The organism is Solitalea canadensis DSM 3403 (genome assembly GCF_000242635.2).
Classification (GTDB): Bacteria; Bacteroidota; Bacteroidia; order Sphingobacteriales; family Sphingobacteriaceae; genus Solitalea; species Solitalea canadensis.
Map to the genome: position 1 here is coordinate 807,402 of NC_017770.1, position 115,343 is coordinate 922,744.

Below are 115,343 nucleotides of genomic sequence, written 5' to 3' on the forward strand. Positions count from 1 at the left end.
ACTGTTTTTCATTCCATAGCACAAATAAACAGTAAATCCGATCATCATCCATACAATTAAACGGATCCAGGTATCTAATGGTAGAAATACCATCATGAATAAACAGGTTCCAACACCTAATAATGGAATTAAAGGCACTAAAGGAGTTTTGAATGAACGAGGTGCATCAGGCATTTTTTTACGCATTACTATAATACCAATACATACAAGAATAAATGCGAACAAAGTTCCGATACTGGTCATTTCTCCTACAACACGTGCAGGAACAAAAGCAGCGAACAAGCTAACGAATAACATGAATAACAAGTTACTCTTAGCAGGAGTACGGAACTTGCTGTTTACTTCCGAAAATACTTTTGGTAATAATCCGTCTTTACTCATGGAGAAGAATACGCGCGACTGGCCTAAAAGCATTACCAGAATAACTGATGCATAACCTGCAAGAATCGCAATGATAATCGCTTTATTTAGCCAAGGATAAGCAGGAGTGATAGTTCCATCTGCTCCAACCGGGCCCATGTGATCGATTGCCACTGCAACAGGTGCGATACCATCTTGTCCTTTAAATGCCGAGAAGTTAACAACTCCAGTCATTACGTGAGCAAAAAGTATATAAAGCAACGTACAGATGACCAGTGAAACTAAAATTCCAATAGGCATATCCCTTTTTGGATTCTTAGCTTCTTGTGCTGCAGTAGAAACAGCATCAAAACCGATATAGGCAAAGAATACAATAGCTGCTGCACGAACAATACCACTAAAACCAAAATGACCAAATGTTCCGGTGTTAGCTGGAACGTATGGCTGATAGTTTTCAGTTCTGATAAATGCCCATCCTAAAGCAATGAATACAAGTACAACAGCAACTTTTAAAGCTACAATAATACCATTTACCCATGCTGATTCTTTTGTTCCCTTAATTAATACCAAAGACATCAAAACGATGATGAATACTGCCGGTAAGTTGATCATACCTGAAACAACCGTTCCGTCAGCAAGTGTTGCCGTGTCAAAAGGAGACATGGTCATTGATGCCGGTAAATGAATATTGTAATAGTCCAAAAACTTGGTAAGGTATCGGCTCCAACTGATAGAAACAGTGGCAGCTCCAACCGCATATTCCAAAACTAAGTCCCATCCGATAACCCAGGCAACAAATTCGCCCATGGTAGCATACGAATAGGTGTAGGCGCTACCTGCAACAGGAATCATTGATGCAAACTCTGCATAACATAAACCTGCAAATGCACAACCTACAGCTGCAATAATAAATGAGATGGTGATAGCCGGACCTGCATTATTAGCTGCAGCACCTCCGGTAATTGAAAACAAACCAGCTCCGATAATGGCCCCGATTCCTAGCGCAACCAAATGGTAGCTGCTTAATGTTCGCTTTAATGAGCCTTCTCCAACTGATTCCGCCTCTTTTATAAGCGACTCTAATGGTTTTCTGAACTTCATAAAATTAATAATGTGCGTGTAATGTTTCCTTATATAACTATTGATAGGTTAATTCTTCAAACCTAATTAAATTTTAGTAAATAAAAAGTGGGGTATTGAAATAAGTATAAAAAATGTTTTGAGCCAATTTTTATTTGTTTTGGCGTTAAAAAGGCACTTTTAGGAGTAAAAAGGGGGGTAGCATTTTGTTTTATACTCTTCACCAAAGATCTGAAATCAAAAAAGAGCAGGTTAATCAACCTGCTCTTTCAATTTTGTATATTTTTTTAGCTTTATTTTTTGCTGCAACAAGCTTTCATTGCAACACTTCTTGTTGTGCCTTCTGATGAGTGACAAGTAGAACCTTGTGCCATTGTGCATTTATGTTTATTTGAATTCATCATGCTTACGTGGCTTTCTCCCTTGAATGCAATATGTGGAGCAATAACTAATGAAACGATCGACATTAATTTAATAAGGATGTTCATTGATGGTCCAGAAGTGTCTTTAAACGGATCTCCAACGGTATCACCTGTAACTGATGCTTTATGCGGATCAGAACCTTTATAATAGGTTTCACCATCAATAACAACTCCTTTTTCGAACGATTTTTTAGCATTATCCCATGCTCCACCGGCGTTTGACTGGAACATTCCCATCAATACTCCCGATACGGTAACACCAGCTAATGTACCTCCTAAAACTTCAGGACCGAATGCAAAGCCAATGATCAAAGGAACGATCAATGCAATTGCGCCAGGTAAGATCATTTCGCGAATGGATGCCTGGGTAGAAATAGCGACACATTTTTCGTATTCAGGTTTGGCTTTATACTCCATAATTCCAGGAATTTCACGGAATTGTCTGCGAACCTCTTGAACCATTGCCATGGCAGCACGGCCTACAGCAGAAATTGCTAATGAGGAGAAAATAAATGGAATCATTCCTCCCACAAATAATCCTGCTAAAACATCTGCTTTATAAATATCGATACTATCGATGCCGGCAACACCCACAAAAGCAGCAAATAATGCTAATGAAGTTAATGCTGCAGAAGCAATTGCAAATCCTTTACCAGTTGCAGCAGTTGTATTTCCAACCGCGTCCAAATTATCAGTACGTTCACGAACTTCTTTCGGTAAGCCGCTCATTTCGGCAATACCACCTGCATTGTCGGCAATTGGTCCGAAAGCATCAATGGCTAACTGCATAGCCGTAGTTGCCATCATACCAGCAGCGGCAATGGCAACACCATATAAACCGGCAAAATGATAAGAACCAAAGATTCCTGCAGCTAACACCAGGATTGGTAATACGGTAGACTCCATTCCCATTGCCAAACCACCAATTATGTTGGTTGCATGTCCTGTTGATGATTGTTGTACAATAGTATTAACAGGGCGTTTACCCATTGCGGTATAGTATTCAGTAATGATACTCATCAACGCACCTACAATTAATCCTACAATTATAGCCATGTAAACATTGGTAGCTGTAAATTCAACGCCACGCAACGACATGGTTTCAGGCATAAGAAATTTAACGGCAAAGAATGAAGCAATAGCTGTTAAAATAACTGACGACCAGTTTCCAAGGTTTAATGCAGCTTGAACACTAGCATGCTCATCTTTAATGCGTACGAAAACCATACTTACTATAGAAAAGATAAGTCCCAGGCCTGCAATAAGCATTGGAAGTAGGATAGGAGCTAAACCACCAAAATTATCTTTAGAATCAATTTCTTGTCCTAAAACCATTGTAGCTAAAATAGTTGCCACATAAGATCCAAATAAATCGGCACCCATACCGGCCACATCACCCACGTTATCACCTACGTTATCGGCAATGGTAGCAGGGTTACGAACATCGTCTTCCGGAATTCCTGCTTCAACCTTACCAACAAGATCGGCGCCCACATCAGCAGCTTTGGTGTAGATACCTCCACCAACACGCGCAAATAAAGCGATTGATTCAGCACCTAATGAAAACCCTGTTAAAACCTCAATGGTAGTTCGCATTTCCATGCCTGTAATGGATGCACCTGAGGGAACAAAGTACTTGTAAAACACAATAAATAAACCACCTAAACCTAATACTGCCAAACCTGAAACGCCTAAGCCCATTACGCTTCCTCCAGTGAAAGAAACTTTTAATGCTTGTGCTAAGCTGGTTCTTGCAGCTTGAGTGGTTCTTACATTGGCTTTTGTGGCAATGCGCATTCCAATATAACCGGCAGTAGCTGAAAATACTGCTCCTATTACAAATGCCACGGCTATAAGCCAGTGAGAATGAACATTAGGCAATGTTCCTGACCAACCTAAAAATAAGGCAGCTATAACTACATAATAGCTTAATACTTTCCACTCTGCCTTTAAAAAGGCCATTGCTCCTTGAGCCACATATCCTGCAAGCTCAATCATGTTTTTGTCGCCGGCATCTTGTTTAGACACCCATGATGCTTTAATTGCTGTAACCAATAAGGATACTACCCCAAACAGGGGAATAATGTAAATAAGGTTTTCTTGTAAAAAATGCATAAAAAACTTAGGTTAGATAATTTGGTTTGCCTAAAATACTTTCGACTGAGCGAATCATCAAATAATATTTTATGAAAAAGCTAAAATTTAGAATAAAAAATTATTTCTTAGCAAAAGCAAACGAAAGAACAAATTGAAATTTTGAAAAAATACTAATTGCTGCTTAATCGGCCTAATTTAACAGAAAAAAACTAACTTAATCAATAACCAAGAAAACTTTATGGAGCCAACCTTTACCCAATCAAATCTTCATGCTGTGAATACGGAGCAAACCGAAATGAAACGAGAACTCGGTCTGTTCGATTCTACAATGATCGTTGTCGGATCGATGATCGGATCTGGTATTTTTATTGTAACAAGTGATATTGCCCGATTACTAGGCTCTCCATTTTGGATACTATTTGTATGGTTATTAACAGGTGTTATTACCCTGATTGCGGCATTAAGTTATGGGGAACTGGCTGGAATGATGCCTAAGGCCGGAGGACAGTATGTTTACCTTCGTGAGGCTTATAATAAGCTGGTGGGATTTCTTTTCGGGTGGACTACCTTTATGGTTATTCAAACCGGCACAATTGCAGCGGTAGCCATTGCTTTTGCAAAGTATACGGGCGTTTTACTGCCCACTTTGATAAATGATAATCCATTGTTTATCATTGGAGCACTTGGTTTCTCCAGTCAGCAATTTTTGGGTGTTGCTTTAATTGTTGTACTAACCATTGTAAACCTCTACGGAGTTAAGAATGCTAAAATAATTCAAGGAATATTTACAGTAGCTAAAATCGTTTCCCTTTTAGGCCTAATAGTTTTAGGAATTGCATTCGGATTAAGTTCAGATGCTTTTCATACTAATTTTACTAATTTCTTCTCAGAGCCATTTAAAACAGTAGCCGATAATGGACGAACTTCTATTATTGATGTGATTAAACTTTCGGGTTGGTCGTTGATAGGAGCAATTGGTGGTGCATTGGTTGGGTCGTTATTCTCTTCAGATGCCTGGAATAACATTACTTATACGGCAGGTGAGGTAAAAGAGCCTAAACGCAATATTCCTTTAAGCTTATTTTTCGGTACACTAATCGTTACGGTATTATACATTCTTGCAAATGTGGCATACCTAACTTTATTGCCGGTTAAAGGCGACCCGTCAGGGGCTGACGTTTTGTCGCGTGGAATTATGTTTGCCACCAATGATCGCGTTGCCACTGCCGGTGCTGAAATAATTTTCGGAAGTGCAGCAGTCATTATCATGGCTGTTTTGATCATGGTTTCCACCTTTGGTTGCAATAACGGATTAATTATGGCCGGAGCTCGATTATACTATGCCATGGCGAAAGATGGATTGTTTATTTCAAGAGCGGAGAAGCTAAATGATAAAGGAGTTCCTGCTTTTGGATTAATTATTCAGTGTTTTTGGGCTTCTTTGTTGTGTTTTTCAGGAAAATACAATGAATTATTGGATTATGTGATTTTTGCTGTATTGATTTTTTATTCATTAACGATTGGGGGAATATTCATTTTGCGTAAAACCCAACCAGATGTTGAACGCCCATATAAAGCATTCGGTTATCCGTTTATTCCGGCATTATACATCGTTTTAGCTACTGCAATCTGTATTGACCTGTTAATTGTTAAATCGGGAACAAGTCTTATTGGTCTTGGCATTGTATTAGCTGGTATTCCGGTATATTTTTTAACAGCCAAAAACCGTAAAACGGTTTAATGGGTGACAAATCAGTGAAATTATACTGATTTTTAAAAATTAGATGAATTAAAAATTGTTTTGACTGATAAAAAAATAACCTTAACTTAGGTTGCTTTGAATGACTGACTGAAAAGAAATGACTGTTCCTGTTAATGCAAGTCTGACATTTAATTCTTTTATCGATCATTCAGTTAGTGTGCTTATTTTTTAATAATTATAATGAAAACAGGAAAAGTAAAATTCTTTAATGAATCAAAAGGGTTTGGATTTATTAAAGACGAAGCCGGAAATGAAATCTTTGTTCACGTTACCGGTTTAATCGACAAAATTCGTGAAAACGATAAAGTGAGCTTCGAAGTAGCTCAAGGTAAAAAAGGATTAAATGCAGTGAATGTAAAGATAGCTTAAGATATTTTAATACTTTTTGAGTAAGCGATTGGTATAATAGCCAATCGCTTTTTTATTGTGTTGTCTTTTTTCTTTCTATTTCTATTAAGGTTAGTCTTCTCCGAAGTTTTCTCCTTAACGATGAAATTATCTCCTTTTGCCCCCTCAAATTTCTCCCGTTGGTCTATAATCTAAATAATGGGAATGAGGTAGATTGATGAAACAAGTTAAATAACTTCTGCAACAACAAATGTGCTTCCGCCTACAAACACTAAATCATTTTTGGCGGCTTTCTGTTTCGCTGCGTTTAAAGCATCGATTACCGAACTGTACACATCCCCATTTAAGCCAAAGTTTAATGCTAGCTTTTGAAGTTCATTAGCATCCATGCCTCGTGGTATATCTGCTTTACAAAAATAATAGCTAGCTTCTTTTGGCATTAATGCTAACACATGGCTGATGTCTTTATCTTTTACCATGCCAAAAACGATATATAGTTGATCATGAGGTGTTTCATTGATTTGCTCCACTACTTGTGTAATTCCATCTACATTATGTCCGGTGTCACAGATGATTAATGGGTTTTCGCTTAGTGTATACCATCTTCCTAGCAAACCGGTAAGATGTTTTACCTGTGATAAGGCACAATAGATATGATTATCTGATATATTAAAACCGATAGCTCTTAACGACTCTACTGATTCCAGCACTGTTTTAATGTTTTTTAACTGATAATTACCCGTAAGATCAAGTGCAAGATTAGGGTAGGAGATACCCGAATTGTTTGATACATGGAGGATTAATTTATGCTGGTACTTGTCCGTATTGGTAATTTTCCAGTTTTCAGATGCAAAAGTAATAGGGGAGTTTGTTTGCAGCGCTTTTTCAATAAATATTTCTGAAGCCAGTTCTTGTTTCTGACCGATAACAACAGGTACATTATCCTTAATAATTCCGGCCTTTTCACCTGCAATTGCTTCAATCGTGTTGCCCAAAATGGAAGTGTGGTCAAAACTTATATTGGTTATTACAGAAAGTAATGGAGTAATAATATTAGTTGAGTCTAAACGGCCACCTAAACCAGTTTCAATAACGGCAATGTCCACTTTTTCTTGTTCAAAGTAATCAAAAGCCAATGCCACTCCCATCTCAAAAAAGGAAGGTTCAATTTTTTCGAAATCTACTTTATAATTCGCTACAAAATCAATCACATTTTGTTCAGGGATCATTTGTCCGTTTATACGTATCCTTTCGCGAAAATCGCGTAAGTGAGGGGAGGTATACAATCCGGTTTTATAACCAGCTTCCTGCAAAATAGCTGCAAGCATATGAGAGGTTGAACCTTTCCCATTGGTCCCTGCAATGTGTATCGATTTGAACTTTGTATGAGGATTGTCAAGAATTTCGCTTAACGCTTTAATATTATGAAGGTCAGCCTTAAACGCTTTTTCACCGATCCGGTGAAACATTGGCAAACGACTAAAAAGATAGTCTAACGTTTGTTGATAGGTAAGCATTATTGATTATTTATTGCAGATCACCTATAGGTGTTTTCTTCTAAATTAACACATATAGGTAAAATCGTAAACTTTAGATTATTTTTAAGAGAGCGTTTTTATAATTCTAAGTAATACGCGGAAACTATTCCAGTCGGAAGGTAATTACCACCATACCAACCTGTGTTTCTGGTCCCGAAGAGATCGCATTCAGTTTACATTGTAAAACTGCACGTTCACATTTTTTCCAAAGTGCTACGTTCGAAATAGTAGTACCCCTTGCACCAGCTTTAGCACTTGAAATATTACCATCACGGTCAACAACTATTTCAACGGCGATTTTACCATTTTGTTGACCATCATCGGTGATCTGCGGTCTTGATAAGAATTTTCGTCCGGAAAGATTTAAAGCAACACCGCCTCCTCCGCCACCGCCATTTCCGTCGTAATTAGTAGAATTCGGGTCGCCATTTATTTTACCTTGATTACCAGGTTCATTTCCTGTTCCATCTCCGCCTCCTGTACCGTTCTGAGTTTTTTTACCCTTGTACAAGGCATTTGCATTTACTTTGGGTGTTTGTTCTCTAGCTGTTTCCGTAGGACTTTTAGTGGTTGTAACCGGTTGTTTTGTTTCTGTTTTTACGACTTTATTTGGAGCTGTTTTTACTTCAGAAGCATCTTCATTGTCTTGTGTTACCAACGCATCTTCCTGTTGATTAGAAACAGTGGGTTTAGTAGGAGCAATGTCTTCTACTTTTTCTTCTTGTTGCTTATTAGTTGCGTTTGGTGAGATAGATGGCTCATCCATGCTAGTGTAATCAGTGCCCATACCAACATCAGAAGTTCCATAGTTCACCACTATTCCCCCTTCACCTTCTTCTTCTTGTGGGGTATACGGATTGGTTATTCTAACCCAAAAGCATATAGCCAGAAACACCATATAGATTCCTATGGTGATCAGAAATGCCTTTCCTGAATTTTTCTCTTCTATATGAGTTGATTTCACTATTATTTTTTATGATAGTAATTATTTTTTTTGTGCAGCCACTACCAGTTTTAGCTTATGTCTGCTTGCGATATCCATCACATTAACAAATGGTTGTACTTGTGCAGCAGAATCAGCATTGATGATTACAGTAACTTCTTCCGCTTTTCCTTCGTAGCTTTTTAGAATTTCTTCGAGTTGTGGCTCCGATACCGCTTGTTTATCCACAAAATACTGGCCATCTTTAGTTACAGAAACATTAACGTTCTTTTTAGGAACTGTTTGTCCCGTAGCTGCTTTAGGCAGCGTAACTTTAATTACATGTGGAGCTACCAGAGTTGAAGCCAGAAGAAAGAATAACAACAAGAAGAACATGATATCATTCAGTGATGAAGTGTTTACTTCGGCTCCAATCTTATGTCGTCTTCTTAAATTCATCTTGTTGGTTCCTCTAACAGATCTATAAAGTCAATTGCATCAGTTTCCATTTTCAGAATAACTCTGTCAACCATCATTGTTAGGATATGGTGGCCAATGTAAGCAAAGATACCAATGATCAAACCGGCAGCAGAGGTAATCATTTTTTCATATAAACCTCCCGATACTAAACCGATATTGATTTCACCTGCCAATGAAATATTATAGAAAATACGAATTACTCCTGAAATAGTTCCCACGAAACCAAGCATTGGAGCAATACCAGCAATAATTCCTAAAATGTTAATATTTTTTTCCAGTTTGGATACTTCCAGCTTACCTACGTTTTCAATTGAACCTTCAATCTCCTTAATGGGTTTGCCAATACGTACCAATCCTTTTTGCAACATGCGAGCGATAGGCGTATTGTTGTTTTTACAAACGCTGATAGCAGCATCAACATTTCCTGAAAGAATATATTGACGAATTTGAATCATTAGCGATGATTCGGTTTTGTTTGCTTTGCGTATAGTAAAATAACGTTCAAAAAAGATAAATAATGCAAGAAATAATAAGATTGCTAACGGAATCATTACCCAGCCTCCTTTAGCAACCAAATCCATTAAGCTTAAACTTTCCTGTTTAGGAAGTGTGTTAATTGGCATGTTTCTCATGCTATCAACTACGCGCTGTGCGGAATCCGTAATCTGTAATAAAAACATAGTCTATATTTAATGATGCGTTATCAACGCCATCTGCTTCTTTCTTATATTAATAATTATTGTACGTTTTGCAAATAATACTGAACTCCTAGTAACAATATAAGTGAGAGGATGATGATGATCCCAAGTGATATGAGTAACCATTTCCAAACATTCCTTTCTTGCTTTTCCACCGGAGCAGCAGAGCTAATTCTTCTTTCCGTTGCTAATGATCCTTTATGAGGGTCAACCGGACGAGAAGTTATTTCAGACAACCCATAATTATCTTTATTTAAAACAAAACCGTCGATAGTTTTAAAAGTAATATTAGCCATCTGGTCACTAACAAGCTTACCTATGCCTGGTAAATCAAATTCGTGATTCCTGCTTAATTCCTGTTTTACTTTGATAATAAATTTTTGTAACTCATACTCGGCCATATGGGTTGATAGATTCTCACCTAAAGCAATTTCATTACGCAATAATCCATCGTCCGATAATCGGTGAGGATTAAATGTTACTGAAACGTTTGAAGGATAAAATGTAGTATTATCGTAATGATATTTAGTTTCTGTTTTGCTTAAATAAAGGCCTCCAACACTCGGAATGGTTACTTCATTATTACGCTCCAGTAACGTGATAATATGTTTAGTTATTTCTGTCATTTACTTTTTAAAAGGTTACGCTGATACCTGCAATAAAGTTAAAACCATAAGACGGATAATTTAGAAACAGGTCGTAGTTTTTACCTAAAATATTGTTGGCATTAGCAAATACACCGAAGTTTTTATGGAACCCGTAATTAAAACCAAGGTTTAAGTCGGTATAACCGCTAAGCGTTCTATATGAGTTTATGGCCGGATCTACCAACGCATACTGTTCTCCTACGTTAAATAGATTGGCTGTAAATGAAAGTGTTTTTGTTGGCTGGAAAGTAGCCGACAGATCAACACGATATTTAGGAGTCAACCAAGGTTTTGCCATATTATCAAGGTCAAATGTATTATACAATGCTTCGAAACCTAAACGTAAACGGTCAGAGGCGGCATAATCCAGATTGGCTGTAATAGTTGTTTTCTTATTTTTCTCGCCTGCATAAATAACATGGTACTTGTTTCCATAAAATGGATTTTCTGTACTTGTTGCAGGTTGATTGTTGGTATAAAATGCTAAGCTATCGATACTGCTGTAAGCGAATTGAAACTTAAATCCTAAACCGGTAATAATTGTACCTTTCAAACCTCCATAAGCCTTCATACGTTCATTAGAGTTGGCAAGATTAATATTGGCTCCCAAAAATGGATTGCGAGATGAAAGATCGCGAAGTGAGTTTTTTTGCAGGTCACCGGTTAATCCTCCATATAAACTTAGGTATTTTTCAATAGCCTGTAACTCAGCATACAAATTAGGGTACACTTTAAAAGTACTATTGTCGCCAAAATTAGCAACCAGGTTTAAACCCAATTTAGTTTGTAAGCGTTCTTTGTTAAGTGTAATATAAGGATTTACCCGGAAGAAATGATTTTTGTATTGTCCGGCATCTTTATAATTATTCATATCCAGGTTTACAGCCACTGCTCCTCCAAACGTACCGAAATCATTGCCTAATAATCCGTTAAGGTAAAGGTTGTTTTCTTTTGCAGTATAGTTATCAGAGAAGGCATAACCACCTAATTTTACCGCGTAAGAAAGGGTTTTGTTCGGATCGATATTGCTTGCAAGTTCTACTTCAGCATTAAAGTTGTTAAACTTATGCAATACATCTTCTTTCTTGAATGATACCGTATCTGGATATCCGTAGAAATAATTATTATTCTGTCGGTAATTTATTGTTGCAGTTGTGGTAAATGAGTCATTGATAAATTTACCATACAATCCCACGTTGTTTTTCGAATAATTCTGGTTATGTAACTCACCTTTTGCAGAATACGCCTGATAATAAAAACCATATTGTTCGGTAGGAGATTGGGCGCTATTGAAATAAAACTCACCTAAAATACCAGACACGTTACCTGCGCCTAATTTTGCATAGAATAAAGGTAATATCGCATTGGCCTCCGACGGAATTGCCTGAGGGTTTACTTTGTTTACGTTTCCGTTTTGTGTAAACTGACGGTCGAATTGGGTATACTGAAGAACTGGTTTTGCCGTATTGTCGTCGTTGAAGTCGGGGTTGCGACGAATTTTAATCGCATCACCCAGTACTGGCTTATATGGACGAACAACATCAATTTCTTCTTCCAGCTTTTTCTGTGCAAAACCATTGGTTGCAGACAGTAAAAACGACCCGATAAGAACTATATATATATTAGAATTAAACTTCATTTTCGTTACTATTTACTTGAGCGATTAATTTTAGCCAATTTGTCTTTTGCCGTTGGGATGATATCATCATCGGTTTCATAATTATCGATGATACTTTGCAATGTACTTTTTGCCTGAAATGTATCTCCCTGTTTGTAATAGTTGTCGGCAAGTAAAAGGAAACTTTTGGCCACCCAATAGTCGTGATTAGAAAGATTGTCAATCACTTCAAAACAAGTTTTCTGCGATTGTTTATACTGACCTTTCGTGTATTGTAATAAAGCAGTTAAATATTTTGCTTCAGCTGCATTAACAGACTTAGTTGACGTTGATACATTAGCCAGCGATTTTGTAGCGGTTGCGGTATCTCCTTTAGCCAAATAAGCTTTTGCAGAGAATAGGTTCGCGGCATTAATCTCTTCCAAAGGCATTTTATCAAAATTGATGACTTTGTTAGCGTAGTACAGGGTTGAATCTGCATTTTCCTCTGCATTATTTACGCGCATTAGTCCAACAACTGCATAACCATAGTTTGCTCTGAAATCAGCACTTTCTAACCGTAGTAAGTATGGTTTAGCCGATTCGTAATCTTTCTTATCTAAATAGATTTTAGAAGCATTGTACAGTGATTTTTCAGTGAATTTGTTATTGCTCTTTGTAAGGATGTACTGATAATCCGGTAATGCTTCATCATTTCTTTTTTGCTTCATTAAGCATTCTGCACGATAGAAATGAGCTTCATTAATGAAATAACCATTTTCGAATTCGCCAATATAAGTTCCGAAAGCAGGAATACTTTCATCGCATTTACCTTTTAGGTAAAGGTTATTTGCAGCTTCAAAACTAATCGAATCTTGTGCACTTGCACTGATTGCAGCTCCCGGCGTGTTTTTAGCATAAGCTAAGAACTCAGCTGAGTTACCTTTATCAACATAAATGTTTTTAATTGCTAATACGGCTTCTTTAGCCTCAGCAGTATTAGGATACTTAGCTACAACCGCTTTATAAGCAGCTAATGCATTATTATCGTCATTGGTATTAAAATAAACCAAACCAATATTCAACATTGCTTTTGGTACGTAACTGCTGTTAGGGAAACGACGAATTAAATCGTTAAAGCCATTTTTTGCTTGTTCAAAATTATTGGCCACAAAATTGGCATAAGCCATTTCGTAAACGCCATCATCTAAATAGGATGAATTTGGATAGAGTTCTTGTAAAGATTTAAGCGAATAGATTTTTTCGTTCAACTTATTCTGAACACCTTGGATCATTGCTTTTTGGAAAATCGCATAATCGGCACCTGCAGCACCTGCAATAATTACCTTATTGTATTGAGCCAATGCTTTGTCATAGCTTTTTGAAACGAAATTACAATCACCAATACGTAAAATAGCGTCCATTGCCATTTTCTTATCGGCAGTGCTACTGTTTACATAACGTTCAAAATATTCAGCAGCCTTAGTGTAATTTTCCTTCTGAAAATAGGCATAACCTAAGTTATAGTAGCTGAATTTATAAATAGGTAAACCAGCAACACCAGGATAGCTTAAGAAATCTTCATAAGTATTAATCGCATCATCGTATTTCTGTAATTCAAATAATGATTCTGCCTTCCAGAATAACGATTGCATTTCAATTTTGCCATCAACAGGGTTGTTTAATGATTTTTCAAACAGCTCTGATGCATAGGCAAAATCGCGAGCGTTAAACACTTCCACACCTCTGTAGTAAGCTACTTTCTGGTATAACAAATCCGTATTTTCTTTACGTTTCTTTACGCTTTCTAATGTTTCCAGTGCTTCTTTATAGTTTTTAGAAGAAAGTAAAATTTCACCTAAAAGTGTTTTAGCCTCATCAATATTTTTTGAACGAGGGTATTTGCTTACAAACTCGCGTGTACCAGAAAGGCCCTGTTGAGCAAAGTTGGTTTCATAAGCAAGTTTTGCATAGTTTAACAAACAATCCTCGCGCACACCCTCATGATATGTTAATTTAGCACCTCTTTGGAATGCGGCACGAGCGTTCAGTTTATTTTGTTTAGCTAAGAAACTGTTACCCAAAGTAAGCATGCCATATTGCGCATAAACATCGTCAGTATCAATCAGGCGCTCCAATTGAGTAATTGCCTTATCATACTCTTTGTTTTGATAATACGTGTACCCGATTTGATAAGTATCTTGCGAAGTTTGATCAGCGATAGCAGATTTATCAGTTAAGTAAGTATCAAAATTGCGTTGGGCAATTGGGTAATTTTTCTTGTTGAAATAAGCAGAGCCAACAATTTTATGTAATTGTGATTTATATTTTGTTGTTCCTTTAGCTAAAATAGGCTCAGTGAAGCTAATTACATCATCATACTTTTCATTGATCAGGAATATCTGAGCAGTGTAATACTGGTATATTTCAGCATATTTTGCTGAATTCTTGATCTTGTTTAAATGATTTAACGCTGTTGTATAATCCTTGTTAATATAAGCGATATGAGCAAAGTAATACGTTGCATCTTCGCTGTATTTGTTATTCCCATCTTTTACTTTGGCAAAATTAGCACGGGCTTTATTGTAGTCTTTTTGAATAAAATAGCAGTAGGCCGTTTTAAAGTTATATTCAACTTGATCAGTGGTATTCAAATCAATTTCTTCAACTTCCGAAAACCATTTTAGTGCTTCACTGTAATTCTCGTTTTTAAAATACACCCTTCCGATCTGAAACTTGGCAGTTTTTGATTTTGGATGGGTAGGATAGGTCTTAATGAACGATAATAACTCGCTTTCTGCATTCTTATTGTTTAGTTCCAATGCACAAACAGCAGCATAATATTCTGCATTTACTTTTGTAGTACTGTTAGCACTAGGGTCGTAAATGTTATTATTGGTTGAAACAGGATCTGTATAAACCTGTCTGAAAAGTTCGTTTGCAGAAGCGAACTTCTGGCTGTCAAAAAGTTCCAATGCTTTTCGGTACGTATCATTGACCGTATACTCGGCTGTCGCCTGCGCATACGTTGAAGCAGTAAAAAAGAAGGATATGGATAGCGCAAATAGTACTGATTTTTTAATCATTTTGAATGAACTTTTTAATTAGAATGTTCAAAATCTAAAATTATTGTAATTGTGAACTTAAAAAGGCTTAGAGTTATTCACAGTTGTTGATATTTAACTACTTGTGTAAGCCGAAAGTTACATAGCAAATCGTTTACCTCTTGTTGAATCATCCTAAGTGCTTTACACTTAAAAAGATGATTTTTTGACACGTGGGAAATAAATACACATATCAGGGTGTAGGGGCAACAGCGGATGAAATTAAATGGCAGGTGATTATGCCAATGGATTTTGGCTGGCCAATAAGTACATGACGGCCATACGAACTGCAACACCATTCTCCACTTGTTCTAATATGATCGATTGTTTTGAATCGGCCACGTCTGAAGTGATTTCAACGCCTCGGTTAATCGGTCCCGGGTGCATAATCGTGATCTCTTTATCCAATGAATCTAATAGTTGTTTATTCAAACCATACATCATTGAATATTCGCGAATTGAAGGGAAATATTTGATATCAAAACGCTCTAATTGAATGCGTAGCATATTAGCCACATCGCACCAGTTTAAGGCTTTGACAAGGTTATGTTCAACTTTTACTCCCAGATCTTTAATGTATCTGGGCATTAAGGTAGTTGGACCGCAAACCATTACTTCCGCGCCTAATTTTTTCAAACAGAGAATATTTGAAAGTGCAACACGTGAGTGAAGTATGTCTCCAACAATTACAATTTTCTTACCTGCAACATCTCCATATTGCTGACGAATAGAAAAGGCATCTAAAAGAGCTTGTGTTGGATGTTCGTGGGCTCCATCTCCTGCATTTACAATTTGTGCATTGATATGTTTTGATAAGAATATTCCTGCTCCGGCATATGGATGACGCATTACAATCATATCCACTTTCATTGCCAGAATATTGTTTACAGTGTCAATTAATGTTTCTCCTTTGCTCACTGATGAAGACGAAGCTGCAAAATTGATAATATCTGCAGAAAGTCGTTTTTGTGCTAGTTCAAATGATAGCTTAGTGCGTGTTGAGTTCTCAAAGAAAATATTCGCAATAGTAATATCACGTAAAGAAGGTACTTTTTTAATAGGACGGTTAATAACTTCCTTAAAGTAATCTGCAGTCTCGAGGATTAATTGGATATCATTTTCGGTTAGGTCTTTAATTCCAAGTAAGTGTCGGGTGCTGAGGTGTTGCATTTCTTTAGTTTATTCTATTGGTGTTTTTATTCCGAAGCTGAGGCTACGGGTTCTATTCGTAAAAAATGGAGAAACTCCTTTCAGAGCGTATAATTATTCTTCAGTAATTAATTCAATTTTATCGTTATCGTCCGTCTCTTTCCATGAAACACGTACATTTTGTGATGCAATTGAATCTACCTGAATGCCGATATAATTCGGTTCGATAGGAATTTCGCGTGAAAAACGGCGATCTACCAAAACCAGCAATTCTACCTTTTGGGGGCGACCGTAAGCTAGCATGGCATCCATTCCCGCTCGAATTGTTCTTCCTGTATAAAGCACATCATCAACAAGGATCACTTTTTTGCCCTCAATGATGAAGTTAATATTGGTTGAATTAGGAACTAACGGAGATTCACGTCTGCGGAAATCATCTCTGAAAAAAGTAATATCCAGGTTGCCAAAATCAATATTGGCTTTTGGAAGTATTTTCTTTAGTTCTTCATGTATGCGATTTGCTAAAAAAACGCCTCTTGGCTGTAAGCCAATAATTGCAGTATTAGAAAAATTAGTGTGGTTTTCTATCAACTGGTAGCAAAGTCGCTTTATCGTAAGGTCAAATTTAGGACTGCTAAGCAACTGTTTATGTAGCATTGATTGAGTTTAAATTGGACAAAGATATAAAAAATTACGTGTTACGAATTATGAGTTTCGGGTTAATTTTAAATAAGAAGTTGAAAGTGATGTAATACAATTTGTTACTAATTTGAGGTTGTGTGTTTTTAGAAGTATAAAATAATTGATTCGTTAAGTTTTATTATGATAAACCTATTACACTCGAAGAGCAAATCCCACGAGAGAGGGTGGAAGGGGGCATTCATTTCGATACCTCTGGGGAATTTCAAAAAATAAAAGGCTGTCCTTTTTGGGACAGCCTTTCGTATGCTAAAAAGAATTCAGCCTAAGCTTATTTCTTTTTGTTATCGCTTTCCATTTGCTCTTTCAAAGCAGCAAGAACATCAAGATCACCTAAAGTAGTTTTCTCAACTGATTCTTTTACTTTTTTCACAGCTTTAGCTTGAGCTCCGGCTTCTTTTTTCTTAGTATCTCTTTCTGCAGCGCGTTCTTGAGCTTTTTCTTCTTCCCAAATGCGTGAGTGAGAAACAAGGATACGTTTAGAATCTTTGTTGAACTCGATTACTAAGAATTCAGCAGTGTCATCAATACCTAAAGATTTACCATCTTCTTTAACTAAATGTTTGGTAGGAGCGAAGCCTTCAACACCATAAGGTAATGCAACGATCGCGCCTTTATCAGCCATTTTGATGATGGTTCCTTGGTGAACTGAATCTAACGTGAAGATAGTTTCGAAAGTATCCCAAGGGTTCTCTTCTAATTGTTTATGACCTAAGCTTAATTTGCGGTTTTCAGCATCTACTTCTAAAACAACAACCTCTATAGTTTCACCAACTTTAGTGAATTCGTGAGGGTGGTTGATTTTTTTAGACCAAGAAAGGTCAGAGATGTGAACTAAACCATCGATACCGTCTTCTAACTCAACAAATACGCCGAAGTTAGTCATGTTTTTAACGGTAGCTTTATGTTTGCTGCCAACAGGGTATCTATCTGCAACACCTACCCAAGGATCTGGAGTAAGTTGTTTAACACCTAATGACATTTTACGCTCATCGCGGTCTAAGGTTAATACAACAGCTTCAACCTCATCACCCACTTTCATGAATTCTTGAGGGTTGCGTAAGTGTTGTGACCATGACATTTCTGAAACGTGGATCAAACCTTCAACACCAGGGATGATTTCTAAGAACGCTCCGTAGTCAGCTACAGTAACGATCTTACCTTTTACTTTAGAACCAACTTGTAATTCAGTATCTAAAGACTCCCAAGGGTGAGATTGTAATTGTTTCAAGCCTAATGCGATACGTTTTTTATCGTCATCAAAGTCAAGAACTACTACGTTGATTTTCTGATCTAATTTCAATACCTCTTCTGGGTGATCGATACGACCCCATGAAATATCAGTAATGTGTAATAAACCATCTACGCCACCAAGGTCGATGAACACACCAAATGCGGTGATGTTTTTAACAGTACCTTCAAGTACCTGACCTTTTTCAAGTTTAGAGATGATGTCGATTTTTTGATTTTCAAGGTCGTCCTCGATAAGTACTTTGTGAGATACAACAACGTTTTTGAATTCGTGGTTGATTTTAACAACTTTGAATTCCATTGTTTTACCAACGTACACATCGTAATCACGAATAGGCTTAATGTCAATCTGTGAACCAGGTAAGAACGCTTCTACACCTTGGATATCAACAATTAAGCCACCTTTAGTGCGGCTCTTAACAAAACCATTGATGATTTCGTCGTTTTCGAGCGCTTTATTGATAGTTTCCCAAGATTTTTGGGTTTTAGCGCGTTTGCGAGAAAGGATTAACTGTCCGTTTTTATCCTCTTGACTTTCAACGAAAACGTCAACGTCATCGCCTACTTTCAAGTCCGGAGTATCACGGAATTCTGATAGAGGAACTAAACCATCTGATTTAAAACCGATGTTTAATACCACATCTTTGTTGTTGATCAATACCACTTTACCGGTAACGATCTCACCTTTAGTTACTGAGCTTAAAGTACCTTCGTAAAGAGCCTCTAATTTCTCACGCTCAGCTTGTGAGTAGTTTCCAAAACCTTTTTTGTTTCCATCCCAGTCAAAATCACCTGTGTTTTGGGTCAGGCTTGATGATTTGATCTGTTCAATAGACAATGAATCTGCTTCAGATTCAATTTGTTCGCGGCGAGAAGATTTCTCTACGCCCTCAACATTAGCAGTCTTTAATTCAGCTGCCAGAACGTCTTGTTCTTTGTCTTTTTTAGCCATTTATTTTTTCATGTCTCCTTTTTCCGCCCTTTGGCGGACCGCAAAGATACACATATTCTCTAAAATAAATGAAAAATTATAGGATTGATTTGTAGGTGTTTACAGAAAACGAAAGGTGTTTAACCATTAAATAATGCAGATATTTCTATTAAATAGCTAATTGATCTATCATTTTAGTTATTATTTCTTTATAGGTGTCTGTAAACCTTTCATGATCATTCAATTTATCAACACCATCTATTGATTTTCTTAAAATGTTGGCAGCTTTCTCGGCATCCTGATGATCATAAAAAGTTTTAACCCATTCTTGCGACAACTGATAGTTTTCCGGAACACCTAACGCATGTTGATAAAAGTTGAATGGAGATTGAAGAATTTTAGTTTCAAAATACGATTGTTCCTTTGACTTTGTCAGATCGAAATAGTCAATATGATATTTTAACTGTGCGATTACGCGCTGTTTAATTTGTTCGTTGTTTTCTTTTTTAGAAGGCTTAAATCTCCATGAATTTTCCTTTACAGATAGTAAGTCTTTAGCACCTTCCTGGTAATGTGTGCTTTGAGTATATATAAGGAAATAATTTTCGGATGGTTTTATTTTATTAATTGATAATACTTTGAATTTAAAATTGCTGTTTTTTACAGAAACGAGTTTTAATACGGTTTTTTGAACTGTTGTATTAGCTGTTTCTGTTATTGTTAAGATAGAATCTTTATTAGCATAGCTCCATTTTCCTGTAGAATATTTTATGGTACTCAGCGATGATACTACTCCATCTTTATATAAGTGGATAAAGGATGATTCGGTAGGTAGCAATGTGTTGATTCCTAAATTAGCATAAATAGATTCGTTGGACGCTATTTCTTCATCAGGTTGCTCTACTCTAATAAGTTTTAATGAATACCTGGTTAACTCATTTTCTACCGAAAAGGGTGTACATGATGTTAAAAACAGGCCAATAATGAATAAATATACTGCTAACGAAAAACACTTTTTCATTTTTTAATAAACCTTTTTAAACTTATACGAATCAATAAGTAGGTAGGTTAGCAATTCTTTAAATATTGTTCAGAATTAGGAAATTTTATTCTTATAAAGATTCACCACAAACTCAAGCTGTTGCTCAGGGTTCATGTGCGAGTTATCTAAAATAACAGCGTCGTCTGCTTTTCTGAGGGGGCTTTCTTGTCGTGTTGTATCCAGCAAATCGCGTTCTTTAAGGTTATCAAGCACCTCACGAACGGTAACCTCATCGCCTTTTGCTTTTAGCTCTTTATAACGTCGTTCAGCTCTTATCAATGGTTCTGCAGTCATGAAAACTTTCAGCTGAGCATCAGGAAATACAGTTGTTCCAATATCCCTGCCGTCCATTACAATATTCTTTGTTTTGCCCATTTTCTGTTGAAGTTTCACCATAGCCTGACGTACCTCTTTGATAGCACTTACCTTGCTTACATTCTGTGAAACAGGCATAAGTCTGATCTCTTCAGAAACGTCCTCGTTGTTTAATAAAACCTGGGTGTAATCATCTTCTAAATGAAGTTCGACATGAATGTTTTCGAGAGCCTCAATAATAGCATCGCGGTTATTGCAATCAATATTATTCCGAAGGAAATATAGGGTTGCTGCCCGGTACATTGCACCTGAGTCAACATAAATAAAGTTTAAACGTTTGGCTAACGCTTTTGCGATAGTACTTTTTCCACACGAAGAATATCCGTCAATTGCAATAATAAAATTCTTGGGCATGCTGTTTTCTTAAGAAATCGCCCAAAGTTATAAAAATCAAATTAAGTATATAATGATAGAAAATTGCTTCTAAATAAAGAAAGCGGTCTTTTGGACCGCTTCTTCTTCTTAGATATTGGATTAGAGTGGATTGCTAAGTAATGAATTTTATTTCTTTAAAACAATAGTGCTGGCAATCATATCATGTAACGTTTGCTTTTTATCTGTAAATAAGGCAAGTAAATATCCGATGAAGAACGGAATCATGCCTGTTATAAGCGTAGAGAAATAGCGACCCGTTGCTCTGGAAAAAGAAATTTTGTTTCCTTGAAGGTCGGTTACTTTAATATTCATTGCTTGTTTGCCCAAGGTGCCTTGCTTTTCTGAAGAGTTTAAAATTGCGTTGTATAGCCATGTTCCAACTAAAGCTAAACTAATAAACGTAAACACAGCCCCAAGGATGGCAAATATTGCGACGGGATTATCTTCAAGATCATTTGAAAATAAAGAGGTTGTACTTACCGCTCCGACAAAAATTAATGCAATTAAAATAAAGCCGAAGATAAAGCTTATCAAAAGGCCATCAATTAAATAAGCAACAATGCGACTACCAAAATCGGCATATTCGTTTTGAGCTTTTACTTCATCAGCAAAAGAGGGATAGTTTACAGCAGGTGGGTTTTCCATAATATAGTTATTTTTGGTCATTAGTTTCAATGCTAAATTATTAATTAAAAAACTAAAACAAAATGAATATAGATAGGGCTGTATTAGCATCAGAGTTGATTTATCAGATGTCTAGAAGCAGCGGAAAAGGTGGTCAGAATGTTAATAAAGTGGCAACTAAAGTGGAAGTAGGTTTTTCTATTGAACAATCCCAATTGTTTTCTAATGAAGAGAAAGAGCGGTTGCTGCAAAAACTAAGTGGTCGAATTACGAAGGATGGGCTAATAAAGATTACTTCTGAAGAGGAACGTAGTCAATTAATGAACAAACATCGGGTAATTGAAAAGTTGGCTCATATTTTAGAAAATGCTTTGAAAATTGAAAAACCACGAAGAGCTACAAAGCCAAGCAAAGCATCAAAAGAAAAACGCTTAAAGAATAAGCAACTTACGTCTATTAAGAAAATTAACCGAACTATCAGAGGTTGGGAATAGTTTGTTCCAAAAAGACAAAAGATAACCTAAATTGGTTATCTTCTGAAATAATGCGAAAAGTATTTTAAGGATATTAGCTTACTAATTTATTAGATTGTTGAGCCGAAGGTCCTTGATAAACCGCATCACCAAATGCTAAAATTGGATAAAAAATAAAGCCTAAAAACAATAATCCGATTCCAAAGGCAGTTGATTTGCCAAAACTTTTTGCGAGATCAAGGCTCAGAATAACCAGAACAATAAAATTAACGAAAGGAATAATCAGTCCGACAATCCACCAAAGCGGCCTGCCAACAATTTCGAGTAAAACAATCAGATTGTAAATTGGAATAATTGCTGCCCAGCCGGGTTTTCCAGCCTTTACAAACACTTTCCACATACTTACAATTATTAACGCAATAAAAGCAATGTAGACAATTCCAAAAGCTCCCATTGCCATTCCTGAAGGTTGATTTTCCATAAACAAACAGATGTTAAGTTAGTAGTATTTGTTAGTTATCAATTTTAAAGATACTATAAAATTATAATTGTTAATTATTTAATATTCAGTTTTTTATAAAAAAAAATAAGGCGACAGATTCTGTCGCCTATGGTTCACATTTGATTAACTTCAGGGTTTATCTTTTTTGAAAGCTTTGTAAATCTGTAGTATTAGGGCCCTGATAAACTGCATCCCCGAATCCTAAGATCGGAAAGAAAACAAATCCAAGAAATGCTAAACCAACTCCAAAGCCGGTGCCTTTTCCAAAGCTTTTAGCTAAGTCGATCATAATAATTATTAGCGCTACGATATTTACCAGCGGAATAATCAATAAGACAATCCACCATAATGGACGGCCTGTTATTTCTAACAGTACGATAATGTTGTAAATAGGAATGATTGCAGCCCAACCTGGTTTACCAGCCTTGGTGAATACTTTCCACATACTTGTGATAACCAGAACCAGAATCGCTAAATATATTAAACTACCTATACCAGCTGCTGCACTTGAAGAATTTTCCATAAAATAAAATAACGTTTAAGAATTTAGTAGAATTATTCTAACAAATCAAAGTAAATATTAGTTAGCTATACTAATCGAAAAACACAAACAAGTAATCAATTTGTTTCAAATTACAATACTGCCAAAAACAAAAAAGGAGACTTTCTCAAGTCTCCTTTTTTTGATTTTTGGTTTTTATAATTATTGATTGCTGTTTGACAATCCTTGTAAATCAGTTGATTTAGGACCTTGATAAGTAGCATCTCCAAAACCCAAAATAGGGAAGAAAATAAAACCTAATAAAATTAAGCCAATGCCGAAACCTGTACCTTTTCCAAAGCTTTTTGCCAAGTCAATCATAACAATGATAGCTACGATGATGTTCACAAATGGGATAAGCATTAAAACGATCCACCATAATGGGCGACCAGTAATTTCCAATAATACAATAATGTTATAGATAGGAATGATTGAAGCCCATCCTGGTTTTCCTGCTTTTGAAAACACTTTCCACATACTTGCAATTACCAAAATAACAATTGCTAAATACACTAAGCTGAATAGACCTACTGCTGCACCTACTGCTGAATTTTCCATAAAAGTTAATTAACGTTAGTTTTTGTTAAAAATAGTTTGTTTAGAGAAACAAAAATAACACAATAGTTTAAAGTGCAAATATTTTGTGAAGAACTTTTGGATTTAAATTCCTTTAAGTTAAATGTTTAAACACGCAGTGTTATCTTTTATACCAAAAAAAGATAATTATACCAACTAACGCTGTAAGGCTTAGTAAGAAAGCAATTTTATAGATGTTTTCGGTTCTTTCATGATAGGCGATCTCACTATTAAGTGATTTTATTTTGTTTTCTTTTTGAGTAATCAGATTTTTCATCCGTTCTTGCTCACTATTAAATCGAAAGGTTTGACCTGATAATGAATCACGTTTCTGAACAATTGAACTACTTCTGGCCATATTTAACCGTTCAATTGCATCCATTACTTTGTTATCCATTTCAATAATCCTTTGCTGTGTTTCAATGATTTGACGCAGGTCGTTTTTAGATTGCCCTCCAAAAAAAGCATTTCGTTCATCCTTGTTTTTTTTCCACTCCTGAAATAATATACTACGTTGTTCAATTAAGGTGTTAAGGTTTTCTTGAGCTTGTTCAACGGTTTGACTAAAAACTGTAAATGTGGTAAGTAAAAGAAAAGCAAAAAGCGCAATAGATTTCATTTTATGGGTAATTTAACTTTTGTTTTTTGACGATCAATTCCAATGCTTCTCAATAAAAATTGAAAAGAACTTAAAAACGGAAAAATAGTTTAATTTTAACGCTTCAAAAAGCTGACCAAACCCTATAACGTTTTAAAATATAATACATGTATAGGGGATGTTTTATGATAAATCCAATCTAACTGAAGTACTTGATGAATAAAATACTTATTGCCAATCGTGGGGAGATTGCGTTGCGCATTATGCGTTCGGCGCGAGAAATGGGAATTAAGACCGTTGCTGTTTATTCCGATGCCGACAGAAATGCATTGCATGTTCAATATGCAGATGAATCGGTTCATGTAGGTCCGGCAGCTTCTAATCAATCATATTTAGTAATAGACAAAATTATTAATGCAGCACTGTCGACCAGGGCTGATGCAATTCATCCTGGTTATGGCTTTTTATCTGAAAATGCAGATTTTGCCCGTAGAGTAAAACAGGCCGGCATTACATTAATCGGTCCATCACCCGAATCAATGGAAATGATGGGCGATAAACTTTCGGCAAAAGCAGCTGCAAAAAAATATAATATTCCTTTAGTTCCTGGAAGTGATGGAGCTATCGCAGATGAAAATGAAGCCATGCGTATTGCGCAGGAAATAGGTTTTCCTATTCTTATAAAAGCGTCTGCAGGAGGCGGTGGAAAGGGTATGCGTGTGGTTGAAAAAGCAGAGGAATTAGAAGAACAAATGCATCGGGCAATAAGTGAAGCTAAATCGGCATTTGGTGATGGATCTGTATTCATTGAGCGTTATGTTGCATCTCCTCGTCATATTGAGTTTCAGGTATTGGGAGATACTCATGGAAATATTGTTCATTTGTTTGAACGTGAATGCTCGGTACAGCGTCGCCATCAAAAGGTGATTGAGGAAGCACCTTCGGCAGTTTTAACTCCGGAAATCAGAGAGAAAATGGGTAAATGTGCTGTTGATGTTGCTAAAGCATGTAATTATGTAGGCGCAGGTACAGTAGAGTTTATTCTTGATGAAAGTTTAAATTTCTATTTTCTTGAAATGAATACCCGCTTGCAGGTTGAGCATCCTGTAACTGAAATGGTAACAGGCCTGGATCTGGTTAAGGAGCAAATAAAAATTTCACGTGGAGAAACGTTAAGCTTTAAACAGGAAGATCTTAAAATCAATGGTCACGCTATTGAACTCCGTGTTTATGCAGAAGATCCTAATAATAATTTTTTGCCGGATATCGGGACATTAAAACGTTATAAAACCCCTCAAGGTCCGGGAGTACGTGTGGATGATGGATTTGAGCAAGGTATGGAAATTCCTATCTATTATGATCCAATGATTGCTAAACTTATCACTCACGGCGAGGATCGTAATGAAGCTATTGACCGAATGATCCGTGCAATTAAAGATTATACCATATCTGGCATTGAAACAACTTTGGCCTTCGGACGTTTTGTAATGAAGCATGAAGCATTTGTGTCAGGGAATTTTGATACTCATTTCGTGAAGAAATACTTTAACGGAAAGCTTGAAGAAGAATATGTTGAAGCAGAAGCAGAACTGGCTGCTGTCATAGCATTGAAAGCTCTTGAAAAAGCTAGAGGTAAGTCTGCTGCACAAGCCAATCAGCAATCTGGTTACAGTAGCTGGAGAATGCGTAGCAGACTGTAGCGTTTACCAGAGAGGTAAGAGGTAAGTAATTAATGAGAAGAAATGGAGTGATAGTTTTTCCAAATTCTCAGATTTTCAAATTCTCAATTTAATAATAAGTGTTTACAGGGATTATTGAAACATTGGGCGTTGTTTCCAATATAGAAAAAGAAGGTACAAATATTCATTTCACTATTGAATCACCTATTTCAACCGAATTGAAAATTGATCAAAGTGTGGCTCATAATGGTGTTTGTTTAACTGTTGTTAAAACGGATAGTAATAAGCACACTGTTACAGCAATTGATGAAACGTTAACTAAAACCAATTTGGGCAACTGGAATGTTGGTACTAAGGTAAATTTAGAGCGATGTATGCAGATGAATGGCCGCCTTGATGGGCATATTGTTCAGGGGCATGTCGATCAAACTGCTGTTTGTACGCAAGCCGATACTAAGGATGGGAGTTGGGAATTTAGCTTTAAATATGATGCTTCGGTAGGAAATGTTACGGTAGAGAAAGGTTCAATTACGGTTAACGGAACTAGCTTAACGGTTGTTAATTCGAAAGACGATGAGTTTTCGGTAGCAATAATTCCATATACATATGAACATACCAATTTTCATACGATCAAAGTAGGCACTACTGTGAATCTTGAGTTTGACATTATTGGTAAATATGTCGCTAGGTTGATGAATAGATAAGGACCTTTAAAGTATACATAAATTCTGCTTTTAAGTGAGTATGAATAACTAAAAAGTACATAATTTAAATATTAGAAAAACTGAAAAGTTGATGCATGTAAAACATCAACTTTTTTTTATTTTATGGATGAAAAAGTCTTTGCTATGAGCTAGAAATTTCCATTTTTGCATCTCCTTAAACCAAGTTACAACTAAAAATCTGGATGAAGTTTATTGTTTATACTACTGTTGCACTTATTTCTTTAGGCGGTTTTTCCGCATGTAATTCCAAAAAAGCAAAAGTTAAAAGCGTTGAAGACACGCGTTCCTGCATAGATAAAATGAGTCCTAAAACAGAGGATATTGCCAATATTAAAAAGGTCATACATGCAGATCAAAAAGCCTGGCAGTTGGATACCATTTTTGAGAAAAAAGTAAAAAAAGAGGGCTTCAATGGAAATGTGCTGGTGGCCCAAAAAGGTGTAGTTATCTACGAGAAATCTTTCGGATTTGCTTCCTTCGGTGGGAAAACAAAAGATAGTCTGAAATCCGATTCTAAGTTTCAGTTGGCTTCCATGTCAAAAACATTTACGGCTGTTGCCGTTTTAAAGTTGATAGAAGGAGGGAAGTTAAAATTGGATGATAGTGTTCAAAAGTTTATTCCGGATTTTCCTTATCATGGCATTGATATTAAAATGTTATTGTCGCATCGCAGTGGCTTGCCTTATTATGCTTATGCGTTTGATGATAGTGTAAGAAGAGTAAAAACTCCTCCTGATAATAACCAGATATTAAAGTGGTTCGCTCAATCAAGGCCAAAACCTTATAATGTACCGGGGCGCTCATTTGCGTATAACAATAGCAATTATATGGTGTTAGCTTCAATTGTTGAAAGAGTTACCGGAATGCCTTTCGATCAATACCTGAAAATGGCCATTTTTGATCCGCTTGGAATGAAAAATACATTTTTATTTACCACAAAAAATGATTCCATCAACGTAAACAGAACGTTTGGATACGAAGGTCGCAGAAAGGTTAGTGTTGATTATTACGATAGTGTAATAGGTGATAAAGGGATTTATTCAACGGTTGAAGATCTGTTCAGATGGTATAAAGGACTTAATTCTGACTGTTTGATTTCTAAAAAGACAATAAAGGAAGCTTGGGAACCTCGTAGTTTTGAACGTAAAGGCATTAAAAACTATGGTTATGGTTTTAGAATGATCTTAAGAGATGTAGATAGCAAACACCCTAAATATGTATATCATAATGGCTGGTGGAAAGGTTACAGTACACTTTTCTGGTTTAACCCTAAAGAAGATTATGTTGTTATTATTTTAGGGAACCGAAAGAACGGAACAGTTTACAGAGTAAAAAGCATTTTGCAGGTAATGGAAGAAGACTCCAATGTGAGTGACTTGGACGATGAATTAGCAGATTAGATAGGAGATATGGGATTTGAGATATAAGATATGAGTTTGAGATAGAGAGTAACAGTAGTTTTCTCATATCTCAAATCTCACATCTCAAATCTATTTAGAACCATTGTTGGTTAATATTACCCAGGTAAGTAGTTCTGTCACTTGATCCAAATCCAAAAAGTATCTTTATTTCAGCTCCTATATTTGGGTATAGGTTTTTATCATCAAGGTCATCCACATTTATCCATTCTGCCGAAAGCGCTGAAGTATGGATAGCATTTAAAACCGGAACACCTGCTACTATTTTCCCGGCAAAGATATTATGAACTACTACTTCCTGTTTTTCCACCCTATGGGTTTCTGCCACAAACAGTAAATCATCAATTTCAATAGTTAAGCCCAATTCTTCCTTAAGCTCACGTACAACCGCTTGTTGTAATGATTCACCAACTTCAGGGTTGCCTCCAGGTAAACCATACACTTCGGTTCCACCATAAATGTATTTCATCAATAAAACCGAATCATTGTTTAAAAGCACAATGGACGGTCGGATTTTGTGTTTCATATTTCTTTTTTTGGTTTAACTCGCATTGCAAATATAGCCCAGGCAATGGTGGTAAAAATAAAACCTAACCACATTGGCGCATAATATGACCTTGCAACTACAAATCCTCCTATTAATGGAGTAATAATTTGTGCTAATGATTGAATAGATTGTTGCATACCTAATGTTTCACCTTGAATATGTTTCGGTGCCGAATTTGATACAACGGCTGCAAAGTTAGGCATGCTCAATCCCTGCATTATTGAGAATAAAGGAATACATAAATATAAACCTATAACGCTTTGGGGCAAAAGATAAGTTAAATAACTGAAGGCAAAAACAATTAAAGCAAAATTGAGCAGCTGATAAGGACTGAACTTTTTTGATAATAACCGTAAAATGCCTGCTTGCGTAATGACTCCCCACAATCCGATAAACCCAAAAATATAACCGATATGGGCCTCATCAAATTCAAATTTCTTGATCAGGAAAACCTGGAAGAATTGAGTAAACATAGTAAATCCGAAAAAGAACAAAAAGACCACTATAAAAAGCGCTCTTAAATTACCACTGTTTAATACCTTTCTAAGATTTAAAAAACCTCCTAATACACTAATTTTTGCTTTCCGGTTAGGAGTTTTGAGTGTTTCAGGAAAACGAATAATTACCAGTATGATATTAATGATTACTAATAAAGCAGAGAAGAATATAGGAGTGCTGGCATCAAACCAATGGACAATCTTATCACTTGAAAGAATGCCGCCTAAAACAGGTCCGATGATAAACCCTAATCCGAAGGCAGCCCCAATCATACCGAAGTTTTTTGCCTTACTTTCAGCATTACTTGAATCAGCAATGGCCGAATATATAACGGAAAGATTGCCTGCCGCACAACCGGCGATGGCTCGTCCAATAAATAAAAATTCGATTTTTCGGAAATGTATTCCTGCTGCAAAAGCCAGATAGCCAATAAGGGTAGCAAATAGGCTGTAAAAAAGAACCTTTTTTCGGCCATGTTTATCTGATAATCCACCTAAGTAGGGACCACTGAAAAACTGAAAAATGGAAAAGGTAGCTATTAATAAGCCCAGCAAACGTGTTCGCTCTTCGTAAGAGGTTTGACCGATAAAGAGGATATCGGAATCAATAAATAATGGACCGACAATAGGAATTATAATACCAATGCCTAACAGATCGATAAAAACTGTTATGAAAATGGTCAATAAAGGACTTTTCTGCTTGTCAGGTGGTATTTCCATAAGTAGAAGATTCAGTTATAATTGTTTATAATTATGATTGAACCAAGCCATTGCTATGTCAGCCTCAAGTCCATTAACACCCATCACACGATTTACAAATTTGCCTTCAATCGTAAAGCCTAATTTCTCATAAAAACGAATGGCTTTGTCATTACTTTCCCTCGCAAATAATTCGATGCGAAGTATGTTTGAATGGTTCTCTTCCACATCCTCAATCAATGCCGAAAATAAATGTCTTCCTACACCTTTTCCCTGCCATTCTGGATCCACAACGATGGTAAGTTCACTCAAAATATGCGAAAACACTTTGAGTGAGGGAGTATAACAATGAATTTCGCCGATAAGTATCGATGGGTTATTATCGTGTTCAACCACTAAAATAACGCCATCTTCTGTAGACTTTTTAACAAAAGAGTCGATGTATTCGGTATTTACCTCCGAAGAAATGCGGGCAATTCCGCCTTCAACTTCAGCAACTCTTTTGTATAGGTTTAAAATGGCTGTTAAATCAGCTTTTGTTCCTTTTCTAATCTTCATAATAGCTGGGGTTCGACGATGGATCTATTTTGATAACGAAAATAACCAAGATAATAACGAAGGCTCTGCAAACGCATTGTCCCAACTGTTGTGATTTACTTCCGGATATTCGGTGTATTTAACCTTGCATCCGGCATCTTGTAATGCTTTATACATGGTGCGCGAAAATTCTACCGGAACCACTGAATCTTTGGCTCCATGGAAAATCCATACGGCTGTTTTCTTGGCATATTTTGTAACTGTTTCCGGACGAGCGCCACCACAAATAGGAACTGCAGCCGCAAATAATTTTGGATTTCTCCAAAGCATTTCGAATGTACCCATGCCGCCCATTGACAGGCCCATTATGTAAACTTTTTTTGAATTTACATTCCCTTTTTTGATGTAATCTTTAAGCATTTTTTGGGTTAGCGCAAGTGGCAATGTGGGGTCTCCATCCACCTGAAAATTAAATGTACGATTATTGGCAACCGATGAGATCTTGACATTAGACCAATAGTTGTTTGCCGGACATTGAGGGAAAATTACTATTGCCGGAAATTGTTTTCTTACTGAGTCTTTTAAAAATAATTTGGCTCCATGAGTAAGTTGTTGTTCATTATCACTTCCCCGCTCTCCTGCACCATGCAGAAATAATACTAACGGATATTTTTTTGATGAGTCGAAGTTGTCTGGTAATAGAATCCGATATAATAATGTGTCTCCCTTGTTGACGAAAGTTTGTTTTTCAAATAAACTCATGTCCTGGGCAATGGATTTTTTTGTAATGAAAGTGCTAAAAACGAAAAGTAATAGGTATAAAAGTTTTCTATTCATTATTGACAGTTTTAGAATAATTATCTAATGTAAGGTATTGAATAGCTATTTCAAATGATCAAAAACGATAAAATCGTTATTTTGAAGGTAGTTAACTAAAACTTTACAAGTATCTTTCATCAAATATTTATTTTAAAATCAATATATGACCAAAGGCCGGCTGGAAGCATTTAGCGATGGCGTAATAGCTATCATCATCACAATTATGGTATTAGAGATCAAAGTACCTCACGGAAGTGATCTTATGGCTTTAAAGCCGCTTATTCCGGTAGTAATTAGTTATGTGCTGAGTTTCATTTATATAGGAATTTATTGGAATAATCATCATCATATGTTGCATGCAGCAGAGCGAATAGACGGGAGTGTTTTATGGGCCAATTTATACCTGTTATTTTGGTTATCATTAATTCCATTTGTTACAGCTTGGATGGGCGAAAATCATTTTGCCCCTGTTACTATGATGATGTATGGATTTATAATGTTGATGTGTGCGTTGGCTTACTATATTTTGCAAACAAGAATTATCGCTAAAAATGGGAAAGATTCCAAATTATCACAAGCTTTAGGAGCGGATTTTAAAGGGAAGGCTTCTCTTGTGCTGTATACACTTGCTATTGGAGCAGCTTTTATTCATGAATGGATTTCTGCTGCAATCTATGTTTTAGTGGCAGTTATGTGGCTTATACCAGATAAGCGAATTGAGAAGGTGATCGATAATTAATTATGAACCATATAAGACATATAAGGAACATATAAGAAAAATGAGCTAAAATTTAAACCATATAAGACATATAAGAACATTTAAGCTATACTCTTATAATTTCTTATATGGTTCAAAAATTATGCAAGACATGTAAGGAGTTAAGCTATATTCTTATAATTTCTTATATGACTTATATGGTTCAAAAATTATATAAGGCATGTAAGGATTAAAGCTATACTCTTATAATTTCTTATATGTCTTATATGGTTTAAAAATTATATGGTTTTACCCGATTGATTTGCCTTTCATGGCTGTGGCAATTGCAACGTCCATTACACGTTCGGCAAACGGGCGAGTATATTCGTTGACGGCATCAATTTGAGTTAGAATTTCATCTTTAGAGCCCTTTGGAAGTAGTTTTTTCAAGGCTTCAACCATTTCAATTGTTTTACTTCTTTCTTCATCATTCAGTAAGTGACCGTTACTGTTTAAGAAGCGTTCAACTGTATAGATCATTTGTTCGCCTTCAGTGCGTGCCTCAATAATCATACGTTGAGCCACATCATCTTTTGCGTGTGAAACTGAATCCAATAGCATTTTTTCAACTTCCTGATCTGTTAAACCATAAGTTGGTTTTATCTCAACTTCCTGTTTAACACCGGAACGCAATTCAATCGCCTGAACGGTTAATATACCATCAGCATTTAACAAGAAATTGATGTCGACTTTAGGAAAACCGGCCGGCATAGCAGGGATGCCTTTTAAGTCGAATTCGGCGAGTTTACGATTGTCCTTTATCAGGTCGCGTTCACCCTGGAATACCGAAATTTTCATGTTTACCTGACCATCAATTGCAGTTGTATACTGGCGGCCAGCTTTTGTCGGAACTTTTGAGTTACGAGGAATGATCACATCCATTAAACCACCCATTGTTTCTACACCTAATGAAAGAGGAGTAACATCAAGTAATAGGATGTCTTTACGGTTTCCGGCTAGGATGTCGGCCTGAATGGCAGCGCCTAAAGCCACAACTTCATCAGGATTAAGGGTATCATTCACTTCCTTGCCGAAAAATGACGAAACTGAATTTCTTACTAATGGTGTGCGGGTTGAACCACCAACCATTACAACCGCATCAATATCAACAGCGGTTAATTTTGAATCAGCCAGGGCATTTTTACAACTGTTAATGGTAAGATCTACTTTAGGTTGAATCAGCGATTCAAATGTTGACTTATCTATTGAACAATCGATTCCTTGAACTTCACCTGCAAAGGAGTCATTAAAACTCAAGTGTTTTTTTGCTTCTTCTGCTTTTAATCGAAGCGATTGTCGAATTTCTTTATATTGTTTAAGCTCGTCCTCTGTTAATCCACTTCTTTTTACCCAATACTCAATAATTGCACGGTCAAAATCGTCTCCTCCTAAAAAGGTATCGCCATTGGTAGATAATACCTCGAAAATACCATTTTGGATTTTCAGGATAGAGATATCAAATGTTCCGCCTCCTAAATCATAAACGGCAATGGTTTTTTCTTCATCCGGACTTAATCCAATGCCATAAGCTAAACTTGCGGCAGTTGGTTCGTTTACAATACGAAGAACATCTAGCCCTGCTAATTTACCTGCATCTCGTGTTGCCTGACGTTGCGAGTCATTAAAATAGGCCGGAACAGTAATTACAGCACGATTCACCGGTGTTTTTAAAGCATGTTCAGCACGCGCTTTAAGCTCCTTAAGAATCATAGCATATAGCTCGATGGGGGAGTAAAATTTGTCTCCAATTTTAACTTTTACAAGTGTATCGCTATCGTCATCAACAATTTTATAAGAGAAGAAATTCTGATAGTGCTCAATATCTTTATATGATCGTCCAAGCAAACGCTTTACAGAGAAAATAGTATGTTCAGGGTCTTCAATTAAATGTTCTTTTGCATCATTTCCAACGACAACACCGCCAGCCTGACCAAGGTGAATAATAGATGGTACCAATACCCCCTTGCCCATATCATTGATTACCTGCGGATTTTTTTCTGGATTGATAAAAGCTACTAACGAGTTTGTAGTTCCCAAATCAATACCCACAATAATATCTTCTTTTTGCAAAGAACCTGTTGCCAGGTTTATAGAGACTTTCGCCATTAATCTTTTCTTAAACTGATTTTAAATAACGGCAAAGATAAGGAATAGTTTTAGTGATGATTGTTTTAAATCTTTTTTGACATAAAAATGAGTTTACAAAAAAAGCCGCCATTTACGAATGGTAAATGACGGCAGCTAAAAATTATTGTAAAAACTAGGAAATGCTTAAATACAGTTGCAACGATCAATTGGCTGATAATCGATAAACTCAACATCAGGAGCAAAATAACCTTCTTTTACTGGTTCTTCTTTCATCAGATCAGTGCTTAAATATTTTTTGTTACTATCGGCAAAAATGGTTACCACATTAGCATTTGAGCCCATCTTGTTTTGCAACTTCATGGCTCCAATAATATTAGCGCCAGAAGAAATTCCAACTGCCAGGCCTAATTGACGAGCTAGTTTTTGCGCCATTAAAATTGAATCGCCATCCGGAGCCTGAACCACTTCATCCAGTTCATTTAATTTAACAATAGCCGGAATAAACTCATCCGAAATGCCCTGAATACGGTGCGCACCTACTTTATATCCTGTTGTTAGGGTAGGTGATTCAGCAGGTTCCAATGCGTGGATTTTGATATCGGAATTCATCTTTTTAAGATAGTTTCCAACACCCATTACAGTGCCTCCGGTTCCAACTCCTGCTACAAAAGCATCAGGTTTAACTCCGATACTTCTTAGCTGGTTCCAGATCTCAACTCCGGTAGTTTTTTCGTGAGCGATCGAGTTGTACTCATTCGAAAACTGACAAGGTAAAAAGATGTTCGGATCAGCAGCTGCCATTTGCTCAGATAAAGCGATACTTCCCAGGAAACCGCCTTCTTCTTTGCTAATAAGCTTAATATCTGCACCCAAACTACTTATTATATCCATACGCTCTTTGCTGAGCCAGTTAGGCATAATAATGGTAACATCATGACCTAAGGCTTTACCTACTGCTGAAAATGCAATACCTGTATTTCCACTGGTCGCCTCCACAATTCTGTCGCCTTTCTTGATTTTACCTTCACGATAAGCCTGTTCTAAGATGTAAAGAGCCATACGGTCTTTAATACTTCCTGTAAGATTATAATGCTCACACTTTACATACAACTTACGTTCTTCGCCCTTAAACGTATAGGAAATTTCAAGCATCGGGGTGTTGCCGATCATTCTCCAAAGTTCTCTGAACTTTTTCTCCAGACTGGTTGGAAAAACAGCCTGGCTTTCTTCAAGAATCATATTAATTAATCGATTGGGGTTATAGGTTAAATAACTAAGTGCAATTTTAGGAAATAATTACTTAAATAGAGATTATAATACATTGTCTACCAATAAAATAGGGTTTGTGGTCTAGCGTTTGTTTGCAAGTAGAAAACCTTTCTAATGAGGCTGTAAGGGTGATTGGAGATGCTAAAGTAGCCGATAGTCGTATAAAAATTTTACAAAGCAACTGATATTTCTTTTCGACCGTCTTCTTTATAAAGCACACTCTTATGATTACCAGATCGTTTTTTATCGTTTTATTTTTCCTGATACCCGGTTGTTTGTTTGCACAATATAATGATGGCGTAGTTTTAGAATTGGGAGCTGGTTCCAGGGCAAATTTAGGAGGTAAATGGGGAGGTTTTAGGGGTTATACAATTCCTGTGGCTGTAAATTTTATAGGCAGTACGGGATGGTATGGGGGAGTTTTGTTTCAAGGTGGGAAGATGAAAACTACTCCATCAAAGTTTTCAAATAAAGTATCCGAACAATTTGATCAGTGGTTGTTAGGCGCTCAGGCCGGTAAATTAATCCCATTGAATACATTTCTCTCAGCAGATATCAATATAGGTTTATCATTGCTGTACACAGACGGTGTTGCTTTTGCAAATGATATAGCTTCTTTGTTTGACAAAAATGAAGAGTTCATTAACAACGAAAATGCATTTGACAATGCCCATATAAATGGATCAAGCTCTTTATCATTTCTGTTTCTGCCTCATAAACAATCACCTGTATATTTTAAAGCAGGAGGCTATGTCAATTTAAATAGCTTTGCAACGTCAAAAGGACTATTGTTTTCAATTGGATTAAGACTGTAAAGTAATTGAAATTTCTTTACCACGGCTTCACGCATTATTTTACCTCAACTTCAAACGATTTCGGCCATCTTTTGCCGGTAACGATCATACGTTGAGTTTTGTTATTATAAGCAATACCATTTAAAACATTATCCGTATCACCTTTTTTTCCAACATGCTGTACAATATCATTTGCAGATAGGTAAGCCAAAACACGTCCATTATCCGGATCGATTTCTACAATGTGGTCGTTCATCCAAACGTTTGCATAAAGCTTCCCGTTGATAAATTGCAAGGCATTTAAACTATCAATCGGGCGTTTATCACTCCACACACTAATTACTTTCTTTATTTTATCAGGTTGCTCAGCACTTAAAAAATAGATATTACTTGAGCCATCACTCATGATCAGCTCTTTACCATTATTGGTTAAGCCCCAACCTTCATTAATCCCATAAGGGTAGGTAAACGTATTTAATTGCTTGAAACTTTCTTTGTCATAAACAAAACCAAGTTTAGATTCCCACGTAAGTTGGTAAATCTTATTATTCAGCACAGTAATTCCTTCGCCAAAGAATCGCTGATCAAGGTTTATTTTTTGAGCAACTTTTCCTGTGTTTAAATCATATTTCTGTAAAGAAGATTCGCCGTACATACCGGTGCCTTCGTAAATGCTTCCATCAATAAATTCAAATCCTTGGGTAAAGTTCGCCGGATTATGAGCATATTCCTTAGTTATTTTTAACGTGTGAGTAGCAGGGGAAATATTAGACGTAATTGCAAAGTCAACCGCGTCAGAAAATTGCTCATTTCCATTATAATAAATAGTATAGGCAAAACGATGAAGTCCCAGTTTTAACTTATTGGTTAATACCTGCGTGTTAATGGATTTATCACCTTTTATAGCGGATTCAGCTGATTCATCAAAAACAGCAACAATCGAGTCGATTTTCTTGGGAGAATCTGTTTTGGTCAGGAACTTAATATTAATTGTATCACCCCATTTAAATAAGTCATTCGACTGGATGGAAACATCCTTGATCAATGAATTCCTGATTTCATCCTGCGTTTCTTTTTTACACGAGTAAAATGCAAAAGAAAGAATTAATAGGGCGATAAAGGATAGTGAATGTTTGTTGAATTGCATTTAATAAGGGATATAAGAGCCTTCCTGCTAATTACTAACAGGAAGGCGAATTAACTAATTTCTATCGAATAATAATCGTTGACCTTTGTTGGTATGATTCAGTCTGCCGTTTTCATAAGCCAAGTTTCCGCTAACGATGGTATGAGTTACTTTTGCACTAAATTCCTGACCTTCAAAAGGAGACCAACCGCATTTGTACAAAATATTGTCTTTGGTAACCGACCATGGGTTGTTCAAATCTACTAACACTAAATCAGCCCAATAACCTTCTCTGATAAAACCGCGTTTTTCTATATTGAAACAAATAGCCACATTATGTGCCATTTTTTCAGCTATTTTTTCTAACGATATTTTTCCTTGGTTATGGAATTCAAGCATAGCCGTTAATGCATGTTGAACCAATGGTCCGCCAGACGGTGCTTTTAAATAAGATTGTTCTTTTTCCTCTATTGTGTGAGGCGCATGATCTGTGGCAATCACATCAATATGATCATTTAAAACAGCCTCAAAAATTTGCGCACGATCAGCTGCCGTTTTTACAGCGGGGTTCCATTTAATGTAATTACCTTTTGTTTTATAATCCTGATCACTGAACCAAAGATGGTGAACACAGGCTTCGGCAGTTATTTTTTTATCCTTTAACGGAGTTTTATTGTCAAATAATTGGGTTTCAATACCTGTTGAAATATGTAAAATATGTAATCGGGTGTTGAATTTCTGTGCAAGATCAATTGCCTTACTGGATGAAATATAACAGGCCTCTGCACTTCTAATCAGTGGATGCATTTCAATGGTAATACGCTCTTCTGTAAATTCTTGTTTAAATCGTTCGAGATTATTACGGATAGTTGCTTCATCCTCACAATGGGTAGCAATTAACATCGGAACTTGAGAGAAAATACCTTCCAATGTCTTTTCGTTGTCAACAAGCATATTTCCTGTTGATGAACCCATGAAGACTTTTATACCACAAACATTTTTGTTATTCGTTTTAAGTACCTCCTCCATGTTATCATTTCCTGCTCCCATAAAAAAGGAGTAATTGGCCAATGACGAATGTGATGCGATCTGATATTTTTCTGCTAATAATTCCTGCGTAAGTGTATTAGGAACTGTATTTGGCATTTCCATATAAGAGGTAATACCGCCCGCTACAGCCGCTGCTGATTCAGACGCAATATTTGCTTTATGAGTTAACCCGGGCTCACGGAAATGTACCTGATCATCAATACAACCAGGAAGTAAATATTTCCCTGCTGCATTTATTTCAATAGTGGCCGTTTCATTTATTGATGAATCGATCTTTTCAATAAAACCGTTTTTAACTAAAACATCAGCCGTAAATTGTTTGCCTTCATTTACAACAGTCGCATTCTTTATAAGGATAGAACTCATGGCGCAAAGGTAAAAAGATTTGAGATAAGAGAAGTGAGAAATGAGATGTGGATTTGAGACCCAATTACTTCTGTGTTGTGTAGTATCTCGTGTTCCAAATCTGAAATCTAACAGCTAACAAAAAATAAATGCTAATTTTGCGGCATGTCCAAAACTTTCGAGGATTTTCAGTTTAACCGCCAGATTTTGAATGCAATTGAAGAATCGGGTTATACTACTCCAACATTAATACAACAAAAAGCGATCACACCCATTTTGTCAGGAAATGACTTGATGGGGATTGCGCAAACGGGAACTGGTAAAACAGCTGCCTATGTATTGCCAATGGTGATGAAGCTAAAGTATGCACAGGGAAACGATCCTCGTGCATTGATTTTAGTTCCAACGCGTGAGCTTGCTTTGCAAGTGCTTGAAGCAACTCAAATTTTAGCAAAATATACTGATTTACGTATCACTGCAATTTTCGGTGGACTTGGTCCAAAAACGCAAATTGAAACGATAAAGAATGGTGTGGATGTGCTAATTGCTACTCCGGGTCGTTTTATGGAGATTTATCTGAAAGGTGATCTTGTGGTAAAACACCTGAATTATTTCGTAATTGATGAGGCCGATAAAATGATGGATATGGGGTTTATTCCTCAAATTCATAAAATATTGGAGGTAATTCCACGTAAACGTCAGAATTTGTTGTTTTCGGCAACCATGTCGCAACGAGTGGAAAATTTAGCGGGTGATTTCTTAAAGTTTCCTACCAAAGTAGAAGTAACGCAACAGGCAACTCCGGCAGAAACGGTGACCCAAGTGCTGTACTACGTTCCAAATATTAAAACCAAGGTTAACCTGATGATGCATTTATTGCAGAATCAGGAAGAGGTAAGTAAGCTGATCGTATTTTGTAAAACAAAAACAACAGCAGACAGTATTTCAAAATATCTTGTACGACAATATGGAGAAGAACAGGTAAGAGTAATACATGCTAATAAAGGGCAAAATTCTCGCATCAATGCCATTAATCAGTTCAAGAATGATGATATCCGGATTTTAGTTGCAACTGATGTGGCTGCACGTGGTTTGGATGTATCGGATGTGAGTCATGTTATCAATTTTGATGTTCCGCTAATTTATGAAGATTATGTTCATCGAATAGGGCGGACCGGGCGTGCTAACAAAACAGGAGATGCGATCACTTTTTGTACGGATGCGGAGAAGATGCACATCGAAAAAATTCAAAAACTGATCCGTCAGCAGATTCCTGTTGCCGACATCCCTTCAGGTATTAAGGTGGCGGAAACTCCTTACGACGAACGTCAAACGATGGCGCGAGAAATAGACGAACAAAAACGTAAGGCAGATCCAACCTTTAAGGGTGCCTTTCACGAAAAGAAAAACCCGTTTGCGAAGAAAGCAGAAAAAACAAAAAAGGAACAAAAACGTTCCTATACCGATCCTAAAAGTAAAGAAGCTCGTTTTGGGCCAAAGAAAAAAGGGAAGGGTAAGCGATAATAATTGCACATAATCAGTGTAATCAAACAATAAAATAATCGGTGTAATCCAAAAAATAAATAATGAAAAAAGCAGAAATTAAGTTAGCCATCGAATTAGATGATCAAAATATTCCGGAAACGATAACGTGGGAATCAACTGATAATGAAAAGAAAGAAGCGGTTCCGGCAAAAGCGTTTATGTTGGCTATCTGGGATCACAATTATCAAAATACATTAAAAATTGATTTGTGGACTAAAGAAATGCCTGTTGATGAAATGAAACGTTTCTTCTATGAAACATTAATGACCATGGGAGATACTTTTCAGCGTGCTACAGGTGAAACTGCTATTGTAGAAGATCTTCGTGATTATTGTGCTCACTTTGCTGAGAAAATGGAAGTGACTAAACAGTCATAATTGTAAAAATATTAGTGCAAGAAAGGCGTAATTCTTTGATAAGACATTACGCCTTTCTTATTTATCATTGCTGAACCGATTTAAATAGTGTTTAAATAAATATTCTACCGTTAAACAAATTTGCCTAAATAGTTGTTTAATTGCTTTTTCTTTAACTTCATTTATCTTTGCAACCAATTAGGCAATTAAAACATCTATAGCCTTAAACAAGTAATGCATTATTAATTACAGTTTAAGCAACAAACCAATTTCGTCTATCAATTACTAATTACATAAATGAAAAAACAATTATTTGTATTAACTGCCGCTGCAATTGTAGCATTATCGGCATGTAAAAAAAGCAATAACGGCAGTAATGAAACTCCTGACGACTTCTCTCTTCCTTATTCAAACCTACCTGTTGAAGAGCAAAAGAAAGGCCTTGAGAAATCTGGAATTAACTTTATTGATCAAATTACTGAACTTCCAAGTGTTGAGGCGGTTGATGTTATCGAGCATTTAGCAAGTTTAAATAGTCCAACAATTGGTGAAAACTCATTAACTAAATTGGTTAGCGCGGTGTTGGCTGCTAAACAAAAGCAATATGATAAAGTAATGGAAGAAACAGGTGGAGTACCCGTTGATCCGGCTGAAACTACTGCTTTATCTGAACTTTTCGGTGTTTATAACTGGAACGCTCAGACAGCTGACTGGGATAAAGTTGCTGCAACAGACCGATTGGAGTTAAATTTTCCAGCATCTCCAAATGCAACTGGTAACAATGCGAAGTTTGTAATGACTTACAAATCTTCAGGTATTTATTTTGTGGATGGAAGCGATAAAACTGAATTGCCATCGGAAGTTAATGGTAAATTAACGGTTGGTACCAAAGAATTATTGACTTATAAATCAACTGCAGCTTATAAAGCTGATGCAACTCCAACTGCAACCAGCTCAACATTAACACTTGGTGCTTATGTTGTTTCTGTTTCAGCAAGCAATAATGGTGCAGTAGCTGCAAGCGATTTCAGTATTAAGAAAAATGATAAAGTATTGATCGCAAGTTCCTCTAAAGTTGATGGAAATACCGGTTCAATTAGTGGTAATGAATCAGCCGATGAAATCGTAAATAATGCTAATACTTCGTTCCAGGTAATGAACTTAAAAATTGCAGGTAAAGTGGATGTAAAAGCACTTTCTAAAGTTGAGAACAATACACAAAATGAGGCAGCTGCTAAAAAGTATGCTGAGGCAGTAAATGCGAACAGTGCATTAGTAGCTATTAATACGGATGATAATACTGTTTTTGCTAAAGTTAAATGCTATGCTAAACAAGGTGTTGAGATTTCTTATGAATGGGATGGTACAAACTGGTATGCTAAAGAAACTAAAGTTTGGAAACCTGCATTTAAATTACAATTCAAAGATGGCTCTTTAATGGAAGTTGGAACCTACTTCGAAACCGGTTTCGATAACTTTATTGATAAAGTGAATGAATTTGTAGAGAAATTCTAATCATTGATAAAAACTATAAAAAGGCCTGTTTGAATGCTCAAACAGGCCTTTTTATAGTATATGACGAGGTAAGTTGCTCCAGAGGAGCATATACTAAAAGTATTTACTCATATTTGCTTCAACTATCTGTATTGTATCACTCCGATATCGATTATTTCAATAAAAAAGTGAAATCATCAGCCTTGTCAAGCTCCTTAATTTCTTCATTCTTTTTGAAGAGGCGAACTGATTTTTGACCTTCTAAACGAATGGTATTATTCTCTATATAAAACATACAACCTTCCCTTAACCCTGCAACATATTTATCAGGATTAGCGGTTACATATTCAAGTATTCGTTGCTCCCTGGTTTCTCCTGCATGATTATCAGGGTGACTATCTAAATAATGAGGGTTGATTTGAAAAGGGATCAGGTTTAAGGCATTAAATGACTGCGGTTGAACAATAGGCATGTCATTAGTAGTGCAGATTGTCGGACAGGTAACATTTGTTCCTGCACTCCAACCTATATAAGGGGTACCTGATTTAACTTTTTGTCTGATGGCCTCTATCAAGCCCAGCTCTTGCATGTTTTTTAATAAATGAAAGGTATTTCCTCCTCCAATTACGATTGCTGAGGCGACTTCTACAGCTTGCACCGGATCAGGGCTTGTATGAACCGATGTTACCTTAACGTTAAACTCCGAAAATCGTTCCTGCACTTTACGTTGATACTCCTCATATGAAAACGTTACTGCAGCAAACGGGATGAAAAGCACCTCGTTTACGCTATGCTTTTTTAGAAAATCAGCAATAAAGCTTTTTGGATATTCCAGGTATTTTTCTCCTGCATTAGTAGAATTGCTGAGTAAAAGAAGATTAAGCATGATAAAAATAATAAGGTTTTGGTACCGCGAACTTACGGAGTAGAATTTTAAATTGAAGCTTAATTTACTACTACTTATTTAGTGGTTTTGCAATTAGTTGATAAACAGAACTTCCATAACCGCACCAGATGCCCAATGCAGGTCCCTCAATATTAGTAGGGATATCAGCAACCGAACCTGCAAATGGGTTTCCCTTGTTTAGTTGTTGTTCATGGTATTTATTCCAAAACAAATAACCTTTTTCCGGGAGGGTGCTAAGCTTTACAAAAACGGTGTCGCCAATTGGGTAAAATACCTGTGTTTTATTTTGAAGGTAGGAGTCGGGTCCCCTGTTTATTTGTATTCTGGTGCTTTTTCCATTAAAATAATGGTCGTCCATAGCTGAACGTAAGGTTGGAATAAATTTCTTATTGGTACTTTTTATTAGCGTTGAAATTCGATAATAGTTCTTTTCTGCAGCGTTATCCGTAAATTTAACATTGAGTTGTGCAACCGTATCAATGTTAGGAACAGCTTCAAACCACACGTCATCAAATTCAACCGGAGCAGGAATGGTTGTTTCAGACTTTAGCGTAATTCCTGCATACTCAACGGTTAATGTGTATCGTTTCCCGATTTCACCCTTTAATTCATTGCCTTGGTAAATAAAGGGAGGGAAATAATTATTGTTGATTTTTCCGGTGAGTACTTCTGTTTTTTCTCCGTCGCTAACCGTAACTTTTGCCCATCTGATCATGAGTTCCTTTAAAGTAGCTGAATCGAGGGTAGAGAAGAACGGAGCATTATGTGTTAATAGCACCACCGGGTAATCATCGTTTTCTATCCATCCTTCAACAACAAATTTCGGACTATAATTGGGGGTGTCGTCATACAAATTACTGGCACATCCGCAGATAAAACAGCTGAATAATAAAAAGTATACTAGAATTGCAGAACGTTTCATGGTATTAAAATTTAAAGTTCCAAGCTACTGATGGCAGCATTCGCAGCAAAGAAACCGGTTGCTTGGTGATCTGTACTTTGTATTTTTCTAAATCTCCTTTGGCAATAAAGAAAACATACATTGGATTATCCTGGTTGTAGGCATTGTAGATTGAAAAATCAAGACTGCTTTGGAATCGCTTAGAGCTCTTTAGCTGGTATTTTGCTGAAATATCTAACCGATGATAGTCTGGCATTCTGAATGAATTATACGGTCCATATTCATTTACAATATTACCGTCGATAATATAACGAGCAATAGGAAGTGTAAATGCATTTCCGGTATTGTAGGTAAAGGAGGCAGATAAATCCCATTTTTTATTGATGTTGTAAATAGCGACCAAAGAAGCATCATGACGGCGGTCGTATTTTGCGGCAAACCGCTCTCCATTATTTATTCCATCAAACTGCCGGTCTGTTTTTGAAAGCGTATAACTCAACCAACCTGAAATCTTCCCTTTTTTCTTTCGTATCTGGAACTCAGCACCCATCGAGCGACCTGATCCGAAGAGTAGATTAGTGTCGAAATTGGAATTGTCAATCAGATTAAACAGACTCTGATTTAACTCAACCTGACCTGCCATTGATCGATAATAGAGTTCAACAGCACCTTCATAATTATTATGAAATAGGTTTCTATAATATCCACCTGAATACTGATAACCTGTTTGGTTAGGGATGTTTTTAGAGGAAGAAACCCAGAAGTCGGATGGGAAGTTAACTGCCGAAACGGTTAGTAAATGGATAAACTGATTCCTTTTTTCAAACGAAAGCTTAACTGATGATTGATCATTCAATAGGTAACGCAGTGTAAATCGTGGCTCTACTACATTGAACTGTTTAATTAATTTGTTAGAAGCAAAAAGGGTAGTGTCAGTTTGATTATTGCCAACCGATTGAACCAAGGAATAGGGGCCTAAGTGCCTATAATTGGTAAACCTTAATCCTCCGTTTATTGATAATTTATCAGATAGTTCGAAATCATCCTCTATAAAAACGGCTGCTTCGTGTGTGTAATAACGATTTACAGGTCCGGTTTCAAATTTGGTGTCGCCAGAAATGATCTCAGGTTTGTTAGGAAGCAAGTTGTGATAAGTGTATTGAATACCTGCACTCAACTGGTGCCGGTTAAGTGTATATCTAAGTAGGTTTTTATAGTAAAGATCAGTAATTCCCGAAGTAAATTTCCCACTATAAGCATCCTGTGAGGCACTGAAATCTAATTGATAATTACTGTAACCGATGAGCTGATTAAGATTAGTTTTATCATTAAACTGATGCGACCATGAAAGAGCTGCTGCATCATTTCCCCAATACATCGAATTTTGCATGTTGATGTTGGTTAAACCCAAACCAAAATCGTCTCGTCCCGAATACGCAGTAAATGACAATAAATCTTTACCGGAAAGTTTCGAAACAAAATTCAGATTAAGGTCGTGAAAATCGTACTTAGGATTTTTAAGTAATTTTTGTCCTGATCCTAGTTGGTTGTATACGGGCCAAACAGTAAGATTTAAAAATGTTTGACGAACTGCTACATTTAAATAAGTTGAGGACGAAAACGGTATAGCTGCAGCTACTTTACCATAAATTAATCCAACAGTACCGCTTATGGTAGTTTTTTCGGGGACAGACTTAAACGTATTTACTTTTAAAACCGACGATAAGCTTCCGCCATACTGTGCAGAAACACCTGATTTCATCAAGCTGATATTGTCAAAGCCATCGCTGTTAAAAACGGAAAAGAAACCGAGTAAGTGCGATGGGTTATAAATCTGGGCATCATTGTATAAAATAAGGTTTTGTCCGGATGACCCACCACGAACATATAAGCCTGAATTTGCTTCACCACCGTTTCCGATACCAGGCATTAATTTTAATGTCCGCATGGGATCTGCCTCTCCCAAAAAAGTTGGCAACTTTTTGAGTTCTTTTTTACTCATTTCTATTACACCGGTTTGAACCTGTGACACTGCATTACCAGTCGTGTTTGCATGCACTTCCACTTCTTTAGTTTCAATAACTAGTTTTTTTAGACGGACGACTATACTTGTGTCATTTGTAACAGTTAACGTAAATTGAAGGGGTTGGTAAGCCAAATGATTAGCGGTAAATTGATGTTTGTGGTTTGAAATCAGCGTAGTTTTAAATTCGCCTTTGTTACCAGAGGTTAATTTAATAGCGCCTATTGTAATGGAAACATTAGAAATAATCATCCCATTTTCTTCATCTATTACAACACCACTCACACTGCTTTTAGTTTGTGCAAATAGTTGAAGGCCCAGAAAAGATAAAATAAGGGCAATGGTTATTGGTTTAAACATTAAGAAAAGGTAGCGTCAATACATATACAAAGTAAAACGACCTTGTTCTTAAAGAGCAAGATCGTTTATATTAGATTTCAAAACTATAAAAATTTAGCATGCAATTACTTTCAATTTTTTCAACAACACATCCATTTGTTCATCCGTAAAATCTAGATGTGTTACAAAACGTATTTGTTGTTTACCTGGTGAACTGCATAAAACTCCGTTTTCCTTCATTTTAGCAATAAACACGCTTTCAGTAACAGTATCAATTAACTCAAAAACAACAATATTAGTTTCAACAGGTAAAATGCTTTTAACAAAGCCACAATGTTGGAGACATTCTTCAATTGCTTTAGCTCGTTGGTGATCTTCTGTCAGTCGGTTAACATGATGATCTAATGCATAGATACCGGCAGCTGCTAGAAATCCGGCCTGACGCCAGCCTCCTCCCATTACTTTACGGATACGTTTAGCTTTTTCTATAAATGAGTGAGTGCCCAACAAAACCGACCCCACCGGTGTTCCCAATCCTTTCGAAAGACAGATTGAAATGCCATCAAAACAATTACCTACATCGGCAGTTGAATATCCTTTGGCTATAATTGCATTAAAAATGCGAGCTCCATCGAGGTGCAAGAACAGATTGTTTTCTTTGCACGTTCTTGCAATAGCCTGCATTTCGGCAAGCTCCCAGCAATGTCCTCCTCCACGGTTTGCTGTATTTTCAATAACAACCAGACTAGTTTTAGGGTGATGAATATCGTTTTTGTTGATATTATCCAATACATGCTGTGGGGTAAAAATACCACGATTCCCTTTTATGGTACGAGTTGAAGCTGCAGAATTAAAGGCAATTCCTCCTCCTTCATAATAATATACATGAGCTCCCTCATCACAAATAACTTCTTCTAACGGATTGGTAAAACATTTGATAGCTATTTGGTTGGTCATCGTTCCCGATGCACAAAACATCGCAGCTTCTTTATTGAAAAGTGCTGCGGCTTTTTGTTCAAGCGCTTTAACAGTTGGATCTTCTCCATAAACATCGTCACCCACAGAAGCATTCATCATTGCTTCGAGCATTTGAGGAGTGGGTTTGGTAATGGTATCGCTTCGCAGGTCAATAATCATTTGATCGATTAAGATTGAATTAAGTAAAATAACTTTATAAGTGCCTCTAATCATGCTACAAGTAAGGCACTCAAAATAGCTTAAATAAATTCACTTAAACAATTCATTTTTAGTTATTGAAATTCTATAATTGTATCCAACCACTAAAAACTAATACCCCATATGTTTGACGATGACGACGAAGATTTCGGATTTAATGAGGATGATTTTGATTCGGAAGCTTATAAAAGAGAGCAAGAAAGAATACATAATCTGCCAGTATTCGTAAAAGCTAAGGAAATAGCACATATTACTCAGGCTATTTGTGATTCTATAAAGGCGGAAAGAGATTTATTAGGCGTTCGTGATGCAATGCAGGAAAACGCTTTTTTGCTTGGAGCTAAGATAGCTGGAGCAGAAGGTGGCGATCTTTACACACTGCGAATGGAGAGTGCTGTTATAATTAAAATTCATGCCAGAGAGCTCTTAACGCAAACTACTTTATGTAAAATGGAGGAGCTGGTTGATGAAAAATACCTTCAATTGCTACGTGATGAAATAGACAATTTCCGATTACTTTTTATTGACTGGGTTAACGGATTCGATAGAACGAACGATGTTCCCGATGATTGGGGATTGTTTTATAGTTAGTTGATAAAAAGTTAATTCATAATTAAAAATGATTTAAATCAATTTTTAAGTGGAAAGTATATCGGATATTTGTGGTGTTGAAGTTACACTGTGAGATTGATCGTGATAAAGGTTGGTTAGCAAGGATTAAAGGTGATGTAACGGAGACCCTTCAGGTTAGCGTGTTGTTTGATTGAGATTTTACCTGCAGGACTGATTCATTTGGATAGCGTTAGGTTTAATTTGTTTAGCTTTATGGTTTGTTTAGTTGCTACCATCCAAATGTTCAAAAAATAGAGAACAAGAGCGTGATCATGTAGGTGAGTTATCAGGTCTTTACAGGTATTTGCTTTCGTTGATACATGCGCGCTTTGTTCTTTTTTGTCTTTCCTTTTTTATTTATTACGGATTATTAGTTTCGGGTTGCGAGTTACCACATCTCATCAGTTAGCACATTATCGTTCAAAATATAAGCTTACCAATTTTAATCGGATTGAATTTTTGATTCGGTTAGATCATTCGTTGATTTTCCTGCCAATCCAATTATAAAAATGTTGGGCACTTTCTCTGGTAGCTCCGAAAGCGACCATGGTATGAGCCATTCCCAAATACCTGATGATTTCGACTCTTATTCCTGTTTTTCTAAGTTTAATTCCATAGTTTTCTCCTTCATCTCGCAAAGGATCGTATTCAGAAGTTATAATCAGCGTTTCGGGTAGATCTTCAAGATAATCATGTTGTAGGGGAGAGGCAAAGCAGCGCTGAGCGTCCGATGGATGTAGGAAATATTGTTGTTCGAAGAACCGCATGGCCTCCTCAGTTAATCCATATCCCTCTCTGAAAGACAAGAAGCTTTTAGTATTCGATGAATGATCCGTTCTGGGGTTGATTAAAAGCTGTTTTAAGATTTTTGGTCCCTTGTTATCCCTTGCATATAAGGATAAGCCTGCAGCAAGGTTACCTCCGGCACTATCACCGGCAATGATGATGTTTTGTCGGCTTGCACCAAAATCCTCCGCATGTTCAAAGGTCCATTTAAGCGCTTCAAAACAATCATATAGTGGAACGGGAAATTTAAACTCAGGAGCTCTGTTATAGTCGACACCCACAACAACTGCATTAGCAAAAGTGGCGATGTTTTTTAGCACATGAATATAGCTGGATGAATCTGCTAAAACGCCTCCTCCTCCATGCAGATAAAGTATTATTGGTAACTCCTTACCAGTTGCAGGGCTTACAATAGTGAGACCAATAGAACGGTCAGGTAGTTGTATTTTTTTGTAAGAGGTTTTAAGCCCTTTTTCATAAAACCTAAATGAAAAGCTACGTGTAGCCAAATGCACTAGTCCCCGCATTAAGAAAATTGGAAGGTTTACATTAAAACTGCCCTGTCGTTTAAACTGCTTTACCAAACGAGGGTCCAAAGGAAGAGTAACCTTATTGGCAGGATAAGTTTCAATTTGCAGATTATCAATACAATTCAATTGTTCCATTTTAGGGGTATTTTAATGAGCTCAAAAGTATATAATGTGTTTTTCTTATGATCTAAGTAGTTGTACTGGTTTTTAATTTTCATTCGGTGTAAATATTTACTTGTTTTGCTCCAAATTCAGTAAATATCTTATATATTTTGGATGTTTTAGGTTTTAAAATATCCTAAGGCGTACTACTTTTGCACCTTCATTTTTGCTAATTCTTATTTATGCGTGAACATACCCGAAACCTACTGCTAATCATCATCGGCGGATGTATTTTTGCTTTAGGTATTAATCTTTTTGCTTTACCTGGCGAACTTTCTGAGGGTGGAGTTATTGGTATTACTATTTTACTGTATTATTATTTTGGATGGTCTCCCGGGATAACTAATTTCCTTATAAACCTTGTTTTAATGGTTGCTGGTTATCGGCTGTTAGACAAACGCACCATCATCTACACTATCTTTGGCATCATCAGCACTTCCTTCTTTTTATTTATAACTGAAAGTTTCGGACGTAAGTTTTCCGACGATACCTTACTCATTGCCATATTTGCAGGAGTGCTTGTTGGTGTTGGATTAGGGCTGGTTTTTTTATCAGGAGGAACTACCGGAGGTTCGGCAATTATTGCCAGGATTATTAACAAGTATTTTGGTGTTAGCTTGGGTAAAGCCATGCTTGCTGTTGATATTTTGGTTATTGGTGTATCGTACTTTAAGATCGGTACCGAAAAAACATTGTATACATTAATCGCAGTTTATCTGGGTGCCAGGTTAGTAGATTATATCATCGAAGGCTTTAATACCAAAAAAGCAGTTACCATTATCTCTGAAAACTCAATTGAAATTGCTGCACGTATTAATAGTCAGTTGGTACGTGGAGCTACTTTGTATAATGCGAGAGGAGCTTACACTCGGAAAGACAAAGAAGTAGTTTATTCAATCATAAGTAAGCAGCAATTACTAGAGTTAAAACGCCTGGTAAATGCCTGCGATCCCAATGCTTTTGTGGTGGTGCATGATGTGCATGAAGTTTTAGGACAATGGGGATTAGGCTCTACTGCAAAATAGAAATTTATACTATAAATCTTAGAAAGACCAAACGATAACTCGCTTGGTCTTTTTTATGTAAAATATTTTATGAAGGTAGTAACAAGAATGTTGGTTTTGAATTGGTTGGTTGTTTATAGGGTATCTTTGAACATCAAAGTTATTCTATTTAATGCGCTCTGTTGAATTTATGTTGCTCATAAGTCGAATAAGTTGTTATGGGCTACTATTACCGTATTAAAAAAGTTGAATCATGAAAATTACTGCATTTTTAATTTGTGCACTATTTGCAACGTTAATTGCCAAATCACAAACTAATCCGGACAATTCAATAACCGAAATTTCTACCATCCCTTCAAAAGGTTATATGCTATTGGAGATAATTACAAAAAGCTTCCCGCTATAAAAAAAATAGCTTTTGAATCCCAAACAGAAATGATTGCAAAAGGTTATTATGCAGGTGAAATGCCTGTCAGTAAAATAGTGACCAATAAGAAGAATGTTCGAAATATGGACGTTAAAAAAGGTTATTATGCAATTGCCAATAACATTGATAAATTGCAGTAATTTATCATTTGGACGATGCCACAATTTCTAATTCTTGCTAATGATTACACTGATGATGGTGCTTTAGATAGAAGATTATCTTTTCGGGGAGCACATCTGGAACGTGTTCGTAAAGAAAAACCAAAAGGAACTTTTATTATGGGAGGAGCCAAGTTAACAGAGGATAATAAAATGTTCGGTTCAATGATGATTGTTGATCTTCCATCTGTAGAGGCGGTTCATGAATGGTTGAGTCAGGATCCTTACGTTAAGGATAAAGTTTGGGAAAGCTACGAAGTGATTCCGTTTAGAGTTGCGGATGTGTAATTCAGTCGTAGAAACATACATCAAACTATAATCATAGTTAGTACCAACATCTTATGTCAATAAACAAAATTATAGCCCATTTTGACAAGTATCTTCCGCTCGAAAGTATGGAGAAAGAAGAATTTGTCAAGCGTTTGACCGAGAGAAAAATTAAACGTAAGCAATACATATTGCAAGAGGGAGACATATGTAAGCATCTGACTTATGTAGTTGAAGGTTGTTTTAAAATGTATGCTGTCGACCCTAAGGGGAATGAACATAATCTTGAATTTGCTGCAGAAGATAACTGGATTGTTGATATCGGTAGTCTGCATAATGAGCAACCTAGCCGATTGTTTATTGAAGCAATAGAACCTTCTTTAATTCTACAGATTTCGAAAGGTGATCTCTGGTTTATGTTTTCAAATTATGCAAAGTTTGATAGAAACTTTCGGGTAATTATTGAAGATAAATATATCGAATTGCAAGATCGTGTCCTTCAAAACATAAGCTCAACAGCTCAGGACAGATATGAAGTATTTATTGAGCAATATCCTCATCTTATTAATCGATTACCCAATACTCAAATAGCCTCGTACTTAGGGGTTACTCCTGAATTTCTCAGTAAAATACGTAGCGAAAGAATTGGTAAATGATATTGGCCCCTTAATATAGTTTAAGGGTATTTCTTAAAATAGTTTATAGGTTAGAACCCTGATTCCATCGCAATTTTGTGTTGTTAATTCAATCATTAATTACATAAAAGCTTAATAAAATGGAATCAAAGAAACTTAGTGTAGCAATTATCGGTTTGGGTAAAATAGGTCAGGCCTTAGCCAAAAACCTGACAAAAGGAAACCGTTCTGTAATTGTTGCTTCCAGAGAATTTTCTAAAACAATGGAATTTTCAAAAAATGAAGATTCATTAATACCATTGGAAATAACGGATGCAATTAAAGAAAGTGATATTGTTATCCCAACCCTTATGTTTAACGACATCAAAGGTTTCTTAAAACAGTATGCTGCTGATTTAGAGGGAAAAATTATTATCGATGTATCAAATCCTATTGCTCCTGATGGTAATGGTGGCTTCAAAAAAATACTGGCCGAAAATGAATCTTCGGGAGAAGTTCTCTCGGAGTTGTTGCCAAAAGGTTCGAAGCTTATAAAGGCTTTTGGAACATTGGGAGTAGAATCATTGATTAATAAGGCTCATAAGGCTGAATCTAGGGTTCTTTTTTATGCTTCGGACAACGTATCCATTAATAGTCAAATAGAAGGGTTAATTCGAGATAGCGGATTTGAACCATTACATATTGGTGGCATTAATCAATCAAAGCGTATTGAGGTTTTTGGTGAACTTCATGAGTTTGGTGGCCTTGGAAAATCGGTTAATCTTACTGAGGCGAAGCAGTTGGTTTAATAAGATTAAAATTAATAGAAAGGCTGATGACTCATTCATCAGCCTTTCTATTATATTATTAAGTTGTCTGCTCGATTAACAATGTCAACAATTGCTTTTCATGTTGTTCATTTTAAAAAAGTATTTTCAAGGTTTAAAACATCAACTTTTACAGAGTTGTCTGTGATAAATAAAACAGAATATCCAGAAACCATTATGAGAAAAATCTTTATGTTGATTATCACTGTACCTTTATAAACCGTCCTACACTTATATTTCTGCTCGATTCATTGGGATGTGTACAGCTCTGGCGTGATTTTCTGAAGAAACTTGCTGGATCGACGGAATGTAATGTATTGATTTACGACCGACTGGGCTATGGTAAGTCGGATCCCATGCTTACACATGAAAGGTCAACCAACTACATGGAGTTGGAAGCGGATGTTTTAAACGATTTACTGGTTAAGTTTGAAATTGATAATGCCATCTTGTTTGGCCACAGTGATGGAGGTTCCATGCCTTAATTGCAGCAAGTAAATATTCGAAACGAATTAAGGGTGTGATATGTGAGGCTGCGCATATCTTTGTTGAAGAGGTGACATTAAATGGAATTAAGGAAGCTATCGATACTTATAAAACCACTGATCTACATGAGCGTTTAGTAAAGTATCATGGCTCAAAAGTAGAAACAATATTTAGGGCCTGGACAGAAACTTGGACAAGTAGTGAATATAGAAATTGGAACATTGAACATTTTTTGTCGGGCATCACTTGTCCGTTGTTGTTTATACAAGGAGAAGCAGATGAATATGGTACACTGGAACAGGTGGAAAAAACGGTTAGCCAGGTAAGAGGCAACACAAAAGTATTTGTTACCAAATGTAGGACATACTCCGCATAAAGAAGAGCAGCAGAAAATTTTAGATAAATCAGCCGCGTTTATTCATCAGTTGGTTTGAGATAAGAATAGAGTTTTAAACAATAAATGCTATAATGGTAGTAGGTTAACATGACAGACAAAGAACTTATTGAAAAGCTAGGCTCATTAATGGGACGTACCATAACTGAAATAAAATATACTCCAACCAAATTTCATTACTCGACAATTCATGGTAATTGGACAGATAGTAATCCTGATTTGTTTGTCCTTCATTCTCCAGAATGGCAAATTAAGCTCTCAGATGGACAATCATTGTTTTTTAGAGCTCAGCGACTAAATGAAGAAAGATTTATATCAAAAGTTCTAATAAATGATTCCTCCATATATCTAGATGGGGGATTATTAACTATTCCAAGGTCATTCAATTGGATGGATGTTTTTGATAAGCCTATTACAAAGTTTAGACTTTGGCAGCGGATAATTAGTTCAACAAAGTTTTTGGGGCATGAGTATAATGTTAAGCATCAGGTTCATTATCAAATCATTGAAATTTTATGTGCTGATAAGACTTTATCTTTAACAACTTTGAATGGAGATATCGGAGAAGGTGTTTTCTATCCTACAGGGTATTTTGACGATAATCTTGGACTTTTTATTAATAAAATGGTCTGTAGTTCACATACTATTAATAACCTGACGATGAGAATGGCAATGACTTATAAATCAAGGTAAACAGTCAGAAATCATTTAATGTGTTTAATAATGGAAAAATAGAAGAAATTCTTTTAAAATATAACTGTCCAAGGCGTATTAATCATTCTTCAACAACAATTGAACAGATTGAGAATCTTGTCAAATTTAAAATCCCTTTAGATTATAAAGTTTATCTCCAGAATTACTTAGGATTTGAAGAATTTATTGGGTCGAAATTTATGCACTTATGGGATTTGGATGAAATTATAGAATTCAACAATTATGGTATTGTGGAAAAACTGCCTAATACATTAGGCATTGGAAGCAATGCAAGCAGTGAATTTATCGCACTTGAACTTACCGAGGATGGTAATTGTCGGGTTGTTATCTCTCCGTTTATAGGTCTGGATAAGCAAGATCACATTGAAATTGGTACATCCTTTACAGACTTTTTAGTTCGATTAGATAACGGACAGGAGTGGTTTTAGGATTAATAAAAGGATATGAAAGAAGAATCGCTAACATCAATAAAATAAGACCTGCCATAATGCAGGTCTTTTTCGTTTCAGATTGTAATGCCTGTTTAATTGGCAATTACAGATTTGATATCTTCTTTAACACTCATATCAAGAGCATTCTCGACCTTATCTTTTAATAGGGCAAATTCAAGTACCTCACGCATTTCTGTAACGTAGTGGAACTTCATGTCCTTAATGTAATCCTGATTGATTTCTTCTACGTCTTTACGGTTCTGTTTACACATGATCACTTCTTTAATTCCGGCTCGTTTAGCTGCAAGAATTTTTTCTTTGATACCACCTACAGGAAGAACTTTTCCGCGTAAGGTAATTTCACCGGTCATGGCCAGTTGCGAACGTACTTTTCGCTGAGTAAATGCAGACGCCAGCGAAGTTAACATCGTAATACCAGCTGAAGGACCGTCTTTAGGAACAGCTCCGGCAGGTACGTGTACGTGAACATCCCACTGGTCAAATAAACGGGTGTCGATGCCAAATTTTTTGCCGTGCGAACGTAAATAAGCGAGTGCAATAACAGCAGATTCCTTCATTACATCACCCAGACTTCCGGTTAATGTTAATTTACCTTTACCGGGACTGATACTGGTTTCAATAAATAAGATGTCGCCACCAACTTGTGTCCATGCTAAGCCGGTAACAACTCCGGCAACACTATTATCTTCGTATTCATCTTTATCAAAAATAGATGGACCTAAAATACGTTCAACATCTTTATCTGTAAGCGTTGTGTCGTATTCTTCTTCTAATGCAACACTTTTAGCAACTCCACGAACAAGAGTAGCTATCTTCTTTTCTAGTGTACGAACTCCTGATTCACGAGTATAATTCTCAATTATCGTTTCAATAACTGAGGATTTTATATTGGCATGCTTGGATTTAAGTCCGTGTGCTTCCAGTTGTTTAGGAATTAAATACTTTTTAGCGATCTGGATCTTTTCTTCAACTGTATAACCGTTTACCTCTATGATCTCCATCCGGTCGCGTAGGGCGGGGTGGATAGAACCCAGTGAGTTTGCTGTAGCAATAAACATTACATTAGACAGATCGAAATCTAACTCTACGTAATGATCTGAAAATGCATTGTTTTGTTCAGGGTCTAACACTTCCAATAATGCGGAAGAAGGGTCGCCACGGAAATCATTACCCACTTTATCAATCTCATCCAATACAAAAACCGGGTTAGCAGATTTTGCTTTTTTCAATGACTGAATAACACGGCCCGGCATTGCACCAATGTAAGTTTTACGATGACCGCGAATTTCAGCTTCGTCCCTAACACCTCCTAATGCCATACGAACGTATTTACGTCCAACTGCTTTGGCTATCGATTTACCTAATGAGGTTTTACCAACTCCCGGAGGGCCTACTAAACAAAGAATAGGGGCTTTCATGTCGTGTTTTAATTTTAACACGGCGATATATTCAAGGATACGATCTTTTACCTTTTCAAGTCCGAAATGATCTTTATCCAATATTTTTTTAGCACGTTTCAGATCGAAATTATCCTTGGTGTATTCATCCCAAGGTAAATCGATTAATAATTCAAGATAATTAGTAATTACAGAGTACTCTGCTGCAGCAGGGTTCATGCGAGCCAGTTTCTCCAATTCTTTGTTGAAGTGCTCCTTAACCTCTGCACTCCATTTTTTCTTGCTACCACGCTCACGTAAATTCTGAACCTCAAGGTCAGGGGTGTTGCCTCCAAGTTCTTCCTGAATTGTTTTTAATTGTTGATGCAAGAAATATTCACGTTGTTGCTTATCAAGGTCAACCCGAACTTTACTTTGGATCTGGTTTTTCAACTCGAGCATTTGCAACTCTTTGGTCAGATGCTCAAGTACCATTTCCGCGCGTTTCTTTAAATTGGTTTCTTCCAGCAACGCTTGTTTCTCACCAACTTCAGCGTTCATATTTGAACAAATGAAATTGACTAAGAATGAAGGGCTTTCGATGTTTTTAATTGCAAAAGCAGCTTCGGACGGAATATTAGGAGAGTTTTGTATAATTTGTTGAGAAAGTTCCTTTAATGAACTTATCAATGCTTTAAACTCTTTATCATTTGAAGGTTTTGGTTCTTCAAATAGATTGATGTGAGCCTGAAAATAGGGCTCTGACTGCACCATTTCGCCAATTGTAAAACGACGCTTACCCTGAATAATTACCGTGGTGTTTCCATCAGGCATTTGGAGGGTTTTGATGATATAGGCAACAGTTCCTATTGCATTAAGATCTTCAGCTGTTGGGTCTTCAATCGCAACATTCTTTTGAGATACAACTCCAATGATCTTACTAGATTTATAGGCTTCTTTTATAAGTTTTATTGATTTATCCCTTCCAACCGTGATCGGAATCACTACACCTGGAAATAAAACAGTGTTTCGCAATGGTAAAATAGGAAGCACATCCGGCAATTCCTCACGGTTCATTTCCTCCTCGTCTTCGGGAGTCATCAAAGGGAAAAACTCGGTTTCTTCTGATATCATAGAATCAAATCTTCTGTTTATTTCAAATGGATCAAATATGCTCATCTAGTTCCTTTCGTGGCTTTATTCTTTACCTCACATAACAATAAATAAAAGCCATTGTGTCAGTTAATGTATAATTATATAAGTTAAGCACAAATTTCAAGACTTGTGCCATTGTAAAAATAGCGGTTTTAAATGCAGAATAACTGAAAAAAAGGCAGGTTAACGTACCCGTTTTGTCAATGATATTAGATACTTATTTTCTTCTTTACTTCACCCTCTTTAAACACCAGGGTTTTATGAGCTTTACCATTAATTAAGTTAACAATATTAGTTTGGCCTTCAAAGTCATTTATCAAAACGGCCTGTTGTAACTCAGAATTATTTAATCCTTCAGGAAGTGGAATTTCCAGGTATATGCTCATCGTATCGCCTTTTATTTCTTTGCCTATAAACTGAAACGCTTTCAGTTGAGATCTACTGTTCTTTAGCTGAAAAACTTGTTGTAGGTAATTTTTAAGAAAGGTGTCGAACTCAGCATCATGGATATGAATTTGTTTTTTGTATTTCTTGGAAAGAGTAACCTCCAGATCATCCCAAAATACATTCATGATTATCTCAACCGATTTTGTCTTGTTATTATACTCCATCTGTGTCATAGAGGTATAAAACTTGTGCGAACTAGCCGGTTGAATAAAAAGTAAGATCAACAACAAGGAAAGCAACCATCTCTTCATAAAAGCAAATCTATTGATATTTATTAGAAACAGCGTATTTGAAGCTTTAATATATAACTCCAGTTATTAGTCCATTATAAATGAAAACCTGATGTAAACAAAAAGGCTGCCTTTTATGACAGCCTTTCATTATTGAATGATGTTAAATTACTTGTTATTCTGAGAAGGGGCAGTTGTTGATGCTGAACGTGACCCTCTTTCAGTTTGCATCAGATTTGGCTGCTTAGTACGCTGCTGCTGTTTAAATAACTGGAACTGCGAAGCTACTGCCTGTTCTGGATAATAATTGTTGGCCTGATTGATATCGGCAGTTTCCTGGAAAGGATCAAGTACAAATTGTTTTACCGGTTTATTGGTAATAAACATTTTCGATACTTTCTCATTGTTTTTTCTCCATATCTCAGCCGGAATACGAACTACTTCGTTAGTGCCATCTTCGTATTGCATTTGAAGAATTACCGGCATTACCAAGCCACCTACATTTTCAAAATCTATCAGGTAAACATTCGTCGATGATGAGAGTAGTTTTTTCTCACCGTCAGACAAATTGTTTGAAATAGACTGGTACTTTTTACGATCATTTTCCGTAACATCTAAGGCGTTGTATTTATTGTAAAAGTCTTGTAATTCAGGGAATCTATCAACACGATATTGCTTGATGTTTGCCTGATTACGTTGGTCTGAAACAGTTTTAGGCGATTCCTGTTGCTTTTTACGCTGTGCTGTTTTCTCCACATCAGGATTTTGTGAATCAATTTTATACCAACTTACATTTTTAATCGCTATGTCAACCGGATCTGTTCCATAAAACCATCCTCTCCAAAACCAATCCAGGTCAACGCTTGATGCATCTTCCATCGTTCTGAAGAAATCTGCAGGTTGTGGGTGTTTAAATTTCCAGCGTTTAGCGTATTCTTTGAATGAATAATCAAATAATTCACGACCCATAACCGTTTCTCTCAGGATATTCAATGCTGTTGCAGGCTTACCATAAGCATTGTTACCAAACTGTATAATTGATTCGGAGTTCGACATAATCGGTTCGATTGTCGATTTGTCACTCGACATGTACTGAACGATGTTTTTAGGCTCTCCGCGTCTTGAAGGATAATTTTGTTCCCATTCTTGTTCACTCAAATACTGCAGGAACGTATTTAATCCTTCATCCATCCAACTCCATTGACGTTCGTCGGAGTTTACAATCATAGGGAAGAAATTATGTCCAACTTCGTGAATAACTACTGAAATTAAGCCATATTTCGTATCAGCGGAGTAGGTACCATCTTTTTCGGGACGAGGGCCGTTGAAACAGATCATCGGATATTCCATTCCACCAACAGGACCGTTTACTGAAATTGCATAAGGGTATGGATAATCGAATGTATAGCGAGAATAAACCTCTAGTGTATGAGCAATAGCCTGAGTTGAATAGCGTTCCCATAATGGATTGCCTTCTTTAGGATAGGCCGACATTGCCATTACTGTTTTGCCGTTCACATTTACTCCCATTGCATCCCAGATGAATTTGCGGGAAGACGCCCATGCAAAGTCACGCACATTGTCGCCTTGGAACACCCAGGTTTTTTTCTCTTTTGCGTGTGATTTTTCTTTAGCAGTAGCTTCATCCTGAGAAACAATAATAACCGGTTTCTTTGATGATGATTTAGCTTGTTCTAAAAGGTCAATTTGTTTTTTCGTTAATACTTGAGCTGGGTTTTGCAAAGTTCCTGTAGCCACAATAATATGATCAGCAGGAACAGTAATACTTACTTTATAATCACCAAATTCCAGGGCAAATTCACCGGTGCCTAAGAATTGTTTGTTTTGCCAACCATTTACATCATCGTACACGCATAAACGAGGGAACCATTGCGCCATTTCATAAATGTAGTTTCCATCTTCAGCAAAATACTCCATTGCACCACGTCCGCCAGCTTTTCTTGAATCATTGATGTAGTTAAACCAATCAACAGAAAAGCTGAATGATGCACCTGGTTTTAGTTGTTGCGGCAAATCCACCCGCATCATTGTTTTATTAATCGTAAAAGGGAGTGCTTTTCCACCTGTATCTTTTACACTTTTTATCTGATAACCCAGTTTCGACTTGTTATTGATCATTTTATCCAATGCATCAAAACTCATGTTCTCTACCTTACCATTTGTTTGCGTAAGATGAGCATCCGAATTTTCCGCATAAATATTTTGGTCAAGTTGTAACCAAACATAGGTTAAAGCGTCAGGGGAGTTGTTGTGGTACGTAATTGTTTCAGTGCCAGTAATGCTTTGATTTTCATCGTTAAGTTCAACCTTGATAACATAATCTACTTTTTGTTGCCAGTAGGAATGCCCAGGTGCACCAGACCCATTTCGGTACTCATTAGGAGTGGGCCATAGTTCTTGTAACTGATGAAATTTGTTGTTGTTATAAATACCACCTTGCGCAAAAACGCTATGGCTTGCACAAAGTACAAGGAAGGAAAGTAAAATTTTCTTCATCTAATTAGTGTGATCGATCGGAAGCTAAAGTAATTGGCTGGAATGGCAATATAAATACTTGATATGTAACATTTATAGTGATATATATTTTGCTAAAATGATTTATAGCCGAATTATGGAAGGGTTGGGGGCGAATTGCGGGTTACGGGTTGCGAGTTATGGGTTGTGAGTTGCGAATTATGGGTTACGTGTTACGGGTTTCGAATTCCTTATTTGATGGATGAATTATTATTTTAATTATTTCTATAATTATTTCAAGTTGTTATTATTTGCATACTCCGTCGGGATACGGGATAAAAGATGGGTAGCAAATGAGATTATAATAAGTGTTTGTGCGCCGTAGGAACAAAATTTCAGTAACCGTTTAGCCCTTAACAGGGCTATAGGAATGATGGAACAAGTTAATGTTACCGATGTATTGTCCCGGTGGACATTTTATTGAACCTGCAATTTGTCAATTATTCAACGATAATTCTTCATTATGCAAAGAACTCGTAACCCGTAATTCGCAACTCACAACCCGTAACCCGAAACCCGCAATTCGAAACCCGTAATATTTAAAAAGGAAACCGTTGCCACATCCAGATCGCTGATTGAATAAGGACTGGAACTGAAATCGAATAGGTGATGACTTTGGAACTTAACTTAAGATGGTTTTTGAGGATATAAATAATTACCATAATAGCTGAGATAATGATAATTTGTCCTAACTCCAGGCCTATGTTAAATGGTAACAATGTAGTAAATGCGTTAAATTTCATACCCAGAAACAGTTCCTTCAATAAACGGGAGAATCCCATTCCATGAACTAATCCAAAGAATCCTGAAAATAAAACTCGATAGTTGTGCAATTTGGGGATAAACAGGTTTTCGATACAGGTAAATAAAATGGTGAATGCAATCAGAAACTCAATAAATTCTCCATTTACTGCAATAATATCAAGTGCACATAATGCAAGGGTAATAGAATGGGCAATTGTAAAGGAAGTTACAATCCAAAAAATGCGTTTCCAGTCTTTAAAGTTATAAATGGCACAGATAGCAAATAGAAAAAGTATGTGATCATAGCCATGTAAATCAAGAATATGAAAGAAGCCTTGGTTTAGGAAAATATAAAATTGGTCCATCCGGCAAAAATAAATTATTGGGCCAGATTACAAGTCAGAGTAATTACGGTCAGACCAATTTTATAATTCTACCACAGATTGTTTTTATCAAAGCATATAATTAGATGCCGTTTTGCGAAACGACGCAACCTGCAGATCAATCCATTCGTTGTTTTTACTCATTTCATTTGCCATAAGATCAGCAACAGTAGCAGCACTTTCAACAGTGGCTTTGGCATCAAGCAGTAAAGCTCTGGTACGGCGCGCTAATACATCTTCAAGGGTGATGGCCATCTCATTTCTAATAGACCAGATAACCTCTGCTTTTACATAGGGCAAATCAACATGAATGCGCTCTCCTAACTCCGGATTATCTTTTATTAACAATTTGATGCCATCTGCATCACTACCATAGCAATCCAGCGGATCGGTAATGTCTGTATTTTGTTTCCAGCCGTGAATTTTCAATGAAGTTGTAATGGAGTTACGGTCCTCTAAACCACAAAACTCACATGCCTTATCAATTACATCTTGTCCCATCCGGCGATAAGTAGTCCATTTGCCTCCAGTAATAGTTAATAATCCTGATTGAGACACCAAAATAGTATGGTCCCTTGAAAGCGCTGCTGTATTATTGCCATTGCTGTTTTTAACTAACGGACGTAATCCTGCAAACACGCTTTTTACATCTTCAATTTTAGGATCTTCATTGAGGTAGCGTGATGCATGTTTTAAGATAAATTCAATTTCCTCTGGCAGGGCTTTGGGCTCCAACTCAGGGTTTTCAACAGGTGTGTCAGTAGTGCCAACAACCACTTTATTGTGCCATGGAATAGCAAACATTACCCTTCCATCGTCTGTATTTGGAACCATGATGGCGCTTTTTCCAGGTAAGAATTTCTTGTCGAAGACTAAGTGAATTCCCTGGCTTGGCGCTACAATCTTTGAAGAATCAGGCTCGTCTACTTGCATTAGATGGTCTACAAATACACCCGTTGCATTGATCACTACCTTCGCTTTAATTTCATACTCCTGATGATCAAACTGATCTGTTGCGAGAACTCCTGCAATCAGGTTATCTTCCTTAATAAATCCTGAAACTTTAAAATAATTAAGAACTGTAGCCTGATGATCAGCTGCTGTTTGTGCCAGATTAATAGCTAGTCGAGAGTCATCAAATTGTCCGTCATGATAAATTACCCCACCCTTTAACCCCTCCTGTTCAAGCGTAGGTATATGTTTCAATGTTTCCGTAACCGAAAGGAATTCCGATGGGCCTAAACCGAGTTTTCCAGCTAAAAGATCATATATTTTTAAGCCAATACCATAAAAGGGGCCCGACCACCAACTGTAGTTAGGAACAATGAATGAAAGGTTATGCACCAGATGAGGAGCATTTTGTATCAATAACCCGCGTTCTTTTAAGGCTTCCAGTACCAAACTGACATTTCCTTGTTGTAAATAACGAACACCACCATGAATTAGCTTTGTTGAACGACTGGATGTACCCTTGGCAAAATCTTCTTGTTCTAACAATAGCGTTTTATATCCGCGAGTTGTAGCTTCAACAGCGGCACCCAGACCGGTTGCACCACCACCAACAATAATAACATCCCATGTTTGTCCTTTCATGGAATTGAGTTCGGCAAGCATTTCAGTTCTTTTCATATTATTGATTGATTACACCGATTTGATACCCATTTATTTTATTCAGTCCAGGCTAAGGCTGATTTTATGGCTTGTTCCCATCCTTTTGTTAAATAGTTTACTTCACTCACCTCCATTGTGGGATCAAAACGACGATCTTCTTGCCATAAATCTTTGATCTCATCTATGGAACTCCAATATCCTGTGGCTAATCCTGCGAGGTAAGCAGCTCCTAATGCGGTGGTTTCTGTAATTTTTGGTCTGATTACCGGAATATGTAATATATCCGACTGAAATTGGAGCAAGCCATTATTGGCAGTGGCTCCGCCATCAACTCTTAATTCCCTAATTCCAATTCCGGAATCAATATTCATCGCATTTACTACTTCCATTGTTTGATAGGCGATACTATCTAATGCTGCACGTGCAATATGTGAAGATGTTGATCCGCGTGTAAGACCAACGATAGTACCACGGGCATCCTGATTCCAGTAGGGGGCACCTAATCCTGTAAAGGCCGGAACAATATATACTCCGTCACTGTCTTTTACTTTGGCGGCTAATTCTTCAACTTCTGCTGATTTTTTAATGATTCCTAGCCCATCCCTAAGCCATTGAATAACTGCACCTGCAACAAAAATGCTTCCTTCAAGTGCATAATTTGTTTGTCCATTAACTTGCCAGGCTATAGTTGTTAATAATTTATTTTTTGATTGGATAGGAGTAGTTCCTGTGTTCATCATTAAAAAGCACCCTGTTCCATACGTGTTTTTCACCATTCCGGGTTCTGTACACATTTGTCCGAATAGAGCGGCTTGCTGATCGCCCGCAATACCGGCAATAGGTAATGCACAATCAAATAATCGGGGAGTGGTCGATCCGTATACCTCACTTGAAGATTTTACTTCAGGTAACATACTTTCGGGGATGTTAAATAACTTCAAAAGCTCTTTATCCCAGCTTAACGTATGGATATTAAAAAGCATGGTTCTGGATGCATTGGTAACATCAGTAATGTGCATTTTGCCTTTGGTGATATTCCAGATAATCCAGCTGTCAATAGTCCCAAAGGCTAAATCTCCATTTTCTGCTTTTCTGCGAACATCATCATCGTTATCAAGTATCCATTTTATTTTAGTTGCTGAAAAGTAAGAATCAATAACTAACCCTGTTTTTTCAGCAATCATTTTCTCTAAGCCTTCTTTTTTAAGTTGTTCGCAATATGCCGAGGTTCGTCTATCTTGCCAAACGATAGCCTTGTAGGCAGGTTTTCCTGTTTTTCTATCCCATACCACAGTTGTTTCCCGCTGATTGGTAATCCCGATTGAATTTATCTGTTCAATATCTAATCCTGCATTTACTATGGCTTCTGTGATAACAGCTGCCTGACTCGACCAAATTTCATTAGCATCATGTTCCACCCAGCCTGGTTTAGGAAAGTATTGTTTAAACTCCTTTTGGCCCACGGAAACTATAGAGCCATTTTTATCAAAAACAATTGCTCTTGAACTGGTTGTGCCTTGATCGATGGAAAGAATGTATTGTTGCATAAAAAGATATTGATAGGTATAGAGGTAAGTTAAAAATATTACCTCGAATGTGCAAAGTGGATAGATTGTTGTACTGGTTAATGTGTTAATAATGAACTTATTATTGATTTTTTTGTTTTTAAATGAAAGGAGGATGTGATGAAAAGCGTATATGTCTTTTTTCAATATTTCTTTTTCTGGCTGTTTATTATTGGGCCGGCAATGCAAGTAATTTCTCTTTTTGCCTTAATAGGAGGCATTCATATGGAATGGTTCGGAATTGTTGGACTCTACGTGTTTGCAGTCGGATTAGGAGGTTTAACCATAACCTTGCTGATAGGTGAGGGATGGTATCCTGAAGAATATAAACCTGATATAGGTTAAAAAATTAAAAAAGTTAAAAAAGCAATTAAACCTTTCGGCATGCATAAAGTCTTAGTAGTATAGTTGTTAATAAAACGGTTCTTGTTTTGGATAGGTAAAACGTTAGATGGGTTGGGATTTGACGTCAAAAGGATCAAAAACCGTAGAAGTTTTCAATAGGTTTGTGTTAGGTTTAGTAATATTTAGTTCGTTGCGCCCCTTGTTTCCAACAACAAGGGGCTGCTTTTTTACTGGGCATTTTATTAGAATTTCTATTTTCGCCACTTAAAACCGAAAACTAAGAAATGAATATTGAAACATTACAAACAATTTGTTCTGCCTTTCCTAAGGTTACAGAAGATATCAAATGGGGTGATCACTTATGCTTTTTGATAGGGGAGAAAATGTTTTGTGTAGGTAGTCTAAGTACAAATTTTACTTGTTCTTTCAAAGCATCTGATGAGGACTTTGTCACATTAACCGAACGGCCATCTATTATACCCGCTCCATACATGGCCCGCCATAAATGGGTTTTAATCGAAGAACCCTCAGCACTTACTTTACAAGAGTGGGAGTTCTATGTTACCAAGTCCTACCAATTGGTTAAGTCGAAGCTGCCGAAGAAGTATCAGTAGGTTTTTAGTTCATGGATCATAGATCATAGAGGTCCATAGTCGATAGTCCATAGACCATAGTGCTTGTATGATTTTAAAAGAGGTAACGATTTATGTTTGGCAAAGAGTGAGATTCAAAGAAGCTAATATAGATTATCTAAGAACCATGGTCTATGGACAATGGACTCAAACCATGAACTATGATCTATGAACCTCAAGCCATGAACCATCAACTAACTTACCTGCTTCGCACTTTCCCGCTGCCGCTGATTGTTTGCGTAATTTGCGGAGAACCGATATAAAGTACATTTCCGCTGCCGCTAATATTAACGGTAAGTAAATCGCTGACATTTACTTCGCAATTTCCTGAACCCGAAATTGTGCTCTTTGCATTTCTGCTTAACAGGCCAAAAGTTTTAATATTTCCTGAACCCGAAATGGTTTGATCTGTGTTAACAGAGTTACCCCATAACTCAATTGTTCCTGAGCCTGAAATATTGCTTCTTAGATTAGTGGTAACAATATCACCTAAATAAATTGATCCGGAACCACTCACGTTAAGTTTAACCTCCTCATTGTATTCGATCGGTGTGTTTTTAATTAAACCGCTTCCGGAGATATCTGCGGACTTGAAATTACTTACAGGGACATAAATATCGATTTTACCATGTTTATACCTTGTGCGATAATCACGGTAATAAACGCTAAGGGTATTATCTGGCTTTAGTTGAGTTACCAGTTCAGGAGCTATGTTGTCTTCAGCATAAATTCTTACGGTCTTAACACTGTCTTTATGCAGTATAATATTGAAATCACCACTGCATTCTACAGCATTTATTTCAGCTAAGGTTCTGGTTTCTGTTATATAATTTCCAGAACCCTCTACTACATCCTTGCAAGAACCAAGTAAAAAAGCAGCAGATAAAAAAATAAATAAGAGCGAATATGTTTTCATTGGGTATGTATTTATCCCCAAAAATAGGAAATAATTACAATGGTCTGTTTTACAGTATTGTAAAGTTTATGTGATGAGAGCATGGAAAAATAACTTTTGTTTAATAGCCGAAACGAAGAAAAAGAAAACTTACAGATTAGTTACTTAACTATTTTGCATATAAGTTGTTAAATATGAATTTTTTAAGTATATTTCGATATCTAAATTTACTTAAATCGCGTACTATGTCAGTTAAAATTAACCATGAGCATCATAGCTCGCTGTATTGGCTGGTTATGATCTTTACCGGTCTCTTTATTTTAGGGATCGCAATTAAAATTTTATCATTTTTCTTTAATGCCAATGAGGGGATAGGGCTGGCGATCAATAATATTGGTTGGTATCTCTTCTTACCTGGAGCAGTTGGCTTACTGATTATGATGCTTATTCATGCTATTTTCCGTAAAAATTACGAATAGCAATCATTTAATTTTTCAAATCGATACCAAATAATTGTTGCAATAAAAAAGTCGTCCAGGTTAAACCGAGACGACTTTTTTTAGTTTTATATTATGGAGTTATTATGCAGAGCAAGTAACACATCCTTCTTCCATCGTACAAACCGGTCCTGTGATTTCTTCTTCCACACCGGTGTGTTGTACCATAGGTTCTAATTGTTTTTCAGCTTGTTTTTCAACCGTAAACTTAACCGCAGCGTTTGCAGCTTGTGTACGTAAATAGTACATGCCGGTTTTAAGTCCTTTTTTCCATGCATAGAAATGCATAGAGGTTAGTTTAGCATTGTTAGGACTTTGAACAAACAAATTCAACGACTGGCTCTGACAGGTATATGCACCGCGATCAGCAGCCATGTCAATTAATGTACGTTGCTTGATTTCCCAAACTGTTTTATACAGCTCTTTAATATGCTGAGGAATTTCTTTGATATCTTGAATTGATCCTTCTGCAGCAATAATCTTATTTTTCATTTGGCCATCCCACAGATTAAGAGCAACCAAATCTTTTAACAAGTGCTTGTTCACCACGATGAATTCACCGGATAGTACACGACGAACATAAATATTTGAAGTGTATGGTTCAAAACATTCGTTGTTACCAAATATCTGTGATGTTGACGCTGTTGGCATCGGTGCAACTAATAAAGAGTTACGAATACCGTATTTTTTGATTTCTTTTTTCAATCCGTCAAAATCCCAACGTTTGCTAGGGGTAACATTCCACATGTCATATTGAAGGATACCCTTTGAGGATGGAGAACCTTCATAAGTTTCATATGGTCCATCCACTTTTGCAAGGTCTTTTGATGCAGATAATGCTGCGAAGTAAATGGTTTCGGCAATTTCGCGGTTCAAACTTTGTGCTTCAGCAGACTCAAAAGGATGGCGTAACATGATGAAAACATCTGCCAAACCTTGAATACCCAAACCAACCGGACGGTGGCGGAGGTTAGAGTTGCGAGCCTCTTCAACAGGATAGTAGTTGCCGTCTATAATCTTGTTAAGATTAAGCGTTGCCTGGTAAGTTACTTCGTATAATTTTTGGTGATCAAACTCACCGTTGATAACAAATTTTGGTAATGAAATAGAAGCCAGGTTACATACTGCAACTTCATCTTCAGCAGTATACTCCATAATTTCAGTACACAAGTTAGAAGACTTGATTGTACCTAAATTTTGCTGATTCGATTTTTTGTTAGCAGCATCTTTGTAAAGCATGTACGGAGTTCCGGTTTCAATTTGAGAATCCATAATAGCGAACCAGAGTTCCTGAGCTTTAACCGTTTTACGAGCTTTACCTTCTTTTTCGTAACGCTCATATAATGCCTCAAAATCGTCTCCATAGGTGTCGTATAAACCAGGAGCTTCGTGCGGACAGAATAAGCTCCACTCACCATTCGATTCAACACGTTTCATGAACAAGTCTGGAATCCATAACGCGTAGAATAGATCGCGTGCACGTAATTCTTCCTTACCGTGGTTTTTACGTAAGTCTAAGAAGTCAAAAATGTCGGCGTGCCAAGGTTCTAAGTAGATAGCAAAAGCTCCTTTACGCTTACCACCTCCTTGATCAACGTAACGTGCAGTGTCATTAAATACACGTAACATAGGAACAATACCATTGGACGTTCCATTAGTTCCGCTGATGTAAGAACCTGTTGCACGAATATTATGGATGCTTAAGCCAATACCACCTGCTGATTGTGAAATTTTGGCAGTTTGTTTTAATGTATCATAAATCCCTTCTATGCTATCATCCTTCATTGTTAATAAGAAACAAGACGACATCTGAGGTTTTGGAGTTCCGGCGTTAAATAGGGTAGGAGTTGCATGGGTAAACCATTTTTCCGACATCAGATTGTAAGTTTTGATAACCGAATCGATGTCTTCTTTATGGATGCCAACAGCCACACGCATATACATGTGTTGAGGACGTTCTGCCACTCGACCATTGAGTTTTAACAGATACGAACGTTCAAGCGTTTTAAATCCAAAATAATCAAAAGCAAAATCACGATCGTAAATGATGTTTGAATCTAACGTATCAGCGTTTTGGCGGATAATTTCAATTACATCATCTGAAAGCAATTGTGCATTTAAGCCTGTTTTTGGATCAATATAATTGTATAGTCGTTCCATGGTTTTTGAAAACGACTTTTCAGTATTCTTATGTAAGTTAGACACAGCGATACGCGAGGCCAACAATGCGTAGTCAGGGTGTTTAACGGTTAATGAAGCAGCTGTTTCGGCAGCTAAATTATCAAGTTCAGAAGTTGTTACGCCATCGTACAAACCTTCAATCACTTTTTTAGCTACATCAATAGAATCAACATGGTTACTATCGAGTCCATAGCTTAATTTTTCTATCCTGGCGGTGATTTTGTCAAATTTCACCGATTCAGTTCTGCCGTCGCGTTTAATTACAAACATAGTTTAGAGGTTAGAAGCGTTTTATAGTTTATTGCTTTTGGGTATGAATGCCGTTGTGCTGTTCGGCACTCACTGCAATTGGTTTATTTTTAGCTAATTATTTAGAGCCCACACATTTTAAGCCCGAGTCAAATGCTCTGCTAATTAAAAGTCCTCATCCAGTGAGAAAATGTTACTGTCTTTATCAGACAGGACACCACTCTTCTGATAATCACCAACTCGTTTTTCAAAGAAATTGGTTTTCCCTTGTAATGAAATCATTTCCATGAAGTCGAAAGGGTTAGTTGCATTATAGATTTTTGAATATCCTAAGGCATTTAACCATCTGTCGGCCACGAATTCTATGTATTGTTGCATTAATTTGGCATTCATGCCGATTAATGCAACAGGTAATGCATCTGTAATAAATTGCTTTTCAATTTCTACTGCATCTGTAATTATTTGATGAACACGTTCCTCAGACAATTTGTTGATTAACATACTGTACAATAAGCATGCAAACTCACAGTGAGAACCTTCATCACGAGAAATAAGCTCATTTGAGAACGTTAGCCCCGGCATTAAGCCTCGTTTTTTCAACCAGAAAATTGAACAGAAAGAACCTGAGAAAAATATACCCTCAACTGCGGCAAAAGCTACCAGTCGTTCCGCAAAGGTTCCGTTTTCAATCCATCTTAACGCCCACTCAGCTTTTTGCTTAACACAAGGAACGGTTTCAATGGCGTTGAACAAACGGTTTTTTTCAGCTGTATCTTTCACATAGGTGTCGATTAACAAAGCATATGTTTCAGAATGGATGTTTTCCATCATGATCTGGAAACCATAATAACAACGAGCTTCAGGAATCTGAACTTCGCTCATAAAGTTTACAGCAAGGTTTTCGTTCACAATACCATCGCTGGCAGCAAAAAATGCCAATACATGTGAAATGAAGTGTCGCTCCCCATCATTAAAATTCTCCCAATCCTTCAAGTCAAGTGAAAGGTCAATTTCTTCAGCCGTCCAGAAACTGGCTTCAGCCTTTTTATACATCTCCCATATTTCGGGATATTTAATAGGAAGCAATACAAATCGCTCCTTATTTTCTTGTAAAAGTGGCTCTTGAACGTTTTTCATATATTTTCTACTAAAATTCGTTTATTATCAATTTACTTCGTTAAACCCGACAGTTTTACCGTTCGCCCGGTTGTGACCTGCGTTCGGATAACATTTTTGTTATTAATGTCAATTAAAAAACTGGTGGTTTAATTTAACTTGTTGCATGTAGTTAATACCTCTGAAAAGCCCAATTTGTTTTGAATTTTTCAGTGTATCTACGGTCAGAATTCGGTAGGAATTACTGCCGTGCGACGTACTTTTTTAAGAGTGCCCCGGCTAATCGGCTGATTGTGAGTGCGGATAGCGGGGGGCTTATATAGCCAAAGAACGAAACCAAAAATAATTAGGAAGTGACCAAAATCAGATTTTCTTTTTCAACAAAATGTTAGGAACATAATGGGCTGTTTTTCAGAAAATTGTTTTCTGAGATTGTATACAAGGAAACTTTAATTTTTTTTAAAACTATTTTTTAAGTATGAAAGTACTATTAAAGACTTATTTGTTTGAATTTCAGGAAAGTAATTTTTGACGAAGTAAAAACTCCAATTGATCATTTGCCTGTTCCAGATCTTCAGTTAACTGTCGGTTCATTTTTCTAAGCGTATATACTTCAAAAGCTGTTTCAATATTATGGCGAAGTTCTTCTTCATCCCAGGGTTTGCTAATGTAGCGGTATACTTGCCCTTTATTAATTGCATCAATAACAGCTGAAATATCAGCATATCCAGTTAGTAACATTCTGATTGGGTCTGGAAAAGTGTCTATGATGGAGGCTAAAAATTCAATTCCTGTAATTTGGGGCATTCGTTGGTCGGTAATGAGCACATGAATTTCATTTTGCTCAAGTATTTTACGCCCTTCTTCAGCAGAATCTGCTGTAAATACATTATATAACCGACGAAAACTAGCTTTAAATGCTGTTAAATTGTGTAATTCGTCATCTATATACAATACATTTATTTGTTCCTGACTCATAATTATTATTTGTTACTACAAAGATTCGAATATCCTCTATAAAATTCTATCTTCGAAAATATTTGCTCTACTTTTACGCCCAACAATTAAACCCCTAACAAAAACCATAACCATGAGCGTTGCTGTGGACTTTTCGCAATTATTGCGTTACAAAGTTCGTGAATCTAATTCACGAACTAATGATCACGTGCCTGAATTTTTTAGGCTAAATAATGTTCTTGATGCTGAAAAATTCTACCATCTACTCCAATTCAACTCAGCTGTAAAGGTTTACGATGAACTTAACAGTCAACTCAAAGAATTGTTGAAGTTAAGAAATGTTGGTCAACAATTTTCTGATCAAGACCTGCAACAGTTAGTTAATGAACATTTAAAAAATAGCTCAAGCGACCGTTATGGCGTTTGGGTTTATTATCCCTGGTCCAATAAAGTAGTTCATCTTTTAGATGAAGAAGAATTTATTGAAGTAAGAACCAGCAGGAACAAACTTAAAATTACCAAAGAAGAACAGGAAACTCTCCATCAAAAAAGAATCGGAATTATCGGGCTTTCGGTAGGACAATCTGTTGCTTTAACGATAGCTATGGAACGCAGCTGTGGTGAATTACGATTGGCTGATTTTGATGAGTTAGAATTAAGTAATTTAAACAGAGTAAGAGCAGGTGTAGACCAATTAGGTTTGTCGAAAGTGATTTGTGCGGCAAGGCAAATAGCTGAAATAGATCCTTTTATTAAGGTGAAATGCTATACACAAGGTGCCTCTGTTGGTAATTTAAATGACTTCATGGGTGATAACTCAGATCAGCTTGATTTGTTGGTCGAAGTCTGTGATAATTTCGAAATGAAAATCTTATGTCGGTTAGCTGCACGTCAAAAAAAAATTCCGGTGATCATGGAAACTAACGATAGAGGTATGCTTGATATTGAACGTTTTGATATAGAGGCGAGTAGAAAAATACTTCATGGAACGGTTGAAAATCTAGAAGGAGAGCTTACTGATGTAGCTGCAATACTGAAAAAAATGACACCTCAGGAACGAATGGGCTACCTTACCAAGATTGTTGGTGTGGAAAACATTTCAGACAGAATGAAACTTTCTTTGGCAAATATGGGTAAAACCCTAAATAGTTGGCCTCAGGTAGCATCTTCAGTAGTTGTAGGGGGTGGATTAGTAGTCAACGCTTGCCGAAGAATACTCTTAGGTTCATTTAAGTCATCCGGTCGTTTTTTCGTAGATCTTGATGAATTAGTTGCTGATCGACCGGAATAAATAGCTTTAGTGAATAATTGAATACAATATTTTTCGCCAGGATGGTTAACATTGTCATGTATCTTTTTATCTTTCGTCTTTTTGTAAAATGGTCGGTATTAGAGTTTTTCGGGCGGTTGATGATGCAGATGCATGTAAGAAATACATAGAAGGTCATCGTCGCATTCTTGAAATCCATGGAGTTGTTAAGATTACTTCTTACAGACATGATTGGGTAGACGACCCGCATACCATGGTTATTTTGGTAGAAGAACTGGAAACAGGAAGAGTATTTGGAGGAGCACGATTGCAATTACGCAGAAGTGGTATTCCATTGCCGATAGAACTGGCGTTGAATAAATACGATCCAAAGATATTAAGCATGGTGAGTGATGCGGAGCAGAACGGAGGTACATGTGAATTATGTGGATTGTGGAACTCGATGGAAGTTGCAGGGATGGGAATTGGGAGCTATATACTTTCGCGAATCGGAGCCGCTATATCATCACAATTGCCTGTTACCAGCATATTCGTTTTATGCTCACCTGTAACAGTAAGGATGGGCAGAAGAGTAGGAGCCCTGGTAGAACGTACATTGGGAAACAATGGATTGTTCTATTATCCTAAAGATGACCTGATTGCTACTGCCATGGTGCTAAGCGATTGTGATGCGTTGATACATGCGGATGAAAATGAGCGGGAATTGATTTTTGATCTTAGGCGCAATCCAAAACAAACAAGGGTAGAAAGTGGTCCCAAAGGCCAATTCGAACTTGATTATGATATTTTAATAAGGGAGCTGAATTATAATTTGAGTGATATAAAATGAGATTATTAAAACTGCAACTTTTGCTTTTTATGCTCATCTTACCTGTGCTAAAAACGCAGGCAGCCCTTCCTTTTACTATTGCGAAACCTGGAAAAGTTTATGCTGTTGGTAAGCAAGTTTGGATCTATGAAGATGCATCCGGAGAGAAAACCATTGAAGACATTAACCATGAGTCCCAATTTGTTTTAGGTAAAGATCCAATTCCCAACTTTGGAATTACTTCATCAAATTTTTGGTTACGCTTAGAATTAGTAAATAATACAGGGAAAGAAGACCTATTATTACTGATCGAGAACCCAATAATTGACGAAGTTGAGTTCTATTATACAGATTCGCAGGGAAATATTCGATCTGATGTTTCTGGAGAACACAAAACCTTCGCCTCAAGAACAATTCAACACTCTAATTATATTTTTTCCTTACCGCTGAAAAACAATGAGCGTTCCATCTGCTACCTGAAAATAAAAAGCAATGACCAGCTTCAATTGCCTTTATTTGTGGGAACAGAAGAAGCTATTTATCAGCGTTTGTTACTTAGAGATCTGCTCTTTGGTATCTATGCAGGCATTATCGCTGTAATGATATTGTACAATCTGTTCGTATATCTATCAGTAAAAGATAACAGTTATATATACTACGTATTCTTTATCCTGTTTGTTGGTTTATCACAAGCTACATTAGAAGGTTTAGGTTTCCGGTTCTTATGGCCAGGTTCTCCTTGGATGGCCATAAATAGTACGGTGATAATTCCGGCTTTATCCGGCGTTACCACCGGATTGTTTATGAAGAGTTTTCTTCAAACAGCACGGTATGCTCCGGTTTTAGATAAGATCATCAATAGTTTTATTGGAGGATATATCATTGCGTTAATTGCCTGCCTTCTTGGATTTAATCAGTTTGGATTGCAATTGTTGCACGTAGCTGGTGCAGGAGGCTCTTTCTTTGCCTTATATGTAGGATACCGCATTCATAAATTGGGTAACAGATCCGGACGTTTTTTCCTGATTGCCAACTCTATTTTCCTGTTGGCCGTTATCGGATTTGTACTCCGGAATGTAAATATCATTCCTTATAATACATTCACATCGATCATTCTGGAGTTAGGATCGGCTTTACAAGTTATTCTACTTTCTTTTGCGTTGGCAGATAAGATCAATACGCTGAAAGTAGAAAAGGAACATTCGCAGGCAATGGCCTTACTTGCCTCGCGTGAAAATGAACGATTGATAACAGAGCAGAATATAATGCTCGAAGCAAAAGTATATGAGCGCACACGTGAGCTTCAATTTACTAATGGCGAATTAATCAATACCCTTCATAAATTAAAGGATACACAATCGCAATTAGTGGAAGCTGAAAAAATGGCTTCATTAGGACAACTTACAGCCGGCATAGCTCATGAGATCAATAATCCGATCAATTTTGTAAGTTCAAATGTGAAACCTCTCCAAATGGATATTGATGATCTGTTTGCGGTGATTGCCAAATATGAAGAGCTGGATCTAACGGCAAGTCCGGCAGAAAAGCTGAAAGAAATAGAAAACTTTAAGCGTAAGATCGACCTTGAATATGTAGGGGAAGAAATTAAATCATTATTACGAGGCATTGAAGATGGAGCAACACGAACTGCCGAAATAGTAAAAGGACTACGTAATTTCAGTAGATTGGATGAAAGTGAATTAAAATTAGCGGATATACATACCTGTATTGATTCAACATTGGTAGTATTAAAGCACTCTATTCCTAATGGTGCAAACATTGTACGTGATTTTTCATCTGTACCTCAGATTGAGTGTTATCCGGGTAAACTAAATCAGGCATTGCTTAATTTGTTAAATAATGCCTTCCATGCTATTTGTAAGAAAACAAACTTTATTGAGCATACCGTTACAATCAGTACATCGTATGTAGATGAAATGGTAATGATTGCTATTTCAGATACAGGCATTGGTATGCCGGAAGAAGTAAAAGAAAAAATATTTGAACCGTTTTTTACCACCAAAGAGGTAGGAGAAGGAACAGGACTCGGACTATCTATTGTTTATAAAATCATTGAAAAACATCAAGGGAAAATTGAAGTTTCTTCAGTTCCTGATATTGGGACTACGTTTACGCTGCTCTTGCCAAAACAATTAGAAACCAAACAAAAGATTTTTATCAATGAACTTGTCCAATCGTAATTCAGTCAGGGTATTATATATAGATGACGAGCAAAATAATTTAATCACCTTTAAGGCAGCTTTCAGACGTGAGTTTGAAATTTATACAGCTTTATCAGCCAATGAAGGCATAAAGATATTGCAGGAAATCCCTGTTCATGTAATCATTGCCGATCAACGCATGCCGAATTGCACAGGAGTAGAATTCTTCAGATCGGTAGTTGAAAAATATCCTGATCCGGTACGCATTTTAATAACCGGATACACAGATGCTGAAGCTTTAATAGATGCTATTAATAATGGTCATGTGTATCGATACATTGCTAAGCCCTGGAATGAAATGGAATTGCGCAATGCTATCTATAATGCTTTTGACGTATTTCAGACCAAGAAACAACTTCAGCAAAATATCGAAGATTTACAAAAAGCCAATGATGAGCTGAACCGATTTATATACAGCCTTTCTCATGACCTCCGCTCTCCGTTAATGTCAATTTTGGGTGTAATTAAATTAGCCAATCTTGAACAATCGGTAAATGACCCTAACGGATATATGGGTATTATTGAGCAGAGTGTAAATAAATTGGATGGCTTTATCCTAAAGGTTATTGAGTATTATCAAAACTCACGTGCAGAAGCACTGCCCGAAAGTATCAGCTTTAAGTGCCTGATTAATGATATGCTTGAAAGCTTTAAACCGCAGAATACACAAATTATATATGATACAGAAATTCAACAAGGAGCAGACTTTAAGGGAGACAGTTTCCGCATTTCAGTTATTTTGAATAACCTAATTTCTAATGCGGTTAAATATCAACGCACAGAAGAAAGAGACCCACGAATCAATATAAAAGTAAAAGTAAATTCAGCTAAAGCATTAATATCTATAAGCGATAACGGAATAGGTATTTTGCATGAACACCTTGATCAGATCTTTAAGTTATTTTTCAGAGCTAAAAACACAAAGCGTACTGGAACCGGAATCGGTTTGTATATAGTGAAAGAAGCGTTAAACAAAATAGGAGGAGATATTGCCGTTCATTCTAAACTTGGAGAAGGAACACAATTCGATATAACAATTCCTAACATGGTGGTGGTGGAGGAGCCTGTTTTATGCGGGTAATGCTAATAGACGATAGCAAAATTGATTTATTTTTAGGAGAAAAGATGCTTGGATTGAGTGGTGTAAGTAGTGAAATCATTACTTGCAGTTCCGCATCAGAAGCACTTGACTTTTTTGCAGGAAATATTTCACAACCACAGCTCCTACCTGAGCTTATTTTATTAGATATACATATGCCAGAGATGGATGGCTTTGACTTTTTGGATGAATTTATCCGTTTTCCGGAGCATATAACTCAAAATACCGGTGTATTGATGCTCACCTCTTCAGTTGATCTTAAAGACTTAGTGCGTGCAGAAGCAAATCCCCTGGTAATAAAGCTTATTAAGAAACCACTTTATCCTGATTCACTTCACCTTGCATTAGAGAATTATTTTACCGATAAAGGGGATAGTTAACCTATAACATCACTTTAAACTACCTCGAAATTTTATCCACTTTTGTGGATAATTATACTTGTATACATTTTAATAATAAGAAAGTTGTTGATGCTGCTTAAAATACAGTTGTTAACATTGATATTTCTAAAATTTTAATTAAATTAACTTTAAGTAAAGTTTAGTTATGATTATGAATATTAGGAAATTATTATTTTGTACAATTATGCCTTTCATTTATAATTCCACAACTGAAACTTTTGATTTCTTAACCTCGTATAAAACTATTGAGAAAGTGTCGAATTTATCTCTCTAATTGTTTTTCTAAATTTTGTCGACTCTTTGCAAAAAATGATTATTGTGGAAATTAATCCACTATTAGTCAGTTAATTATCAATTAAACTAAACAAACATATTATCCGCGCAAGCGGATTAACCAAATCTTTACTGACCTAACTGACACTGCATGGAACAAAACTTCTACGCAAAAACATTACGGTTTTTGAAACGTGCCGAAAATCCGGGACGCTTTTTATTAATCGCCTTGTTAACATTAGCCGGCATTTTTGGCACAACCCAAAAGGTTGAAGCTCAAATTTGTAGCGGTTCTCTGGGTCCTCCGGTAGTTACTATCGACTTTGGAACCAGTGCGCCAAATGCAAATTATGGACCGCCATTATCAACTATTTATCCGGCAGTACTTACCAATTATACCTATTGGTATCCGAGTATAATTCCTGCACCAAGTAATTATCCCGGAGACTTACACGATGGTAAGTATGGTATTTTACCACGCTTAAATACTACTATTTCTCACTCCGATGGGTCATGGCATACGTATCCGAATGACCATACCTATGCGCTAACCGGACAGGCTAATGGTAATATGTATGTCGTTAACGCGGCGTTGGAAAAGGGTATTTTCTATCAGCAGGAAATCGATCAGTTATGTCCCGGAACTACATATGAGTTCTCGGCTTGGTTCAGTAACATTTTAAAAAATGCTTCTTGTAACGGTAGTGGTATCAAACCTAATATCAAATTCCAGATTGAAGATAAAAATGGAAATATACTAGGTTCGTATACATCGGGAGATATTCCTTCAACCAAAAGTAATCCTACCTGGACACAACGAGGATTTTTATTTACAGTTCCTTCGGGAGCTAACACGATTGTTCTGAAAATGATCTCAAATACTAATGGAGGTTGTGGAAACGACCTTGCCATTGATGATATCACGTTCAGAGCTTGTGGTCCAACAATTGGAATGCAACCTTCTACGGATAAAGTAATCTGTGAAGGAGATACTTTTGCATTTTGGGCAGATTTAGGCTCAGGTTATGCAAATCCATATTATGTGTGGGAAAAAAGTGTAGATGGAGGTAACACTTGGTTCGACTATACATCACCAAGCACAGATAATAAATTAACATTTACTAACGCTACTGCTACTAATACCGGTAAATACCGCGTTAGAGTAGGTGGTGGTCTTACTGCAGTTTCAAATCCTAAATGTTATGTTATTTCGGGACCGGTAGATTTGACGGTGAACCCAACTCCAACAGTTAACCTGACTTCGGTTGGTCCATTCTGTATTGGTGATCAAATAACACTAACAGCATCTCCATCTAATTCAGTTGGGTATGAATGGTTCAAAGTTGGAAGTGCAACTCCTGTAAAAGCAAAATCATCATCTAATACATATACCTTCACTGCTACTTCAACAAGTCAGAGTGGAGATTATTACGTAGTTGCTTATAATCAAAAGCAATCGTCGAATAACCCTAATAATTTTGCAGAATGTTCGAGGAATTCTAGTTCCGTAAAAGTTACCATTAACCCTCCTCCAACACCTGTGATTACTGGGCCTACCAGTATTTGTCAGGGTGATGTAGGTACCTTAACAATAGCAGGAGTACCGGGTGCTACTGCTTGGCAATGGTATGAGTGGGATGGACAGAATAGAAGAACCTTAGATGTAACCGGTAAAGGACCAACTTTACAGGTAAGCGGAGGACAACAAAGCGAGTACTCTGTTCTTGTGACTGATGCAAATGGCTGTAAGGCCGAATCCCCTAAGTTTAAAGTTGTAGGTGGTCAGCCTATTAAAGGAACTTTCGGTTACGAAGGAGGGATTCCGCTTTGTGAAGGTTCGCTAAGTTCAATCATGACTTTCGTAATTACAGGTAACGGAGTACAGCCTGGATATTATGCATGGTATAAAGACGGTGTTATCTATAAAGATGGTCAATGGCCTCCCAATACTAATAAAATCTCAACAGTAATCACTGAACCGGGAAGATACCGTTTATGGGTAGAAAACTTTAACGGTTGTACCGGTTTTGCAGAAGGTTTCCTTGATGTAATAGTTTATCCTATTCCGGAGCCTGAGATTGTTCAATCTGGTCCTGGTGAGTTTTGTGGATATGCAGGAGCGGGTGTTACACTAACTGTACCTGGTTCATTCTCTTCGTATCAATGGTATAAAGATGGAGTACTGATAGTCGGAGCGACTGGTTCTACTTATTTTGCTACGACAAGTGGAAAATATACTGTTTTCGTAAAGTCTAACAACGGTTGTACCGGAGGTTCTGCAGAAAGTACAGTTATTGTTAACCCTGTGCCTGTAGTTTCTATTGCACCGGCAGCCGGTCAGTCTCCTACATTCTGTTCAGGAGGTAGTGTTGACCTTGTTGCTACACCAGCTGGAGCAGTTAACTATAAATGGTACAGAAACGGAACCGAATTAGTATATGATGGTCCGTTAAATACTATACACGTAACTCAGGCTGGAAATTATACTGTAGTAGTTACTTCAGATAAAACTTGTGAAGGAACCTCAACTCCTTTTGCAGTTACTGAATATGATATTCCAAATCCTGTAGTTACGCCGAACACATCAAGTGTTTGTGCTGGTACTCCAATTACATTAACAGTAGCACCAACAGTATCAAATGCTGTATATACCTGGTATAAACAAGGTAGTTCAACTGCATTGGGTACAGGAGCAAGCTATACTGTTAACGAAAGTGTATCGGGTACGTATAATTACTATGTAGTTGCAACTTATTCGGGAGGTTGTTCTGAACAATCAAACAGTGCTACTATTACAGTAAATGCATTACCTATTGTGAATATTGGCGGCAGCGGAAGCTATACTGCTTGTGCTCCAGCCTCAGTAACAATTGGATTAACTAGCGGTCAGGCTGGTGTTACTTATACCTGGACCAAAGATGGAGCTCCATACCCTGCAGGTAATGGATTATACTCTATTTCTGTTAATCAAAGTGGTAGCTATGTATTAAATGCTGATAATGGTTCTTGTACGGCAAGTTCGTTAACTCAGGTTGTAACAATTTATAACGTTGCTAAGCCAGTAATAACCCCTCCAGCTCCAGTTTGTGATCCTCAAACTGTAACATTAAGTATTACTCCTGTTTCAGGATTAACCTATAAATGGTACAAAGTAGGAACTCCTGGTACCGTTCTGTCTACAAGTTCAACTCTTACATTAAGTGGAGTAAGTGCAAGTGGTCTGTATACGGTAGAGGCGACAGATGGACGTTGTCCTCAAATTGCAGATCCAGTAACTGTTACGATTAACCCACTACCAGATGTAACCATTAACCCAGGACCATTTGTGTTCTGTGAGGGCGGTTCACAAGTATTGTCAGTTCCTTCACAAGCAGGCGCTACTTATCAGTGGAAACGTAACGGGGCAAACATTGGAGGTGCTACTTCAAATACTTACACTGCAACCACAACGGGTAACTATACAGTAGAAGTATCATTTGGAACAGGCTGTAGTGCAACTTCAGCAGCAGCAGTCGTAACTGTAAATCCTAATCCGATTGCAGCAATCACTCCGGCAGGACCGATCACCGTTTGTCAGGGAACTCCAGTAAACTTGTCAACTCCGGCTCAGGCAGGAGCAAGTTATGCATGGACCAGAAACGGTGCAGCTATCGGCACCAACAGCAATACTTTAGCGGTAACCCAAACCGGTAACTACCAGGTAACAGTAACCTTTACTGCAACCGGATGTTTCACCGTATCGAATACTGTAAACGTAACGATCAATGCCCTTCCGGACGTAACCTTAAACGCTCCGGGTCCATATACTTTCTGTGAAGGTGGTTCACAGGTAATTTCAATTCCGGCGCAAGCAGGAGCAACTTACCAGTGGTACAATGGAGCAACTGCGATTGCAGGCGCAACCTCAAACAGCTACACTGCTACAACTTCAGGTCAATACAAAGTAGAAGTACAATACCCAGCTAGCACTTGTGCGGCAACTTCAGCAGTAGTAAATGTAACTGTTAATCCTAACCCGGTAGTAACCGTAACTCCGGCAGGACCATTAGCAGGTTGTACCGGTGATAACTTTGTGTTAACTGCAACTTCATCACAAGCAGGTGTAAGCTATCAGTGGTTAAACGGTGGTGCTCCAATAGCAGGTGCTACCACGAACACTTATACTGCAACTGCAGCAGGTAATTACTCAGTACGCGTAACCAATACCACTACCGGATGTGTTGGAACATCGAATGTAGTATCGATTACAATCAATCCACTTCCGGATGTAACCATCAACCCAGGACCATTTGTGTTCTGTGAGGGCGGTTCACAAGTATTGTCAGTTCCAGCACAAGCAGGCGCTACTTACCAGTGGAAACGTAACGGTGGAGATATCCCAACGGCTACTTCAAATACCTATACAGCAACCACAACTGGTAACTACACGGTAGAGGTATCATTTGGAACAGGCTGTAAAGCAACTTCAGCAGCAGCGGTAGTAACTGTAAATCCGAATCCGATTGCAGCGATCACTCCGGCAGGACCGATCACCGTTTGTCAGGGAACTCCTGTAAACTTGTCAACTCCGGCTCAGGCAGGAGCAAGTTATGCATGGACCAGAAACGGTGCAGCTATCGGCACCAACAGCAATACTTTAGCGGTAACACAAAGCGGCAACTACCAGGTAACAGTAACCTTTACTGCAACCGGATGTTTCACCGTATCGAATACTGTAAACGTAACGATCAATGCCCTTCCGGACGTAACCTTAAACGGTCCGGGTCCATATACTTTCTGTGAAGGTGGTTCACAGGTAATTTCAATTCCGGCGCAAGCAGGAGCAACTTACCAATGGTACAATGGAGCAACTGCGATTGCAGGCGCAACCTCAAACAGCTACACTGCTACAACTTCAGGTCAATACAAAGTAGAAGTACAGTACCCAGCTAGCACTTGTGCGGCAACTTCAGCAGTAGTTAATGTAACAGTTAATCCTAACCCGGTAGCTAATGTAACCCCAGCAGGACCATTAGCAGGTTGTACTGGCGATAACTTTGTATTAACTGTAACTTCACAAGCAGGTGTAAACTATCAGTGGTACAATGGAGCTACCGCAATTCCTGGAGCTACCTCAAATACCTATACAGCAACAGCAACAGGAAACTATTCAGTGCGTGCAGTTTATGCAGCAACCGGATGTTTCACTGTTTCAAATGTTGTGGCTATAACGGTAAATCCACTTCCAAACGTAACCATTAACCCAGGACCATTTGTGTTCTGTGAGGGCGGTTCACAAGTATTGTCAGTTCCTTCACAAGCAGGCGCTACTTATCAGTGGAAACGTAACGGGGCAAACATTGGAGGTGCTACTTCAAATACTTACACTGCAACCACAACGGGTAACTATACAGTAGAAGTATCATTTGGAACAGGCTGTAGTGCAACTTCAGCAGCAGCAGTCGTAACTGTAAATCCTAATCCGATTGCAGCAATCACTCCGGCAGGACCGATCACCGTTTGTCAGGGAACTCCAGTAAACTTGTCAACTCCGGCTCAGGCAGGAGCAAGTTATGCATGGACCAGAAACGGTGCAGCTATCGGCACCAACAGCAATACTTTAGCGGTAACCCAAACCGGTAACTACCAGGTAAAAGTAACCTTTACTGCAACCGGATGTTTCACCGTATCGAATACTGTAAACGTAACGATCAATGCCCTTCCGGACGTAACCTTAAACGCTCCGGGTCCATATACTTTCTGTGAAGGTGGTTCACAGGTAATTTCAATTCCGGCGCAAGCAGGAGCAACTTACCAGTGGTACAATGGAGCAACTGCGATTGCAGGCGCAACCTCAAACAGCTACACTGCTACAACTTCAGGTCAATACAAAGTAGAAGTACAGTACCCAGCTAGCACTTGTGCGGCAACTTCAGCAGTAGTAAATGTAACTGTTAATCCTAACCCGGTAGTAACCGTAACTCCGGCAGGACCATTAGCAGGTTGTACCGGTGATAACTTTGTGTTAACTGCAACTTCATCACAAGCAGGTGTAAGCTATCAGTGGTTAAACGGTGGTGCTCCAATAGCAGGTGCTACCACGAACACTTATACTGCAACTGCAGCAGGTAATTACTCAGTACGCGTAACCAATACCACTACCGGATGTGTTGGAACATCGAATGTAGTATCGATTACAATCAATCCACTTCCGGATGTAACCATCAACCCAGGACCATTTGTGTTCTGTGAGGGCGGTTCACAAGTATTGTCAGTTCCAGCACAAACAGGCGCTACTTACCAGTGGAAACGTAACGGTGGAGATATCCCAACGGCTACTTCAAATACCTATACAGCAACCACAACTGGTAACTACACGGTAGAAGTATCATTTGGAACAGGCTGTAAAGCAACTTCAGCAGCAGCGGTCGTAACTGTAAATCCGAATCCGATTGCAGCGATCACTCCGGCAGGACCGATCACCGTTTGTCAGGGAACTCCTGTAAACTTGTCAACTCCGGCTCAGGCAGGAGCAAGTTATGCATGGACTCGCAACGGAACAGCTATCGGAACCAACAGCAATACTTTAGCAGTAACCCAAACCGGTAACTACCAGGTAACAGTAACCTTTACTGCAACCGGATGTTTCACCGTATCGAATACTGTAACCGTAACCGTAAACAATAATCCGGATGTAACCTTAAACGGTCCGGGTCCATATACTTTCTGTGAAGGTGGTTCACAGGTAATTTCAGTTCCTGATCAGTCGGCTTTAGGTGTAACCTATCAATGGTACAACGGAGCGACAGCGATTGCAGGAGCAACTTCACATAGCTATACAGCAACTACAACAGGTCAGTATAAAGTTGTAGCACAATATCCATCAACAAGCTGTACTGTTACTTCAGGTGTGGTTAATGTAACAGTTAATCCTAACCCGGTAGCAACAGTAGCTCCTGCTGGTCCATTAGCAGGTTGTACCGGTGATACATTTGTATTAACAGCAACCTCATCACAAGCAGGTGTAAGTTATCAGTGGTTAAATGGCGGCGCTCCAATAGCAGGTGCAACCTCGAACACGTATACTGCAACTGCAGCAGGTAATTACTCGGTACGCATAACCAATACTACAACAGGTTGTTTAACTACCTCTAATGTAGTATCGATTACGATTAACCCACTTCCAAACGTGGTGATTGCTACAGGACCGTTTGTGTTCTGTGAAGGCGGCTCACAAGTATTGTCAGTTGCTTCACAAGCCGGGGCTACTTATCAGTGGAAACGTAATGGAGTAAACATTGCAGGTGAAACCAATAACACTTATACAGCGACCACAACTGGTAACTACACGGTAGAAGTATCATTTGGAACAGGCTGTAAAGCAACTTCAGCAGCAGCGGTAGTAACTGTAAATCCGAATCCGATTGCAGCGATCACTCCGGCAGGACCGATCACCGTTTGTCAGGGAACTCCAGTAAACTTGTCAACTCCGGCTCAGGCAGGAGCAAGTTATGCATGGACTCGCAACGGAACAGCTATCGGAACCAACAGCAATATTTTAGCAGTAACACAAAGCGGCAACTACCAGGTAACAGTAACCTTTACTGCAACCGGATGTTTCACCGTATCGAATACTGTAACCGTAACCGTAAACAATAATCCGGATGTAACCTTAAACGGTCCGGGTCCATATACATTCTGTGATGGCGGTTCACAAGTAATTTCAGTTCCTGATCAGTCGGCTTTAGGTGTAACCTATCAATGGTACAACGGAGCGACAGCGATTGCAGGAGCAACTTCACATAGCTATACAGCAACTACAACAGGTCAGTATAAAGTTGTAGCACAATACCCATCAACAAGCTGTACTGTTACTTCAGGTGTGGTTAACGTAACGGTTAATCCTAACCCGGTAGCAACAGTAGCTCCTGCTGGTCCATTAGCAGGTTGTACCGGTGATACATTTGTATTAACAGCAACCTCATCACAAGCAGGTGTAAGTTATCAGTGGTTAAATGGTGGAGCTCCAATTGCAGGTGCAACCTCGAACACGTATACTGCAACTGCAGCAGGTAATTACTCAGTACGCGTAACCAATACTACAACAGGTTGTTTAACTACCTCTAACGTAGTATCGATTACGATTAACCCACTTCCAAACGTGGTGATTGCTACAGGACCGTTTGTGTTCTGTGAAGGCGGCTCACAAGTATTGTCAGTTGCTTCACAAGCCGGGGCTACTTATCAGTGGAAACGTAATGGAGTAAACATTGCAGGTGAAACCAATAACACTTATACAGCAACCACAACCGGTAACTATACTGTTGAAGTAACGTTAGGTACAGGTTGTAAATTAACTTCTGCAGCAGCAGTTGTAACTGTAAACCCTAATCCATTGGCTAATATTACGCCAAATGGGCCTACTACTTTCTGTGCTGGTGAATCTGTAACACTTACGGCTCCATTACAGTCAGGGGTAACTTATCAATGGTATAACGGCGCTACTGCAGTAGGTATTAACAGCAATACGTTATTGGTTACTACAAGTGGTTCTTACACAGTAAGAGTAACTAATAACGCTACTACTTGTTTCGCTGTTTCTGCAGCACAAGTTGTAACCGTTAATCCAAAACCTGATGCTTCAATTACACCTGGTCCAATCAGCTTCTGTAATCCTGGGTCTGCGCCATTAACTGTTGCATCTCAACCAGGAGCTACATACCAGTGGTTCAGAGATGGAATTTTAATTCCTGGAGCAACAACTAATTCGTATTCAGCTACTCAATCAGGAGTTTATACTGTTACTGTAAGCTTTGCTACAGGTTGTAGTACAACTACAGTTAACGGTACAGTTGTTAATGTATTTGACTTCGCTACTCCGGTAGTTGATGCAGTTGGATCGTTAGATTTCTGTACTGGTGGTTCAGTAACTTTAAGAGTAAGTCCTACTGTATCAGGTGTTACTTACAGATGGTATATGCAGCCATCAGCAACATCAATTGCTACAGGACCTAACTACACAACCAATGTACCAGGTAATTATTATGTAATTGCTACAGATGTAAATGGTTGTACAAAAACTTCAAACATTGTAACGGTAAATCAGAATGCATTACCTGATGTTACCTTAACAAACCCAGGCCCACATGCATTCTGTAAAGGATCAAGTGCAACATTCAGCGTTCCATTAACTGCTGGTTATACTTATCAGTGGTACAGAAATAATGGTATAGTACCTGGTGCAACTTCAAATGCTTACACTGCAGTTGCTGCAGGTAAATATAAAGTAGTAGTTAAGAGCGATAAAGGATGTATCAATACTTCAGCAGAAGTTGATGTAACTGTATTTGATATTCCTGACTTCAATATCTCTACTACAACCACTACTTTCTGTGGTAATGAAACTGCCACATTAACCATCAATCCATTTACAACTACTCCTGGAGTAAGTTATCAGTGGAGATTAAACGGTGGTGTAATTGCGGGCGCAAATAACCAGACTTATGTAACCAATGTTGGTGGTGTTTATGATGTAATTGCAAGCTATCCAACAGGATGTACAGAAACATCTAGAAATCAGATTACATTAAACGTTCTACCTCCGCCAGATGTAACGCCAACAACAACCAGCGTTGGATTCTGTGATGGTGGTAATGCAAATATTGGTGTTCCAGCGGCAGCCGGTAACTCTTATGTATGGACGAAAAATGGTGCTCCATTTGGTTGTAACTGTGCATCAGTAAATGTTACAGAGTCAGGTCAGTACCAAGTAACTGTTACAGCTGCAAATGGTTGTAAAGCTACTTCTGTAATTATTAACGTTACTGAGTGGAAAGTTAATAAGCCAAACATTGCTGCTGATGGTCCATTAGCATTCTGTGATGGAGAAGATGTAGTCCTTTCTGTTTCTAATGTTGAGGCAGGTATAACTTACGAGTGGTTCCGTGGAGCTACTTCTGTAGGCGTAGGTACATCATATACAGCAACAGTAGGTGGTTCATACACTGTAGTTGCAACTGATTCACACTCATGTACTGCAACATCAGATCCTGTTAACGTAACCGTTTGGCCGTTATCAACAGGAAATATTGGCCCTGTAGGTCCATTCACCATTTGTCAGAACGATCCGGGACCTGTATTAACAGTAACCAGTTCACAAGTTGGCGATACTTATCAATGGTTATTAAACGGAACTCCAATACCTGGAGCTACCGGTAATACATATACTGCAAATAAAGACGGTGACTACACAGTATTGATTACAAGTACTCGTGGTTGTTCAAATCTTACTGCAAATACAGTTCACGTAACTGTAAATCCATTACCAATTCCATTTATTGTGGATGCAGGGAGGAGTATTCTTGACTTCTGTAACCCAGGTAATAGTGTAATTAACTTAAGAGCTGATAAAGCTTATGCGGATGTTAAATGGTATAAAAACGGAATTCTTGATGGAACCGGAATGACCTATACTATTCCTGCAGGGACTATCGGTACTAACAAATACCATATTGTTGTTACAGACGCTAATGGTTGTGTTGGTCAGTCAGCTCCAATTGATATTAACACGTTCTTCCCAACATTAATTGTTGACGCTGGTAAAACTGGTTGTGCTGGTACAGGCGTGAAAATGTCTGTAGTTTCTGCAGCAGTAATCCTTGAATGGCAGTTCTTTAATACGGCTACTTCAACCTGGGATATTGTTGGCACTGGGCCAAACTTTACAGCATTAGTTAGCGGTACATACAGAGTTAGAGCAAAAGATAATTCAGTTCCAACTCCTTGTGAGGCGTTTTCTGATCAGGTTGATATTACAATTGAGAATATTCAGCCAATTATCGCTCCTCCTGCAGTAACCGTAATCTGCGGATCAGCAGGTAATTCAATTGCGCTTACTGAAACTGTTTACGATAATACGTATTTGTTCCAGTGGTATAAAGATGGTGCAATAATCTCAGGAGCAACATTCCAAACTTATAATGCTACTGCAACTGGTAGCTATACAGTAAAAGTAACCAGCAAATTTGGTTGTGAGGGTACATCAGTAACTCCGGTGAGTATCACTGTTAATCCACTTCCGGTGGCTAATTTTGATCTTCCTGTAAGTACATGTGCTCCAACAAATGCACAGGTTACATTTGTAAATACAAGTACTGGTACTCCGGCATTATCTTATGTGTGGACAACCTCATTCGGTGCGCCGATTACAACCACAGATGCTGTAATTGACTTTACCGGAAGAGCAGCTGGTACTTATGATATTACGTTAACAGTAACAGATGGTAATACTTGTGTTGCTACTGTAACTAAACCATTTATTTATAAAGGCAATGTTCCTGTAGCTGCATTTACAGTTCCTGCTACTGAGTGTCAGGATAATACTGTAACGTTTAGCGCAGCAGGTTCATCAGTTACGGCTCCTGCAACAAGTATGAGTTATAAGTGGGAAATTCTGGATGCTGCAAATAATCCTGTAGCTATTTCAGTTAGCCCGGTTGTTAATCCAACTGTTCAGTTCCCTGCAACACCTGGTGTTTCTACAACTTATACTGTTCGTTTAACAGTAACAACAGACTTAGGTTGTTCAGATACCGAAGATCATACCATTACTATTCACCCTAAACCGGTTGTTGATTTGGTGTTCCCAAGAACAACTGTATGTATTAATGACCCTGCATTCAACTTATCAGGTGGTGTAGAAACTACCGGTTTAGCTACCGGGTCAGGAGTATATTCAGGTCCTTGTGTGAGTTTGGTAGGGGGTAACTATCAATTTAATCCTGTAATTGCGGGAGTAGGTGATCATGTTATTACCTATACCTACACAACTCCTGAAGGATGTGATGATAGTAAAACAGCAATTATCAGAGTTGAACCAACACCGGCTCCTGTAATCACTTCTGTTCCGGTTGCAGATGCAGCAGGAAACGTTGAAGTATGTAAAGGCGAAGAAGTGGTACTTACAGCTTCGGGTGCCGATACTTACGAGTGGTTCGATGCATCTGGTTCATTAGGTATTACTGATGCAACACTTACAGTAACCGACGATGGTTCATACTATGTGGTAGGTAGATCAGCAGCAGGCTGTGAAACCCCATCGAATACAATTAATGTTATCACTAATCCATTGCCTGTAGCCTTGTTTACACTGCCTGGGGATTGTGTGACTAATACAGGTGCTGTATTTAATGGAAGTGGAAGTAATATTCCTGCTCCGGGTGTAGGTACAATTACCGGTTATGTTTGGGATTTTGGTGATGGAACGATTACTCCTTCAAGTGCAAGCCCAATCAGCCCGGCTCATAATTATGCTGCACAAGGACTTTATCAGGTTAAGTTAACCGTAACTACTGATAAAGGCTGTACAGATGATATTACTATTCCATATCAATTTAATGGAAATCAGCCAAGCGCAAGCTTTACTGTTGCCTCAACTCCAAGCTGTGGAAATGTACCTGTTGTATTTACAAGTACAACTACAGTAGGAGTAGGTAATGTTCAGACTTACGAATGGAGATTCTATAATAAAGCAACAGGTTTACCAGTTGCAATCAATGCAGGAAATTACGCTACAGTAAATGTAACCTTCCCTGCAGCAGCGGTTCCTGTAACCTATGAGGCAGAATTAAAAGTAATTACTGAGTATGGTTGTGAATCTGTATCTCCAAGAACAGATGTTCTGATCAACCCAACACCGGTAGCAACCTTAAGTCTGTCGACCAACGAGATCTGTGTGGATGGCGGCTTAGTAACGATTACTTCAGCAATCACCAACGGCGTATCAGTAGTAGCACCAAGCTATACTACCAATGCACCGGCAGCAGCGATCTTAGGTAACCAGTTTGATCCGGCGGTAGCAGGCGTAGGTACCTGGACGATCACTTACACGCCACAGGCAGATGCAGCCAACGGAAGCTGTGTGGGCGCAGTGGTAACACAAACCATTATTGTGAACCCGATCCCAACTCCAGCGATCACGGTAGCACCATCGAATGATGTATGTGAGGGAACAGTAGTAACCTTAACCGCAACAGGAGGAGCAACTTACCAATGGTACAAAAATGGTATTGCATTAACAGGTGAGATCAGCGACAAATTAACACTTAGCACAGTAGCTGAGTCTGGTACCTATACAGTAATGGTGATCACCGCTAAAGGTTGTGATCAACTGTCAGCACCAGAGGTAATTACGATCTATCCAAACCCGGTAGCATCGTTCACCATGCCACAGGGCTGTTCAGTAGCAGGTGATGTATTCACCAGCACGTCAACAGTAGCAGCGCCACATACGCTGACTTATGCATGGGATTTAGGCGAAGGCTTTACGTCGACGTTACAAAACCCAGCGGTACCGGCTTACACAACAGCAGGACCGAAAACCATTACCTTAACGGTAACTTCATCGGGTAACGGATGTACGGCAACGTATAGCGATACCTACCAATATAACGGCACCGTACCAGTGGCAGCGTTCACGGTAGTAAGTCCGGTATGTCAGGGCACAGCGGTACAATTGGATGCAAGTGCTTCAACAACAGGTGTAAGCCCGATAGTAGAATACATCTGGAGCTTCTCGCAAGGCGGAACAGTAATCAATACGGTAGCGGCAGGCAACAGTGTTAACCCAAGTGTAACGTTCCCAGAGGCATCAACTCCTCAGACGTACGATGTGACCTTACAGGTTAAGACCCAAGGCGGTTGTGTGAGTGCAGCAGTAACCCACCAGGTGACTGTTAACCCAACGCCGGTAGCAACCTTAAGCCTGTCGACCAACGAGATCTGTGTGGACGGCGGAATGGTAACGATTACCTCGGCGATTACTAATGGCGTATCAGTAGTAGCACCAAGCTACACCACCAATGCACCGGCAGCAGCGATCGTAGGTAACCAGTTTGATCCGGCAGTAGCAGGGGTAGGTACCTGGACGATCACTTACACGCCACAGGCAGATGTAGCCAACGGAAGCTGTGTGGGCGCAGTGGTAACACAAACCATTATTGTGAACCCGATCCCAACTCCAGCGATCACGGTAGCACCATCGAATGATGTATGTGAGGGAACAGTAGTAACCTTAACCGCAACCGGTGGAACTACTTACCAATGGCGTAAAAACGGCGTAGACCTGGCAGGAGCAACAGGCTCAACCTTAACGATGAGCACAGTAGCGGAATCAGGCAGCTATACCGTGGTGGCAATGACCGCCAAAGGGTGTGACGAAGAGTCAGCACCAGAGGTAATTACGATCTATCCAAACCCGGTAGCATCGTTCACCATGCCACAGGGCTGTTCAGTAGCAGGTGATGTATTCACCAGCACGTCAACAGTAGCAGCGCCACATACGCTGACTTATGCATGGGATTTAGGCGAAGGCTTTACGTCGACGTTACAAAACCCAGCGGTACCGGCTTACACAACAGCAGGACCGAAAACCATTACCTTAACGGTAACTTCATCGGGTAACGGATGTACGGCAACGTATAGCGATACCTACCAATATAACGGCACCGTACCAGTGGCAGCGTTCACGGTAGTAAGTCCGGTATGTCAGGGCACAGCGGTACAATTGGATGCAAGCACATCGACAACAGGTGTAAGCCCGATAGTAGAATACATCTGGAGCTTCTCGCAAGGCGGAACAGTAATCAATACCGTAGCGGCAGGCAACAGTGTTAACCCAAGTGTAACGTTCCCAGAGGCATCAACTCCTCAGACGTACGATGTGACCTTACAGGTTAAGACCCAAGGCGGTTGTGTGAGTGCAGCAGTAACCCACCAGGTGACTGTTAACCCAACACCGGTAGCAATCTTAAGCCTGTCGACCAACGAGATCTGTGTGGACGGCGGAATGGTAACGATTACCTCGGCGATTACTAATGGCGTATCAGTAGTAGCACCAAGCTACACCACCAATGCACCGGCAGCAGCGATCGTGGGTAACCAGTTTGATCCGGCAGTAGCAGGGGTAGGTACCTGGACGATCACTTACACGCCACAGGCAGATGTAGCCAACGGAAGCTGTGTGGGCGCAGTGGTAACACAAACCATTATTGTGAACCCGATCCCAACTCCAGCGATCACGGTAGCACCATCGAATGATGTATGTGAGGGAACAGTAGTAACCTTAACCGCAACCGGTGGAACTACTTACCAATGGCGTAAAAACGGCGTAGACCTGGCAGGAGCAACAGGCTCAACCTTAACGATGAGCACAGTAGCGGAATCAGGCAGCTATACCGTGGTGGCAATGACCGCCAAAGGGTGTGACGAAGAGTCAGCACCAGAGGTAATTACGATCTATCCAAACCCGGTAGCATCGTTCACCATGCCACAGGGCTGTTCAGTAGCAGGTGATGTATTCACCAGCACGTCAACAGTAGCAGCGCCACATACGCTGACTTATGCATGGGATTTAGGCGAAGGCTTTACGTCGACGTTACAAAACCCAGCGGTACCGGCTTACACAACAGCAGGACCGAAAACCATTACCTTAACGGTAACTTCATCGGGTAACGGATGTACGGCAACGTATAGCGATACCTACCAATATAACGGCACCGTACCAGTGGCAGCGTTCACGGTAGTAAGTCCGGTATGTCAGGGCACAGCGGTACAATTGGATGCAAGTGCTTCAACAACAGGTGTAAGCCCGATAGTAGAATACATCTGGAGCTTCTCGCAAGGCGGAACAGTAATCAATACGGTAGCGGCAGGCAACAGTGTTAACCCAAGTGTAACGTTCCCAGAGGCATCAACTCCTCAGACGTACGATGTGACCTTACAGGTTAAGACCCAAGGCGGTTGTGTGAGTGCAGCAGTAACCCACCAGGTGACTGTTAACCCAACACCGGTAGCAATCTTAAGCCTGTCGACCAACGAGATCTGTGTGGACGGCGGAATGGTAACGATTACCTCGGCGATTACTAATGGCGTATCAGTAGTAGCACCAAGCTACACCACCAATGCACCGGCAGCAGCGATCGTAGGTAACCAGTTTGATCCGGCAGTAGCAGGGGTAGGTACCTGGACGATCACTTACACGCCACAGGCAGATGTAGCCAACGGAAGCTGTGTGGGCGCAGTGGTAACACAAACCATTATTGTGAACCCGATCCCAACTCCAGCGATCACGGTAGCACCATCGAATGATGTATGTGAGGGAACAGTAGTAACCTTAACCGCAACCGGTGGAACTACTTACCAATGGCGTAAAAACGGCGTAGACCTGGCAGGAGCAACAGGCTCAACCTTAACGATGAGCACAGTAGCGGAATCAGGCAGCTATACCGTGGTGGCAATGACCGCCAAAGGGTGTGACGAAGAGTCAGCACCAGAGGTAATTACGATCTATCCAAACCCGGTAGCATCGTTCACCATGCCACAGGGCTGTTCAGTAGCAGGTGATGTATTCACCAGCACGTCAACAGTAGCAGCGCCACATACGCTGACTTATGCATGGGATTTAGGCGAAGGCTTTACGTCGACGTTACAAAACCCAGCGGTACCGGCTTACACAACAGCAGGACCGAAAACCATTACCTTAACGGTAACTTCATCGGGTAACGGATGTACGGCAACGTATAGCGATACCTACCAATATAACGGCACCGTACCAGTGGCAGCGTTCACGGTAGTAAGTCCGGTATGTCAGGGCACAGCGGTACAATTGGATGCAAGCACATCGACAACAGGTGTAAGCCCGATAGTAGAATACATCTGGAGCTTCTCGCAAGGCGGAACAGTAATCAATACGGTAGCGGCAGGCAACAGTGTTAACCCAAGTGTAACGTTCCCAGAGGCATCAACTCCTCAGACGTACGATGTGACCTTACAGGTTAAGACCCAAGGCGGTTGTGTGAGTGCAGCAGTAACCCACCAGGTGACTGTTAACCCAACACCGGTAGCAACCTTAAGCCTGTCGACCAACGAGATCTGTGTGGACGGCGGAATGGTAACGATTACCTCGGCGATTACTAATGGCGTATCAGTAGTAGCACCAAGCTACACCACCAATGCACCGGCAGCAGCGATCGTAGGTAACCAGTTTGATCCGGCAGTAGCAGGGGTAGGTACCTGGACGATCACTTACACGCCACAGGCAGATGTAGCCAACGGAAGCTGTGTGGGCGCAGTGGTAACACAAACCATTATTGTGAACCCGATCCCAACTCCAGCGATCACGGTAGCACCATCGAATGATGTATGTGAGGGAACAGTAGTAACCTTAACCGCAACCGGTGGAACTACTTACCAATGGCGTAAAAACGGCGTAGACCTGGCAGGAGCAACAGGCTCAACCTTAACGATGAGCACAGTAGCGGAATCAGGCAGCTATACCGTGGTGGCAATGACCGCCAAAGGGTGTGACGAAGAGTCAGCACCAGAGGTAATTACGATCTATCCAAACCCGGTAGCATCGTTCACCATGCCACAGGGCTGTTCAGTAGCAGGTGATGTATTCACCAGCACGTCAACAGTAGCAGCGCCACATACGCTGACTTATGCATGGGATTTAGGCGAAGGCTTTACGTCGACGTTACAAAACCCAGCGGTACCGGCTTACACAACAGCAGGACCGAAAACCATTACCTTAACGGTAACTTCATCGGGTAACGGATGTACGGCAACGTATAGCGATACCTACCAATATAACGGCACCGTACCAGTGGCAGCGTTCACGGTAGTAAGTCCGGTATGTCAGGGCACAGCGGTACAATTGGATGCAAGCACATCGACAACAGGTGTAAGCCCGATAGTAGAATACATCTGGAGCTTCTCGCAAGGCGGAACAGTAATCAATACGGTAGCGGCAGGCAACAGTGTTAACCCAAGTGTAACGTTCCCAGAGGCATCAACTCCTCAGACGTACGATGTGACCTTACAGGTTAAGACCCAAGGCGGTTGTGTGAGTGCAGCAGTAACCCACCAGGTGACTGTTAACCCAACACCGGTAGCAACCTTAAGTCTGTCGACCAACGAGATCTGTGTGGACGGCGGAATGGTAACGATTACCTCGGCGATTACTAATGGCGTATCAGTAGTAGCACCAAGCTACACCACCAATGCACCGGCAGCAGCGATCGTAGGTAACCAGTTTGATCCGGCAGTAGCAGGGGTAGGTACCTGGACGATCACTTACACGCCACAGGCAGATGTAGCCAACGGAAGCTGTGTGGGCGCAGTGGTAACACAAACCATTATTGTGAACCCGATCCCAACTCCAGCGATCACGGTAGCACCATCGAATGATGTATGTGAGGGAACAGTAGTAACCTTAACCGCAACCGGTGGAACTACTTACCAATGGCGTAAAAACGGCGTAGACCTGGCAGGAGCAACAGGCTCAACCTTAACGATGAGCACAGTAGCGGAATCAGGCAGCTATACCGTGGTGGCAATGACCGCCAAAGGGTGTGACGAAGAGTCAGCACCAGAGGTAATTACGATCTATCCAAACCCGGTAGCATCGTTCACCATGCCACAGGGCTGTTCAGTAGCAGGTGATGTATTCACCAGCACGTCAACAGTAGCAGCGCCACATACGCTGACTTATGCATGGGATTTAGGCGAAGGCTTTACGTCGACGTTACAAAACCCAGCGGTACCGGCTTACACAACAGCAGGACCGAAAACCATTACCTTAACGGTAACTTCATCGGGTAACGGATGTACGGCAACGTATAGCGATACCTACCAATATAACGGCACCGTACCAGTGGCAGCGTTCACGGTAGTAAGTCCGGTATGTCAGGGCACAGCGGTACAATTGGATGCAAGTGCTTCAACAGCTGGAATAGGTACGATTAATGATTATCGCTTCGAGGTGTTCGATGCTGGTGTAGTGATAAGAACAGTTAACGGAACGAATCCGGTTCAGCAAATTACGTTACCAGTTGTGTCAACAAGTAAGACATATCAGGTACAGTTAACAGTGACAACTGTTGGAGGTTGTGCAAATGCTTCAGCGTTACAAAATGTAACCGTTAACCCAATGCCGGAGGCAACTGTTGATGTGAAAGAACCTAATGTTTGTGCTGCGGCAGGTAAAACTGTTGATTTAACAAACTGGGTGGAAGTTTCAAATGGTGTTGCTTCGACAATTACATACAGCGGAACAGGTGTGGCAGGAAACACATTTGATCCAAATGCAGCTGGTGTGTCAATTGGTGTTAACACGATCAGTTATACAGTTACAGCTACAGACGGCGGATGTACTTTAACAGGCACATTTGATATCAATGTTCGTCCGTTGCCTGTAGTAACACTTGCAAGCAATGCAACTGCAACTTGTGAGGATGGATCGGTTACATTAACTGCTTCAGTAGCCGCAGGAACTACAATAACCAGCTACAACTGGTACAGAGACGGAGTAATTATTCAAGGTGAAAACTCAACTACATTATTAACTAATGTTGGAGGAAATTACACTGTAGAAGCTATTTCAAACTATGGCTGTACTTCAATCGCTTCAACTGCGGTTAATATTCAAATTAATCCAGTTCCGGTTGCGAAGTTCGATGCACCAAGTACATGTGCTTCTGCAGCAGGAACAGTATTCGATGCTTCAGCAAGTACAATTACAAGCCCAGGAACTATCGCAAGATATATCTGGAACTTCGGAGATGGTACACCTGTAGTAACAGTAACCACTCCAACAGTAACACATGCGTACAGTACTGTAGGTCAATTTAATGTTAGCTTAACGGTTGAAAGTGGACAAACACCAAGCTGTTCTGCTTCAACAACTCAACAGTATACTTTTGTAGGCTCGAGTCCGGTAGTTGATTTCAATATTGTTAACAATGCAATTTGTGATCAGGATTCAATTCACTTACAAAGTACTGCAACTGTTGTGGTAGGAAGCATCAAAACGTATGATTGGCAGTTCTTTGAAAATGGTAAACGTATCGGAACTATTACTAAGAATCTTCCTGATGTATATGCTACATTCCCTAAGGATTCTGTCGACAGAAACTATGAGGTGAAGTTAGTGGTAACAACTGTAGGAGGATGTGTTGATAGCTCTGCATTGAAACCATTTACAATTAAAGCGTTGCCAAAACTGGTTTTAGATATTGTGGATAGAGATGTTTGTTTACAGCCAGGTGTGGTTACCATTAACGTAACACCAGCAACAGGCGGTGTATTAACAGGAACTGGTATCATAGCAGGTACTAACCAGTTTGATCCAATGGTTGCAGGATTAGGTAAACATGCAATTACGTTTGCTTATACAAATCCGGTTTCAGGATGTTCAAGAACAATTACTGATACCATCGCAGTTTGGGCATTACCTACACCAATTATTACTGCCAGTGGCAATGATATTTGTAAAGGAGACACTGTGACGCTTAGTACGCAGCCTGCATCAAGTTATAAATGGTATCAGGATGGTACTATAATAGCAGGTGCTACAGAATCTACGTTAAAAGTATTCAATGCTGGAACGCATAACTATACTGTAGAAGTAGAAAACGAGTTTGGTTGTTCAGGTACTGCTTCAACTCCGGTTACCATCAATATCTGGTCTAAACCAATTGTTGACTTTGATTTGCCAGACAGCTGTTTAACAGACACAACTGTATTTGTAAATAAATCAACAAGTCCAGATGGCAGCCCAATGAACTACTTCTGGTCATTTGAAGATGATCTGGATAAAACTTCAGATGTGTACTCAACTGATAAAGACGGTAAGCACTTCTATATGTCTACAGGACCTAAGAAAGTTAAATTGATCGTGACAACTGACAATGGTTGTGTAGACAGCTTAACTAAAGTGTTTAACGTTAAAGGTGATGTTCCTGTAGTTAATTGGTACTTAAAAGGTCGTGCTTCTGTTTGTGCGGGTGATAGCGTGACATTAAGAGATACATCAAAAGCTCGTTTAGGATATGCATATGATTACAAATGGAGATTCTTTGACGGACCAATGGAAATTGATCTTAAACAAGAAGCTCGCAATGAGATCACTGTATTTGTTCCTGAGATCTATGCAGGTAAAACACTAAGTGCAGAATTAACGGTAACACCAATTTATGGTTGTCCGGCATCATATACAGGAACGTTTGTAGTTTACAAAAAACCAACTGTATCGTTTAAATTACCGGTAGATACTATGTGTGTGAATGATGCACCACTGCCTCTTAATACTGGAACACCAGTTGGCGGAGTATATACAATCAACACAGGAAAAGGTATCTATAAAGATGTATTCTATCCGGATACAGCAGGTGCAGGTGAACACATAATTACTTACACATTCACTGATCCGGTAACTAAATGTTACACAGCAATAAGTGACACTATTAATGTATTTGATAATCCATTAGCAGAGGTTGAATTAACAACTCAGGATTCGGTTTGTACAGGTGATATTGTTAAACTTACAGCTAAAGGTATAGGTAAAACTTACCAATGGTTCAGAAACAATGTGTTGATCGCTGGAGCAACAGCTTCAACTTATGACGCAAATTCATCAGGTTACTACCAGGTTCGTATCATTAATGATGCGGGTTGTGAAGATAAATCTGACTCTGTACAAGTAAGAATTTGGGATCGTCCGGTTGCATTATTTGACATGCCTTCAAGCTGTATGGAAGATGCAATTCAATTTAACAATACAAGTTCAATTGCAGACGGAACTACGTTAACTTACTTGTGGAACTTTGGAGATGGTGCAGGTTCAACTTCAACTCAAATGAACCCAAGCTATACCTTCAAAACACCGGGATGGAAACACATTACATTAACCGTAACGTCAATCCATGGTTGTGACTCAACGTTTGCTCGTGATGTAATGATTAGCGGAATGCCGACAGCTGATTTTGTGATCAATGCACCTCAACCTTATTGTGTGAAAGATGCATTAGTATTTGAAGATAAGTCGACAGTGAAAATTGGTAAGATTACCAGCTGGCAATGGAAAGTGTTTGATGCAACAGGTACTCGTGTGGCAATCAGCACTCCAACGAACACTTCGACGATTACATTTAATCCTCCGGTAGCTACAGTTGATGTAAACTACACTGTTCGATTAATTGTGAAATCAGGAAATACTTGTATTGATTCATTAGATAAAGTGTTCACTGTAAAACCAAGTCCGGATGCTAATCTGGCACCACTAGATCCGGTATGTTTTGATGTACCTTCAGTAACATTAAACGGAGGAACTCCGCCAAGCGGAACTGGAATTGGATCAGGTGAGTATAGCGGAATAGGTGTTAAGAACGGAGCGTTCTACCCTCAAAAAGCTGGACCAGGTTTACATACCATAACCTACACCTTTACAGCGGCTAACTTCTGTAAAGACACTGCTCAACAGCAGATCAGAGTTTACCAATCACCGGTTATCGATTGTATGGACTTTGAAGTGAAAAAAGGTCAGAGCGTTAAACTGGATATTAAGTTATTATCAAATGAAAGTGATAGCTATACCTATAGATGGGAACCAGCTGCAGGATTAGATGATCCTAACAGCTTAACTCCAACGGTAATAGCAGCTGATGCAGATAAAACTTACAGATTAATTGTTACAAACAAAGAAGGCTGTATCAGTACATGTAATGTCCATGTTAATGTATTGCCAGACCTTAACATTCCGGATGTAATTACACCGAATGGTGATGGTAAAAATGATAAGTGGGAAATTCCTGGAATTGAGAAATACCCAGATGTAGAAGTATATGTATTTAACCGTTATGGTGATAAGATCTTCTCATCGAAAGGATATGTTGAACAATGGGATGGTACAAGAGACGGTAAACCTGTTCCGGCAGCAACTTACTACTATGTGATCAAACCGAATAAAGATCAACTAAAACCTCGTGCAGGAGCAATAACGATTATTTATTAATTATCCTATATTGTTTTGATACTGAAGCCTTCCCGATTTAATCGGGAAGGCTTCTTTTTTTATTATTAGTTAACTATTATTCTCTAACGGTGTTAAACAATATGAAAATTGATCTATCCTTTTTGTAATAAATTTTTAAATTTTACTATTTGTCAATAACTTGTTAGTTATGATGCGTTCGCTTCCATATTTACTTTTATTGCTCTCATTTTTCATTTCTTTTTCAGCACTGTCACAAGCACCAAATATTTTATGGGGAGAAGGAGAAGGAGGTGCAGGGCTTGATAAGGGAAATGCTGTAATTGCTGATAAAGATGGAAATTCATATGTATGCGGAGCATTCAGTGGTACTGTTGTAATTGGTACTACAACCCTCATTTCAAAAGGAGCAACGGATATATACATCGTTAAGTACGGTCCGAATGGTAATGTTATCTGGGCAAAATCATACGGTTCAGCTGCAGACGATGAAGCAAAATCAATTGCAGCCGACAGTCAGGGCAATATCTTTATTGCTGGTTTAATAGGCGGTGCCGTGAATTTTGATGAAAAAACTGTTCCCTATAATCAGGGTACAGATCTGTTCATCGCTTCTTTTAACCCTGGCGGTCAAAATTTAACAGCTTTTGCAGCAGGTGGAAGTGGTGTTGATATGGCAAATTCAATTGTTGTAGATAATAGTAACAACATCTATCTCACCGGTACTTTTTCAAATAGTGTAAATTTCAATTTTGATAATTCCGGAACTCCTGTTCAGGCTATAGGCAAATTGGATGCATTTGCTGCTAAATATAGCAGCTCAGGAAAATTAATTTGGGTTAAAAATATAAGTGAGAATAGTGCAAACGCAATTGGAAATTCAATAACCGTCGACTCGGATGGTAGTGTTTATATTGCTGGTTCTGTAGATCTTGATGCCTCACAGGTTCCAATGACTTATTTTACAAAACCACCAGCCAATAATGGCAAAGATGTGTTTGCAGCTAAGTATGATAGTGGTGGAAATTTTCAATGGGCTTTTAATTTTGGAAGTACGGCAGTTGATGACGCTACGGGTGTTTATGCAGGGAGTGATAACTCCATTTACTTAGCAGGTTTTTTTAGTAGTACAGTTGATTTCGATCCTTCTGCTGCAACAAACACTTTGACGGCTACAGGAATAAATGATGGCTTTATTTCAAAATTTGATAAAAACGGAAATTACAATTGGGCAAGGGATATTGGAGGTGATTCTCAAAGTCAGACATTTCTCAATTCATTAACGTTGGATGAGAATAACAATCTATATATAACAGGAGGATTTAGGGGAACGGTTGATTTTGACCCGTCTGCTTCCACAGCGAACGGGACAAGTATTGGACTTGGATTGGATATTTTTACAGCCAGATACGATGCAAATGGAAATTATACCTGGCATACATTGTTAAATGGAGATGGTTTTAATGATGAAGGTAAAGGGTTATTTGTTAAGGCAGGAAAAATACATTTAGCCGCTACTTTCGGAAGTTTAAATGGAACCACATCAAGTACCCTTTATTTGGATGTCGCTCATTGTAAAAGTGTTAAAAGCAATAATAGGTTAGATGGTTTCGTGGCTGTTTATACATCAGAACAAACGGCAGCTACGGATATTTTATCTTTCACACTGCCTCAGCAAATAGAACCTGCAGTTATTAACAGTACAGATCATACAATAACAATTAAAGTTCAGCCCGGTACGGATGTTACTAAGCTTACACCAAGTATCATTGTTCCCAATTGTTCAACTATCAATCCTACTTCCGGCGCGACAAGAGATTTTACCAATCCTGCAGTTTATCGTGTAACTGATCCTCGAATTGCAAATACCTTTGCCGATTGGACCATCACGGTTATTTCAGGTCCAGTTTGCGGAACTGTAGCAATTAAAGTGGATAACATCACATCAATAACACCTAATGATATTAACTCCTGCGAAGGAGAAAATTTAACCTTAAGTTCCATACTTACCGGTTCAGGAATTTCAACTCCGCTTTATACTTGGCAATTTAGTGCTGATAACACTACATGGACTACAATAGGCGCTAATGCCACCACATTAGCATTAAACAATGTTCAACTTGCAAACAGCGGATATTATAAATTAACCGTAAGCGGAACACTTCCGGATAATACTTCTTGTTCAATTGTGTCGCAAGTCATAAAGATCACCATCAGTATTAAGCCAGTTATTGCAGCCGATAATAATAAAACTATTTTATGTCCTGGCGAAGCAACCACACTAAGAATAAGCAATGGCGCAAAAGGAAAAAGGTACCGCTGGTTTATAGATGGAGGATCTATTGAAATACCAAACTCACCAGATTTTATAACCATTAATGAGCCAGGTAGTTATTTGGTTAGAATTGAAAATGACGGTTGCAGCTTACAGTCGGAACCAATTGTTGTTATTGCTGCGCCTTTACCCACAGCTCTATTCACATACGCAATTGATTGTACAACACCGGCAACAGTAAGTTTTACAAATACAAGTTCAATAACCGATGGATCCATCTTAAGCTATTCCTGGGATTTTGGCGATGGAACTCCGGCTGTAAGTGATGTAAATCCTGTACATACGTACACATCGGCAGGAAGTAAAAAGGTGATATTGACAGTAACCTCTTCTAACGGTTGTGCACAACAGGTTTATTCGTTAGATATAGTTATTGCAGGTGCTAATAATTTACAAGCACAGATTATAGCGACACAGGGACCTTTTTGCGTGGGTAATGAAATTACATTTAACGATGCATCAACCAAAGACTTTGGGGTTGTTGCTTATCGCCAATGGAAAGTTAATAACGCTATTCAAACGGAAACAGGCCCAACATTTAAGTTTACTCCGCTAACCAGTGGTGATTATACAATAAGTATGTCTGTAGGATACAATGCTACCTGCGGTGCTATATCAACAGCTACAGCACCACTAATTGCAGTAAAACCAAATGCAATTTCAGCTTTTTCAACAAGCATCAATTGCATTACTCCTGCAACGGTTGCATTTACAAATACAAGTTCAATTGACGATGGTTCTACACTTACCTATACCTGGGATTTTGGAGATGGAACTCCTGCGTTGATCACCACGAATAAGGTTATACCATCGCATACCTATACTTCCGAAGGAAACAAAACAATTACGCTTTCGGTAGCTGCTGCAAATTCTTCAGGTTGTTCACCTTCAGTAGTTACTCATGATGTAACAATCGTGGGCGCCGACAATTTGCAAGCGGTTATTTCGATTGAAAACCCTAGTTCTACGTATTGTGCTGGCAACGAAGTAGTTTTCAGGGATGCTTCTACACATGATTTTGGAACTATTAATTATCGCCAGTGGACAGTTAATGGGGTTATCCAGACGGAGACAGGCGATCAGTTGAAGTTAACACCTAATCAAAATGGAAGTTATAATGTAGATTTAGAGGTAGGATATACTTCCGCATGTCCGGTTACTGCGAGTACAACTATTCAAGTAAATCCTAGTCCGGTTGCTTTGTTCACCACAACCATCGACTGTTCAACACCTGCCACTGTTGCTTTTGATAATCAGAGTTCGATTTCAGACAATTCATCGCTCACCTATACCTGGAACTTTGGAGACGGAACGGTGTTGACAACTGCGGATAAAGTAATACCAGCACATACGTATACATCTGCTGGTGTTAAAACAGTAACACTTTCGGTGGCTGGAGCTTCCGGTTGTGTGCCTTCAGCTGTATCTCAGGACGTGACTATTGTTGGAGCGAATAATTTGCAGGCAGCTATTTCGATTGAAAATCCTACTTCTGCGTATTGTGTTAGCAGAGAAATAGTTTTTAGAGATGTTTCTACTCGTGATTTTGGAGCCATTAACTACCGCCAATGGATTATCAATGGTGTGGTTCAAACAGAAACAGGAGATCAGTTGCATTTAAATCCAAATCAAAGCGGCAGTTACCAGGTGGATTTAGCTGTTGGATATACTTCTGCATGTCCTGTTACAACAAGTACAACCATTCAGGTTAATCCTAATCCTGTCGCCTTATTTAGCACAACTGTCAATTGTTCAACACCTTCCACAGTTGCTTTTGATAATCAAAGTTCAATTTCAGATAATTCACCGTTGACATATGCCTGGGATTTTGGTGATGGTGCAACTTTGATAACGACTGATAAAAATACTCCAGCACATACCTATAGCTCATTGGGTGAAAAAATAATTTCACTGATTGTTACTGCCGATAATAGTAATTGTAACTCCATAAAATATGAGCAGAAAGTGACTATTTCGGGTTCAAATAATTTAACGCCTCAAATTACACCAATAAGTAGTGGCCCTTACTGCGTTGATGCATCGCTAAGTTTTAAAGATGATTCGAAAGTAGATTTTGGAACGTTGAATTATCGTAAATGGGAGATTAATGGAGTGGAACAGACCGAGAAGGGAGATGTATTAACATTTACCCCAATAGTTTCGCAAGATTATGTAGTAAGACTTACAGTAGGATTTTCTGAAGATTGCCCTGCTACACCTGTTGAGTACTCATTTTCGGTAAATGCTAAACCAACCGTCTCTCTTGCATCTTTTTCAACTGTTTGTGAAAATGATCCCGATGTCACATTAACTGGAGGGTCACCAGCCAATGGCGACGGAGGTACAGGATATTATACAATTGATGGAGGAACTCAACAGGTTACTGTTTTCTCGCCCCAGAAGGCCGGAGTAGGGGTGCATACCATAAAGTATACTTTTATAAACGGCACAACAGGGTGTGAAAATTCGGCTGAACAAACTATAACAGTAGGGGAGATTCCTGCAATTAATTGCAAGGATTATTCGGCTATACTTGGAATCGATTTGCCATTAAAAGTTGAATTAAGTTCTCAGGGAACCGATAATTATACTTACAGTTGGTCTCCAACTACAGGTCTTAGTGATCCAACGATTGCTAATCCTGTGTTAACTCCTAGTACCAATGTTCAATACACAGTTACAGTAGCCAACGGTAGTTGCACATCTTCTTGCGTAATCAACATAACAGTGCTGCCTAATGTGCAAATTCCTAATGTGTTTACCCCTAATGGAGATGGAATGAACGATAATTGGGTAATAGCGGGTATCGAAGACTATCCTGGTATGGAAGTGTACATTTATGATCGTTATGGCTCTAAATTATACTATACAAAGGGCTACAGTAAACCATGGGATGGATTATACAATGGAAAGAACTTACCTGCGGGTACCTATTACTATGTATTTAAACCTAATCAGCATCAATTGTCATCCTTCTCAGGGGCTGTCACCATTATGTATTAACTATTATGATTGACTAATAGTACACGCAAAGACACAAAGACTAAGAGTACTTAGCGTCTTTGTGTCTTTGCGGTTAAAAAATTATAAATACGGTGCAAGTACCTCCGAAAGGGGCTCTCCTGGGGCGACCAACCTTGTTTTTAATCCTAATTTTGCCGCAGTAGCCAAATGTTGAGGACTATCATCAATAAATAATGTTTCCTCAGGGATTAATCCATGGTTTTCGAGAACTACATTAAAGATTTCAGCGTCAGGCTTACGTAATTTCATAAAATGAGAATAATAATCTTTCTCAAAATATCCCGACATATCATCAATATTCCATTTCTCTTTTAGATAGTTGATAATCCAGGCATAATGGATTTCGTTATTATTACTCAATAGAAATGAACGGTATTTCTCTTTAATCTTGAGCAAAAGATCAAGGTTTCCATCATCAATACCGATTAAAAGGGAGTTCCATGCCTCAATAATTTGCTCAGAAGTAGCTTGTGGAGCAAACTTTTGAATGGCATTAACAAACTCTTCGGCAGAAATTTCACCTCTATCCAATTGATCGAAGAAATCTTCTTGTGCTTTATGTCCATAAATCTCATCAACGTTTGTCAAACCAAGTTTCTTGAAAGCTTGGCTAGTACGCTCAAAATCAATAGCAAAGATCACATTGCCGTAATCAAAAATTATATTTTTAATATTTTTCACTTAAATGGGAGTTAATTTCTTGTGAATTCGGCTGCAATTTTACATATTTGCGCTCGATTTGAGAAACAAATCAGGACCCTTAGCTCAGTTGGTTAGAGTAGGAGACTCATAATCTTTTGGTCCGGGGTTCGAGCCCCCGAGGGTCCACGGAAAAGAAAGCTTAATCTTAATTGATTAGGCTTTTTTTATTTCGACACCACAGAAATACTGGTTTATCTCGTTAGCAATTTGTTATTTGTAGGTGCATTTTACTGCATTTATTATGCAAATGTTGACGAATTGTTGACGAAAAAAACTACCCTGTGCCTGCCTTTAAACCTATCGCATAAGACAAAAGAAGGACGGAACATACAACGTTAAAATTCGGATTACTCATAACAGAACTGTTAGGAGAATTCCAACTTATGTTTATTCAAGTTCATTAGATTTACCCCGGACTCTTAAAATTAAAAATTAGGGCATTCTAGACCTATTTGAAACCCCATAAATTACAGGACATTATAAAAAATAATTTTTCCGTCGGCTTTATGGATTTACAAAGGTTTGAGCATCTTATTAAGGATTATAAAATTTGACTCAAAAACTAAGGAGTAAAATTTCATCTTATTTTCATACTTAGTCTAGATATTAAAGATTGGTTTGGTTTAATTGTTTGAAGGCCCGGTTCCCCGCTGGGCTATTCAATTTTTTGTACTTTTTACAGTTTTTTAGATCTAATATTGCTCAAAACAGTTTTGTGCCTAACAACACAACAATGCTGAATCAATAACTAAAATCTACTGACCTGTTGAACCTGATGGTGCAATGCCTAAATGTATTTGTCTTTAAACGTTGTGCATTCCGAAAACGATGTCATGCCATTAGGTACAATACAGTAGCCTGTTCGAGAATGAATTGTGTCCATATATTCGCATTTAATCACAGATCCAATGTGCCTCAGGATGACACACGGTTGATCGGTTTTTATCCTATGAAAGAATGTTCCAAGGGAACAAAAGATCGGTAGCCATAGCACGTCCGAAAAGAGATTGTACTGTTAGGTACAAAACATTAACGGTTCAGTTATCATATAAAACATACCTCCATTTTTGAATTAAATTTCCTGAATTGATACATTTTGAGGGTTAAAAAGAGTTTGAAATGAATATAATGTTTTTATTGTAAGCTATTATGATTAAATTGGATTAAGAAAACCCAAGTTTAACTATGTTTAGCATAAAGTAAGCTACTATGAAAATTATTAAACAATTTTTGCTCAGCTTATTCCTGATAATAATCTGTAACGTGACTATTAAGGCACAAGGATTTGGAGTCAGAGGAGGGTATAATTTTGCTAAAGTCACGGGGGGAGACTTGCCTGATAAAAGCAGCAATAATGGATTTTACGTTGGAGTTTTCTATGAAACACCCATTATAAAAAAACTACTTTATGTGGTACCAGAATTGCAATATTCAAAACAAGGATTTGGAGATGTTAGTCTTGATTATATCAATGTTCCAATACTCGCAAAAGTATATATATTAAAAATTATAAGCCTGGAATTAGGCCCGCAATTTGGTTTCAAAGTGGGTGATAGTGGATCATCAAGTGAAAATTATAGCTACAGTAGTTTCGATCCAGCTATTGCCGCAGGATTGTCTATTAATTTACCTTTTAGAATTTCTGTCAACGGACGCTATATAAGCAGTTTTAACGAAGTCGTAGAGGGTAGTGATTCTAAAAATATGGTTTTTCAGGCTGGTTTAGTAGTTAGATTTTGATAAGTAATGTTATTAACACACCTTATTCTGATCAACTATTGAAAAGCACCTTGTTATCACGCTTACTCAACCAAAATGTTTTTTTTCATTATTGAAACATTTGTTTGCAACTATGAATGTGTAGGTGTTCGATGATTTAAGATAAAAATCAAAATGCCTGATACAAACGAAAAGGAAACGATTCATAATCGTTTCCTTTTTGCGTTATTAGACCTCACTATCCTTAAATCAGATACTATTAATTAGGTATCCATGATCGTCCGTCTAAACCCCAGGATGGTGAGATCGGAATTCCCAACCATGTTAGTGCCGAATAAGCGTAATCGACCATATGTGGTACCTGGTTTGCCCTATAGCATTCTAATGTAGCGTTTGAGTTTGATCGGTTAAAAGTACCAGCCATTGTCATGTTTCGTGCAAATGGACTGCTGTCAACCAATGTGCTACCACTCTCGTTTGTACCTTTCCAGTAGCCTATCAATTTCGAATAATTTGGATGAGTAGTTGTAACTGATAAACCTGAGTTATTGACAATGGTAGCTGAATCCAAAGCTGCATTCCATACACGAACTTCACTAATTTGACCGTTTACGAAGTTTGAATAACCCAGAGTGCCATCTTGTCCAATCACCAACGGTAGGCCAGAATTGATATTGCCTATATTTGACATATTTACAGCTCCCAGATACATTCCATCCTGATAAGCCTTCATTGTTCCGGTGCGCGAAAAAGTTACGGCGAGGTGATGCCATTTGCCATCATTTATTGGATAGCCTCCTTCAAAATCAATCCGATTACTACCATCCCCAACATTTACTTTCCATGAGTTTCCTTTTGCAGCAAATATAAAACCTTTATTGTTACCCGAGTCCCAATCTTTGTTTGATACAATTGCCGGATCTCCAGCAAAACCTGTGGTTTTAATGCGACATTCAATCGTAAAATCCTGATTACTGCCAAAGTCATATGCGGTGTTAGAAACAGAAGCATAAATTTGTTCTGAAGAGTAGTTAACTACATCAGCATTAATGGTCGACTGAGATTGTAATGTTTTTGCCTCAATTTTATTAGATACAAAGTTTTTATTGTGGTAGATAGAAAAGATATTTCTGTCTTCGTAATTCTCTCCAGTATGATTTGTTCCCGACCCGCCATGATCCGGAGATACAATAATTAACCAATCCTCATTTGCATAATTAGGACGATTACGTAAGGCTGCTAATATTTCTCCAATATATCCATCGGTTGTATTAATAGCGCTTACATATTGAGGAACAGAAGAACTAAATCCATATGTATGACCAGCATGATCAACATCGTCAAATTGCATAAACAATATATCCGGGTTGTCAGTAGATAATGCCTTAACTACTTCATTCTTTACTTCCAGGTCTGTGTTTACGTTTCGCTTCACATCGATACCATTCATGATGTAATCGTTAATGGGTGTCCAATGAACAATTGACATGGTTCTATAAGCGGAGTTGTAAGTCTCTGTACGTTTTAAGAAGCATGGGTAATTCGTAAAATCATGTTGAATTGTAAAATCATTACCAGTAATGCCATGTTTTAAATGTGTCACTCCTGTTAATAATGTTGACCATCCATTACCACTCCACGATGGAGCTAAAGTTAAAGCATCCAGACTATAAACAGCGTTGTTTAAAAGGCTTTTGATGTTGGAAGTATTTGATGACATCATTACATCCTGTCGACATCCATCAATACCTATAATTAGGATCTTCTTGTTGTTTTGAAATGGTGTTTCTTTTTTGGGTTCAGGCTCATTCTCAGGACTTGAGTGGCATGAAATACATAGCATAGAAAATAAACCGAGCGTTAAAATTGCTGTCAAAGTAAAATTTGTTTTTCGTCTTAAAAAATGCATAATAATAAATTAAACAGGTAAAAATTTAGATGTTTTTTAACTCGGCTAATGTATGGAGATAACAATTTGTCATGTACTACTACATGAGTTTCACTTTTTAATAGATAGGATGTGAATGCTTGTAAAACAATTGTTTACTGTAAGTAATTATGGACTTAAAAATCAAAAATGTGTGTAGATGATGTAGTGTAGATTTATTAATGCTTCAGTCTAAATAGGAAAAGTGGGAATAGTGATGTAAGTTGAATATTTTTTTGTTGATTAATTTTATAAATAGTTCTTTTATAGCAGTGTGTAGTATTTACTTAAACTATGTGTATACAATAGTTTTTATAGGGTTAACTATCGTTAACTGACCATAAATCAATTGAAATCCTAAATCAAAAAACGCTCAAAATGGTTTGAACGCTTTTTGATTTAGAGCTTTTTAGCTACCTCATCGGAATGGATAATAACGGAATATTATTTCCAGATGCCATAGCACGGGTTTTACTTCGGTGCATTAATGAATCCCAAAATCCATGTTTTTGCGGAACCATCACAAGAAGGTCAGTTGATGTGTCTAACACCTCTTGCTTGATCGCTTTTATAACCTCCGTTGACTCAATATTTCGGTAATAATAGATGACGTCTGTTGTAATCGTATCAAAATTATACATATCGGCCTTTTCCTTAATTGCTTCAGCCTTTTCCATCACATTAAAAATTTCTACTGTAGCACCAAAAGTAGAGGCAAGTGACATGATTCCCTCTAAAGCTTTATTGGGCATTCCGTTGGCAGTGTCACAAGCAAAAAGAATATGCTTGATGCCTTGATATTTTACTTCCAATGGAATGGACAGGATAGGTATTTTTAATTTGTGTATTGCAGATGTGGTGGTATTACCCAAAAGCATTAGAATGGACAATGGACCTGAATTTATTTCTAAAAAATTAGATGATTGGAGTAAGGAAAATAAGGTAACCTTAGTATTTATTCAGCCAGGACAACCGACACAAAATGCCTTTATCGAAAGATGTAATGGAAGTATACGAAGGGAGCTATTAAATGCCTATGTGTTTAAAACCTTGAATGAAGTTCGGACAATGGCAGAAGAATGGATGTATGATTACAATTTTCAGCTCCCTCATCAGGCGTTAAACTTTAAAACTCCGATGGATTTATTGGAGGAAACTTGAAAACTCTACTTCTAAAAGGTCCTAAATTTGAGAGGGGATCAGGGAAGCTTACAAAACTGAAAACGAATTAACCATTTGAGTGTATGCCGATAATTGTGAATTTAGATGTGATGATGGCGAAAAGAAAAATGTCTTTGAATGAACTATCTGAAAAAGGTTGATCTAACATTATCGAATCTTTCGATTTTAAAAACAGGTAAAGCGAAAGCCATACGCTTTAGTACACTTGAAGCAATTTGTAAAGCGTTGGATTGTCAACCTGCTGATTTACTAGAATATTCTAAGGAATAATATTAAAAAGAGTGCTGAGCTTATAAAAGGTTCAGCACTCTTTATTTTTATAATTACCAATTAAAAGTCTTTTTGACTGTACTTTACTTTCTTTTTTTGTTAAAGAAACCAAAACCCAAACCACCTGATAATTTAGGAAAGTAGTAAGCTTCTTCACCTTGTTGTATTAAAGTAACACCCAAACCAATTTTTGTAAAGCCAACGATTTTGCTTTTTATTGGACGTACCCAATCAATACCTGTATCACCAACTGATGCGTCTGTCTTTATCAGATTGTTTTTATCCCATATTGCACCAAAGTTTGCATAGAAACTAAACCAGTTAGGCTGGTCTTCAATATTTAACAATTTATTTAAACGGTAGCTAATACCAGCTGAAATATAAGACGCTGATAAATCAGGGGATTTAATATTATCAACTTTCTTGCCTGACATACTAAAACCGCTATATTGCACCGTTAAGGCAAAGTTTTTCGATAGTGGCACACCAACTACTAAGTCAAGATTACCACCTAACTTATTAGTACTACTAACTCTACCAGTCGGAATTGTTAATCCAGGTGTTAGGCCAATATAAATCTTTTTGTCCATGTAATCATTGATTTGACCAAAGACAGATGGTGAAAAGAAAAGGAGAATAAATAAAAAACAGCTTAATTTATTGCGTAACATTCTGTATAAAATATGTTAAACTTTCTTTACTGGCTTTTACCACCACGAATTTATCCAAGGTATAATTCTTTGTGTAAAATATAAGTATCCCCCAAAGCCAGCTACTGCAGTATAAAAATAAGTACCACCAGTACTGCTAAAACCAACTGCACCAGTAACAATTGCAACAGTAATGGCAACTCCAATTACAACCTTGGCAACAGTCTTTATCACATTACCTAACCAGTTAAATAAACCTTCAGTTATTTTATTACCGCCATCTTCATTGGCTTGAATTAGTGCCAACCCAATTGTTAAATCAAGACTTGATAACAGGTAATTAGCTTTGCCATATAATGCATTCTTTTGGTCATGTGATAACGTCTTATTATCATCAATTGAATTTTTGAAATCAGCTACAGTTGACCGGAGACTTTTATCTGTGTTAAAGGCTAAACCTGAAGCATCGAAAGCTTGTTGAGGTCCGGTACTTTCACCAGCTGTTTTGCTTTCCTGGTATTTCAACAATTCGCTTTGCATGACTTCTTTAGCGTCCGTTGTAATGTCTGTGATAAGCTGATTCCTAAATGCAGTAGTCTCATTTACAACTTCGCCTTGATCTAATTGCAGCGTTTTAACTTGATCATCAAAGGTAGAAAACACTTCATTAATCAATCGATCGGCTGATTTTTCTGTAATCGTTTCCGGAAGATCAACAGGCTTTAAGCTCGGGGCTACATTTATTTCAGCTTGTAATTTAGCAAGTGTTTCATTAAACGCATTAACATCTTCTTGCCCTTCGGTTTCACCAATAAAAGAAACCATTTCGTTCTTAACAACAGCTAATATATCGGTTGTATTTTCACTGTTAACTTGATAGAACGAGCCATTTACCGTTGTAGGACTCAGTTTGTTTTTAATACGACTGAACAAAACTTCGCTTTCCTTCAGGTAAGTACCCTTATCAACCTTTGTTATTAACATGGTAGATTCTTCTTTTTTACACGAGGTAAATACGGTAATTAAAATTGCCGCTAACATAAAATTGCGTTTCATAAAATAGAACAAATGTGATGGTTGTCATTAAAATTTTTCATTTGCAGTAAGGTATCTGCAATTAGTGCGCACTAAGGGATGAAGCTATAGGAAAAGAAAAGAAAATTGTTGCTCGTAAATAGCTTATTTTAGTCGAATTTGTTTCACTAAAAAACACTACCTAAGTAGCCCTGTAATACGTTAAAAGTTTTCAGCTAGTCGAAAATATTATTTCATAACCTGTATTGATTTAAAAGGCTTTTGGGATGAGGTGATAAAAAATCGGTAAGGATTATAATTTTTGAAAAAAATAATCATTCCTTTAAAGCTTGGTTATAATTACTTTCGGTAATCAAAGTCGTTACAATAGATATTTAAAAGCTAATCACAACATGGACCAACTAAAACTAACCGGGGGAGCAAGAATTGGTTTTGCAAAAGCATCATGGCCCTTAGTAACCTTAATAGTTAATAAGGATCAAATGGAATTAAATGCTTCGATAATTGGGAATCTCGTTTTCCGGCCTGCCGACATTATTTCAATCGAAACTTATAGCCAGTTTCCGATAATAGGGCAGGGTATAAAGATCAATCATCGAGTTGAAAATTATAATCAAAAGGTAATTTTCTGGACATTTAATAATCCGTCAGTGGTAATTAATCAGATAAAGCAAACCGGATTTTTAAATAATGTAAGTGATAAAATTACTGCTAATGATCAATTAATAATTGATCAACAAAGATCAGGTGGTTTTCCAATAAAAATGCCGGTAGTTGTCATTGCAATAGTTCTTTGGAATATTTTATTCCTATCAGATATTGTTAAATCTTTCACTTCCGGCAAAGGAGGCTTCCCATTGAGTAATGGTGCTTTAACTGCTGTAGGATTATTATTTACAACATCCATTCTTACCTTAATATCTGAAGACTTTAGTAGATTAATTTTGAAAGAAGGCCGGACAATAAAGGATATCAGATCATCCCTTTATTTGATAATTTTTATAAGCGGTTTTCTGTTTATTGGATTCTTGTTAACCAAAAGTCTTGGCTAATTATATTAAAGCAAACAAGCCATCTTTTTCGGATGGCTTGTAAATTAAAGAGCTTTTAGTTTGATATAAATAGTTTACATCGGAATAGATAACAAAGGAATATTATTTCCAGATGCCATAGCACGGGTTTTACTTCGGTGCATTAATGAATCCCAAAATCCATGTTTTTGCGGAACCATCACAAGAAGGTCAGTTGATGTGTCTAACACCTCTTGCTTGATCGCTTTTATCACCTCTGTTGACTCAATATTTCGGTAATAATAGATAACGTCTTTTGTAATGGTATCAAAATCATACAGATCGGCCTTTTCTTTAATTGCATCAGCCTTTTCCATCACATTAAAAATTTCTACTGTCGCACCACATGTAGAGGCAAATGACATGATTCCCTCTAAAGCTTTATTGGGCATTCCGTTGGCAGTGTCACAAGCAAAAAGAATATGCTTGATGCCTTGATATTTTACTTCCAATGGAATGGACAGGATAGGTATTTTTAGTTTGTGTATTGCAGATGTGGTGGTATTACCCAAAAGGTCTTGTTCGAATGATTTTTTTGCCATACCCATAACCAACAAATCTGCATCGTATATCTCAATGCAACGGTTAATTTCCTCATAAAAGTCACCCGTAGCAAAATGCGGTATTGTTTGTATGTGGTGAGTTTTATTAAGGTTGGCCATGAGCGCTTCTAATCTGCCACGTTTTATTGCAAGTAAATCCTGCATGGTGATAGTTGATGCTCTTGCGTTTAAGGCATGAATGGAAAGATTGTACAAAGAGAATATTATTAATTCATACCCTTGCTTCTTTGCAATATTGATCGCATATAACGTTGCGTTCTCGGCTTCAGCAGAAAAATCTGTGGCTACAATTATTCGTTTCATATTGATTAAAAATAACATTAAACATTGCCTTCTATAGCCCAGTGCAAAAT

The 115,343-nt window shown here is 38.1% G+C and carries 83 protein-coding genes and 1 tRNA gene (1 of these 84 only partly in view); 36 read left to right on the forward strand and 48 right to left on the reverse strand.

What is annotated here, in order from left to right; genetic code table 11:
• Nucleotides 1-1,461: the 5' portion of an amino acid permease gene (locus SOLCA_RS03255; protein WP_014679018.1), read on the reverse strand. Its footprint begins 240 nt before the window's first position; 1,461 of the gene's 1,701 nt are visible here — the first part of the coding sequence; it begins with the start codon at nt 1,459-1,461; the stop codon falls past the left edge of the window.
• A gap of 272 nt (nt 1,462-1,733) precedes the next feature.
• On the reverse strand, nt 1,734-3,977 hold the full coding sequence (locus tag SOLCA_RS03260) for a sodium-translocating pyrophosphatase (RefSeq protein WP_014679019.1): 2,244 nt from the start codon (nt 3,975-3,977) through the stop codon (nt 1,734-1,736).
• A 220-nt stretch (nt 3,978-4,197) separates the two neighbouring features.
• Between SOLCA_RS03260 and SOLCA_RS03265 the strand changes: the two genes are divergently transcribed.
• Nucleotides 4,198-5,700, forward strand: a complete 1,503-nt coding sequence (locus tag SOLCA_RS03265; protein ID WP_014679020.1) for an APC family permease — start codon at nt 4,198-4,200, stop codon at nt 5,698-5,700.
• Between the two features lie 201 nt (nt 5,701-5,901).
• Complete coding sequence (locus SOLCA_RS03270) at nt 5,902-6,090, forward strand: cold-shock protein (protein ID WP_014679021.1); 189 nt, start codon at nt 5,902-5,904, stop codon at nt 6,088-6,090.
• 206 nt (nt 6,091-6,296) lie between these two features.
• Here the strand turns inward: SOLCA_RS03270 and SOLCA_RS03275 are convergent, their stop codons facing one another.
• The 13 genes from SOLCA_RS03275 to SOLCA_RS03335 form a co-directional block, all read right to left on the reverse strand.
• A complete protein-coding gene (locus tag SOLCA_RS03275) occupies nt 6,297-7,586 on the reverse strand; it encodes a bifunctional folylpolyglutamate synthase/dihydrofolate synthase (RefSeq protein WP_014679022.1) in 1,290 nt (429 codons plus the stop codon).
• Nucleotides 7,587-7,710: 124 nt separating this feature from the next.
• Complete coding sequence (locus tag SOLCA_RS03280) at nt 7,711-8,571, reverse strand: hypothetical protein (protein ID WP_014679023.1); 861 nt, start codon at nt 8,569-8,571, stop codon at nt 7,711-7,713.
• 21 nt (nt 8,572-8,592) lie between these two features.
• A complete protein-coding gene (locus tag SOLCA_RS03285) occupies nt 8,593-8,988 on the reverse strand; it encodes an ExbD/TolR family protein (RefSeq protein ID WP_014679024.1) in 396 nt (131 codons plus the stop codon).
• Nucleotides 8,985-9,689, reverse strand: a complete 705-nt coding sequence (locus tag SOLCA_RS03290) for a MotA/TolQ/ExbB proton channel family protein (protein ID WP_014679025.1) — start codon at nt 9,687-9,689, stop codon at nt 8,985-8,987. Before SOLCA_RS03290 ends, SOLCA_RS03285 begins: the two co-directional genes overlap by 4 nt.
• A 56-nt stretch (nt 9,690-9,745) precedes the next feature.
• A complete protein-coding gene (locus SOLCA_RS03295; RefSeq protein ID WP_014679026.1) occupies nt 9,746-10,333 on the reverse strand; it encodes an HU domain-containing protein in 588 nt (195 codons plus the stop codon).
• A gap of 7 nt (nt 10,334-10,340) precedes the next feature.
• The gene (locus tag SOLCA_RS03300; protein WP_014679027.1) at nt 10,341-11,993 is read right to left on the reverse strand and encodes a porin family protein; all 1,653 of its coding nucleotides are present in this window, start codon (nt 11,991-11,993) and stop codon (nt 10,341-10,343) included.
• Nucleotides 11,994-12,001: 8 nt separating this feature from the next.
• Nucleotides 12,002-15,037: a tetratricopeptide repeat protein gene (locus SOLCA_RS03305; RefSeq protein WP_014679028.1), complete on the reverse strand. Its 3,036-nt coding sequence runs from the start codon at nt 15,035-15,037 to the stop codon at nt 12,002-12,004.
• Between the two features lie 255 nt (nt 15,038-15,292).
• Complete coding sequence (locus SOLCA_RS03310; protein WP_014679029.1) at nt 15,293-16,225, reverse strand: aspartate carbamoyltransferase catalytic subunit; 933 nt, start codon at nt 16,223-16,225, stop codon at nt 15,293-15,295.
• A 93-nt stretch (nt 16,226-16,318) separates the two neighbouring features.
• Nucleotides 16,319-16,861, reverse strand: a complete 543-nt coding sequence (gene pyrR / locus SOLCA_RS03315) for a bifunctional pyr operon transcriptional regulator/uracil phosphoribosyltransferase PyrR (protein ID WP_014679030.1) — start codon at nt 16,859-16,861, stop codon at nt 16,319-16,321.
• Nucleotides 16,862-17,174: 313 nt separating this feature from the next.
• On the reverse strand, nt 17,175-19,106 hold the full coding sequence (rpsA, locus tag SOLCA_RS03320) for a 30S ribosomal protein S1 (protein WP_014679031.1): 1,932 nt from the start codon (nt 19,104-19,106) through the stop codon (nt 17,175-17,177).
• 148 nt (nt 19,107-19,254) lie between these two features.
• Nucleotides 19,255-20,106 (reverse strand): hypothetical protein, encoded by an 852-nt coding sequence (locus tag SOLCA_RS03325; protein WP_014679032.1) that lies wholly within the window; start codon nt 20,104-20,106, stop codon nt 19,255-19,257.
• A gap of 75 nt (nt 20,107-20,181) precedes the next feature.
• On the reverse strand, nt 20,182-20,856 hold the full coding sequence (gene cmk / locus SOLCA_RS03330; RefSeq protein ID WP_014679033.1) for a (d)CMP kinase: 675 nt from the start codon (nt 20,854-20,856) through the stop codon (nt 20,182-20,184).
• 147 nt (nt 20,857-21,003) lie between these two features.
• The gene (locus tag SOLCA_RS03335; RefSeq protein WP_014679034.1) at nt 21,004-21,543 is read right to left on the reverse strand and encodes an RDD family protein; all 540 of its coding nucleotides are present in this window, start codon (nt 21,541-21,543) and stop codon (nt 21,004-21,006) included.
• 41 nt (nt 21,544-21,584) lie between these two features.
• On the opposite strand from SOLCA_RS03335, the gene arfB reads away from it, so the two are divergent.
• Entirely contained in the window at nt 21,585-21,995 is a 411-nt protein-coding gene (gene arfB / locus SOLCA_RS03340; protein WP_014679035.1) for an alternative ribosome rescue aminoacyl-tRNA hydrolase ArfB, read from the forward strand.
• Nucleotides 21,996-22,068: 73 nt separating this feature from the next.
• Here arfB and SOLCA_RS03345 read toward each other — a convergent pair whose 3' ends face one another.
• The 4 genes from SOLCA_RS03345 to SOLCA_RS03360 form a co-directional block, all read right to left on the reverse strand.
• Entirely contained in the window at nt 22,069-22,455 is a 387-nt protein-coding gene (locus tag SOLCA_RS03345; RefSeq protein WP_014679036.1) for a DUF5684 domain-containing protein, read from the reverse strand.
• 157 nt (nt 22,456-22,612) lie between these two features.
• Entirely contained in the window at nt 22,613-22,999 is a 387-nt protein-coding gene (locus SOLCA_RS03350) for a DUF5684 domain-containing protein (protein ID WP_014679037.1), read from the reverse strand.
• Nucleotides 23,000-23,179: 180 nt separating this feature from the next.
• Nucleotides 23,180-23,575: a DUF5684 domain-containing protein gene (locus SOLCA_RS03355; RefSeq protein WP_014679038.1), complete on the reverse strand. Its 396-nt coding sequence runs from the start codon at nt 23,573-23,575 to the stop codon at nt 23,180-23,182.
• Between the two features lie 139 nt (nt 23,576-23,714).
• Nucleotides 23,715-24,212 (reverse strand): hypothetical protein, encoded by a 498-nt coding sequence (locus SOLCA_RS03360; protein ID WP_014679039.1) that lies wholly within the window; start codon nt 24,210-24,212, stop codon nt 23,715-23,717.
• Nucleotides 24,213-24,406: 194 nt separating this feature from the next.
• Here SOLCA_RS03360 and accC point away from each other — a divergent pair, with 194 nt between their 5' ends.
• The 3 genes from accC (at nt 24,407) to SOLCA_RS03375 (ending at nt 27,995) form a co-directional block, all read left to right on the forward strand.
• A complete protein-coding gene (accC, locus tag SOLCA_RS03365; RefSeq protein WP_014679040.1) occupies nt 24,407-25,891 on the forward strand; it encodes an acetyl-CoA carboxylase biotin carboxylase subunit in 1,485 nt (494 codons plus the stop codon).
• 98 nt (nt 25,892-25,989) lie between these two features.
• Nucleotides 25,990-26,574, forward strand: a complete 585-nt coding sequence (locus SOLCA_RS03370) for a riboflavin synthase (protein ID WP_014679041.1) — start codon at nt 25,990-25,992, stop codon at nt 26,572-26,574.
• A gap of 203 nt (nt 26,575-26,777) precedes the next feature.
• Nucleotides 26,778-27,995 (forward strand): serine hydrolase domain-containing protein, encoded by a 1,218-nt coding sequence (locus SOLCA_RS03375; RefSeq protein WP_014679042.1) that lies wholly within the window; start codon nt 26,778-26,780, stop codon nt 27,993-27,995.
• A gap of 94 nt (nt 27,996-28,089) precedes the next feature.
• Here the strand turns inward: SOLCA_RS03375 and SOLCA_RS03380 are convergent, their stop codons facing one another.
• Genes SOLCA_RS03380 through SOLCA_RS03395 form a run of 4 tightly spaced genes read right to left on the reverse strand, consistent with a single transcriptional unit; the run spans nt 28,090 to nt 31,130 of the window.
• A complete protein-coding gene (locus tag SOLCA_RS03380) occupies nt 28,090-28,539 on the reverse strand; it encodes an NUDIX domain-containing protein (protein WP_014679043.1) in 450 nt (149 codons plus the stop codon).
• The gene (locus SOLCA_RS03385) at nt 28,536-29,777 is read right to left on the reverse strand and encodes an MFS transporter (RefSeq protein WP_014679044.1); all 1,242 of its coding nucleotides are present in this window, start codon (nt 29,775-29,777) and stop codon (nt 28,536-28,538) included. Before SOLCA_RS03385 ends, SOLCA_RS03380 begins: the two co-directional genes overlap by 4 nt.
• A gap of 15 nt (nt 29,778-29,792) precedes the next feature.
• On the reverse strand, nt 29,793-30,314 hold the full coding sequence (locus tag SOLCA_RS03390) for a GNAT family N-acetyltransferase (protein WP_014679045.1): 522 nt from the start codon (nt 30,312-30,314) through the stop codon (nt 29,793-29,795).
• A gap of 24 nt (nt 30,315-30,338) precedes the next feature.
• Entirely contained in the window at nt 30,339-31,130 is a 792-nt protein-coding gene (locus SOLCA_RS03395; RefSeq protein WP_014679046.1) for a carboxylesterase family protein, read from the reverse strand.
• A gap of 145 nt (nt 31,131-31,275) precedes the next feature.
• On the opposite strand from SOLCA_RS03395, the gene SOLCA_RS03400 reads away from it, so the two are divergent.
• Complete coding sequence (locus SOLCA_RS03400) at nt 31,276-31,851, forward strand: TMEM175 family protein (protein ID WP_014679047.1); 576 nt, start codon at nt 31,276-31,278, stop codon at nt 31,849-31,851.
• A gap of 267 nt (nt 31,852-32,118) precedes the next feature.
• On the opposite strand, the gene hscA is transcribed toward SOLCA_RS03400, so the two are convergent.
• Both hscA and SOLCA_RS03410 read right to left on the reverse strand, forming a co-directional pair.
• Nucleotides 32,119-33,975, reverse strand: a complete 1,857-nt coding sequence (hscA, locus tag SOLCA_RS03405; protein WP_014679048.1) for a Fe-S protein assembly chaperone HscA — start codon at nt 33,973-33,975, stop codon at nt 32,119-32,121.
• A gap of 165 nt (nt 33,976-34,140) precedes the next feature.
• Nucleotides 34,141-35,196 (reverse strand): PLP-dependent cysteine synthase family protein, encoded by a 1,056-nt coding sequence (locus SOLCA_RS03410; protein ID WP_014679049.1) that lies wholly within the window; start codon nt 35,194-35,196, stop codon nt 34,141-34,143.
• A 254-nt stretch (nt 35,197-35,450) separates the two neighbouring features.
• Between SOLCA_RS03410 and SOLCA_RS03415 the strand changes: the two genes are divergently transcribed.
• Nucleotides 35,451-36,041: a hypothetical protein gene (locus SOLCA_RS03415; protein WP_014679050.1), complete on the forward strand. Its 591-nt coding sequence runs from the start codon at nt 35,451-35,453 to the stop codon at nt 36,039-36,041.
• A 34-nt stretch (nt 36,042-36,075) separates the two neighbouring features.
• On the opposite strand, the gene SOLCA_RS03420 is transcribed toward SOLCA_RS03415, so the two are convergent.
• Together SOLCA_RS03420 and SOLCA_RS03425 are read right to left on the reverse strand one after the other, a co-directional pair.
• On the reverse strand, nt 36,076-37,167 hold the full coding sequence (locus SOLCA_RS03420; RefSeq protein ID WP_014679051.1) for a glutaminyl-peptide cyclotransferase: 1,092 nt from the start codon (nt 37,165-37,167) through the stop codon (nt 36,076-36,078).
• A gap of 54 nt (nt 37,168-37,221) precedes the next feature.
• The gene (locus tag SOLCA_RS03425) at nt 37,222-38,562 is read right to left on the reverse strand and encodes a dihydroorotase (protein WP_014679052.1); all 1,341 of its coding nucleotides are present in this window, start codon (nt 38,560-38,562) and stop codon (nt 37,222-37,224) included.
• A 144-nt stretch (nt 38,563-38,706) separates the two neighbouring features.
• Here SOLCA_RS03425 and SOLCA_RS03430 point away from each other — a divergent pair, with 144 nt between their 5' ends.
• The 3 genes from SOLCA_RS03430 to SOLCA_RS03440 all read left to right on the forward strand — a co-directional run bounded on the left by SOLCA_RS03430 (nt 38,707) and on the right by SOLCA_RS03440 (nt 41,957).
• Nucleotides 38,707-40,065 carry a DEAD/DEAH box helicase gene (locus SOLCA_RS03430; RefSeq protein ID WP_014679053.1) on the forward strand — a complete coding sequence of 453 codons (1,359 nt, stop codon included), beginning with the start codon at nt 38,707-38,709 and terminating at the stop codon, nt 40,063-40,065.
• A 62-nt stretch (nt 40,066-40,127) separates the two neighbouring features.
• Entirely contained in the window at nt 40,128-40,463 is a 336-nt protein-coding gene (gene gldC / locus SOLCA_RS03435; protein ID WP_014679054.1) for a gliding motility protein GldC, read from the forward strand.
• Nucleotides 40,464-40,739: 276 nt separating this feature from the next.
• Nucleotides 40,740-41,957 (forward strand): hypothetical protein, encoded by a 1,218-nt coding sequence (locus SOLCA_RS03440; protein WP_014679055.1) that lies wholly within the window; start codon nt 40,740-40,742, stop codon nt 41,955-41,957.
• A 151-nt stretch (nt 41,958-42,108) separates the two neighbouring features.
• On the opposite strand, the gene pepE is transcribed toward SOLCA_RS03440, so the two are convergent.
• From pepE to SOLCA_RS03460, 4 genes are all read right to left on the reverse strand, one after another.
• Entirely contained in the window at nt 42,109-42,822 is a 714-nt protein-coding gene (gene pepE / locus SOLCA_RS03445; protein WP_014679056.1) for a dipeptidase PepE, read from the reverse strand.
• Nucleotides 42,823-42,892: 70 nt separating this feature from the next.
• Nucleotides 42,893-43,765: a DUF4249 domain-containing protein gene (locus SOLCA_RS03450; RefSeq protein ID WP_014679057.1), complete on the reverse strand. Its 873-nt coding sequence runs from the start codon at nt 43,763-43,765 to the stop codon at nt 42,893-42,895.
• A gap of 4 nt (nt 43,766-43,769) precedes the next feature.
• Nucleotides 43,770-46,127: a TonB-dependent receptor gene (locus SOLCA_RS03455; RefSeq protein WP_014679058.1), complete on the reverse strand. Its 2,358-nt coding sequence runs from the start codon at nt 46,125-46,127 to the stop codon at nt 43,770-43,772.
• Between the two features lie 93 nt (nt 46,128-46,220).
• Complete coding sequence (locus tag SOLCA_RS03460) at nt 46,221-47,297, reverse strand: threonine aldolase family protein (RefSeq protein ID WP_014679059.1); 1,077 nt, start codon at nt 47,295-47,297, stop codon at nt 46,221-46,223.
• A 108-nt stretch (nt 47,298-47,405) separates the two neighbouring features.
• Here SOLCA_RS03460 and SOLCA_RS03465 point away from each other — a divergent pair, with 108 nt between their 5' ends.
• The gene (locus SOLCA_RS03465) at nt 47,406-47,873 is read left to right on the forward strand and encodes a hypothetical protein (protein WP_014679060.1); all 468 of its coding nucleotides are present in this window, start codon (nt 47,406-47,408) and stop codon (nt 47,871-47,873) included.
• 494 nt (nt 47,874-48,367) lie between these two features.
• Here SOLCA_RS03465 and SOLCA_RS03470 read toward each other — a convergent pair whose 3' ends face one another.
• Nucleotides 48,368-49,345, reverse strand: coding sequence for an alpha/beta hydrolase (locus tag SOLCA_RS03470; protein ID WP_014679061.1), 978 nt, complete (start codon nt 49,343-49,345; stop codon nt 48,368-48,370).
• 209 nt (nt 49,346-49,554) lie between these two features.
• Between SOLCA_RS03470 and SOLCA_RS03475 the strand changes: the two genes are divergently transcribed.
• The 9 genes from SOLCA_RS03475 to SOLCA_RS03505 all read left to right on the forward strand — a co-directional run bounded on the left by SOLCA_RS03475 (nt 49,555) and on the right by SOLCA_RS03505 (nt 54,691).
• Nucleotides 49,555-50,397, forward strand: coding sequence for a YitT family protein (locus tag SOLCA_RS03475; protein WP_014679062.1), 843 nt, complete (start codon nt 49,555-49,557; stop codon nt 50,395-50,397).
• A 414-nt stretch (nt 50,398-50,811) separates the two neighbouring features.
• Complete coding sequence (locus SOLCA_RS23715) at nt 50,812-50,943, forward strand: hypothetical protein (RefSeq protein WP_014679064.1); 132 nt, start codon at nt 50,812-50,814, stop codon at nt 50,941-50,943.
• Between the two features lie 15 nt (nt 50,944-50,958).
• A complete protein-coding gene (locus SOLCA_RS03480) occupies nt 50,959-51,249 on the forward strand; it encodes a YciI family protein (RefSeq protein ID WP_014679065.1) in 291 nt (96 codons plus the stop codon).
• A gap of 53 nt (nt 51,250-51,302) precedes the next feature.
• Nucleotides 51,303-51,884, forward strand: a complete 582-nt coding sequence (locus SOLCA_RS03485) for a Crp/Fnr family transcriptional regulator (protein ID WP_014679066.1) — start codon at nt 51,303-51,305, stop codon at nt 51,882-51,884.
• Between the two features lie 119 nt (nt 51,885-52,003).
• Nucleotides 52,004-52,651, forward strand: coding sequence for an NADPH-dependent F420 reductase (locus tag SOLCA_RS03490; protein ID WP_014679067.1), 648 nt, complete (start codon nt 52,004-52,006; stop codon nt 52,649-52,651).
• A gap of 269 nt (nt 52,652-52,920) precedes the next feature.
• The gene (locus tag SOLCA_RS23390) at nt 52,921-53,154 is read left to right on the forward strand and encodes an alpha/beta fold hydrolase (RefSeq protein WP_217166165.1); all 234 of its coding nucleotides are present in this window, start codon (nt 52,921-52,923) and stop codon (nt 53,152-53,154) included.
• A 35-nt stretch (nt 53,155-53,189) separates the two neighbouring features.
• Entirely contained in the window at nt 53,190-53,531 is a 342-nt protein-coding gene (locus SOLCA_RS23395; RefSeq protein WP_217166168.1) for a hypothetical protein, read from the forward strand.
• Nucleotides 53,532-53,639: 108 nt separating this feature from the next.
• Nucleotides 53,640-54,242 carry a hypothetical protein gene (locus tag SOLCA_RS03500; protein ID WP_014679068.1) on the forward strand — a complete coding sequence of 201 codons (603 nt, stop codon included), beginning with the start codon at nt 53,640-53,642 and terminating at the stop codon, nt 54,240-54,242.
• 20 nt (nt 54,243-54,262) lie between these two features.
• On the forward strand, nt 54,263-54,691 hold the full coding sequence (locus SOLCA_RS03505; protein WP_014679069.1) for an SMI1/KNR4 family protein: 429 nt from the start codon (nt 54,263-54,265) through the stop codon (nt 54,689-54,691).
• Between the two features lie 95 nt (nt 54,692-54,786).
• On the opposite strand, the gene lon is transcribed toward SOLCA_RS03505, so the two are convergent.
• From lon to glpK, 6 genes are all read right to left on the reverse strand, one after another.
• The gene (lon, locus tag SOLCA_RS03510) at nt 54,787-57,270 is read right to left on the reverse strand and encodes an endopeptidase La (RefSeq protein WP_042479217.1); all 2,484 of its coding nucleotides are present in this window, start codon (nt 57,268-57,270) and stop codon (nt 54,787-54,789) included.
• Between the two features lie 185 nt (nt 57,271-57,455).
• Nucleotides 57,456-57,944, reverse strand: a complete 489-nt coding sequence (locus SOLCA_RS03515) for a DUF6702 family protein (protein WP_014679071.1) — start codon at nt 57,942-57,944, stop codon at nt 57,456-57,458.
• Between the two features lie 147 nt (nt 57,945-58,091).
• Complete coding sequence (locus tag SOLCA_RS03520; protein ID WP_014679072.1) at nt 58,092-60,440, reverse strand: M1 family metallopeptidase; 2,349 nt, start codon at nt 60,438-60,440, stop codon at nt 58,092-58,094.
• A 557-nt stretch (nt 60,441-60,997) separates the two neighbouring features.
• Nucleotides 60,998-61,567: a HupE/UreJ family protein gene (locus tag SOLCA_RS03525; RefSeq protein ID WP_014679073.1), complete on the reverse strand. Its 570-nt coding sequence runs from the start codon at nt 61,565-61,567 to the stop codon at nt 60,998-61,000.
• A gap of 87 nt (nt 61,568-61,654) precedes the next feature.
• Nucleotides 61,655-63,214 (reverse strand): glycerol-3-phosphate dehydrogenase/oxidase, encoded by a 1,560-nt coding sequence (locus tag SOLCA_RS03530; RefSeq protein ID WP_014679074.1) that lies wholly within the window; start codon nt 63,212-63,214, stop codon nt 61,655-61,657.
• 38 nt (nt 63,215-63,252) lie between these two features.
• Nucleotides 63,253-64,743, reverse strand: a complete 1,491-nt coding sequence (gene glpK, locus SOLCA_RS03535) for a glycerol kinase GlpK (RefSeq protein WP_014679075.1) — start codon at nt 64,741-64,743, stop codon at nt 63,253-63,255.
• A gap of 138 nt (nt 64,744-64,881) precedes the next feature.
• On the opposite strand from glpK, the gene SOLCA_RS03540 reads away from it, so the two are divergent.
• Together SOLCA_RS03540 and SOLCA_RS23890 are read left to right on the forward strand one after the other, a co-directional pair.
• Entirely contained in the window at nt 64,882-65,106 is a 225-nt protein-coding gene (locus tag SOLCA_RS03540) for a hypothetical protein (protein WP_014679076.1), read from the forward strand.
• Between the two features lie 284 nt (nt 65,107-65,390).
• Nucleotides 65,391-65,720 carry an MmcQ/YjbR family DNA-binding protein gene (locus tag SOLCA_RS23890; protein WP_014679077.1) on the forward strand — a complete coding sequence of 110 codons (330 nt, stop codon included), beginning with the start codon at nt 65,391-65,393 and terminating at the stop codon, nt 65,718-65,720.
• A 217-nt stretch (nt 65,721-65,937) separates the two neighbouring features.
• Here the strand turns inward: SOLCA_RS23890 and SOLCA_RS03550 are convergent, their stop codons facing one another.
• Nucleotides 65,938-66,654 (reverse strand): head GIN domain-containing protein, encoded by a 717-nt coding sequence (locus SOLCA_RS03550; RefSeq protein ID WP_014679078.1) that lies wholly within the window; start codon nt 66,652-66,654, stop codon nt 65,938-65,940.
• Nucleotides 66,655-66,878: 224 nt separating this feature from the next.
• Between SOLCA_RS03550 and SOLCA_RS03555 the strand changes: the two genes are divergently transcribed.
• A complete protein-coding gene (locus SOLCA_RS03555) occupies nt 66,879-67,112 on the forward strand; it encodes a hypothetical protein (protein ID WP_014679079.1) in 234 nt (77 codons plus the stop codon).
• 102 nt (nt 67,113-67,214) lie between these two features.
• Here the strand turns inward: SOLCA_RS03555 and SOLCA_RS03560 are convergent, their stop codons facing one another.
• From SOLCA_RS03560 to SOLCA_RS03570, 3 genes are all read right to left on the reverse strand, one after another.
• On the reverse strand, nt 67,215-69,581 hold the full coding sequence (locus tag SOLCA_RS03560) for a ribonucleoside-diphosphate reductase subunit alpha (protein WP_014679080.1): 2,367 nt from the start codon (nt 69,579-69,581) through the stop codon (nt 67,215-67,217).
• A gap of 144 nt (nt 69,582-69,725) precedes the next feature.
• A complete protein-coding gene (locus SOLCA_RS03565) occupies nt 69,726-70,697 on the reverse strand; it encodes a ribonucleoside-diphosphate reductase small subunit (RefSeq protein ID WP_014679081.1) in 972 nt (323 codons plus the stop codon).
• A 492-nt stretch (nt 70,698-71,189) separates the two neighbouring features.
• Nucleotides 71,190-71,654: a response regulator gene (locus tag SOLCA_RS03570; protein ID WP_014679082.1), complete on the reverse strand. Its 465-nt coding sequence runs from the start codon at nt 71,652-71,654 to the stop codon at nt 71,190-71,192.
• Between the two features lie 112 nt (nt 71,655-71,766).
• On the opposite strand from SOLCA_RS03570, the gene SOLCA_RS03575 reads away from it, so the two are divergent.
• The 7 genes from SOLCA_RS03575 (at nt 71,767) to SOLCA_RS03605 (ending at nt 105,851) form a co-directional block, all read left to right on the forward strand.
• On the forward strand, nt 71,767-72,924 hold the full coding sequence (locus tag SOLCA_RS03575) for a ThiF family adenylyltransferase (protein WP_014679083.1): 1,158 nt from the start codon (nt 71,767-71,769) through the stop codon (nt 72,922-72,924).
• Between the two features lie 88 nt (nt 72,925-73,012).
• Entirely contained in the window at nt 73,013-73,732 is a 720-nt protein-coding gene (locus SOLCA_RS03580; protein WP_014679084.1) for a hypothetical protein, read from the forward strand.
• The gene (locus tag SOLCA_RS23720) at nt 73,729-75,912 is read left to right on the forward strand and encodes a sensor histidine kinase (protein WP_014679085.1); all 2,184 of its coding nucleotides are present in this window, start codon (nt 73,729-73,731) and stop codon (nt 75,910-75,912) included. Before SOLCA_RS03580 ends, SOLCA_RS23720 begins: the two co-directional genes overlap by 4 nt.
• Entirely contained in the window at nt 75,893-77,014 is a 1,122-nt protein-coding gene (locus SOLCA_RS03590) for a hybrid sensor histidine kinase/response regulator (RefSeq protein WP_014679086.1), read from the forward strand. Before SOLCA_RS23720 ends, SOLCA_RS03590 begins: the two co-directional genes overlap by 20 nt.
• On the forward strand, nt 77,014-77,412 hold the full coding sequence (locus tag SOLCA_RS03595) for a response regulator (RefSeq protein ID WP_014679087.1): 399 nt from the start codon (nt 77,014-77,016) through the stop codon (nt 77,410-77,412). Before SOLCA_RS03590 ends, SOLCA_RS03595 begins: the two co-directional genes overlap by 1 nt.
• A 445-nt stretch (nt 77,413-77,857) precedes the next feature.
• Nucleotides 77,858-100,534, forward strand: coding sequence for an Ig-like domain-containing protein (locus SOLCA_RS03600; RefSeq protein WP_014679089.1), 22,677 nt, complete (start codon nt 77,858-77,860; stop codon nt 100,532-100,534).
• A gap of 169 nt (nt 100,535-100,703) precedes the next feature.
• Complete coding sequence (locus tag SOLCA_RS03605) at nt 100,704-105,851, forward strand: PKD domain-containing protein (RefSeq protein WP_014679090.1); 5,148 nt, start codon at nt 100,704-100,706, stop codon at nt 105,849-105,851.
• 81 nt (nt 105,852-105,932) lie between these two features.
• Here SOLCA_RS03605 and SOLCA_RS03610 read toward each other — a convergent pair whose 3' ends face one another.
• Nucleotides 105,933-106,553, reverse strand: a complete 621-nt coding sequence (locus SOLCA_RS03610) for an HAD family hydrolase (RefSeq protein WP_014679091.1) — start codon at nt 106,551-106,553, stop codon at nt 105,933-105,935.
• 73 nt (nt 106,554-106,626) lie between these two features.
• On the opposite strand from SOLCA_RS03610, the gene SOLCA_RS03615 reads away from it, so the two are divergent.
• Both SOLCA_RS03615 and SOLCA_RS22105 read left to right on the forward strand, forming a co-directional pair.
• Nucleotides 106,627-106,700: transfer RNA gene (locus SOLCA_RS03615), tRNA-Ile, on the forward strand.
• Nucleotides 106,701-107,783: 1,083 nt separating this feature from the next.
• Nucleotides 107,784-108,314: an outer membrane beta-barrel protein gene (locus SOLCA_RS22105; protein WP_014679092.1), complete on the forward strand. Its 531-nt coding sequence runs from the start codon at nt 107,784-107,786 to the stop codon at nt 108,312-108,314.
• A gap of 238 nt (nt 108,315-108,552) precedes the next feature.
• Here the strand turns inward: SOLCA_RS22105 and SOLCA_RS03625 are convergent, their stop codons facing one another.
• Both SOLCA_RS03625 and SOLCA_RS03630 read right to left on the reverse strand, forming a co-directional pair.
• Nucleotides 108,553-110,136 carry a DUF4983 domain-containing protein gene (locus SOLCA_RS03625; RefSeq protein WP_245536747.1) on the reverse strand — a complete coding sequence of 528 codons (1,584 nt, stop codon included), beginning with the start codon at nt 110,134-110,136 and terminating at the stop codon, nt 108,553-108,555.
• Nucleotides 110,137-110,633: 497 nt separating this feature from the next.
• Nucleotides 110,634-111,110, reverse strand: a complete 477-nt coding sequence (locus tag SOLCA_RS03630; protein WP_174270026.1) for a hypothetical protein — start codon at nt 111,108-111,110, stop codon at nt 110,634-110,636.
• Between SOLCA_RS03630 and SOLCA_RS03635 the strand changes: the two genes are divergently transcribed.
• On the forward strand, nt 111,103-111,381 hold the full coding sequence (locus SOLCA_RS03635; protein WP_157604505.1) for an integrase core domain-containing protein: 279 nt from the start codon (nt 111,103-111,105) through the stop codon (nt 111,379-111,381). The genes SOLCA_RS03630 and SOLCA_RS03635 overlap by 8 nt on opposite strands.
• A gap of 138 nt (nt 111,382-111,519) precedes the next feature.
• On the forward strand, nt 111,520-111,672 hold the full coding sequence (locus SOLCA_RS03640; protein WP_456154233.1) for a helix-turn-helix domain-containing protein: 153 nt from the start codon (nt 111,520-111,522) through the stop codon (nt 111,670-111,672).
• Between the two features lie 83 nt (nt 111,673-111,755).
• Here SOLCA_RS03640 and SOLCA_RS03645 read toward each other — a convergent pair whose 3' ends face one another.
• Together SOLCA_RS03645 and SOLCA_RS03650 are read right to left on the reverse strand one after the other, a co-directional pair.
• Nucleotides 111,756-112,343 carry a hypothetical protein gene (locus tag SOLCA_RS03645; protein ID WP_014679095.1) on the reverse strand — a complete coding sequence of 196 codons (588 nt, stop codon included), beginning with the start codon at nt 112,341-112,343 and terminating at the stop codon, nt 111,756-111,758.
• 36 nt (nt 112,344-112,379) lie between these two features.
• The gene (locus SOLCA_RS03650; RefSeq protein ID WP_014679096.1) at nt 112,380-113,378 is read right to left on the reverse strand and encodes a hypothetical protein; all 999 of its coding nucleotides are present in this window, start codon (nt 113,376-113,378) and stop codon (nt 112,380-112,382) included.
• A 371-nt stretch (nt 113,379-113,749) separates the two neighbouring features.
• Between SOLCA_RS03650 and SOLCA_RS03655 the strand changes: the two genes are divergently transcribed.
• Nucleotides 113,750-114,409 (forward strand): hypothetical protein, encoded by a 660-nt coding sequence (locus SOLCA_RS03655; protein WP_014679097.1) that lies wholly within the window; start codon nt 113,750-113,752, stop codon nt 114,407-114,409.
• Between the two features lie 74 nt (nt 114,410-114,483).
• Here the strand turns inward: SOLCA_RS03655 and SOLCA_RS03660 are convergent, their stop codons facing one another.
• Nucleotides 114,484-115,293, reverse strand: coding sequence for a universal stress protein (locus SOLCA_RS03660; RefSeq protein ID WP_014679098.1), 810 nt, complete (start codon nt 115,291-115,293; stop codon nt 114,484-114,486).
• Between the last annotated feature and the right edge of the window lie 50 nt (nt 115,294-115,343).

Coding starts and splice junctions, on each gene's coding strand:
- gldC (WP_014679054.1), top strand. CDS start 40,128: ATGAAAAAAGCAGAAATTAAGTTAGCCATCGAATTAGATGATCAAAAT.
- SOLCA_RS03460 (WP_014679059.1), bottom strand. CDS start 47,297: ATGATTAGAGGCACTTATAAAGTTATTTTACTTAATTCAATCTTAATC.
- SOLCA_RS03560 (WP_014679080.1), bottom strand. CDS start 69,581: ATGTTTGTAATTAAACGCGACGGCAGAACTGAATCGGTGAAATTTGAC.
- SOLCA_RS03600 (WP_014679089.1), top strand. CDS start 77,858: ATGGAACAAAACTTCTACGCAAAAACATTACGGTTTTTGAAACGTGCC.
- lon (WP_042479217.1), bottom strand. CDS start 57,270: ATGAGCATATTTGATCCATTTGAAATAAACAGAAGATTTGATTCTATG.
- SOLCA_RS03515 (WP_014679071.1), bottom strand. CDS start 57,944: ATGAAGAGATGGTTGCTTTCCTTGTTGTTGATCTTACTTTTTATTCAA.
- SOLCA_RS03565 (WP_014679081.1), bottom strand. CDS start 70,697: ATGAAAAACGTTCAAGAGCCACTTTTACAAGAAAATAAGGAGCGATTT.
- SOLCA_RS03605 (WP_014679090.1), top strand. CDS start 100,704: ATGATGCGTTCGCTTCCATATTTACTTTTATTGCTCTCATTTTTCATT.
- SOLCA_RS03625 (WP_245536747.1), bottom strand. CDS start 110,136: ATGCTATGTATTTCATGCCACTCAAGTCCTGAGAATGAGCCTGAACCC.
- SOLCA_RS03395 (WP_014679046.1), bottom strand. CDS start 31,130: ATGAATAGAAAACTTTTATACCTATTACTTTTCGTTTTTAGCACTTTC.
- SOLCA_RS03570 (WP_014679082.1), bottom strand. CDS start 71,654: ATGAGTCAGGAACAAATAAATGTATTGTATATAGATGACGAATTACAC.
- SOLCA_RS03260 (WP_014679019.1), bottom strand. CDS start 3,977: ATGCATTTTTTACAAGAAAACCTTATTTACATTATTCCCCTGTTTGGG.
- SOLCA_RS03380 (WP_014679043.1), bottom strand. CDS start 28,539: ATGAAACACAAAATCCGACCGTCCATTGTGCTTTTAAACAATGATTCG.
- SOLCA_RS03355 (WP_014679038.1), bottom strand. CDS start 23,575: ATGGAAAATTCAGCAGTAGGTGCAGCAGTAGGTCTATTCAGCTTAGTG.
- SOLCA_RS03390 (WP_014679045.1), bottom strand. CDS start 30,314: ATGAAGATTAGAAAAGGAACAAAAGCTGATTTAACAGCCATTTTAAAC.
- rpsA (WP_014679031.1), bottom strand. CDS start 19,106: ATGGCTAAAAAAGACAAAGAACAAGACGTTCTGGCAGCTGAATTAAAG.
- SOLCA_RS03650 (WP_014679096.1), bottom strand. CDS start 113,378: ATGAAACGCAATTTTATGTTAGCGGCAATTTTAATTACCGTATTTACC.
- SOLCA_RS23715 (WP_014679064.1), top strand. CDS start 50,812: ATGATTGCAAAAGGTTATTATGCAGGTGAAATGCCTGTCAGTAAAATA.
- SOLCA_RS03635 (WP_157604505.1), top strand. CDS start 111,103: ATGGACAATGGACCTGAATTTATTTCTAAAAAATTAGATGATTGGAGT.
- SOLCA_RS03375 (WP_014679042.1), top strand. CDS start 26,778: ATGAAGTTTATTGTTTATACTACTGTTGCACTTATTTCTTTAGGCGGT.
- SOLCA_RS03555 (WP_014679079.1), top strand. CDS start 66,879: ATGTCAGTTAAAATTAACCATGAGCATCATAGCTCGCTGTATTGGCTG.
- glpK (WP_014679075.1), bottom strand. CDS start 64,743: ATGCAACAATACATTCTTTCCATCGATCAAGGCACAACCAGTTCAAGA.
- SOLCA_RS03540 (WP_014679076.1), top strand. CDS start 64,882: ATGAAAAGCGTATATGTCTTTTTTCAATATTTCTTTTTCTGGCTGTTT.
- SOLCA_RS03530 (WP_014679074.1), bottom strand. CDS start 63,214: ATGAAAAGAACTGAAATGCTTGCCGAACTCAATTCCATGAAAGGACAA.
- SOLCA_RS03655 (WP_014679097.1), top strand. CDS start 113,750: ATGGACCAACTAAAACTAACCGGGGGAGCAAGAATTGGTTTTGCAAAA.
- SOLCA_RS03270 (WP_014679021.1), top strand. CDS start 5,902: ATGAAAACAGGAAAAGTAAAATTCTTTAATGAATCAAAAGGGTTTGGA.
- SOLCA_RS03465 (WP_014679060.1), top strand. CDS start 47,406: ATGTTTGACGATGACGACGAAGATTTCGGATTTAATGAGGATGATTTT.
- SOLCA_RS23720 (WP_014679085.1), top strand. CDS start 73,729: ATGAGATTATTAAAACTGCAACTTTTGCTTTTTATGCTCATCTTACCT.
- SOLCA_RS03410 (WP_014679049.1), bottom strand. CDS start 35,196: ATGATTCTTGAAGAAAGCCAGGCTGTTTTTCCAACCAGTCTGGAGAAA.
- SOLCA_RS03345 (WP_014679036.1), bottom strand. CDS start 22,455: ATGGAAAATCAACCTTCAGGAATGGCAATGGGAGCTTTTGGAATTGTC.
- SOLCA_RS23890 (WP_014679077.1), top strand. CDS start 65,391: ATGAATATTGAAACATTACAAACAATTTGTTCTGCCTTTCCTAAGGTT.
- SOLCA_RS03360 (WP_014679039.1), bottom strand. CDS start 24,212: ATGAAATCTATTGCGCTTTTTGCTTTTCTTTTACTTACCACATTTACA.
- SOLCA_RS03335 (WP_014679034.1), bottom strand. CDS start 21,543: ATGACCAAAAATAACTATATTATGGAAAACCCACCTGCTGTAAACTAT.
- SOLCA_RS03640 (WP_456154233.1), top strand. CDS start 111,520: ATGAACTATCTGAAAAAGGTTGATCTAACATTATCGAATCTTTCGATT.
- arfB (WP_014679035.1), top strand. CDS start 21,585: ATGAATATAGATAGGGCTGTATTAGCATCAGAGTTGATTTATCAGATG.
- SOLCA_RS03660 (WP_014679098.1), bottom strand. CDS start 115,293: ATGAAACGAATAATTGTAGCCACAGATTTTTCTGCTGAAGCCGAGAAC.
- SOLCA_RS03400 (WP_014679047.1), top strand. CDS start 31,276: ATGACCAAAGGCCGGCTGGAAGCATTTAGCGATGGCGTAATAGCTATC.
- SOLCA_RS22105 (WP_014679092.1), top strand. CDS start 107,784: ATGAAAATTATTAAACAATTTTTGCTCAGCTTATTCCTGATAATAATC.
- accC (WP_014679040.1), top strand. CDS start 24,407: ATGAATAAAATACTTATTGCCAATCGTGGGGAGATTGCGTTGCGCATT.
- SOLCA_RS03500 (WP_014679068.1), top strand. CDS start 53,640: ATGACAGACAAAGAACTTATTGAAAAGCTAGGCTCATTAATGGGACGT.
- cmk (WP_014679033.1), bottom strand. CDS start 20,856: ATGCCCAAGAATTTTATTATTGCAATTGACGGATATTCTTCGTGTGGA.
- SOLCA_RS03645 (WP_014679095.1), bottom strand. CDS start 112,343: ATGTTACGCAATAAATTAAGCTGTTTTTTATTTATTCTCCTTTTCTTT.
- SOLCA_RS03580 (WP_014679084.1), top strand. CDS start 73,013: ATGGTCGGTATTAGAGTTTTTCGGGCGGTTGATGATGCAGATGCATGT.
- SOLCA_RS03520 (WP_014679072.1), bottom strand. CDS start 60,440: ATGAAGAAAATTTTACTTTCCTTCCTTGTACTTTGTGCAAGCCATAGC.
- SOLCA_RS03470 (WP_014679061.1), bottom strand. CDS start 49,345: ATGGAACAATTGAATTGTATTGATAATCTGCAAATTGAAACTTATCCT.
- SOLCA_RS03440 (WP_014679055.1), top strand. CDS start 40,740: ATGAAAAAACAATTATTTGTATTAACTGCCGCTGCAATTGTAGCATTA.
- SOLCA_RS03550 (WP_014679078.1), bottom strand. CDS start 66,654: ATGAAAACATATTCGCTCTTATTTATTTTTTTATCTGCTGCTTTTTTA.
- SOLCA_RS03420 (WP_014679051.1), bottom strand. CDS start 37,167: ATGCAATTCAACAAACATTCACTATCCTTTATCGCCCTATTAATTCTT.
- SOLCA_RS03290 (WP_014679025.1), bottom strand. CDS start 9,689: ATGTTTTTATTACAGATTACGGATTCCGCACAGCGCGTAGTTGATAGC.
- hscA (WP_014679048.1), bottom strand. CDS start 33,975: ATGGCGAAAGTCTCTATAAACCTGGCAACAGGTTCTTTGCAAAAAGAA.
- SOLCA_RS03450 (WP_014679057.1), bottom strand. CDS start 43,765: ATGAAACGTTCTGCAATTCTAGTATACTTTTTATTATTCAGCTGTTTT.
- SOLCA_RS03425 (WP_014679052.1), bottom strand. CDS start 38,562: ATGAGTTCTATCCTTATAAAGAATGCGACTGTTGTAAATGAAGGCAAA.
- SOLCA_RS03385 (WP_014679044.1), bottom strand. CDS start 29,777: ATGGAAATACCACCTGACAAGCAGAAAAGTCCTTTATTGACCATTTTC.
- SOLCA_RS03305 (WP_014679028.1), bottom strand. CDS start 15,037: ATGATTAAAAAATCAGTACTATTTGCGCTATCCATATCCTTCTTTTTT.
- SOLCA_RS03265 (WP_014679020.1), top strand. CDS start 4,198: ATGGAGCCAACCTTTACCCAATCAAATCTTCATGCTGTGAATACGGAG.
- SOLCA_RS03455 (WP_014679058.1), bottom strand. CDS start 46,127: ATGTTTAAACCAATAACCATTGCCCTTATTTTATCTTTTCTGGGCCTT.
- SOLCA_RS03575 (WP_014679083.1), top strand. CDS start 71,767: ATGAGCGTTGCTGTGGACTTTTCGCAATTATTGCGTTACAAAGTTCGT.
- SOLCA_RS03430 (WP_014679053.1), top strand. CDS start 38,707: ATGTCCAAAACTTTCGAGGATTTTCAGTTTAACCGCCAGATTTTGAAT.
- SOLCA_RS03295 (WP_014679026.1), bottom strand. CDS start 10,333: ATGACAGAAATAACTAAACATATTATCACGTTACTGGAGCGTAATAAT.
- SOLCA_RS03480 (WP_014679065.1), top strand. CDS start 50,959: ATGCCACAATTTCTAATTCTTGCTAATGATTACACTGATGATGGTGCT.
- SOLCA_RS03415 (WP_014679050.1), top strand. CDS start 35,451: ATGATTACCAGATCGTTTTTTATCGTTTTATTTTTCCTGATACCCGGT.
- SOLCA_RS03275 (WP_014679022.1), bottom strand. CDS start 7,586: ATGCTTACCTATCAACAAACGTTAGACTATCTTTTTAGTCGTTTGCCA.
- SOLCA_RS03300 (WP_014679027.1), bottom strand. CDS start 11,993: ATGAAGTTTAATTCTAATATATATATAGTTCTTATCGGGTCGTTTTTA.
- SOLCA_RS03590 (WP_014679086.1), top strand. CDS start 75,893: ATGAACTTGTCCAATCGTAATTCAGTCAGGGTATTATATATAGATGAC.
- SOLCA_RS03350 (WP_014679037.1), bottom strand. CDS start 22,999: ATGGAAAATTCTTCAAGTGCAGCAGCTGGTATAGGTAGTTTAATATAT.
- SOLCA_RS03325 (WP_014679032.1), bottom strand. CDS start 20,106: ATGAAAAAGTGTTTTTCGTTAGCAGTATATTTATTCATTATTGGCCTG.
- SOLCA_RS03285 (WP_014679024.1), bottom strand. CDS start 8,988: ATGAATTTAAGAAGACGACATAAGATTGGAGCCGAAGTAAACACTTCA.
- SOLCA_RS03525 (WP_014679073.1), bottom strand. CDS start 61,567: ATGGACCAATTTTATATTTTCCTAAACCAAGGCTTCTTTCATATTCTT.
- pepE (WP_014679056.1), bottom strand. CDS start 42,822: ATGCTTAATCTTCTTTTACTCAGCAATTCTACTAATGCAGGAGAAAAA.
- SOLCA_RS03475 (WP_014679062.1), top strand. CDS start 49,555: ATGCGTGAACATACCCGAAACCTACTGCTAATCATCATCGGCGGATGT.
- pyrR (WP_014679030.1), bottom strand. CDS start 16,861: ATGCTACATAAACAGTTGCTTAGCAGTCCTAAATTTGACCTTACGATA.
- SOLCA_RS03595 (WP_014679087.1), top strand. CDS start 77,014: ATGCTAATAGACGATAGCAAAATTGATTTATTTTTAGGAGAAAAGATG.
- SOLCA_RS03310 (WP_014679029.1), bottom strand. CDS start 16,225: ATGCAACACCTCAGCACCCGACACTTACTTGGAATTAAAGACCTAACC.
- SOLCA_RS03490 (WP_014679067.1), top strand. CDS start 52,004: ATGGAATCAAAGAAACTTAGTGTAGCAATTATCGGTTTGGGTAAAATA.
- SOLCA_RS03485 (WP_014679066.1), top strand. CDS start 51,303: ATGTCAATAAACAAAATTATAGCCCATTTTGACAAGTATCTTCCGCTC.